Origin of the sequence: Leifsonia aquatica H1aii (assembly GCF_000633535.1) — a bacterium.
GTDB lineage: Bacteria > Actinomycetota > Actinomycetes > Actinomycetales > Microbacteriaceae > Leifsonia > Leifsonia aquatica_A.
The window spans coordinates 283,795-395,670 of record NZ_AYMR01000007.1 but is presented as its reverse complement, the minus strand read 5'-3'; the positions used below and the strand labels follow the sequence as shown (position 1 = coordinate 395,670).

Annotated in this window: 106 protein-coding genes, 1 tRNA gene, 1 pseudogene and 2 riboswitches; of the genes and pseudogenes, 45 read left to right on the top strand and 63 right to left on the bottom strand. The window is 71.3% G+C overall.

Annotation, left to right across the window (positions count from 1 at the left end; all coding sequences use genetic code 11):
• Window positions 1-55: 55 nt before the first annotated feature.
• A complete protein-coding gene (locus U870_RS0107500) occupies window positions 56-535 on the bottom strand; it encodes an NUDIX domain-containing protein (protein ID WP_025156788.1) in 480 nt (159 codons plus the stop codon).
• 50 nt (window positions 536-585) lie between these two features.
• Between U870_RS0107500 and U870_RS0107495 the strand changes: the two genes are divergently transcribed.
• Window positions 586-1,044, top strand: a complete 459-nt coding sequence (locus U870_RS0107495; RefSeq protein ID WP_025156787.1) for an NUDIX hydrolase — start codon at window positions 586-588, stop codon at window positions 1,042-1,044.
• 33 nt (window positions 1,045-1,077) lie between these two features.
• Here the strand turns inward: U870_RS0107495 and U870_RS0107490 are convergent, their stop codons facing one another.
• A complete protein-coding gene (locus tag U870_RS0107490) occupies window positions 1,078-1,413 on the bottom strand; it encodes a hypothetical protein (protein ID WP_025156786.1) in 336 nt (111 codons plus the stop codon).
• Window positions 1,414-1,522: 109 nt separating this feature from the next.
• Between U870_RS0107490 and U870_RS0107485 the strand changes: the two genes are divergently transcribed.
• Window positions 1,523-3,229, top strand: a complete 1,707-nt coding sequence (locus tag U870_RS0107485) for a bifunctional 3'-5' exonuclease/DNA polymerase (protein ID WP_025156785.1) — start codon at window positions 1,523-1,525, stop codon at window positions 3,227-3,229.
• 80 nt (window positions 3,230-3,309) lie between these two features.
• Window positions 3,310-4,152 (top strand): DUF1684 domain-containing protein, encoded by an 843-nt coding sequence (locus U870_RS0107480; protein ID WP_025156784.1) that lies wholly within the window; start codon window positions 3,310-3,312, stop codon window positions 4,150-4,152.
• Window positions 4,153-4,163: 11 nt separating this feature from the next.
• Here U870_RS0107480 and U870_RS0107475 read toward each other — a convergent pair whose 3' ends face one another.
• Window positions 4,164-4,730, bottom strand: coding sequence for a PadR family transcriptional regulator (locus U870_RS0107475; RefSeq protein ID WP_029947334.1), 567 nt, complete (start codon window positions 4,728-4,730; stop codon window positions 4,164-4,166).
• Between the two features lie 188 nt (window positions 4,731-4,918).
• Here U870_RS0107475 and U870_RS0107470 point away from each other — a divergent pair, with 188 nt between their 5' ends.
• Window positions 4,919-5,422 carry a DUF3145 domain-containing protein gene (locus U870_RS0107470; RefSeq protein ID WP_025156783.1) on the top strand — a complete coding sequence of 168 codons (504 nt, stop codon included), beginning with the start codon at window positions 4,919-4,921 and terminating at the stop codon, window positions 5,420-5,422.
• A 111-nt stretch (window positions 5,423-5,533) separates the two neighbouring features.
• On the opposite strand, the gene U870_RS0107465 is transcribed toward U870_RS0107470, so the two are convergent.
• The 6 genes from U870_RS0107465 to aceE all read right to left on the bottom strand — a co-directional run bounded on the left by U870_RS0107465 (window position 5,534) and on the right by aceE (window position 13,151).
• A complete protein-coding gene (locus U870_RS0107465; RefSeq protein ID WP_025156782.1) occupies window positions 5,534-6,769 on the bottom strand; it encodes a beta-ketoacyl-[acyl-carrier-protein] synthase family protein in 1,236 nt (411 codons plus the stop codon).
• Window positions 6,770-6,880: 111 nt separating this feature from the next.
• Entirely contained in the window at window positions 6,881-7,132 is a 252-nt protein-coding gene (locus tag U870_RS0107460; protein ID WP_021765217.1) for an acyl carrier protein, read from the bottom strand.
• A gap of 55 nt (window positions 7,133-7,187) precedes the next feature.
• Window positions 7,188-8,192, bottom strand: coding sequence for a beta-ketoacyl-ACP synthase III (locus tag U870_RS0107455; RefSeq protein WP_025156781.1), 1,005 nt, complete (start codon window positions 8,190-8,192; stop codon window positions 7,188-7,190).
• 10 nt (window positions 8,193-8,202) lie between these two features.
• A complete protein-coding gene (locus tag U870_RS0107450) occupies window positions 8,203-9,123 on the bottom strand; it encodes an ACP S-malonyltransferase (protein WP_025156780.1) in 921 nt (306 codons plus the stop codon).
• An 84-nt stretch (window positions 9,124-9,207) separates the two neighbouring features.
• Entirely contained in the window at window positions 9,208-10,416 is a 1,209-nt protein-coding gene (locus tag U870_RS0107445) for a PucR family transcriptional regulator (RefSeq protein WP_025156779.1), read from the bottom strand.
• A gap of 8 nt (window positions 10,417-10,424) precedes the next feature.
• Window positions 10,425-13,151: a pyruvate dehydrogenase (acetyl-transferring), homodimeric type gene (aceE, locus tag U870_RS0107440; RefSeq protein ID WP_025156778.1), complete on the bottom strand. Its 2,727-nt coding sequence runs from the start codon at window positions 13,149-13,151 to the stop codon at window positions 10,425-10,427.
• Between the two features lie 224 nt (window positions 13,152-13,375).
• Between aceE and U870_RS0107435 the strand changes: the two genes are divergently transcribed.
• Window positions 13,376-13,849: a peroxiredoxin gene (locus U870_RS0107435; RefSeq protein ID WP_025156777.1), complete on the top strand. Its 474-nt coding sequence runs from the start codon at window positions 13,376-13,378 to the stop codon at window positions 13,847-13,849.
• A 40-nt stretch (window positions 13,850-13,889) separates the two neighbouring features.
• Window positions 13,890-13,962 (top strand) — tRNA-Val (locus tag U870_RS0107430).
• A gap of 77 nt (window positions 13,963-14,039) precedes the next feature.
• Here U870_RS0107430 and U870_RS0107425 read toward each other — a convergent pair.
• A complete protein-coding gene (locus U870_RS0107425; RefSeq protein ID WP_025156776.1) occupies window positions 14,040-15,626 on the bottom strand; it encodes an ABC-F family ATP-binding cassette domain-containing protein in 1,587 nt (528 codons plus the stop codon).
• 290 nt (window positions 15,627-15,916) lie between these two features.
• Here U870_RS0107425 and U870_RS0107420 point away from each other — a divergent pair, with 290 nt between their 5' ends.
• From U870_RS0107420 to U870_RS0107405, 4 genes are all read left to right on the top strand, one after another.
• The gene (locus U870_RS0107420) at window positions 15,917-16,672 is read left to right on the top strand and encodes a DUF1295 domain-containing protein (RefSeq protein WP_025156775.1); all 756 of its coding nucleotides are present in this window, start codon (window positions 15,917-15,919) and stop codon (window positions 16,670-16,672) included.
• A 42-nt stretch (window positions 16,673-16,714) separates the two neighbouring features.
• Window positions 16,715-17,785 (top strand): zinc-ribbon domain-containing protein, encoded by a 1,071-nt coding sequence (locus U870_RS0107415; RefSeq protein ID WP_025156774.1) that lies wholly within the window; start codon window positions 16,715-16,717, stop codon window positions 17,783-17,785.
• Between the two features lie 69 nt (window positions 17,786-17,854).
• Window positions 17,855-18,277 carry a VOC family protein gene (locus U870_RS0107410; RefSeq protein ID WP_025156773.1) on the top strand — a complete coding sequence of 141 codons (423 nt, stop codon included), beginning with the start codon at window positions 17,855-17,857 and terminating at the stop codon, window positions 18,275-18,277.
• Window positions 18,278-18,353: 76 nt separating this feature from the next.
• Window positions 18,354-19,196, top strand: coding sequence for a class II glutamine amidotransferase (locus U870_RS0107405; protein ID WP_025156772.1), 843 nt, complete (start codon window positions 18,354-18,356; stop codon window positions 19,194-19,196).
• 63 nt (window positions 19,197-19,259) lie between these two features.
• On the opposite strand, the gene U870_RS0107400 is transcribed toward U870_RS0107405, so the two are convergent.
• On the bottom strand, window positions 19,260-19,748 hold the full coding sequence (locus U870_RS0107400; protein WP_025156771.1) for an FBP domain-containing protein: 489 nt from the start codon (window positions 19,746-19,748) through the stop codon (window positions 19,260-19,262).
• Between the two features lie 294 nt (window positions 19,749-20,042).
• Between U870_RS0107400 and U870_RS0107395 the strand changes: the two genes are divergently transcribed.
• The 3 genes from U870_RS0107395 (at window position 20,043) to helR (ending at window position 23,502) form a co-directional block, all read left to right on the top strand.
• A complete protein-coding gene (locus U870_RS0107395) occupies window positions 20,043-20,432 on the top strand; it encodes a RidA family protein (RefSeq protein WP_025156770.1) in 390 nt (129 codons plus the stop codon).
• Between the two features lie 68 nt (window positions 20,433-20,500).
• On the top strand, window positions 20,501-21,196 hold the full coding sequence (locus U870_RS0107390) for a hypothetical protein (RefSeq protein ID WP_025156769.1): 696 nt from the start codon (window positions 20,501-20,503) through the stop codon (window positions 21,194-21,196).
• 89 nt (window positions 21,197-21,285) lie between these two features.
• The gene (gene helR / locus U870_RS0107385) at window positions 21,286-23,502 is read left to right on the top strand and encodes an RNA polymerase recycling motor ATPase HelR (protein WP_025156768.1); all 2,217 of its coding nucleotides are present in this window, start codon (window positions 21,286-21,288) and stop codon (window positions 23,500-23,502) included.
• A gap of 69 nt (window positions 23,503-23,571) precedes the next feature.
• On the opposite strand, the pseudogene U870_RS24810 reads toward helR, so the two are convergent.
• Window positions 23,572-24,150 (bottom strand): annotated as a pseudogene (locus tag U870_RS24810) (EamA family transporter); the annotation flags it as partial.
• A gap of 336 nt (window positions 24,151-24,486) precedes the next feature.
• Between U870_RS24810 and U870_RS0107375 the strand changes: the two are divergent.
• Window positions 24,487-25,422, top strand: a complete 936-nt coding sequence (locus U870_RS0107375) for a LysR family transcriptional regulator (protein WP_025156766.1) — start codon at window positions 24,487-24,489, stop codon at window positions 25,420-25,422.
• On the opposite strand, the gene U870_RS0107370 is transcribed toward U870_RS0107375, so the two are convergent.
• Window positions 25,419-26,453: an NAD-dependent epimerase/dehydratase family protein gene (locus tag U870_RS0107370; protein WP_025156765.1), complete on the bottom strand. Its 1,035-nt coding sequence runs from the start codon at window positions 26,451-26,453 to the stop codon at window positions 25,419-25,421. The two genes, U870_RS0107375 and U870_RS0107370, sit on opposite strands and share 4 nt — an antisense overlap.
• A 130-nt stretch (window positions 26,454-26,583) precedes the next feature.
• Between U870_RS0107370 and U870_RS0107365 the strand changes: the two genes are divergently transcribed.
• Together U870_RS0107365 and U870_RS0107360 are read left to right on the top strand one after the other, a co-directional pair.
• The gene (locus tag U870_RS0107365) at window positions 26,584-27,453 is read left to right on the top strand and encodes a helix-turn-helix domain-containing protein (RefSeq protein ID WP_025156764.1); all 870 of its coding nucleotides are present in this window, start codon (window positions 26,584-26,586) and stop codon (window positions 27,451-27,453) included.
• Window positions 27,454-27,525: 72 nt separating this feature from the next.
• Complete coding sequence (locus U870_RS0107360) at window positions 27,526-27,990, top strand: hypothetical protein (RefSeq protein WP_025156763.1); 465 nt, start codon at window positions 27,526-27,528, stop codon at window positions 27,988-27,990.
• A 38-nt stretch (window positions 27,991-28,028) separates the two neighbouring features.
• Here the strand turns inward: U870_RS0107360 and U870_RS0107355 are convergent, their stop codons facing one another.
• The 5 genes from U870_RS0107355 to U870_RS23060 form a co-directional block, all read right to left on the bottom strand.
• Window positions 28,029-28,979, bottom strand: coding sequence for a methyltransferase family protein (locus tag U870_RS0107355; protein WP_025156762.1), 951 nt, complete (start codon window positions 28,977-28,979; stop codon window positions 28,029-28,031).
• A 13-nt stretch (window positions 28,980-28,992) separates the two neighbouring features.
• The gene (locus U870_RS0107350; protein ID WP_025156761.1) at window positions 28,993-30,078 is read right to left on the bottom strand and encodes a cation diffusion facilitator family transporter; all 1,086 of its coding nucleotides are present in this window, start codon (window positions 30,076-30,078) and stop codon (window positions 28,993-28,995) included.
• Window positions 30,075-30,467: an ArsR/SmtB family transcription factor gene (locus U870_RS0107345; protein WP_025156760.1), complete on the bottom strand. Its 393-nt coding sequence runs from the start codon at window positions 30,465-30,467 to the stop codon at window positions 30,075-30,077. The genes U870_RS0107350 and U870_RS0107345 overlap by 4 nt, the downstream gene beginning before the upstream one ends.
• Window positions 30,468-30,482: 15 nt before the next feature.
• Window positions 30,483-31,031, bottom strand: a complete 549-nt coding sequence (locus U870_RS0107340) for a histidine phosphatase family protein (RefSeq protein ID WP_052357591.1) — start codon at window positions 31,029-31,031, stop codon at window positions 30,483-30,485.
• Between the two features lie 78 nt (window positions 31,032-31,109).
• The gene (locus tag U870_RS23060; protein WP_025156758.1) at window positions 31,110-31,820 is read right to left on the bottom strand and encodes a GNAT family N-acetyltransferase; all 711 of its coding nucleotides are present in this window, start codon (window positions 31,818-31,820) and stop codon (window positions 31,110-31,112) included.
• Between the two features lie 128 nt (window positions 31,821-31,948).
• Between U870_RS23060 and U870_RS0107330 the strand changes: the two genes are divergently transcribed.
• The gene (locus U870_RS0107330; RefSeq protein WP_025156757.1) at window positions 31,949-32,350 is read left to right on the top strand and encodes a hypothetical protein; all 402 of its coding nucleotides are present in this window, start codon (window positions 31,949-31,951) and stop codon (window positions 32,348-32,350) included.
• 31 nt (window positions 32,351-32,381) lie between these two features.
• Here U870_RS0107330 and U870_RS0107325 read toward each other — a convergent pair whose 3' ends face one another.
• The 3 genes from U870_RS0107325 to U870_RS0107315 form a co-directional block, all read right to left on the bottom strand.
• Window positions 32,382-32,951, bottom strand: coding sequence for a YbhB/YbcL family Raf kinase inhibitor-like protein (locus tag U870_RS0107325; protein ID WP_029947328.1), 570 nt, complete (start codon window positions 32,949-32,951; stop codon window positions 32,382-32,384).
• 10 nt (window positions 32,952-32,961) lie between these two features.
• Window positions 32,962-33,387 (bottom strand): MarR family winged helix-turn-helix transcriptional regulator, encoded by a 426-nt coding sequence (locus U870_RS0107320; RefSeq protein ID WP_025156755.1) that lies wholly within the window; start codon window positions 33,385-33,387, stop codon window positions 32,962-32,964.
• Window positions 33,388-33,495: 108 nt separating this feature from the next.
• Entirely contained in the window at window positions 33,496-34,755 is a 1,260-nt protein-coding gene (locus tag U870_RS0107315; RefSeq protein WP_025156754.1) for an MFS transporter, read from the bottom strand.
• 150 nt (window positions 34,756-34,905) lie between these two features.
• Here U870_RS0107315 and U870_RS0107310 point away from each other — a divergent pair, with 150 nt between their 5' ends.
• The 4 genes from U870_RS0107310 to U870_RS0107295 all read left to right on the top strand — a co-directional run bounded on the left by U870_RS0107310 (window position 34,906) and on the right by U870_RS0107295 (window position 38,373).
• Complete coding sequence (locus U870_RS0107310) at window positions 34,906-35,550, top strand: NAD(P)-dependent oxidoreductase (protein WP_025156753.1); 645 nt, start codon at window positions 34,906-34,908, stop codon at window positions 35,548-35,550.
• Entirely contained in the window at window positions 35,547-36,335 is a 789-nt protein-coding gene (locus U870_RS0107305) for a phosphotransferase (protein WP_240183646.1), read from the top strand. Before U870_RS0107310 ends, U870_RS0107305 begins: the two co-directional genes overlap by 4 nt.
• A gap of 186 nt (window positions 36,336-36,521) precedes the next feature.
• On the top strand, window positions 36,522-37,451 hold the full coding sequence (locus tag U870_RS0107300; RefSeq protein ID WP_025156751.1) for a patatin-like phospholipase family protein: 930 nt from the start codon (window positions 36,522-36,524) through the stop codon (window positions 37,449-37,451).
• Between the two features lie 88 nt (window positions 37,452-37,539).
• Window positions 37,540-38,373, top strand: coding sequence for an MBL fold metallo-hydrolase (locus U870_RS0107295; RefSeq protein ID WP_025156750.1), 834 nt, complete (start codon window positions 37,540-37,542; stop codon window positions 38,371-38,373).
• Window positions 38,374-38,392: 19 nt separating this feature from the next.
• Here U870_RS0107295 and U870_RS0107290 read toward each other — a convergent pair whose 3' ends face one another.
• Both U870_RS0107290 and mgtA read right to left on the bottom strand, forming a co-directional pair.
• Window positions 38,393-39,106, bottom strand: coding sequence for an MgtC/SapB family protein (locus U870_RS0107290; protein WP_025156749.1), 714 nt, complete (start codon window positions 39,104-39,106; stop codon window positions 38,393-38,395).
• Window positions 39,107-39,119: 13 nt separating this feature from the next.
• Window positions 39,120-41,846 carry a magnesium-translocating P-type ATPase gene (gene mgtA, locus U870_RS0107285; protein WP_025156748.1) on the bottom strand — a complete coding sequence of 909 codons (2,727 nt, stop codon included), beginning with the start codon at window positions 41,844-41,846 and terminating at the stop codon, window positions 39,120-39,122.
• 246 nt (window positions 41,847-42,092) lie between these two features.
• Window positions 42,093-42,263, bottom strand: a riboswitch (M-box (ykoK) riboswitch).
• A gap of 92 nt (window positions 42,264-42,355) precedes the next feature.
• Between mgtA and U870_RS0107280 the strand changes: the two genes are divergently transcribed.
• Window positions 42,356-42,889: a GNAT family N-acetyltransferase gene (locus U870_RS0107280; protein ID WP_025156747.1), complete on the top strand. Its 534-nt coding sequence runs from the start codon at window positions 42,356-42,358 to the stop codon at window positions 42,887-42,889.
• A 21-nt stretch (window positions 42,890-42,910) separates the two neighbouring features.
• On the opposite strand, the gene U870_RS0107275 is transcribed toward U870_RS0107280, so the two are convergent.
• Window positions 42,911-43,864 (bottom strand): alpha/beta fold hydrolase, encoded by a 954-nt coding sequence (locus tag U870_RS0107275; RefSeq protein WP_025156746.1) that lies wholly within the window; start codon window positions 43,862-43,864, stop codon window positions 42,911-42,913.
• Between the two features lie 162 nt (window positions 43,865-44,026).
• On the opposite strand from U870_RS0107275, the gene U870_RS0107270 reads away from it, so the two are divergent.
• Both U870_RS0107270 and U870_RS0107265 read left to right on the top strand, forming a co-directional pair.
• A complete protein-coding gene (locus tag U870_RS0107270; RefSeq protein ID WP_025156745.1) occupies window positions 44,027-44,386 on the top strand; it encodes a VOC family protein in 360 nt (119 codons plus the stop codon).
• The gene (locus U870_RS0107265) at window positions 44,383-44,841 is read left to right on the top strand and encodes a MarR family winged helix-turn-helix transcriptional regulator (protein ID WP_025156744.1); all 459 of its coding nucleotides are present in this window, start codon (window positions 44,383-44,385) and stop codon (window positions 44,839-44,841) included. The genes U870_RS0107270 and U870_RS0107265 overlap by 4 nt, the downstream gene beginning before the upstream one ends.
• Before the next feature lie 16 nt (window positions 44,842-44,857).
• Here the strand turns inward: U870_RS0107265 and U870_RS0107260 are convergent, their stop codons facing one another.
• The 4 genes from U870_RS0107260 to U870_RS0107245 all read right to left on the bottom strand — a co-directional run bounded on the left by U870_RS0107260 (window position 44,858) and on the right by U870_RS0107245 (window position 49,451).
• Window positions 44,858-46,132 carry an LCP family protein gene (locus U870_RS0107260; protein WP_025156743.1) on the bottom strand — a complete coding sequence of 425 codons (1,275 nt, stop codon included), beginning with the start codon at window positions 46,130-46,132 and terminating at the stop codon, window positions 44,858-44,860.
• Between the two features lie 273 nt (window positions 46,133-46,405).
• Window positions 46,406-47,746 (bottom strand): alpha/beta hydrolase family protein, encoded by a 1,341-nt coding sequence (locus tag U870_RS0107255; RefSeq protein WP_025156742.1) that lies wholly within the window; start codon window positions 47,744-47,746, stop codon window positions 46,406-46,408.
• 297 nt (window positions 47,747-48,043) lie between these two features.
• Window positions 48,044-48,457 carry an arsenate reductase ArsC gene (locus U870_RS0107250; RefSeq protein ID WP_025156741.1) on the bottom strand — a complete coding sequence of 138 codons (414 nt, stop codon included), beginning with the start codon at window positions 48,455-48,457 and terminating at the stop codon, window positions 48,044-48,046.
• Window positions 48,458-48,527: 70 nt separating this feature from the next.
• Window positions 48,528-49,451, bottom strand: coding sequence for a metalloregulator ArsR/SmtB family transcription factor (locus U870_RS0107245; protein ID WP_081815205.1), 924 nt, complete (start codon window positions 49,449-49,451; stop codon window positions 48,528-48,530).
• A 30-nt stretch (window positions 49,452-49,481) separates the two neighbouring features.
• Between U870_RS0107245 and U870_RS0107240 the strand changes: the two genes are divergently transcribed.
• The 3 genes from U870_RS0107240 (at window position 49,482) to U870_RS24805 (ending at window position 52,082) form a co-directional block, all read left to right on the top strand.
• Complete coding sequence (locus U870_RS0107240; protein WP_025156739.1) at window positions 49,482-49,811, top strand: alkylmercury lyase; 330 nt, start codon at window positions 49,482-49,484, stop codon at window positions 49,809-49,811.
• A 537-nt stretch (window positions 49,812-50,348) separates the two neighbouring features.
• Window positions 50,349-51,158, top strand: a complete 810-nt coding sequence (locus U870_RS0107235; protein WP_162819100.1) for a hypothetical protein — start codon at window positions 50,349-50,351, stop codon at window positions 51,156-51,158.
• 564 nt (window positions 51,159-51,722) lie between these two features.
• Window positions 51,723-52,082 (top strand): L,D-transpeptidase, encoded by a 360-nt coding sequence (locus U870_RS24805; RefSeq protein ID WP_240183645.1) that lies wholly within the window; start codon window positions 51,723-51,725, stop codon window positions 52,080-52,082.
• A 70-nt stretch (window positions 52,083-52,152) separates the two neighbouring features.
• On the opposite strand, the gene lysA is transcribed toward U870_RS24805, so the two are convergent.
• The 4 genes from lysA to U870_RS0107210 all read right to left on the bottom strand — a co-directional run bounded on the left by lysA (window position 52,153) and on the right by U870_RS0107210 (window position 57,541).
• Window positions 52,153-53,412 (bottom strand): diaminopimelate decarboxylase, encoded by a 1,260-nt coding sequence (gene lysA, locus U870_RS0107225; protein ID WP_025156736.1) that lies wholly within the window; start codon window positions 53,410-53,412, stop codon window positions 52,153-52,155.
• 88 nt (window positions 53,413-53,500) lie between these two features.
• On the bottom strand, window positions 53,501-54,406 hold the full coding sequence (locus U870_RS0107220) for a universal stress protein (RefSeq protein ID WP_025156735.1): 906 nt from the start codon (window positions 54,404-54,406) through the stop codon (window positions 53,501-53,503).
• Entirely contained in the window at window positions 54,403-55,902 is a 1,500-nt protein-coding gene (locus tag U870_RS0107215; protein ID WP_025156734.1) for an amino acid permease, read from the bottom strand. Before U870_RS0107215 ends, U870_RS0107220 begins: the two co-directional genes overlap by 4 nt.
• A 58-nt stretch (window positions 55,903-55,960) precedes the next feature.
• A complete protein-coding gene (locus U870_RS0107210; protein ID WP_025156733.1) occupies window positions 55,961-57,541 on the bottom strand; it encodes an aminotransferase class I/II-fold pyridoxal phosphate-dependent enzyme in 1,581 nt (526 codons plus the stop codon).
• A gap of 122 nt (window positions 57,542-57,663) precedes the next feature.
• On the opposite strand from U870_RS0107210, the gene U870_RS0107205 reads away from it, so the two are divergent.
• Window positions 57,664-58,605, top strand: coding sequence for a LysR family transcriptional regulator (locus tag U870_RS0107205; protein ID WP_025156732.1), 942 nt, complete (start codon window positions 57,664-57,666; stop codon window positions 58,603-58,605).
• A gap of 237 nt (window positions 58,606-58,842) precedes the next feature.
• Here U870_RS0107205 and U870_RS24635 read toward each other — a convergent pair whose 3' ends face one another.
• Window positions 58,843-60,489: a hypothetical protein gene (locus tag U870_RS24635; protein WP_205288741.1), complete on the bottom strand. Its 1,647-nt coding sequence runs from the start codon at window positions 60,487-60,489 to the stop codon at window positions 58,843-58,845.
• 674 nt (window positions 60,490-61,163) lie between these two features.
• The gene (locus tag U870_RS0107195; RefSeq protein WP_025156730.1) at window positions 61,164-61,442 is read right to left on the bottom strand and encodes a hypothetical protein; all 279 of its coding nucleotides are present in this window, start codon (window positions 61,440-61,442) and stop codon (window positions 61,164-61,166) included.
• A 627-nt stretch (window positions 61,443-62,069) separates the two neighbouring features.
• Here U870_RS0107195 and U870_RS0107185 point away from each other — a divergent pair.
• A complete protein-coding gene (locus tag U870_RS0107185; protein ID WP_025156729.1) occupies window positions 62,070-64,178 on the top strand; it encodes an HtaA domain-containing protein in 2,109 nt (702 codons plus the stop codon).
• Window positions 64,179-64,241: 63 nt separating this feature from the next.
• On the opposite strand, the gene U870_RS0107180 is transcribed toward U870_RS0107185, so the two are convergent.
• Window positions 64,242-65,519, bottom strand: coding sequence for a chloride channel protein (locus U870_RS0107180; protein WP_240183644.1), 1,278 nt, complete (start codon window positions 65,517-65,519; stop codon window positions 64,242-64,244).
• 23 nt (window positions 65,520-65,542) lie between these two features.
• On the bottom strand, window positions 65,543-66,193 hold the full coding sequence (locus U870_RS0107175; RefSeq protein ID WP_025156727.1) for a DUF4232 domain-containing protein: 651 nt from the start codon (window positions 66,191-66,193) through the stop codon (window positions 65,543-65,545).
• A 217-nt stretch (window positions 66,194-66,410) separates the two neighbouring features.
• On the opposite strand from U870_RS0107175, the gene U870_RS0107170 reads away from it, so the two are divergent.
• Window positions 66,411-67,520 carry a calcium:proton antiporter gene (locus tag U870_RS0107170; RefSeq protein ID WP_025156726.1) on the top strand — a complete coding sequence of 370 codons (1,110 nt, stop codon included), beginning with the start codon at window positions 66,411-66,413 and terminating at the stop codon, window positions 67,518-67,520.
• A 3-nt stretch (window positions 67,521-67,523) separates the two neighbouring features.
• Entirely contained in the window at window positions 67,524-67,679 is a 156-nt protein-coding gene (locus tag U870_RS24295) for a hypothetical protein (protein WP_162819099.1), read from the top strand.
• Here U870_RS24295 and U870_RS0107160 read toward each other — a convergent pair.
• Entirely contained in the window at window positions 67,663-68,262 is a 600-nt protein-coding gene (locus U870_RS0107160; protein ID WP_025156725.1) for a TetR/AcrR family transcriptional regulator, read from the bottom strand. The two genes, U870_RS24295 and U870_RS0107160, sit on opposite strands and share 17 nt — an antisense overlap.
• A gap of 86 nt (window positions 68,263-68,348) precedes the next feature.
• Here U870_RS0107160 and U870_RS0107155 point away from each other — a divergent pair, with 86 nt between their 5' ends.
• Window positions 68,349-69,053: an SDR family oxidoreductase gene (locus U870_RS0107155; RefSeq protein ID WP_025156724.1), complete on the top strand. Its 705-nt coding sequence runs from the start codon at window positions 68,349-68,351 to the stop codon at window positions 69,051-69,053.
• On the opposite strand, the gene U870_RS0107150 is transcribed toward U870_RS0107155, so the two are convergent.
• Together U870_RS0107150 and U870_RS0107145 are read right to left on the bottom strand one after the other, a co-directional pair.
• Window positions 69,032-69,967, bottom strand: coding sequence for an aldose 1-epimerase family protein (locus tag U870_RS0107150; protein ID WP_025156723.1), 936 nt, complete (start codon window positions 69,965-69,967; stop codon window positions 69,032-69,034). The genes U870_RS0107155 and U870_RS0107150 overlap by 22 nt on opposite strands.
• Window positions 69,968-69,976: 9 nt before the next feature.
• On the bottom strand, window positions 69,977-70,768 hold the full coding sequence (locus tag U870_RS0107145) for a DeoR/GlpR family DNA-binding transcription regulator (RefSeq protein ID WP_043709633.1): 792 nt from the start codon (window positions 70,766-70,768) through the stop codon (window positions 69,977-69,979).
• A gap of 82 nt (window positions 70,769-70,850) precedes the next feature.
• Between U870_RS0107145 and galT the strand changes: the two genes are divergently transcribed.
• Window positions 70,851-72,047 carry a galactose-1-phosphate uridylyltransferase gene (gene galT, locus U870_RS0107140; RefSeq protein ID WP_025156721.1) on the top strand — a complete coding sequence of 399 codons (1,197 nt, stop codon included), beginning with the start codon at window positions 70,851-70,853 and terminating at the stop codon, window positions 72,045-72,047.
• Entirely contained in the window at window positions 72,044-73,204 is a 1,161-nt protein-coding gene (galK, locus tag U870_RS0107135; protein WP_025156720.1) for a galactokinase, read from the top strand. Before galT ends, galK begins: the two co-directional genes overlap by 4 nt.
• Window positions 73,205-73,279: 75 nt before the next feature.
• Here the strand turns inward: galK and U870_RS0107130 are convergent, their stop codons facing one another.
• The 8 genes from U870_RS0107130 to U870_RS0107095 all read right to left on the bottom strand — a co-directional run bounded on the left by U870_RS0107130 (window position 73,280) and on the right by U870_RS0107095 (window position 82,620).
• A complete protein-coding gene (locus U870_RS0107130; RefSeq protein WP_025156719.1) occupies window positions 73,280-75,118 on the bottom strand; it encodes a choice-of-anchor Q domain-containing protein in 1,839 nt (612 codons plus the stop codon).
• A gap of 64 nt (window positions 75,119-75,182) precedes the next feature.
• A complete protein-coding gene (locus U870_RS0107125; protein WP_025156718.1) occupies window positions 75,183-76,046 on the bottom strand; it encodes a PfkB family carbohydrate kinase in 864 nt (287 codons plus the stop codon).
• Window positions 76,043-76,873 carry a carbohydrate ABC transporter permease gene (locus tag U870_RS0107120; protein ID WP_025156717.1) on the bottom strand — a complete coding sequence of 277 codons (831 nt, stop codon included), beginning with the start codon at window positions 76,871-76,873 and terminating at the stop codon, window positions 76,043-76,045. Before U870_RS0107120 ends, U870_RS0107125 begins: the two co-directional genes overlap by 4 nt.
• 8 nt (window positions 76,874-76,881) lie before the next feature.
• Window positions 76,882-77,841 carry a carbohydrate ABC transporter permease gene (locus U870_RS0107115; protein ID WP_025156716.1) on the bottom strand — a complete coding sequence of 320 codons (960 nt, stop codon included), beginning with the start codon at window positions 77,839-77,841 and terminating at the stop codon, window positions 76,882-76,884.
• Window positions 77,842-77,908: 67 nt separating this feature from the next.
• Complete coding sequence (locus tag U870_RS0107110; protein WP_025156715.1) at window positions 77,909-79,255, bottom strand: ABC transporter substrate-binding protein; 1,347 nt, start codon at window positions 79,253-79,255, stop codon at window positions 77,909-77,911.
• A 25-nt stretch (window positions 79,256-79,280) separates the two neighbouring features.
• A complete protein-coding gene (locus U870_RS0107105) occupies window positions 79,281-80,285 on the bottom strand; it encodes a nucleoside hydrolase (RefSeq protein ID WP_025156714.1) in 1,005 nt (334 codons plus the stop codon).
• Entirely contained in the window at window positions 80,282-81,577 is a 1,296-nt protein-coding gene (locus U870_RS0107100; RefSeq protein ID WP_025156713.1) for an ADP-ribosylglycohydrolase family protein, read from the bottom strand. Before U870_RS0107100 ends, U870_RS0107105 begins: the two co-directional genes overlap by 4 nt.
• Window positions 81,578-81,603: 26 nt before the next feature.
• Window positions 81,604-82,620: a LacI family DNA-binding transcriptional regulator gene (locus tag U870_RS0107095; protein WP_025156712.1), complete on the bottom strand. Its 1,017-nt coding sequence runs from the start codon at window positions 82,618-82,620 to the stop codon at window positions 81,604-81,606.
• Window positions 82,621-82,776: 156 nt separating this feature from the next.
• Between U870_RS0107095 and U870_RS0107090 the strand changes: the two genes are divergently transcribed.
• Both U870_RS0107090 and U870_RS0107085 read left to right on the top strand, forming a co-directional pair.
• On the top strand, window positions 82,777-83,592 hold the full coding sequence (locus U870_RS0107090; RefSeq protein ID WP_025156711.1) for an MBL fold metallo-hydrolase: 816 nt from the start codon (window positions 82,777-82,779) through the stop codon (window positions 83,590-83,592).
• Window positions 83,593-83,615: 23 nt separating this feature from the next.
• Entirely contained in the window at window positions 83,616-84,134 is a 519-nt protein-coding gene (locus U870_RS0107085) for a gamma carbonic anhydrase family protein (RefSeq protein ID WP_025156710.1), read from the top strand.
• Between the two features lie 96 nt (window positions 84,135-84,230).
• Here U870_RS0107085 and U870_RS0107080 read toward each other — a convergent pair whose 3' ends face one another.
• The 3 genes from U870_RS0107080 to glyA form a co-directional block, all read right to left on the bottom strand.
• Window positions 84,231-84,728, bottom strand: a complete 498-nt coding sequence (locus U870_RS0107080; protein WP_025156709.1) for a YbaK/EbsC family protein — start codon at window positions 84,726-84,728, stop codon at window positions 84,231-84,233.
• On the bottom strand, window positions 84,725-85,606 hold the full coding sequence (locus U870_RS0107075; protein WP_025156708.1) for a bifunctional methylenetetrahydrofolate dehydrogenase/methenyltetrahydrofolate cyclohydrolase: 882 nt from the start codon (window positions 85,604-85,606) through the stop codon (window positions 84,725-84,727). The genes U870_RS0107080 and U870_RS0107075 overlap by 4 nt, the downstream gene beginning before the upstream one ends.
• A 100-nt stretch (window positions 85,607-85,706) precedes the next feature.
• Window positions 85,707-87,032 (bottom strand): serine hydroxymethyltransferase, encoded by a 1,326-nt coding sequence (gene glyA, locus U870_RS0107070; RefSeq protein ID WP_025156707.1) that lies wholly within the window; start codon window positions 87,030-87,032, stop codon window positions 85,707-85,709.
• A gap of 34 nt (window positions 87,033-87,066) precedes the next feature.
• Window positions 87,067-87,165, bottom strand: a riboswitch (ZMP/ZTP riboswitch).
• 154 nt (window positions 87,166-87,319) lie between these two features.
• Here glyA and U870_RS0107065 point away from each other — a divergent pair.
• A complete protein-coding gene (locus U870_RS0107065) occupies window positions 87,320-88,831 on the top strand; it encodes a family 20 glycosylhydrolase (RefSeq protein ID WP_025156706.1) in 1,512 nt (503 codons plus the stop codon).
• 26 nt (window positions 88,832-88,857) lie between these two features.
• Here U870_RS0107065 and U870_RS0107060 read toward each other — a convergent pair whose 3' ends face one another.
• A complete protein-coding gene (locus tag U870_RS0107060) occupies window positions 88,858-90,099 on the bottom strand; it encodes a hypothetical protein (RefSeq protein ID WP_025156705.1) in 1,242 nt (413 codons plus the stop codon).
• 130 nt (window positions 90,100-90,229) lie between these two features.
• Between U870_RS0107060 and U870_RS0107055 the strand changes: the two genes are divergently transcribed.
• From U870_RS0107055 to U870_RS23055, 3 genes are all read left to right on the top strand, one after another.
• On the top strand, window positions 90,230-91,150 hold the full coding sequence (locus U870_RS0107055; protein WP_029947307.1) for an ROK family protein: 921 nt from the start codon (window positions 90,230-90,232) through the stop codon (window positions 91,148-91,150).
• Between the two features lie 44 nt (window positions 91,151-91,194).
• Window positions 91,195-92,364, top strand: coding sequence for an N-acetylglucosamine-6-phosphate deacetylase (gene nagA / locus U870_RS0107050; protein WP_025156703.1), 1,170 nt, complete (start codon window positions 91,195-91,197; stop codon window positions 92,362-92,364).
• A 278-nt stretch (window positions 92,365-92,642) separates the two neighbouring features.
• Complete coding sequence (locus tag U870_RS23055) at window positions 92,643-94,859, top strand: sigma-70 family RNA polymerase sigma factor (protein WP_025156702.1); 2,217 nt, start codon at window positions 92,643-92,645, stop codon at window positions 94,857-94,859.
• A gap of 68 nt (window positions 94,860-94,927) precedes the next feature.
• On the opposite strand, the gene U870_RS0107040 is transcribed toward U870_RS23055, so the two are convergent.
• Window positions 94,928-96,097, bottom strand: coding sequence for an MFS transporter (locus U870_RS0107040; protein ID WP_240183643.1), 1,170 nt, complete (start codon window positions 96,095-96,097; stop codon window positions 94,928-94,930).
• A gap of 266 nt (window positions 96,098-96,363) precedes the next feature.
• Between U870_RS0107040 and purU the strand changes: the two genes are divergently transcribed.
• The 3 genes from purU to nagA (U870_RS0107025) are packed head-to-tail and all read left to right on the top strand — an operon-like array spanning window position 96,364 to window position 98,787.
• Window positions 96,364-97,251 (top strand): formyltetrahydrofolate deformylase, encoded by an 888-nt coding sequence (purU, locus tag U870_RS0107035; protein ID WP_025156700.1) that lies wholly within the window; start codon window positions 96,364-96,366, stop codon window positions 97,249-97,251.
• A gap of 22 nt (window positions 97,252-97,273) precedes the next feature.
• Complete coding sequence (locus U870_RS0107030; protein ID WP_025156699.1) at window positions 97,274-97,636, top strand: YrdB family protein; 363 nt, start codon at window positions 97,274-97,276, stop codon at window positions 97,634-97,636.
• Window positions 97,633-98,787: an N-acetylglucosamine-6-phosphate deacetylase gene (gene nagA, locus U870_RS0107025; RefSeq protein WP_025156698.1), complete on the top strand. Its 1,155-nt coding sequence runs from the start codon at window positions 97,633-97,635 to the stop codon at window positions 98,785-98,787. The genes U870_RS0107030 and nagA (U870_RS0107025) overlap by 4 nt, the downstream gene beginning before the upstream one ends.
• A gap of 164 nt (window positions 98,788-98,951) precedes the next feature.
• On the opposite strand, the gene nagB is transcribed toward nagA (U870_RS0107025), so the two are convergent.
• The 7 genes from nagB to U870_RS0106990 form a co-directional block, all read right to left on the bottom strand.
• Window positions 98,952-99,737, bottom strand: coding sequence for a glucosamine-6-phosphate deaminase (gene nagB / locus U870_RS0107020; RefSeq protein WP_025156697.1), 786 nt, complete (start codon window positions 99,735-99,737; stop codon window positions 98,952-98,954).
• Window positions 99,730-100,632, bottom strand: a complete 903-nt coding sequence (locus U870_RS0107015; RefSeq protein ID WP_025156696.1) for an ROK family protein — start codon at window positions 100,630-100,632, stop codon at window positions 99,730-99,732. Before U870_RS0107015 ends, nagB begins: the two co-directional genes overlap by 8 nt.
• A complete protein-coding gene (locus tag U870_RS0107010; RefSeq protein ID WP_025156695.1) occupies window positions 100,629-102,167 on the bottom strand; it encodes a glycoside hydrolase family 3 protein in 1,539 nt (512 codons plus the stop codon). The genes U870_RS0107015 and U870_RS0107010 overlap by 4 nt, the downstream gene beginning before the upstream one ends.
• The gene (locus tag U870_RS0107005) at window positions 102,164-103,063 is read right to left on the bottom strand and encodes a carbohydrate ABC transporter permease (protein ID WP_025156694.1); all 900 of its coding nucleotides are present in this window, start codon (window positions 103,061-103,063) and stop codon (window positions 102,164-102,166) included. Before U870_RS0107005 ends, U870_RS0107010 begins: the two co-directional genes overlap by 4 nt.
• Window positions 103,060-104,028 carry a carbohydrate ABC transporter permease gene (locus tag U870_RS0107000; protein WP_025156693.1) on the bottom strand — a complete coding sequence of 323 codons (969 nt, stop codon included), beginning with the start codon at window positions 104,026-104,028 and terminating at the stop codon, window positions 103,060-103,062. Before U870_RS0107000 ends, U870_RS0107005 begins: the two co-directional genes overlap by 4 nt.
• A 95-nt stretch (window positions 104,029-104,123) precedes the next feature.
• A complete protein-coding gene (locus tag U870_RS0106995; RefSeq protein ID WP_025156692.1) occupies window positions 104,124-105,470 on the bottom strand; it encodes an extracellular solute-binding protein in 1,347 nt (448 codons plus the stop codon).
• Between the two features lie 95 nt (window positions 105,471-105,565).
• The gene (locus U870_RS0106990) at window positions 105,566-106,864 is read right to left on the bottom strand and encodes an ROK family transcriptional regulator (RefSeq protein ID WP_025156691.1); all 1,299 of its coding nucleotides are present in this window, start codon (window positions 106,862-106,864) and stop codon (window positions 105,566-105,568) included.
• A 119-nt stretch (window positions 106,865-106,983) separates the two neighbouring features.
• Here U870_RS0106990 and U870_RS0106985 point away from each other — a divergent pair, with 119 nt between their 5' ends.
• Complete coding sequence (locus tag U870_RS0106985) at window positions 106,984-107,331, top strand: helix-turn-helix transcriptional regulator (RefSeq protein WP_025156690.1); 348 nt, start codon at window positions 106,984-106,986, stop codon at window positions 107,329-107,331.
• Window positions 107,328-107,846, top strand: coding sequence for a MarR family winged helix-turn-helix transcriptional regulator (locus U870_RS0106980; protein WP_025156689.1), 519 nt, complete (start codon window positions 107,328-107,330; stop codon window positions 107,844-107,846). Before U870_RS0106985 ends, U870_RS0106980 begins: the two co-directional genes overlap by 4 nt.
• A gap of 26 nt (window positions 107,847-107,872) precedes the next feature.
• On the opposite strand, the gene nrdF is transcribed toward U870_RS0106980, so the two are convergent.
• The 4 genes from nrdF to nrdH form a co-directional block, all read right to left on the bottom strand.
• Window positions 107,873-108,847 carry a class 1b ribonucleoside-diphosphate reductase subunit beta gene (gene nrdF / locus U870_RS0106975; RefSeq protein WP_025156688.1) on the bottom strand — a complete coding sequence of 325 codons (975 nt, stop codon included), beginning with the start codon at window positions 108,845-108,847 and terminating at the stop codon, window positions 107,873-107,875.
• A gap of 55 nt (window positions 108,848-108,902) precedes the next feature.
• Window positions 108,903-110,984 (bottom strand): class 1b ribonucleoside-diphosphate reductase subunit alpha, encoded by a 2,082-nt coding sequence (gene nrdE / locus U870_RS0106970; protein ID WP_052357620.1) that lies wholly within the window; start codon window positions 110,982-110,984, stop codon window positions 108,903-108,905.
• An 86-nt stretch (window positions 110,985-111,070) separates the two neighbouring features.
• A complete protein-coding gene (gene nrdI, locus U870_RS0106965; RefSeq protein ID WP_025156686.1) occupies window positions 111,071-111,469 on the bottom strand; it encodes a class Ib ribonucleoside-diphosphate reductase assembly flavoprotein NrdI in 399 nt (132 codons plus the stop codon).
• 8 nt (window positions 111,470-111,477) lie between these two features.
• Entirely contained in the window at window positions 111,478-111,714 is a 237-nt protein-coding gene (gene nrdH / locus U870_RS0106960) for a glutaredoxin-like protein NrdH (protein ID WP_025156685.1), read from the bottom strand.
• Window positions 111,715-111,876 lie beyond the last annotated feature (162 nt).

The following is a 111,876-nucleotide window of genomic DNA, read 5'->3' as shown; positions in this document are numbered from 1 at the left end:
TGGTCGTCAGCTCGTCGCGCTCACCATACGTCCATCGGGGACCCATGTGCGCTCCCTATTCCGAAAGTCCGGTGGTCAGGGCGTCGAGAATCGGCCGTTGGCCCTTCGCGAGCAGTAGACGCGCCGTGTCGATGGGGGCCCAGCGTGCGGCGTCGACCTCGGGGAAGCTCTGCATCCGGCCGGAGCGCGGGGGCCATTCCAGCTCGAACGTGTTGCTGACCACCGACGCCGGCTCGAACCCGGGGGCGTCGGCCGCGAACACGACGAACGTCTTCCCCGCGGCGCGGAAGTCGCCGAGCGGCCGGTAGTCCGCCTCCGGCGCGGGGACGCCGATCTCCTCGGCAAACTCCCGACGCGCGGCGGCGAGCTCGTCGGGATCGCCGTCCTCCACCAGCCCCTTGGGCAGGGTCCAGGCCCCCTGGTCTTTGCGGGCCCAGTACGGGCCGCCCATGTGCGCGATCCACACCTCCAGCGTGGTTCCGCCGTCGGACGGGACGGTGCGGTGGAGCAGGAGGGCGGCGCTGCGGACGGTCATAGGAGCACCCTACGACCGCGTACCGCGGGCAGGACGGCTAACGTGGAAGCGTGAACTCGGGTGACGCGTGGGTCGAAGGTCCGAACGGCGAGCGGTTCTGGGGGCGCTACGGCGCGGCCGGGCTGCTCGTGCATGATCTGCGCCGCGGCATCCTGCTGCAGCACCGTGCCGACTGGAGCCACTTCGGCGGCACGTGGGGCCTGCCTGGCGGTGCTCGGCACGAGGGCGAGACGGCGGTCGAAGGCGCACTGCGCGAGGCGGCTGAGGAGGCGTCGGTGCCGCCCGATGCGGTGCAGGTGCTGTTCGAGAGCGTGCTCGATCTGGGCTTCTGGTCGTACACCACGGTGGTCGCCCAGGCGCTGCGGCCGTTCGACGCCCACATGGCCGACGTCGAGAGCATCGAACTGCGCTGGGTGCCGGTCGACGCCGTCGCCGAACTCCCGCTCCACCCCGGGTTCGGCGACTCCTGGCCCGAACTCCGCTCCCGCCTATCGGCGCTGTCGGACTGAGCCCGGTCTCGGCGCGGCGACCGGGCGCGACGGTCAGGAGGCGATGCGCGGCCAGAGCAGGGCGCCCGGGACGTCCTCGCAGCCTCCGGGGAGGCTCACGAAGGATCCGGCTCCGGGATACGCGGCCTGGCCCGGATAGGACGGCGCGCCCGGGTACCCGGGGTCGCCGCGGTACCGGTGGTCGCTCTCGGTGAAGAGCCGGTCGCCGCGCACGGTTCCCAGATAGGAGCCCGCGGGGGTCACGACCACATCGTCGTCCCACGGGAACCAGCCGATCCAGTCGCCGTCCGGGTTGAACAGGTAGCGTCCGTGCGGGTCGCTCCGGAACGCTATCCAGACTCCCTGACTGTCGTGCAGATATACGGTCATCGTCGATCGCCTTTCGGGTCGGCATCGTCGTCCGTTGAATTATCCTCAGCATCGACTCCGGCTGCAAGCGACGCGCGGGGATGTCGCCGGCAGCGCGGACAATGGAGGGGTGCACATCCTCCTCGAGCGCCGCGACGCCGCCACGGTCGTGGCGACCGTGGTCGAAGCGACGGGCGCAGCGGGCGGGCGGGCGCCGGGGGAGGCCGCGCCGGGGGAGCAGGTGCTCGCCGCCGCCGAGCTCCCGGCCTTCGTCCGGCGTCTCGAGGGCGGAGAGGACCGGCCGCGCTGGGTGTGGAGCGACACCCGCAGCTGGTACCCCGGTCTCCTGGCCGCGGGCGTGCGCATCGAACGCTGTGTCGACCTGCAGCTCTCACACGCGATCCTGCGCAATTCCGTGCTCTCGGCCGGATCCGCGCTGGCGACCGCGCCGCTCGGCCCGTGGGATGCCGCGATCGTGCTCGACGAGCTACCCGAGGCCGCGCACACGGCCCTCTTCGATCTCGACGGCAACGACGAGCAGGACGCCCCGTCCGCCGCGGCCGAGTTCGCCGCACAGCAGGAGGCGGTCGCCGGGAGCGCCGATCCCGGCCGCCTGCGCCTGCTGCTCGCCGCCGAGTCGGCGGGCGCGCTCATCGCGGCGGAGATGCGCTTCGCCGGACTGCCGTACAGCGCCGAGCGGCACGACCGACTGCTCACCGGGCTCCTCGGTCCCCGTCCCGCCTACGGCCGGCCGGCCGTGCTGGAGGAGCTGGCCGGGCGCGTGCGTGTCGAGCTCGACGCGCCCGATCTCAACCCCGACAGCCCGCCGGCGCTCCTGAAGGCGCTGCAGCGGGCGGGGCTGCTGGTCACCTCGACCAGCTCCTGGGAGCTGCGCGAGCTCGACCACCCCGTGATCGAACCACTCCTGCGCTACAAGAAGCTCTCGCGCCTCCTCACCGCGAACGGCTGGACGTGGCTGGAGAGCTGGGTGCACGAGGGGCGGTTCCGGCCCGACTACGTCCCCGGCGGCGTCGTCACCGGTCGGTGGGCGACACGCGGCGGCGGCGCGCTGCAACTGCCCAAGCAGGTGCGCGGCGCGGTCGTCGCCGACCCTGGTTGGAAGCTCGTGGTGGCGGATGCGGCCCAGCTGGAGCCCCGCATCCTGACCGGGCTCGCCGGCGACCGCGCGATGGCCGAGGCGGGCCGCGGCAAGGACCTCTACGCGGGCATCGTCGCCTCCGGTGCCGTCGACGAGCGCGCCCATGCGAAGGTCGCGATGCTCGGCGCGATGTACGGGGCGACGATGGGGGAGAGCGGGCGGCTGATGCCGCGTCTCACGCGGGCGTTCCCGCGCGCGGTGCGCCTGGTCGAAGAGGCCGCGCGCGCCGGGGAGCGCGGTGCGGTCGTGACCTCCCGGCTCGGTCGCAGCTCGCCGCTGCCCGGGAGCGCCTGGCACAGCGCGCAGTCCGCCGCGTCCGCCGACGACTCGACGGCCGCCGACGAGCGCCGCGCGCGCTCCCAGGCCCGTGATTGGGGCCGCTTCACCCGCAACTTCGTCGTGCAGGCGAGTGCCGCGGAGTGGGCGCTGTGCTGGATGGCGGAGCTGCGCAACCGGCTGACCGCGCTGACGCCCGATCGGCCGCTGGCCGACTCCGCACACCTGGTGTACTTCCTCCACGACGAGGTGATCGTCCACGCCCCGGCCGAGCTCGCCGAGCGCGCCGCCGAGGCGGTGGGCGCGGCCGCCCGCCAGGCGGGCACCCTGCTCTTCGGAGCCTTCCCGGTCGAGTTCCCGGTCACGTGCGCGATCGTGGACAGCTACGCCGAGGCGAAATGAGACCGGTCCTGCTCCTCCCGGACGGAATTCACGGGTGTCGGTGCTGGTTGACTCCAACGACCTGACCGAGGATGGAGACCATGACTGACACCGCCGCACCCACGAACCCCGACGACGTCCTCGCGCGGTACCGCCAGCGCCGCGCGCAGGCCGTCACCGCCCCTCAGGGCAACCTGGCGCTCGTGAACACGCAGTGGATCACGGGCGACCCCGGCACACCGCAGAGCGTGTGGGGCGTGCCCGGTCTCTGGTCGCCGCTCCCGGCGGGCCGGTCCGGTCTGAAGGTCACCGCGACGGCCGCTGACGGCGTCACGGTCGACGGGGTCCTGGTCGACGGCGAGGCGATCGTGCGCGGCAAGGACGACCAGAACCCGAGCGCCGTGGTCTTCAGCGACACGGTCACCGGATTCGTCATCGCGAGCGAGGAGGGCGACTACGCCCTGCGGGTCTGGGACGCCGAGTCGGAGGCCATCCGCGACTTCGGCTCCATCGACGCCTTCCCGTTCTCGCGCGAGTGGATCATCCAGGCGGCCTTCACTCCGATCGAGGGCGGCAAGTCCGTCGGCTTCGAGCACCTCAAGGACGACGGCAAGACCCGCGAGATGGTCATCCCCGGAGAGATCACCTTCTCGAAGGACGGTGTCGACTACAACCTCGCCGCGTTCAAGGCGGGCCGCGCCCTGCAGCTCGTCTTCGCCGACAGCACCAACGGCGACAGCACCTACTCGGTCGGCCGCTTCCTGTTCGTCGTGCCGAACGAGGACGGCACGGTGACCCTGGACTTCAACCTCGCCGTGCTGCCACCCTGCGCGTTCAGCTACAACTTCAACTGCCCGCTCCCGCCGGCGCAGAACCGCTTCGCCGTGCCGATCGAGGCCGGAGAGAAGAACGTGCTGAACACCGAGGGCGCGCTGCTGCACTGAGCGGCGTGCGCTCAGGCCGGCTCGGTCGCCGGGCGGCGGCCGCGTCGCGGGCGCTCGGGGGAGCGTGGCCGCACGAGCACGTCCGGGTGTGCCGCAAGGGCGGCGGCGACCTCGTCGAGCCACTCGATCGCGGCGTCCGCCCCGAGCTCGGCCGCCCGGTTGGCCGCCAGGACGGCACGCGAGTCGGCGTCGTGGGTCAGCGCCCGGATCCGTTCCGTGTACGCAGCGCGATAGTCGGCGACGAGGGCGAGCGGATCGGCGCCGGAGATGGAGGCCGCGACCAGCACCTGGTCCTGCATCTCGTCCCAGTCGGGCTCCGCATCCGTCGGTCCCACGCTCAGCCAACGACGCGCCTGTGCCACGCCCTCGGCGGTGAGGGCGTAGAGCGGGAGGCCGTCCTCCGTGGTTCCGGCGGGGGCGATCAGCCCCTGGTCGGTCATCCGGTCGAGGGTGGAATACACCTGTCCGGCGTTCAGCTGCCGGCGGTGCGCCGCGCGGGTCAGGAACTCGTTCTGGAGCTGCGAGCCGTACGCCGCACCCTGGGTCAGCACGGCGAGGAAACCATTCTGAACGGACATACTCGGTATGCTATTCCGCAGGGCGCCGCGCGGCACGAGCGAATCGCCGAATCACAATCTTGTAACTCCGGCGCGTTGTCCGGCATAATCGGGAGCGGTGACCCGTCGGGTCCGAGAACTTCATACGCAGTCATGGCACACCGTTCGTTGGTCGTTGGGGAAGACGCACCAAGCGATCGGAGGAAACCATGTCGGCTCACGCATCTCGAGGAGTGCTCTACGTGCACTCCTCGCCTGGCGCGCTCTGTCCCCACATCGAGTGGGCGGCGGGTCGCGCTCTCGGTCGCGCCGTCAACTTCACCTGGGAGACGCAGCCCGTACTGAGGGGCGCGCAGCGCGCCGAGTTCTTCTGGGACGGCCCGCAGGGCACCGGGGCGCGGCTCGCCACCGCCCTGCGCGGGTGGGAGCACCTGCGCTACGAGGTCACCGAGGACGCCGGACTCGGCACCGACGGCGGCCGCTGGATGCACACTCCGGACCTCGGCGTCTTCTTCGCGCAGACCGACACCGCCGGCAACATGGTGGTGCCCGAGGACCGCATCCGGTACGCGATGGAGGTCGCCGGCGGCAACGCGCTCGAACTGCACCGCGAGCTGCGGCTGGCGCTCGGCCAGGCGTGGGACGACGAGCTGGAGCCGTTCCGCCACGCCCACGACGACACGTCGGTCATCTGGCTGCATAAGGTCGGTTGACCGAGCGCGACGAGGATCCCGCGGCGGGCCCGGCTCCGGCCGCCCGCACGCGGTGAGACGGGAAAGGCCCCGGTCCAGCGGACCGGGGCCTTTCCCGCTGCCGAGCGGGCGTCAGACGGAGCGGAACGCGACGACGGCGTTGTGGCCGCCGAAGCCGAACGAGTTGCTGATCGCGAGCTGCGGGCCGTCGCCGAGCGGCTGCGCCGTTCCGGAGACCTGCAGCGGGATCGCCGGGTCCTGCTCGGTCAGGTTGATCGTGGGCGGCGCGACGCGGTCGCGCATCGCGAAGATCGTGAACACGGCCTCCAGCGCGCCGGTGCCGCCCAGCAGGTGCCCGGTCGAGGCCTTCGTGGCCGACACGGGGATGCTGTGCACGCGGTCGCCGAACACCTCGCGGAGCGCGACGTACTCGGCGGGGTCGCCGACCGGGGTGCTGGTCGCGTGCGCGTTGATGTGGGTCACCTCGTCGGGCGAGGCGCCCGCCTGCTCCAGGGCGAGCCGCACGGCCCGGCTCGCGCCGCGGCCCTCGGGGTCGTTCGCGGTGATGTGATACGAGTCGGCGGTCACGCCGCCGCCCACGACCTCGGCGTAGATCCGCGCACCGCGGGCGAGCGCGTGCTCCTCGGTCTCCAGCACCAGCGCGCCGGCGCCCTCGCCCATCACGAAGCCGTCACGGTCGACGCTGTAGGGGCGGGAGGCGGTCGCCGGGTCGTCGTTGCGGCGCGAGAGGGCCTGCATGGACGAGAAGGAGGCGATCGTGATGGGGTGGATGGCGGACTCGCTGCCGCCGGCGATGACGATGTCGGCGAGGCCGGCCTGCAGGTGCTCGTAGGCGTTGACGAGCGACTCGGTGCTCGACGCGCAGGCGGAGGCCACCGTGCGCGCGAAGGCGCGGGCCTCGAAGTGCATCGAGATCGCGGCCGATGCGGCGTTCGGCATCAGCATCGGAACGGTCATGGGGAGGACGCGGCGCGGTCCGCGCTCGCGCAGGGTGTCCCACGCGTCCAGGAGCGTCCACACGCCGCCGATGCCGGTCGCGTAGTCGACGCCGAGGCGCTCGGGGACGACCTCGGGCGAGCCGGCGTCGGCCCATGCCTCCATCGCGGAGACGAGGGCGAGCTGGCTCGACGGGTCGAGGCGCTTGGCGACGGGGCGCTCCAGCACGGTGTCCGGTCGGACCTTGGCCTCGGCGGCGAAGGTGACGGGCAGCTCGTACTTCGCGACCCACTCGTGCTCGAGCGCGCGGGCGCCGGACTCGCCGGCGAGCAGGCCCTGCCAGCTCTCCGGGGCGGTGCCACCGAGCGGGGAGGATGCGCCCACGCCGGTGACGACGATCTTCTTGGTCATAACGACAACTCTCCGTAGTTCGGTACATGAGGCCCGCGTACAGGCGCGAGCACTCGCGCGGGCGGCGGCCGATCGGCGCGCCGCCCGCGCGGAGAACGATTCTTGCGGGGCCTAGGCGTCCTGCGCCTTGACGATGAACTCGACCGCGTCGCCGACCGTCTTGAGGTTCTTGACCTCCTCGTCGGGGATCTTGACGTCGAACTTGTCCTCGGCGTTGACCACGATGGTCATCATCGAGATGGAGTCGATGTCGAGGTCGTCCGTGAACGACTTGTCCAGCTCGACCGTGTCGGTCGCGATGCCGGTCTCGTCGTTGATGAGCTCGGCCAGGCCGGCAAGAACTTCTTCGGTGGACAATGCCATGGTGTTATCTCCTTGAGGGGTGTCGTTTTGACCGTTGATCAGTCTAGGGCAGCGCCTACGGCAGCACGACGACCTGCGCGCCGAAGACCAGACCGGCACCGAAGCCGATCTGCAGCGCGAGGCCGCCGGACAGCTCCGGGTGCTCCTGGAGGAGCCGGTGCGTCGCGAGGGGGATGGAGGCGGCGGAGGTGTTCCCCGTCGTCTCGATGTCGCGGGCGATCGCGACGGTGTCGGGCAGCTTCAGCTGCTTGGCGAACTCGTCCACGATCCGCATGTTCGCCTGGTGCGGGATGAAGGCGCCGAGCTGGTCGGGCGTGACGCCGGCGGCGTCGAGCGCCTCCTTGGCGACCTTCGCCATCTCCCACACCGCCCACCGGAAGACGGTCTGGCCCTCCTGGCGGAGGGTCGGCCAGGGCTGCTCGCCGTCGCGGAACTCGGTGAGCGTGTTCGACATCCCGACGGCGTCGGCCTTCGACCCGTCGGAGCCCCAGATGGTCTTCGAGATGCCGGGGAACTCGCTCGGCCCGACGACGACGGCGCCGGCGCCGTCGCCCAGCAGGAACGAGATGGTGCGGTCGGTCGGGTCGACGACGTCGGAGAGCTTCTCCGCGCCGACGACGAGGGCGTAGTGGGCCACGCCGGTGCGGATCAGCGCGTCGGCCTGGGCGATGCCGTACGCGTAGCCGGCGCAGGCGGCGTTCATGTCATAGGCGGCGGCCGGGTTGGCGCCGACGCGGTCGGCGAGGACCGCGGCCAGAGACGGGGTCTGCCGCGAGTTCGAGATGGTCGCGACGATGACGGCGTCGATCAGCTGCGGGTCGACGCCCGACTTCGCGATGGCCTCCTTCGAGGCCTCCGTGGCGAGGTCGACCGCGTCGATGTCGTGACTGGCGCGCGTGCGGGTCACGATGCCGGTGCGCTGGCGGATCCACTCGTCGGAGGAGTTGATCGGACCGACCAGGTCGTCGTTGGGGACGACCAGATCGCCGCGCGCAGCCCCGATCGAGAGGATGCGGGTGTACTGCGGGCCGTGGGACTGCTGCAGGGTGGGGTGGGTCATCCGGGTCCTCCTAGGCGGCCTGGTCGATGAGGTCGAACGCGGCGGGCAGGTCCTCCGGCGTCTTGATGGCGACGCTCGGCACGCCCTTGAGCCCGCGCTTGGCGAGCCCGACGAGGGCGCCGGCGGGGGCGACCTCGATGATGCCGGTGACGCCGGCCTCCTGGAACGACTGCATGGTGAGGTCCCACCGCACGGGCGAGGAGACCTGGCCGACGAGGAGGCGCAGGAACTGGGCACCGTCGGCGACCCGGGAGCCGTCCTTGTTGGTCCACAGCGGCAGCGTCGGGTCCGCGGTGGTCAGTGTGGCCGCGAACTGCTCCAGCACCGGCACGGCCGGCGCCATGTAGCGGGTGTGGAAGGCGCCGGCGACCTGCAGCGGGATGACCCGGGCGCGGGCGGGCGGGTTCTCGCCGAGCGCCGCCAGCGCGTCCAGGGCGCCGGCCACGACGATCTGGCCGCCGCCGTTGTAGTTGGCGGGGGAGAGGCCGAGCGTCTCGAGCTGCGCGAGCAGCTCCGCCTCGTCGGCGCCGATCACGGCGCTCATCCCGGTGGGGGTCTCGGCGGCCGCTCGGGCCATCGCCGTTCCGCGTTCACGCACGAACGCGACCGCATCCGTCTCGCTCAGGACGCCCGCACCGGCCGCAGCCGTGAGCTCGCCCACCGAGTGACCGGCGATGCCGCCGATCTTCTCGCGGCGGCCGTCGCCCAGCAGCGCCGAGAGCGTCAGCAGCCCGGCGGAGACGATGAGCGGCTGCGCGACCGCGGTGTCGCGGATGGTGTCCGCATCGCTCACCGTCCCGTGCGCGACGAGATCGATGCCGACCGCGTCGGAGATGCCGGTGAGCTGGTCGCGGAACGCCGACTCCGTCAACCAGGGGTCGAGGAAGCCGGGGGTCTGGGAGCCCTGTCCCGGGCACACGATCACAATCACTTGACTCAGTCTGCCAATCTTCCGCCGCGCGGATGTATCGAATGGATACAAAGTATCGAAAGAAGCTTTGTGGAAGTCTACAAATCAGCTGCGGCGCGACGCCTCAGGCTCGTTGATCGAGCCGACGATCAGCGCAGCCTGGAGGATGAGGGCCTCCCTCGCCCCGGTCGCGTCCCACCCGATCACCTCGGAGACCCGCTTGAGCCGGTAGCGCACCGTGTTCGGATGCACGAACAGCTCCCGCGCGGTCGCCTCGAGCGAGCGACCGTTGTCCAGATAGCACCACAGCGTGGTCAGAAGCTCGGCGGAGTAGGCCTGCAGCGGGCGATAGATCCGGCTGATGAGCGTGGCGCGGGCGAGCCCGTCCCCGGCGAGCGCGCGCTCGGGGAGCAGATCGTCGGCGTGCACCGGGCGCGGGCAGTTGCGCCAGGCCTTCGCGACGGCGAAGCCGGCCAGGGCCGCCTTCGCGCTCTTGGACGCGTCCACCAGGCTGGCGACCTCGTGGCCGAGCACCAGGTGCCCGGCGCCGAACTCCGGCTCGAGCTGCTGCGCGATCTCGAGGAAGCTCACGGCCGGAGTCGCACCGATCGCGTCCTCCGGCACACTGTCGCTCGGCCACGCGCGGCCGATCACCAGCACCAGACGGCTGCCCTGCACGCCGATCAGCACGTCCGCGGACATGTGCCGGGCGGTGCGCCGCAGCTGGTCGACGTCGAGCATCCGGGGTGCGGTCCCGACCAGCACGCTGACCTCGCCGTGCCCATGCCAGCCGAGCGCGGCGATCCGGCTCGGCAGCTCGTCGTCGTACTCACCGGTGAGGATGCTGTCGACCACGAGGGCCTCCAGGCGGGCGTCCCACAGGCCGCGCGCCTCCGCCGCGCGGGCGTACACGTCGGCCGCCGCGAAGGCGATCTCGCGCGAGTACAGCAGGATGGCCTCCCGCAACGCCTCCCCGCCGCCGACCTTCACACGCTCTTCGACCACCTCCACGGTGATCTTGATGAGCTGCAGGGTCTGCTGCAGGCTGACGCTCCGGAGCAGCTCACGAGGAGCCGCCCCGAAGACGTCGGCCGCGATCCAGGGGGTCGAGCGCGGGTCGTCGAACCAGGAGATGAACGACGAGATGCCGGCCTGCGCGACCAGCCCGACCGCACTACGGCGGCCGGGCGGCATGTCGCGATACCAGGGGAGCGTGTCCTCGAGCCGCTTGAGCGTGGTCGTGGCGAGCTCGCCCGAGATCTTGCGCAACCACGCAAGCGTCTCGGCCTTGGTCCTCTCGACTGAACTCGGCACGGGAGTCGTCAGGACTCGCCGCCCGCGGAGCCGGTGGTCCCGGCGTTCACGTCGTGCAGCAGGTACTTCTCGATCGCCCAGGCCGGCGCGTTCGGGTCCACCTGCCCTCGGGCCGCGAGCAGCTCGAGGGTGCGGACGACCAGCGACGGTCCGTCGATCTTGAAGAACCGGCGGGCGGCCGCGCGGGTGTCCGAGAAGCCGAAGCCGTCGGCGCCGAGCGTGGCGAACTCACCGGGCACGAACTGCCGGATCTGATCCGGCACGGCGTGCATGTAGTCGGTGACGGCGACGAACGGGCCCTCGGAGTCCTGCAGCTTCCGGGTGACGTACGGCACCTGCTTCTCCTGCTGCGGGTAGAGGAAGTTGTGCTCCTCCGCCTCCAGGCCGTCGCGGCGCAGCTCGCCCCACGAGGTGACGCTCCACACGTCGGCCGACACGCCCCAGTCCTGCGCGAGCAGGTGCTGAGCCTCCAGCGCCCACGGCACCGAGACGCCGGAGGCGAGCAGCTGGGCCTTGGGGCCGGCGACGTCGGACGTGCTGAGCTTGTGGATGCCGCGGACGATCCCGTCCACATCCACGCCCTCGGGCTCGGCCGGCTGCACGATCGGCTCGTTGTAGACCGTCAGGTAGTACATGACGTTCGGCGTCGGGTGCGAGCCGCCGTACATCCGCTCGAGGCCCGCGCGCACGATGTGCCCGATCTCGTAGCCGTACGCCGGGTCGTACGAGAGCACGGCCGGGTTGGTCGACGACAGCAGCAGCGAGTGGCCGTCGGCGTGCTGCAGACCCTCACCCGTGAGGGTGGTGCGGCCGGCGGTGGCGCCGATCATGAAGCCGCGGGCCATCTGATCGCCCGCCGCCCAGATCGCGTCGCCGGTGCGCTGGAACCCGAACATCGAGTAGAAGACGTAGACCGGGATGAGCGGCTCGCCCTGCGTCGCGTACGACGTGCCGACGTTGGTGAACGCCGCCAGGGCGCCCGCCTCGTTGATGCCGACGTGGATGATCTGGCCCTGCGGGCTCTCCTTGTAGGCCAGGAGCAGCTCGCGGTCGACCGACGTGTAGTGCTGGCCGTTCGGGTTGTAGATCTTCGCGTTCGGGAAGAACGCGTCCATGCCGAAGGTGCGCGCCTCGTCCGGGATGATCGGGACGATGCGGTGGCCGAAGTCCTTCGATCGCAGCAGGTCCTTCAGCAGGCGGACGAACGCCATGGTCGTGGCGATCTCCTGCGTGCCGGAGCCCTTCTTGGAGATCGCGTACGCGGAGTCGTCCGGCAGATTCAGCTGCGTGTACTTCGACCGGCGCTCCGGCAGGTAGCCGCCGAGCGCACGACGGCGGTCGTGCAGGTACTCGATCGCCTCGTCCTGCGGCCCCGGGTTGTAATACGGGGGAAGGTACGGGTTCTCCTCGAGCTGCGCGTCCGTCACCGGGATGCGCATCGCGTCGCGGAACGTCTTCAGGTTGTCGAGCGTCATCTTCTTCATCTGGTGGGTCGCGTTGCGGCCCTCGAAGCTCGGACCGAGGCCGTAGCCCTTGATGGTCTTGGCGATGATGACGGTGGGCTGGCCCTTGTGCTCGACGGCCGCCTTGAAGGCCGCATAGACCTTGCGGTAGTCGTGGCCGCCGCGCTTGAGGCCCCAGACCTGATCGTCGGTGTAGTCCTCGACGAGCTTGAGGGTGCGCGGGTCGCGTCCGAAGAAGTTCTCGCGCACGTAGGCGCCGTTCTCGGTCTTGTACGTCTGGTAGTCGCCGTCGGGCGTCTGGTTCATCAGGTTGACCAGCGCGCCGTCGGCGTCCCGGGCGAGCAGGTCGTCCCACTCGCGTCCCCAGATGACCTTGATGACGTTCCAGCCCGCGCCGCGGAAGTAGCTCTCCAGCTCCTGGATGATCTTGCCGTTGCCGCGCACCGGGCCGTCGAGGCGCTGGAGGTTCGCGTTGATGACGAAGGTCAGGTTGTCGAGCTTCTCGTTCGCCGCGACCTGCAGCTGGCCGCGCGACTCGACCTCGTCCATCTCGCCGTCGCCGAGGAACGCCCAGACGTGCTGGTCGGAGGCGTCCTTGATGCCGCGGTTGGTGATGTACTTGTTGAGCTGGGCCTGGTAGATGGCGTTGATCGGGCCGAGGCCCATCGAGACCGTCGGGAACTGCCAGAAGTCCGGCATGAGCCGCGGGTGCGGGTACGACGACAGGCCGCCTCCGGCGTGCGACTTCTCCTGACGGAAGCCGTCGAGCTGGTCGCCGCTGAGGCGCCCCTCGAGGAACGCACGGGCATAGGTGCCGGGGGAGGCGTGGCCCTGGATGAAGATCTGGTCTCCGCCGCCCGGGTGGTCCTGGCCGCGGAAGAAGTGGTTGAACCCGACCTCGTAGAGCGCCGCGCTCGACGCGTAGGTCGAGATGTGGCCGCCGACGGCGATGCCGGGCCGCTGCGCACGGTGGACGAGGACGGCCGCGTTCCAGCGGATCCAGCGCCGATAGCGACGCTCGATCTCCTCGTCGCCGGGGAACTCCGGCTCGTTCTCGGGGGAGATGGTGTTGATGTAGTCCGTGGTGGGGACCATCGGAACACCGAGGTGCAGTTCTTTGGAGCGCTTGAGCAGGCTCAGCATGATCTCACGAGCACGCTCGTGGCCGTGAGCCGCAACCAGTGCGTCGAGGGATTCCTGCCATTCGGCGGTCTCCTCCGGGTCCGAGTCGATGTTGTTCACCGAGTACGGGTCCTGGTCGTTTACAGTCACCCTCGACCTCTTTCTTGTGTCGGATGGATCGTGGACGGCTCGCATCCCTGTCGGTTCACGACAACGAGCGGGCACCATCGTTCAGCCTAGCCGCACTCCGACCCTCCCGGTGACCGCGCTCTTGGCACTCGGAGCCTGCCGGTCTATGCTGTCTCCTCGTGCGCCCGCGGGATCCTCCGCTCCGTGCGAGGGCGACGCGGCGAGGAAAGGACGACCCACACCCCATGGCTCTGGAGAACGACACCCAGGCACCCGACTTCGAGCTGCCGAACCAGCATGGCCAGTCCGTGCGCCTCTCCGACTTCCGCGGACGCAAGGCGGTGGCGCTCGTCTTCTTCCCGCTCGCCTTCTCGGGCACCTGCACCGGTGAGCTGTGCGCCCTGCGCGACAACCTCGCGCTCTTCGACGACCACCGTGTCGAGCTGCTGGCGATCTCCGTCGACTCCAAGTTCACGCTGCGCGCCTGGGCCGAACAGGAGGGCTACGACTTCAGCCTGCTGGCCGACTTCTGGCCGCACGGCGAGATCGCGAAGGAGTACGGCGTCTTCCTCGCCGAGAAGGGCTTCGCCAACCGCGCGACCTTCCTGATCGACGAGTCCGGGATCATCCGCGCCTCCTTCATCACCGCCCCCGGCGAGGCTCGCTCGCTCGACGCGTACCGCGCCGCGCTCGAGGAGCTGCCGGTCCACGTGGGCTGACAGCGGCCTGCCGCCGTCCCACTAAGCTGGTGCGGCACACGGGCCTTTAGCTCAGCTGGTAGAGCGCCACGTTTACACCGTGGATGTCGTCGGTTCGATCCCGGCAGGGCCCACCCGTTTCCCCGTCCGACATTCGTGCCGAATGTCGTGAATAGCCTTCGCAAACACCACATTCGGCACGAATCTCGCGTCAGGTGAGGTGGCCGGAGGCGTCGAGCGCGAGCGTCGTGTCGATGCCGATCCGGGCGAGGAAGCGCTCGTCGTGGCTCACCACCAGCAGCGCCCCGCGGTAGGCGTCAAGCGCTTCGGCGAGCTGCTCGACGCTCGCGACGTCCAGGTTGTTGGTGGGTTCGTCGAGCACGAGCAGCTGCGCCGGCGGGTCCGCGAGAAGGAGCCGTGCGAGGGCGACCCGGAAGCGCTCGCCACCGGAGAGCGTCCGCACCGGCCGATCGGGAGCACCCCCGCGCAGCAGCAGTCGCGCGAGCTGGTTCCGGATGTCACCGGGAGCCGCGCGCGGCGCCACATCGCGCACGTTGTCGAGCGCGCCGGCCTCCTCGTCGAGCCCGTCCAGGCGTTGCGGCAGGTAGCCGACCCGGTCGGTCAGCAGCACCGCCTCGACAGGGCCGGCCGGTGCCGCCGGATCGCCGAGGAGCCGGCCGACGAGCGTCGACTTGCCCGCACCATTGGGGCCGACGAGCGCCACCCGCTCCGGCCCCTGGATCACGATGCTGCGATCGCCGCTGCGGAACTCCGCCACGCGTCGACCCCGGGGCACGTCCGGGTCCGGCAGGACGAGGTGGATGTGCTCGTCCTCGCGCACCCGGGCGTCGGCGGCGTCGACCGCGGCCTGGGCGGCACGCACCTTGTCGTCGAGGGTCCCGCGCAGCGCCCCTGCCGAGTTCTGCGCTGCGTTCGCGCGCGCGCCGGCCAGGATCTTCGGGATGCCGCCGACGCGCTGCGTCTTGGCGCCGGTGCGTTCCCGGCGCGCGAGCTTCACGTCCGCCTCCGCCCGCTGACGCTTCTCGACCTTCAGCGTCTGCTGCGCGGAGCGTGCGGCCTGCACCGCGGCCGCCTGCGCGTTCTCCTGCTGCTCCTTCCACGCGCTGTAGGGTCCGCCGAACGACGTCAGCCGGCCCGCGTGGAGTTCGGTCGTGGTGTCCATCCGCTCCAGCAGGTCGAGGTCGTGGCTCACGACGACGAGCGTGCCCGGCCACTCGTCGACCAGCTCGGCGAGCAGTGCCCGCGTCGGCCGGTCCAGGTTGTTCGTGGGCTCGTCAAGCAGGGTGATGGGGGTGCGGGCGAGCCGCAGGCCGGTGAGGGCGATCAGCATCGCCTGACCGCCGGACACGGCGCTGACGCGACGGCCCAGATCGGCGGCCGAGAACCCGATGCGGTGCAGCGCCTCGTCGGCGCGCGCCTCGACGTCCCATTCGTCGCCGATGGTGTCGAAATGCCGCGGATCGGGATCGCCTCCCTCGATCGCGGCGATCGCGGCGAGGACGGCATCGATCCCCAGCAGAGCGGCGACGGTGCTGCCGCCGTCCAGGGTGAGCGTCTGGGGCAGGTACCCGACGTCGCCGACCGTGTCGATGCGGCCGGAGGTGGGGGAGAGCAGACCGGCGATGAGCCGCAGGAGCGTGGACTTCCCGGCGCCGTTGCGGCCGACCAGGCCGGTGCGGCCGGGGGAGAAGGTGCCGTCGATCCCCGCCAGTGCGGTCGCACCGTCGGGCCAGTCGAAGACGACATCGTGCAGGGTGATGGATGGTTTCGTGGACACGAGGAGATCTCTCTGCGCGGCCCGCGGGCGTGCGCGGACGGAGGGTCGAGGGACACGCGTCTCCGGGACGGCCGATGGCCGTGGACAGGGAGGCGCGCGGGTTCCGGATGACAGGTGGCGACCCGCACGACGGCGGGACGGACGCAGGCGCGGGAGCAGCCCGCCCGCGCGTGGGAGCCACCGCCATGCGGTGGCTACAGTCTGTCGACCTCGATCTCCATGACTGCGAGCCTAACAGCCCGCCCCGGCCGCGCCCGAACGATGCCGGACGGCCTGAGTAGACTCGCCGCATGCCCGAGGGAGCGTACCGCTGGTTCGTCTACGCCGAGCTCGCGCTCGCGCTGCTGACCTTCCTCGCCCTCTGCTTCGTCGTCGCTCCGTACGGCGGCCGCCACGGTCGCGCCGGGTGGGGGCCGACCGTGCCGGCGCGTGTCGGCTGGGTGGTGATGGAGAGCCCGGCGTCGATCCTCTTCCTGGTGTTCTACCTGCTCGGGGAGCATCGCGGGCAGCTGGTCCCGCTGCTCTTCCTGCTGCTCTGGCAGGCGCACTACGTGCAGCGCGCGTTCGTCTACCCGTTCCTGATGCGCTCGGGGTCGCGGATGCCGGTCGCCGTGATGCTCCTGGCCGTCCTGTTCAACCTGCTGAACGCCTGGGTCAACGCCCGGTGGATCTCGGAGTACGGCTCATATCCGGTGGCGTGGCTCGCCGACCCGCGATTCTGGATCGGTGCGGTGCTGTTCGCGACCGGCTACGCGCTCAACCTCTCGTCCGACCGGATCCTGCGCCGGCTGCGCGGCGACGGCTCGCGCGGCTACCGCGTCCCGCAGGGCGGGGGCTTCCGGTGGGTGTCGAGCCCCAACTACCTGGGGGAGATCGTGGAATGGACGGGGTGGGCGATCGCCACCTGGTCGCTGGCGGGGGCGTCGTTCGCGCTCTACACGATCGCCAATCTCGCGCCGCGGGCCATGGCGAACCACCGTTGGTACCGGACCACGTTCCCGGACTACCCCGCCGAGCGCCGCGCGCTGCTGCCGTTCGTACTCTGACCGGTCGACGCGGATGACGGTGGCCCCACATAGTGTGGCCGCGTGCCGGAGAACGTCGAGCAGTGGTGGGCGCGCCGCCAGTGGTCCAAAGGGACCGCGGTGCCCTACGCCATCGGGCGTTACCGCCCGGACTGGGAGCGCTATCCCACCCTCGTGCGGCAGTACCATCCCGATCTGAACCACGGCATCGTGCTGACGCAGGTGCCCCCGGCCGCCGACGTGTACCTGCTCTGGGAGTGCGACGCCGGGCACCGGTTCATCGCGACTCCCGCGGAGCAACGGGCCCGACCGAACGGCACCCGGCGGCGCTCGGCCTGGTGCCCGTTCTGCTCCGAGGCCGCGGCGCCTCGTCGGGTCCGGCCCGCGCCGGACCCGGAGGCGCGGCCGCATGTGTGCGGCCACGCGCGCGATCCGCGTCGGCTCGAGCACGACCCCGACGACGACCGCTGCTGGCTCTGCCGCCGGTTGGATCGCACGAGCATGACGCGCGAGCAGCTCGTCGCGCTCGCCGCCCCCGGCTCGCGGGTCGCCGTCTCCGCCGAGAACAGCTCGGCAGCGACGCACTCCTGGCAGTGCGATCGGGGGCATCCGGTGTTCCGGGCGAGCATCGAGCGCATCATCGACGGCCGTCGTTGCCCGGTCTGCCGGCACGCACGGGAGGGCGCCGCAGCGGTGGCGGTGGGCACCGCGTTCCACAGCAGGTTCGCGCCGACCCCGGCCTCCGCCGCCGAACCCGAGCTGAAACGGCGGCTGTCGGAGCGGCTCGACATCGACCTCGGCTGCAACGCGGTGCGGGTCGCGCGGCCCTTCCATGCCCACCTGGAGGTGTGGCCCGACATCCTGCTGCCCGAGCTGCGGGTCGCGATCGAGTACGACACCACGGGGCGCCACGGGCTGGAGCACGTGGGCCCGCGGGAGGCCTCGGACCGCCGCAAGGATCGCCTGCTCCGGGCCGCGGGGTGGGAGGTGCTGCGGATCCGCTGCGGGGGCCTGCAACCCCTGGGGCCGTTCGACCTCGTCGCCTCCGGCGTCTCGGCACGACTCGTCGACCAGATCGTCGACCGTCTGGCGGAGATCCGCGGCGAGCTGATCGTCGCCGCCTACCGGCGCTGAACTCTGCACTCGTGCATCCGCGGGCCGCTGGCTAGCCTGGAGGCGAATCGTTCGGACGAAGGAGACCCCATGTCATCCACGCTCAACCCGTATCTCAACTTCCGCGGCCAGGCCCGGGAGGCGATGGACTTCTACGCGTCCGTCTTCGGCGGCGAGGTGACCCGCAGCACGTTCGCCGAGTTCCAGGTCAGCCAGGAGCCGTCGGAGGCGGAGTGGATCATGCACTCCCAGCTCGCCACGCCTGCCGGCTTCACCCTCATGGCGGCGGATGTCCCCGCCCACATGGAGCTGAAGGACGGCTCGACCATCTCCGTCTCGCTCAGCGGGGACGACGAGGCGGAGCTCACCGGGTACTACGAGAAGCTCATCGTGGGCGGCACCGTCGTCGAGCCGCTGTCGAAGGCGCCGTGGGGCGACAGCTTCGGCATGGCGGTCGACCGGTTCGGCACGCAGTGGCTCGTCAACATCGCGGGTACTCCGGCTCAGGGCTGACCGCCACGCCCGCTGCCCGGGCATTCCCGCGGACGGCGGACGGGGCTAGGGTCGAGCCGACCGGGAGGTGGTCGACATGTGCCGTTGGCTCGCATACGCGGGGGAACCGCTGAAACCCTCCGTGCTCGTCCTGGACGCCCAGCACTCGCTGGTCGCCCAGTCGCTCGACTCGCCGCTCGGCGCGGAGACCGTGAACGGCGACGGATTCGGTTTCGGCTGGTACCCCGAGGGGTCGACCGCCGGCAGCGTCCCGGCTCTCTTCCACAGCATCGAGCCGGCCTGGCACGACGAGAACCTGCGGGAGCTGACCGAGTCGATCGCGAGCCCGCTGTTCTTCGGACACGTGCGCGCGGCCGCCGGGCCGCCCATCCAGCGGACGAACTGCCACCCGTTCCGGCACCGCAACTGGATGTTCATGCACAACGGCGGCATCGACGGGTTCGCCCGGATGAAGCGCGAGCTCGTGTTCGCCGTCGACCCGTCGCTGTACCCGGAGATCCTGGGCACCACCGACTCGGAGGTGCTGTTCCATCTGGCGCTGACCCTCGGCCTCATGGACGATCCCGTCGGGGCGATGGGCCGCGCGGTGCGGCAGATCGAGGAGGTCGGACGGTCGCAGGGCATCGCCTTCCCGATGCAGGGGACGATGGCGCTGTCCGACGGCGCGACGCTCTGGGCCTTCCGGTACTCGACGGCGCACCGCAGCCGGACGCTCTTCCACTCGACCGCGATCCCGGCACTCCGCGAGATGTATCCGGAGGCCGACCAGCTGCACCTGTTCGGCGATCGCGCGAAGGTGGTCGTGTCGGAGCCGCTGATCGATCTGCCGGGCGCGTTCGTCGAGGTGCCGGAGTCGACCGTCGCGATCCTGGACGACGCCGGCTACCACCACGAGCGGTTCCTCGACGACGGCGAGTGAGCGCGTCGGCTCCCTCGCCGTCGTCCCCGGGACGCGACGTCCGCGACCCGGAGGAGCCCGGGTCTACTCGTCGCCGAGGACCCGCCGCACGAAGGCGTCGACCCGCTCGCGGAGCGTGGCGATGCGCTGCTCGCGCGCCGCTTCGACGTCGAAGCCGATGTAGGCGGTCGCGGGGCGCTTGCGCGCGTTGACGGAGCACTCGAACTGCGCACAGACGAGGGTGCCGACGGTGTTCCCGTCGCGTCCTGCCTTACCCGCGCGCTTGGCGATGAAGAAGAGCACCTCGTTCGGGAGGTGCACGTCCTCGCACCACGAGCACTGCGGGCGGGCGCGGACGGAACCGTCGGCGCGGCGCAGCAGCACGCCGACCGGCTCGCCGTCGATCTCGACGACGACATAGCCGACGTTCGCGAGCTTGCGGTCGCGCCAGCCGAGGAAGTCGATGTCGCTCCAGGCGACCGCGGCGAGGTCGGGGAGGGCGAGCTCTTTGCGCTCGCGGACGGATGCGTTGACGAAGGACGCGCGGATGCGCTCGTCCGTGAGGGGATGCATGGATGTGCCTAACGTGTCGAGAAGTCTGTCCTGAAAGGGGGTGCGCCGAACGACGCACCGGTGTCACCGGTGGGGGGCAGGACTATCTCACGCCGGCGCGAAGAGCGCCGACGACCTCCAGACGCCCGGAGGGCAGAGAGGGGAGGAGGGAAGACACGCCCGTCAGTCTACGCCCCGTTCCCGGGATGCGTCGCCGCTGGGTGCGGGGACGGGGAGACCGGCCCGTGGTGCGAGGGGTGGCGCGTGTCGGCGGTAGGGGGCAGGATGGCGCCCAACCGTCGAGAGGAGCCCACCATGTCCGCTCTGCCCACCCCGGTCGACCCGCCCGTGCTCGTGCGCAGCCCGGCCTTCGCCCAGGGGATGATCGCCCCCGCCGGACGCACCCTCTACGTCGGCGGCCAGAACGGCATCGACGGCGAGGGAGTGCTGCGCGACGGGCTCGGCGCGCAGACCGAGCAGGCCTTGCGCAACGTGCTCGCGGTCCTCGATGCGGTCGGGGCCGGTCCGGAGCACGTCGTGAAGCTGACCATCCACCTCGACCCCTCCATCGATCCGACGGAGGCGTATGCGGCCACCCGGTCGGTCTGGGGAGACCACCGTACGGCCGTCACCGTGCTCGCCGTCGCACCCGCCAATCCCGGCGCGCTCGTCGAGATCGAGGCGGTGGCCGCGCTCGGCGGGTGAGCCAACGGCGTGCCGCGCCGTGACCGACCGTGACCGACCACGACCGGGAACGGGCGTAGTGTCGCGTCGTGACCGACGACGACAGCAGAGCGCGCGATGTCGCGCCGGAGCACCGCTGGCCGGCTGTGATCGCGACACTCGTGGCGCTCGCGTCGTACGCACTCCTGCCGAGTGTCGTTCCCGCTCTGGAGCGGTATCTGGTCGTCGCGGTGTGCCTGCTCATGCTGGCGGCGCTCGTCGTCTACAACCCGCACCGGCTCAGCCGCGAGTCGCGCTGGTCCCGCTGGGCCGAGTTCGCGCTCGCCCTGCTGATCCTCGTGGTGAACCAGATCGCGTTCATCGAGACCGTCATCCGGCTGCTGAACAAGCACGGCAACGGCTCGGAGATCCTGCTCGCGTCGCTCCAGGTCTGGCTCACGAATGTGATCGCGTTCGCACTCGTCTTCTGGACCATGGACCGCGGAGGTCCTGTCGCACGGGTCACCCGGCCCCGGCACGCACTCCCGCTCGCCGACTTCCGCTTCCCGCAGGACGAGGATCAGGACGCCGTCGAGGAGGTGGCGCGCGGGTCGAGTCGCAGTCTCGACTGGGTGCCGAACTACATCGACTACTTCTACACGTCACTGTCGAACTCGATGGCGTTCAGCGCGACCGACGCCATGCCGCTGTCGCATCGCGCGAAACTGCTGATGGCGCTGGAGTCGTTCTCGGGGTTCGTGCTGCTCGCGCTTGTGATCGCCCGGGCCGTGTCGCTCATCGGCTGATGCCGAAGCGGGATCCTCCCGCAGTTCCAGGGTAACGCCTGGCCGGGGGCTTGCCGCAAGGCCCCCCTCGCGTCGCAGAATCGACGACTGTGACTGCTCCGAGCGCCTTCGATCTGCCCCTCCGACTCGCCGCCAAAGCCGACCCCGCCCTGATCGCGGACGACGAGCGCCGATTCGACCGCATCGCGTCGAGTCTGCGTTCCACGCTCGCCGACCTCACCGCGAGTCTCACGGCAGCGCGACGCTCCCCGGGCGGTGTCGGCCAGCAGGCGCTCGACCGGGATCTCGAGATCCACCGGTTGACCGCACGCCGGCGGACGCTCGCCCGGTACGGCGTCGATCTCTGCCTGGGTCGCATGGTCGTCGCCGGCGATCCCGAGCCGGTGTACATCGGGCGGCTCGGGCTCACCGATGCGGACGGGGAACGCCTGCTGACCGATTGGCGGTCGCCCGCCGCGGAGCCGTTCTTCGGAGCGACGCTCGCCGACCCGATGGGACTGGTCAGCCGACGACGCTACCGCTGGAGCGGTGGGAGGGTGACGGACTACTGGGACGAGGCGCTCGCCACGGAGGGTTTCGCCGGCGCCGCCGCCCTCGACGATCAGTCCGAGTTCATTGCGAGTCTGGGGGCGAGCAGGTCGACGCGGATGCGGGACGTGCTGGCGACCCTCCAGGCGGATCAGGACGCGATCATCCGGGAGGGCTCCCGCGGCGCTCTGGTCGTCGACGGCGGCCCGGGAACCGGCAAGACCGTGGTGGCCCTGCATCGGGCCGCGTACCTGCTGTACTCCGACCCCCGGCTCGAGCACCGGCGCGGCGGCGTGCTGTTCGTGGGGCCCAGCCGGCCCTACCTGGCCTTCGTCTCGGACGTGCTGCCCGCGCTGGGGGAGGAGGGAGTGCAGCTCTGCACCCTCGCCGACCTGGTCGAGGAGGGTGCGGACGCCGTCGCAGAGGCGGACCCGACCGTTGCGGGCCTCAAGGCGGACGGCCGGTGGGGCGCGGTGATCGAGACGGCGGTGCGGGGCTACGAGCGTCCGCCCGCGCAACCGCTCCTGATCGAGACCGAGTGGGCCGACATCCCGCTGACACCGGAGGATTGGGCCGACGCGTTCGCGTCCGCACCGGGAGTCGCGCACGACGACGCCCGTGAGGAGGTCTGGGATGCGCTGCTGGAGATCCTCGTGGACCGGCACGACGGCGCCGCCCCGGCCGCGCTCGTGCACCGCGTCCTCGCGGCGCACGACGGGCTGCGCGCCGCGTTCGACCGGGCGTGGCCGATGCTCGACCCTGCCGGGGTCGTCGCCGATCTGTGGGCGACGCCCGGCTACCTGCGCCGGTGTGCGCCGTGGCTGTCGGACGAGCAGGTCGCGCTCCTGCAGCGGGTCGACGCCCGGGCCTGGACGAGCGCGGACCTGCCGCTCCTCGACGCCGCCCGGCGACGGATCGGCGACCCCGATGCCGCCGCGCGCCGCCGACGGCGTCGTGCGGCCGTCGCCGCCGAACGGGAGCGGATGGCCGCTGTGGTCGACGACCTGATCGCCGCCGACGACGACGGGGAGGGCCTGGTCACGATGCTGCGCGGCGAGGACGTGCAGACCACCCTCGTGGACGACGCCGTCCCGGAGGCGCTCGCCCCCGACGAGCTCGCCGGGCCGTTCGCGCATGTCGTCGTCGACGAGGCGCAGGAGCTGACGGATGCCGAGTGGGGCATGCTGCTGTCCCGGTGTCCGTCGCGCAGTTTCACGATCGTCGGCGACCGGGCTCAGGCACGCCAGGGCTTCAGCGAGAGCTGGCGCGAGCGCCTGGCACGGGTGGGCGTTGTCGACGCACGCGTCGCCGGACTGAGTGTGAACTACCGGACACCGAGCGAGGTGATGGCCGTCGCCGAGCCGGTCATCCGCGCGGTGCTGCCCGACGCAACGGTGCCGAGCGCGATCCGGTCCAGCGGTGTCCCGGTCGGTCGTGGGGAGGTCGCGGAGCTCGGGTCACTCGTTGAGGACTGGCTCGCCGAGAACGCCGAGGGCGTCGTCGGCGTCATCGCCGCGGAGCGGGCCGTGGCGACTGCCCGCGACGGCCTGCGGGCCGTGGCCGGGCGGACGCGCGTCCAGCTGCTGACTCCGGCGCTCGCCAAGGGACTCGAGTTCGACCTGGTCGTCCTCGTCGACCCGACGGGCTTCGGCGGGGGCGTGGCGGGTGGTGTCGACCGATATGTCGCCATGACCAGGGCCACCCGACGACTCGTCCTGCTGGGCCCCGACCTGGACCTCCTGGGATCCGTTGCGATCACGGGCGACGACCGGCACTGAGGCGGTCGACGGCGAGGCGGCCGGGGGCGTCGGCGCTGCCGCGGACGCCGTCGACGCGATCGACGCCGCCACCACGACGGCCATCGCCGCCACCGCGATCCAGGTCATGCCCTGGCCGAGGAGCGCCCAGCCGGCGAGGGCGGCGATCACCGGTTCGAGGCTCAGCAGCACACCGAAGACGCGCGGCGTCAGCCGGCGCAGGGCTGCAAACTCGAGCGAGTACGGAATGAGCGAGGACAGCAGGGCGACCGCCGCCAGCGGGAGGAGCAGTGCCGGCTGCGCCACCAGAGTGCCCACGGACCCCACCCCGAACGGCACCATGACGACGGCGCCGACCACGATGGCCAGCGCGAGCGGTCCCTGGCCGGCCACGGTCGCCCCCACCTTCTTGCCCGCGAGGATGTAGAGCGCCCAGAATCCGCCGGCGGCCAGGGCGAAGACCACCCCCAGCGGATCGAGCGGCCCCGATCCGGCCGCTTCGCCCTCGAGCCCCAGGACGGCGATCGCGCCGGCCGCGAGCAGCACCCAGGTCAGGTCGCGCCAGCGCCGGGAGAGCACCGCCGCGAGCGCCAGCGGTCCGATGAACTCGATGGTGACCGCCGTGCCGAGCGGGATGCGGTCGAGCGCCGCGTAGAAGCAGCCGTTCATCCCGGCCAGGACGACGCCGAAGAGGACGACGCCACGCAGGCCGCCGCGGGGCCAGCGCCAGAACCGCGGCCTCGACACGACGACCAGGACGGCACCGGCCAGCAGGAGGCGCAACGCCGTGGTCAGGCCCGGGCCCAGCGCACCGAGTAGCGGGGTGGCGATCGCGGCGCCGAGCTGGAGCGAGGTGCACGACCCGACGATCATCAGTACGGCGGGCGCCGAGGTGGGAGAGGTCGCGCGCGTCATGCTTCCATCGTGACGGCCCCCGGTTGGTCACTCCAGCGAAAGCTTCTGACGTATATTGGTCAGTGAATCTGATGAGTCGGGAGGTCATCCGTGCTCAATCTGCACCGTCTGGCGATCCTGGCCGAGCTCGAGAGCCGCGGCACCCTCGCAGCCGTCGCGGACGCGCTGTCCTATTCGCCGTCCGCGGTCTCGCAGCAGCTGACCCAGCTGGAGCGCGAATGCGGGGCCGTGCTGCTCGAGCCGATCGGCCGCGGGGTGCGCCTCACCGATGCCGCGCACATCCTGGTCCGCCACGCTCGGGAGGCGATCGCCCAGCTGGAGCTCGCGGAGTCCGAGCTCGCGGCGGTCCAGGACCGGGTGGGCGGAGTCCTGCGGGTGGCGACGTTCCAGACCGTCCTGCTGTCGGGGTCCACCCCGGTGCTGGCCGATCTGCGCGATCGACATCCCGGCCTGCGGGTCGACGTCGCCCAGCGCGAGGCGCACGACGCGACGGCGGGTCTGCTCTCCGGCGACTTCGACCTGGTCCTGGGGGAGGAGTACGACGACAACCCGCAGCGCACGCCCGAGCGCATCGACCGGGTCGACCTGTGCGACGACGAGCTGCGGCTCGCGGTGCCGGAGGTCGGCCCGTTGGCCGGGACGCGCTCCCTCGCCGAGCTCGCGTCGGCGCCCTGGGCGACGGACCCGGTGGAGACCGAGCCCGGGCGCTGGCTGCGCGCGCTCTGCCGCGGCGCCGGCTTCGATCCGGACGTACGGTTCGACGGCGTCGACCTGCTCACGCACGTGCACGTGGTGCGGGCAGGACTGGCGGTGACCGTGCTGCCCGACCTGCTGGGCGAGGCGAACACGCGCGGCGTGGCGCGCGTGCGGCTGCCGGGTCGCCCGAGGCGTCGCCTCTTCACCCTCACCCGCGCCACCCGGGCGGCGCATCCGGCGGTCCAGGCCTACCGCGACGCGTTGGCCCGGGCTCTCGGCGTGGCAACGGCCCGGCCCGGCGACGCCGCACCCGCCGGACCTGCCGCCTAGGCGCCAAGACCGCGCGCGAGCATGCTCTCGCCCGCCGCCGCCACCGCCTCCTGCCACGTGCGGGGCCGGAAACCGAGCACGCGCCGGGCCTTCTCGCCCGACACCTTCTTGCGGTAGCCGAGTTCCGCGGCCATCGGCTGCAGACCCGGGTTGTCCGCCGCGGCCGCGCGCACCGCGTCGGAGGGGAGCTGCGCCGTCGGGATCCGTGGGGCACGCTCGCCGAGGACGGCCCGCAGCTGCGCTCCGACGTCGGCGAGGGGGACCGCGTCCTCCTGGCTGGTGAGCAAAAAGCGCTCGCCCGCCGCGCCGTCGGCCGAGAGTGCCGCGATGTGCGCGGCGGCCACGTCGCGCACATCGACGAGAGGCACGGCGAAGTCGGGGTAGCCGGGCAGCTCGCCGACCAGCACCCGGTGGACGAGGTGATTCGCCCCGGAGATGCCGTCGCCGAGCAGGGGACCGACCACCGCGACCGGGAGCATCGTCACCAGTTCGATGCCCCCGCCCTCGGCCGCCGCGAACTCCCACGCGGCGCGCTCGGCGAGGACCTTGCTGCGGCCGTACGCGTCCATCCCCGGTCCGTCCAGCACCGACCAGTCGTCCTCGGTGAACGCGCGCTCCAGCGGGGGATGACCGAAGCCGACCGCGTGGAAGGCCGAGGTCACCACGACCCGGCCAACCCCGGCGTCCCGCGCCGCTCGAAGCGCGCGGAGGGTCCCTTCCCGGGCGGGGTCGATCACCTGAGCCTCATCGGTGACCGGACCGAGGTGGACCGGCGAGGCGACATGCAGCACCCCGTCGACGCCGCTCATGGCCTCCGCCCAGCCGGCGTCGTCGAGAAGATCCGCGCGCACGAACTCCAGGGCCTCTTCGCGGGTCATCCCCGCGGCGCGCAGCACGCGGCGCACCTCGGGCTCGCGATCGAGGGAGCGGAGCGTTGCGCGCACGGACGCCCCGTCCTCCAGCAGGCGCAGGATGATGTGGCCGGCGATGAAGCCGGAGCCGCCGGTGACGAGGATGCGCGATGTCGACATGGGATGTACCCCTTTCGTGGAGTGCTGACTCTCCGATCGTTCCCCTCCGGATCGCTGCCGACCAGTGCTCCCGCGACACTGGTATCCGCAGGGACAGGCAACACGGCGACCGGGTGGGTAGCGTGGGGCCATGGACGGCGAGCAGAACCTGCTGGGGGAGTTCCTCCGCGCCCGACGCGAGCTGGTCGCGCCGGGGACGGTGGGCATCCCGGTGCACGGCACGCGACGGGTGGCCGGGCTGCGGCGGGAGGAGGTCGCGATGCTCGCCGGGATCAGCGCCGAGTACTATCTGCGGCTCGAGCAGGGGCGCGACCGCAACCCGTCCGCGCAGGTGCTCCGATCGGTCGCGGGCGTGCTGCAGCTCGACGAGGAGGCCACTGCACACCTCCTGGGGCTCGTCCGGGCCGACGACCGTTCGCGTCGCACGCGCCGCCCCCGCGCGGAGGCGCTCCCGGCGAGTCTCGCCGCGCTCGTCCCGCAGTTGCCGTTCCCCGCCTTCGTCGAGGGTCGGTACCTCGACGTGCTCGCCGCGAACGCGCTCGCGACGGCGCTCTCACCCCGGCTCGTCGCCGGTCGCAACCGGATGCGGGACGTATTCCTCGACCCGGCCGAGCAAGCCCTGTTCCCCGATTGGGAGTCGGCGTCGGCGGTGCTGCTCGCGGGATTCCGCCGCTCGGTGGGGGCGGACGCCGACGACGCGCGCGTGGTCGAGCTGGTCGGCGAGCTCTCCATCGCGAGCCCGACCTTCCGCCGGCTGTGGAGCCGGCACGACGTGCGCGAGCGCCGGGGCGGCACCCTGACCTTCCAGCACCCCGTCGTCGGCGAGCTGATCGTGCACCGGGAGAAGCTGCAGGTCACGGGTACCGACGGGCTGGTGCTCGTCCTCTACCACCCGGCCACCGCGGAGGCGGCGGACGCCGTGACCCTGCTCGGATCGCTGGCCGCGCCGTTCGAGGCGCAGACGGGGCTCGTTTCCGACGGTCTGCCTGCGGACGACTAGGAGCAGGCGGCGGTCCCCGGCGTCGCGCGACGCCGTCCAGTATCGTGGTGCGAAAGACGGCTGGGAGGCTTCATGCGGGAGATCGTCGATTTCGTCACCGTGTCCACGCGCGGACTCGAGTCCAGCCCGGTGGTCGACGCGCTGGCCGGCCTGCGGGCGAACGAGGCGCGCTACTACAAGAACAAGTACGACCACGACTTCGCGGTCGGGCCCGCGAGCGAGGAGACGGAGGCCGTCGAGCGGCTGACCCGTGTGCTGGCGGACGAGCGCGACCTCCACATCGCCTCCACACCGTTGGAGGCGACGACCTTCGAGGTCGACGGGTTGCGGATGGACTACGTCTTCTACGAGTCCGGCCTCGCGATCAACGTGATGTACGCCCTCGATCCGGCCGGCAAGCGGGCGGTCGGCTTCAAGCTCTCGCAGGGCATGGAGGTGCCCGCCGAGCTGGCGGAGCGGTTCAAGTTCGCCCGGCAGAAGTCGAAGCTCGCCGGCGAGATCCGCGGATCGTTCTTCGTGATCAAGGGCGAGTACTGATCATCGCGTGCATGCGCTGAGCGCACGGTCGCGGCGCGTCACGGCGCGGGAACCGGTCGCGATGACGGCGCCCATGGCGTCACGCGCGGGAGCCAGCACCGCACATTCTCGCGATAGTCGATGAACTGCTCGCCGAAGCGCTGCGCCAGATCGTCCTCCTCGAACGGGCGCACCAGCAGGTTCCAGACCAGCGATCCGGCGATCGCGTAGGCGACGACCAGCCACGACCCCAGGAGGAGGCCGACGGCCGCGCCTTGCGTGATCCCGGCCAGCGCCATCGGATTGCGGACGAAGCGGTACGGCCCGGCGATGACCAGCCGGTTCGGCATCGCCACCGGCAGCGGGGTGCCGCCACCGCGTGCGGACATCGCGATCGCCGCACCGATCCCCAGCGCGCTGGCCAGGGTCAGCACGACGACACCGACGATGCCCGCGCCCGGTGGAAACGCGACCCGCAGCCGCCAGCGCTCCTCGACGAAGGCGATCGCGGCTGGAGCCGCCGCGAGGAACACCCCCCAGAACACGACGAGCTGACCGAAGGTGGCCGCCACGTGGGCCGCGGTCGAATGCGCGCTCGCGGCCGGGCGGAACCGGAACGGGCCCTGCACGATCCACTCGGCGGGGATCCGCCCCCACCGGACCACGCACAGGGCGAGCACGGAGCAGACCGCCGCGCCCAGCATCAGCAGGACGCCCACTCCCGCCTCCCGCGTCGCGGTGGCGTAGACGGCCATCGCGACGGCGACCACCACCGTCCATCCGGTCGCGACGACGGCCGCCGTGCGAACTCCGGCCGCCGCCAGCGCGGACGCGAGGACGAACAGGGGGAGGTCGGCGGCGGCGACGGCCACCGGGTCCAGGCCGCCGAGCGTCGCCGTCCGCACCGACGGCAGAGCAGCGACACCGACCCACCAGAGCGCGCCCGCCCCGGCCTGCAGCGCGAAGTACGCCCGCCCGACGCGCGGCGGGACCGTGAATGAGACCCCCATCGCGCCCAGTCTGTCACGGCCGTCGCGGCGGCGACGCGCGGCGCGACTTCACCGACGGCTGCTCGGCGGGAAGGTGCATCGCCGGGACCGATTCGATCGTCAGGTCGTCGAGTCTCGGCACACGCGCGAGCGCCCGGTCCCGCGCCGTCGCGACGGTCGTGGCCGCCTCCTCGAAGGAGGCCGCCCTCACCTGGATCCGCGCGGCACCCTGCATCCGGTGGCCGATCCAGCGCAGTTGAACGCGCTCGACGTCGACCACACCGTCCGTGTCCGCCAGAGCGTGGTCGAGGTCGTCGACCAGTCCCGGCTCGATGCCGTCGAGCAGCCGCCGGCCGATGCTGCGCACGGTGCCCCCGAGGAGCACGATGATCGCGATGGAGATCAGAAGGCCGACGATCGGGTCGGCGAGCGGGAAGCCCAGCAGCACCCCGAGCGCGCCCAGCACCACGGCCAGCGAGGTGAAACCGTCGATGCGGGCGTGGACACCGTCGGCGACAAGCGCCGCCGAGCCGATGCGTCGGCCGACCCGGATCCGGTAGACCGCGACCGCTTCGTTGCCGGCGAACCCGACGACGCCCGCCACGGCCACCCAGCCCAGGTGCGTGAGCGGCTGTGGGTGGAGGAATCGCTCGACCGATTGCCATGCGGCGACCACGGCGGAGAGAGCGACCACGACGACGATGAAGAGTCCTGCGAGATCCTCCGCCCGCCCCAGCCCGAAGGTGTAGCGACGCGAGGCGACGCGGCGGCCGAGCACGAACGCGATCCACAGCGGCACCGCCGAGAGTGCGTCGGAGAAGTTGTGGACCGTGTCGGCCAGCAGCGCGACGGAGCCGCTCAATGCGACGACAACCGCCTGGGCAACGGTCGTGCCGAGGAGCACGAAGAGGCTGATCTTGAGCGCGCGGACACCCGCCGTGCTGGCTTCGAGCGCGTCGTCGATGGTGTCGGCGGCGTCGTGTGTGTGCGGAACGACGAGTTCGTAGAGGAAGCCCCTGATCCCGGCGGGATGCCGGTGTCCGTCGTGGCCGTGCTCGTTCTCGTGCCCGATGGCATGAGGACCGTGGTCGTGGCGACGGACGTGCGGGTGCGCACTCATCCGCGCCTCCGCGTCTCGGCCTGCTCGTGCTCCGCTGCGGCCGGGTGGTGGTGTCGCGGCGTCCCGCCGAGGGAGTGCTCCGCGTGGAAGATGGCATCGCTGACCAGCCGGCTGGCGTGCTCGTTCTCGAGCCGGTAGAAGACGCGCTGACCCTCTTGCCGGGTCGCGACGATCCGGGCCAGCCGCAGCTTCGCAAGGTGCTGGGACACCGCGGCGGGCTGCTTGTCCAGGATGTCGGCGAGATGGTTGACCGAGAGCTCGCCGGCATCTCGGAGTGCGAGCACGATGCGCACGCGTGTGGCGTCGGCGAGCATCCCGAACACCTCCACGGCGAGCTCCACGTACTGACTGTCGGGAAGTCGGCCGCATATCGGCTTATCTGCATCCATACGCAGATTAAAAGCTTAAGTCGCGTACGATCGCAAGTCCGGCACCCGCAGCACCGTCCCGTTGCCGACGTGGCCGGGGTCCGCGGCGCCGATGCCGCGCATCAGAGCGCGGATCACCGCCACGTGGCAGACGACGATCGTGCGTCGGCCGGGAACGGCGATGCGACCCCAAGCCGCCAGGGCGCGGGCGGCGACCGCGGCCTCCGGCTCGGCGCCCGGGAGGTCGCCCTGCGGCCAGCGCGCGTGCGCCTCCGCCATCGACATCCCTTCGGCGTCGCCGAACGACCGCTCGATCAAGCCGTCCTCGACCAGCACGTCCGCGAGCCCGACCCCGTCCGCTATCGATCGGGCGGTCTCGCGCGCTCGTAGCAACGGCGAGCTGACGACCGCCTCCCAGCGCCCCTCCTCCGCGAGCGTGCGCCCCGCCGCGATGGCTTGCTCGCGCCCGCGCTCGTTGAGGGGCAGATCGACGCGTCCTTGATAACGCCCGGCCGCGTTCCATGCGGTCTCACCATGCCGCACCAGGGCGATCGTTGGAGAGGCGGGCGGGGGAGTCGGTCGCATGCCCTCAGCCTATTGGTTAGTGCACGAACCAATTCGGGGGAGTCCATTTCGGGGGAGTCCATGGAGCTGAGAACACTTTCAGCGCGACGTTCCCGCCCCGAGCCGGATCCCGAGATTCCTGCCGTAGGCGGCGAGTCCGAGCCGGCGCGCCAACGCGGTCGAGGCGGCGTTGTCGTCCCGGCTGCGCCAGCGAGCGAATCCGGCACCACGTATCGCGGCCGCGAGCGCTGCACCGCCGACCTCACGCGCGAACCCCCGGCCACGATGGACCGGCATCGTGAGGATGCCGACATCCGTGTGCGCGCCGGCCCAGGGCGACAAGCTCGCGACCGCAGCGAGTTCGCCTTCGGAGTGAAGTCCGAACAGCACTGCGTCCGGCTCGCAGACACCCGACTCCTCGATCTCGTCAGCGGGGACGGTACGAGCCAGCTCCGCGACCGCCGACGGCGTGACCCGTTCCGCCGCTCCGTCGAAACGATCCGATCCGCCGGCCAGATAGTGCGTCGCAGGGCCGAGGACGAGCGGCTCGTGCGCGCGCAGGCCGACACTCCAGACATCCCGCTTAAGAGCCGACTCGGGCGTCAGGCCCTCGAGCACCGCCGCAATGTCGGTGCGAAGACGTGCCGGGGCGCGCACACGAACCGCTGCGCCGACGACCAGCACGTAGACGCCCCCTCCCGCTTCGGGGACGTATGTCGTGTGGATGCCCGGGGCCCAGAGCGCGCGGCCGCGCGGAACCGCGAAAACGGCGGCCCAGTACTCGTCCGCGACCGTTCGGGGATCGACCATGGCCTCAGGCTACGCGCGGCCGGCCCTCGGTAACCGGACGCGCAGCATTCTCCGCTCCGCGGACGCATAATCTAACGGACGGGACCCGCCACGCATCGACGGCGCGGCCGAGACGGGACGGAGCAGGGATGGGTGAGAACGAGCGCGAGCCGGTCTTCCTGTCCGGCGGCATGCGGCCCGGTCCGGCGTCGACGCCGGTGGGGCTCCCGAGCGCGGACGACGTGGTGCCGGGGTCGGTGGTGCTGGACGCCTCCGGCAACCGGTGGCGGGCGACCGGCACCGAGTGGGTCCGCGTCGACATCGTCACCGGACGCGAGCATCGCGCGCTCGTGCTCCGCACCCGGATCGTCGGAGCGGTCTCCCTCGCCGGCTTCCTCGTGCTGGTCGGCACCGGAATCCTCCTGATCGTGGATCGCGGCGCCGTGCCGGTGCTCGGCATCGCCCCGGTGCTCCTGATCGCGTGCGGCTTCGGCTACGCGTGGACGCGGATGCGACGCCGGCTGGCCGGCCAGGAGGTCGTGCCCGAGTAGGTGGGAGGCGACCGGCGCACGCACCGGCGGATCAGGTCGTGCGGGTCCCGGTCAGGGTTCCGGCCGCCAGGACGTGACCGTCCAGCGCCGCCGGCAGCTCGACGCCGTTGGAGAGGGCGGAGAGGTCGACCTCCGTGTCGAGGGCGTAGAGATGGAAGCGGTAGTGGTGCGGGCCGTGGCCGGGCAACGGTCGCGGACCGGCATACTGCGCGCGCCCCCAGCGGGTGGGCACGAACCGGAGCTCCGGATCGTCGCGGCGCAGCGCGCCCTCCGCCAGGCCACCGGCACGAGGCGCGAAGCCGACGACCGTGTGCAGACCGGGCACACCCGACGGCACGTCCAGGTCTTCGAGCACCAGCACCAGTTCGACCGTCCCGTCGGGCAGGGCGCCCCACGTCAGCGCGGGCGAGATGTCGTCGCCGATGAAGAGGCTGCAGTGCTTCGCCGGGATCATCTCGCCGTCGCCGAACGCGGGGGAGGTGAGCTCGATCCGGTTCGGCGTCGTCAGCGCCGGCGTCGCAGCGATGCTGAGCGACGCATCCGGGCGGCGCTTCCGCAGCGCCATCCCGAGGGGGACGAAAAGGGCTTCGACAGGATGCATGGTGTTCCGTTCAGGAGTCGGCGAGGCGGAGGAGGAGTCGCGAGGCGCGGAGGATGTCCGCGCGCTCGGCGGGGGAGAGTGCGGCGAGCCGGCCGTCGAGCCAGTCGTGCCGGTGCCGACGAGAGGCGGTCGCTGCGGCCTCACCACGCTCGGTGAGCCGGAGGATCACCGTCCGGCGGTCCTCGACACCACGCGACTTGGTCACGAAATCCAGCTGCTCGAGGCGGCGGACGGTCTGGCTCATCGACCCGAGGGTGACGTGCGCGAGAGCGGCGAGCTGGCTGAGGCTCTGCGGCCCCTGCTTGAGAAGCACCATGAGCACGAGCAGCGGCGCGTCCGCCACCTCGCCCTCCACCCGCTCCGAGCGGAATCGGCTGTACAGCCGCGCGACGGCGCGTCGCAGCTCGCCGCCCACATCGTCGGCCTCGTCCGTCATGGTTCGTCCCTCCACAAAATACTGAGGAGACCATAGCATTTACTGAGTACTACTACGCATTTCAATCGTTCGCCCGCTTATTCGCCGGACCGGCCCTCCACCGCGTCGTCAGCCGGGGGGAGCGTCGAGGTCGTGCCGCGCCGAGCGGGCCGGGGAGAAGGCGAGGATGGCGGTGGCCGCGAGAACCCCCGCCACCCCGAGCCACAGAGCGGGACGGTACCCGGCGACGGTCGCGATCAGCCCGCCCAGGGGAGCGCCGATCACGATCATGGCCCGGTTGGCCGACCGCATCGTGGTGTTCGTGCGCGCCTGCAGCTCGTCCGGAGTGACGGCCTGGCGGTAGCCCATCTCGTTGGCGTTGCTGAGACCCATTCCGAACCCGACGAATCCCTGGCCCAGCGCGAGCACGACCAGGATCGCCCCCGCGCCGATCGTCGCAGGCACGAGGGCGACCATCGCCCACCCCAGTGCCATCGCCAGGTTGCTGACGATCACAGCCACACCGGCGCCCCACCTCCGCCCCGCCCGCAGGGACAGCGAGCTCCCGACCAGGGCGGCCGCGCCCGCCCCCGCGAGTGCGACGCCGAGCTGGAACGCCGAGAGCCCCAGCCCCACCAGCACGAACGGCACGAACGCGGTGTTCAGGATGCTGGAGAAGAAGAACCAGACGTGCGAACCGATTGCCAGCGGCCCGAGCACCCGGTGCCGGTAGACCCAGCGCAGACCGTCGGCGATCTCGCGACGCAGGCTGCGCGAGTGCTCCGGCGGCACGACCGCCTCCTGCACCCGGACCCGGAAGATGGCCAGCGCGGAGAACACGGACGCGACGGCGTCCACGACGAGCGCTGCGGCCGCCCCCACAGCGGAGACCAGGGCCCCGGCGAGCAGCGGACCCGTCGCCTGGGCGATCGCGTCGCTCTGATCGGTGCGCGCGTGCGCCGCCACGAGCGCGCTCCGCGGCACGATGCGGGGGACGAGCGCCTGCGCCGACGCGTCCCCGACGAGCGACAGGAGACCCACGACGGCGACGACGACGAGGAGCACCGGGACGCGCAGCCAGCCGACGGCGAACACGGCCGGGATGAGCAACAGGAGCACGGCGCGGCCGAGAGCGCTCCCGATCAGGAGCGGCCGACGACGACGACGGTCGACGAGCGCCCCGACGAGGAGGCCGACCAGCAGGTAGGGCAGCCAGCGGGCCGCGCTCACCAGTCCGACGTCCACGGCGGTCCCGCCCAGCTGGACGAGCACCAGTACCTGGAGGGCCAGGGTCGTGACGTAGGCGCCGAACCCCGACACCGTGTACGACGCCCAGTAGGCCGCGAACCCGCGGATGCGGAAGACGTCCCCTCGCGCCGATCCCGACATCCCGCTCCCTCGCCCGTCGTGCCTCCAGGCTACCGAAGGACCGCGGTCGGCCCCGTGAGGGGATCGGAAGGAGCAGGGACTGGCGCGCCGCGGTCCGGTGCCTAGGCTGGGGGAGTGCGGGCGTCCCGCACGCGATCGAAGGGCGGCACCATGCGCATCACCATCCTGGGAGGCACCGGCTTCACCGGCTCGAACCTGGTCCGGGAGGCGGCATCCCGCGGTCACGACGTCACCTCCTACAGCCGCTCGCATCCGGCCGAGCCGCTCGACGCCGTCCGCTACGAGACCGGGTCGCTGCTTGACGATGCGGTGCAGCGACGCGCGGTCACCGGCGCCGACGCCGTCGTCTCCGCGCTGTCGCCGCGCGGCGAGATGGAGGGGCGCCTGCGCGGGATCGACGCGCGCCTTGCCGAGCTCGCCGCCGACGAGGGGGTCCGGCTCGGGGTGATCGGCGGATTCAGCGGCCTGCGCCCGGCTCCCGGCGCCGCGCGGTTCGCCGACGGGCCCGACGTTCCGCCCCAGTTCGCCGCCGAGGCCCGAGAGATGACGGAGATCCTCGAGGATCTCCTGACGTCGGCCCCGGCGGAGCTGGACTGGTTCTTCGTCAGCCCCGGGGCCGCCTACGGCGCGTACGCTCCCGGCGTCGCCACCGGTCGGTACCGGATCGGCGACGACGTGGCACTCGTCGACGCGGACGGCGAGTCGGCGATCTCCGGAGCCGATTTCGCCACCGCGGTCATCGACGAGCTGGAGAAGGGCGAGCATCGGCGCGCCCACTTCTCGGTCGCCTATTGACCCGGCGCCTTCGCATCGTGGCGGCCGACGACGGGAGTGCGGTCGAAGTGCCGCTCGACGGCGGCAATGCGTCGGCGGGCGTCGTCCGGGTGGGCGACACCGTCCGGAAACCCTGGTCGCGTGCCGCGCCCGCCGTTGCGGCGTTCACGGACCGCCTCGCCGCCCGTGGCCTCGACCTCCCGCGCACGCTCGGTCGCGACGAGCTCGGTCGGCTGATCCTCGAGTACATCCCGGGTGACCTGGCGATGCACCGTGGACCGCTGAGCCTCCCGGAGTTGGAACGCGTCGGCCGAATGGTCCGCTCGATCCACGACGCCGCCGCCGGATACGCGCCACCGGTGGGAGCGGCATGGGACGTCCTGATCCCGGTGCCGGATGCGGACCTGATCTGCCACAACGACCTCGGGCCGTGGAACCTGATCGTGGGGGAGCGGTGGGTCTTCATCGACTGGGACGGTGCCGGGCCGAGCACCCGGTCGTGGGACCTCGCCTACGCCGCACAGGCGTTCACGCTCAACGACCCCGCCGTGCCTGCCGACACGGCCGCGGCCGGACTCGCCGCGTTCGTCGCCGGCTACGGTGCAGACGACGCCCTGCGGTCGTCGCTGCCGAAGCTGCTGGCCCAGCGGGCGGCAGCCATGTACGACCTGCTCGGGACGGCGCACGCGACGGGCCGCGAGCCGTGGGCGACGATGTACGCCGAGGGCCACGGCGCGCACTGGCGCTCCGCCACCGCGTACGCGGCACGGTACGAGCACGTCTGGCGTGCCGCCCTCGGCGGCTGAGAGCCGATCGACCCGATTGCATGCCGGGCGGCACCCTGCTAACGTTCTCGCGATCGTGTTCCGTCGACAGGAGGTGAGACCCATGTACGCAGTATCCGCAGTGGGCGCTCCCCGTCGTCCACGATCGCGCGACTGACCTCGTCGCGCTCGGGAGCGCCGAACCCTCGTTCGCGAAAGGCGACTCCCATGAACACTCTCTCTTCCCCCTCCCCGTCCGACCCCTCGGACACCCCGCCGGCGCCTTCCCGTGCCCTGGTCGTCGGCGGCGGCGGTGCAGCCGGCAACGCTTGGGCCCTCGGGCTGATCGCCGGCCTCGCCGACGGCGGCACGGACGTCACCGACGCCGACACCATCGTCGGGACCTCCTCCGGATCGACGGTCGCGGCGCAGATCACCGGCGACGCGACCCCGGCGGAGCTCTACGCCGCGATCCTCTCCGCCCCGACGCCTCCGGGCGGCGGGGTCCCTGCCGCGCACGGTCCGGGCCCCCGGACCTCCGGCGCCGACTATCTGCTGTGGTCCGACGACGTCATCCGGTCGGCCGCGGACGCCGCAGACATGCGACGTCGGATGGGGGAGGCCGCCCTCGCGCGCGACACCACGGACGGCGAAGCCGCGGACCGGTGGCGCGCGACGGTCGCCTCCCGGCTGCCCGGGCGCGAGTGGCCGATCCGGCGCGTGCTGATCCCGGCCGTCGACGCCCGCACGGGCGTGCCGGTCGTCTTCGACCGGGCGAGCGGCGTGGAGCTGGTGGACGCCGTCGCGGCGAGCACCTCGGCGATGACCCCCTACCGCATCGGCGATGCCCGCTATCTCAACGGCGGCTACCGGCGGAATGAGAACGCGGATCTCGCCGCCGGGTGCGACCGGGTGCTCGTCCTGTCGCCGTTCAGCGGGCGCTCCCGGCACCCGCACGCGTGGGGGATGGATCTCGCCACGCAGCTGCACGAGCTGCGGGCCGGCGGGAGCGCGGTCGAGAGCGTGTTCCCCGACGAGGGAGCCGGCGACGTGTTCGACGCGAACGCGCTGGATCCCGGCACGCGTCCGCGGGCGGCACGGGGCGGTTTCGAGCAGGGGCGCGCGCTCGCGGCGCAGCTCGCTGCGTTCTGGCGCTGACCATCATGGGGGCGGCTGAGTAGGCTGCCCCCATGATCGGTGCGCTGACCTCCTGGTCCGGACCCCGCCCCTCGACCGTGAGCGCCGCGTGCTGACCGCGGTCGCCGACGGGGTGCTGGTGAGCCAGAGTGCGTTCTGCCGCAGCAACGCCGTGGTCGTTCTCGACGGCGGCCACGGCGCACTGGTGGTCGACGCGGGCGTCCACGAGAGCGAGCTGAAGGCGCTCGCCCAGGAGCTCGCGGACCGCGGGCGGACGATCGTCCTGGGATTCTCGACCCATCCGCACTGGGACCACCTGCTGTGGCACCCGGCCCTCGGCCACGTCCGGCGCGTGGGGACCGCGCTCTGCGCCTCGACGGCGCGCGAGCGCCTGGCCGGCGGGATCGATGCCCGGCGGTTGGGCATCCCCGACGAGGTGAACGTCGAGCACCTCGGCGGCATCGGGGGACTGCCGGTCGATGCGGACCGCCTGCCCTGGGACGGCCCGGAGGTCCGGATCGTCGAGCATCGCGCCCACGCTCCCGGCCACGCCGCCCTCCTGATCGCGGAGGCCGGAGTCCTGGTCGCCGGGGACATGCTGTCCGACGTGCTCATCCCGATGCCCGATCTGAACGGCCCGCCCGACCCGATCGGCGACTATCTCGCGGCCCTGGCGCTGCTCGAGGGCGCGGCGCGCGTTGCCGGCACCGTGATCCCGGGTCATGGCTCCGTCGCCCGCGCGGAGGAGGCCACGGAGCGGATCGCCCGTGACCGCGCCTACCTGCAGGCCCTGCTCGACCATGACGACCCCGACGACCCGCGTCTCGGGCCGTCCGCTCCCGCCGGGTGGGAATGGGTCGACGACCTCCACGTGGCCCAGCGTGATCGCCTCGTCGGGCTCGGCACCCGCTACCGCGACGGCGACCACGGCGTGCCCGGCTAGCGCCGGGCACGCCGCGCGATCAGTCCACGACCACCGTCTCCGCGGCCGTCCACCGCACGGCCGTGACCGCCTCGGCCCGCACCACCGCGGCGAGCGCCTCCTCGATCGCCCGGTCGTCCCGCTCCTCGCTGTGCACGGCGGCGGTGATGAGCACCGCGTCGTCGGGCTCGTCGGTGGCCGTGATCGAGCGGACCGTGAATCCCGGCTGGTGGACGGCGTCGAAGACGAGCGCCCGTACGTCCGACTCCGCGTCCACCCGGCAGCGCACCTCGAAGTGGTAGTCGACCTCCGGGTTCTCCGCGCCGGCACTGCCGCGCCGCCGATCGAGCAACCGGCCGAGCGGCCGCAGCATCGTGTTGGCGAGCATGATGACGAGCGTCCCGCCGGCGGCGACCCCGTACAGGCCGCCGCCGGCGAGCGCGCCGACCGCGGCGGACGCCCAGAGCGTCGCCGCCGTGTTGAGGCCGGACACCGAGGCGCCCTGCTTCATGATCACCCCGGCGCCGAGGAAGCCGATGCCCGAGACGACCTGTGCCGCCACGCGGGTGGGGTCGGCGTCGGGACCGTGGAAGCTGTACGCACCCATCACCACGAACAGCGCCGCCCCGAGGCTGACGAGCGCGTTGGTGCGCACCCCCGCGGTGCGGGCCCGCCACTGGCGTTCCAGTCCGATCAGTGCTCCGCAGCCGCCGGCGAGCAGCACCCGGAGGGCGATGTCGATGGTGGTGTCCATGGTCTCCCTCCTCTCAGATCCAGGTGCCGAAGCGGCGGATGAACACGGTCTTGAGCACCTGGGTGAGTGCGCAGTAGGCGGCCAGCGTCGCGACCAGCCAGGGGAAGTAGGTCCACGGCAGCGAGACGAGGCCGAGCGTGTGCCCCCAGCCGGTGAACGGCAGCACCAGCCCGAAGACGCACACCGCGCCCGTTGCCAGCAGCACCGGCAGGCTGGCCCGCGACTGGGCGAACGGCAGCCGCTTCGTGCGCAGCAGGTGGACGATCAGCGTCTGGGAGATGATCGACTCGACGAACCAGCCGGACTGGAACAGCGCGGCGTGCTCCGGGCTGTTCGCCTGGAAGACGAACCACATCAGGGCGAAGGTGCTGATGTCGAAGATCGACGAGATCGGGCCGATGCGGATCATGAACGACGACAGGCTGGTCGACTCCCACGCCCGCGGCTTCTTCAGGTCCTCCTTGTCGACGTCGTCCCAGGGCAGGGTCAGCATCGAGAGGTCGTAGGTGAGGTTCTGCACGAGCACCACGATCGGGATCATCGGGATGAACGGCAGCAGCGCGCTCGCGACCAGGACGGAGAACATGTTCCCGAAGTTCGACGACGCGGTCATCTTGATGTACTTCATCGTGTTGACGAAGGTGCGCCGGCCCTCGATCACGCCGCCTTCGAGCACCGTGAGGTCCTTCTCGAGCAGGATGATGTCCGCCGACTCCTTGGCGATGTCCACCGCGGTGTCGACCGAGATGCCCACGTCCGCCGCGCGGAGCGCCGCCGTGTCGTTGATGCCGTCGCCCAGGTAGCCGACGGTGTGCCCGGCCGCCCGCATCGCCTCCACGATGCGCGCCTTCTGCGCCGGGGCGACCTTGGCGAAGACGGTGGTCTCCTCGGCGAGCGCGCCGAGCTCCGCGAGGGTGAGCTCGTCGGTCTCCGGTCCGAGCACGATCGTTCCGGGGTCGATCCCGACCTTCGCGCACACCGAGGCCGTGACCAGGGCGTTGTCGCCGGTGATGACCTTCACCCCGGTGCCGTGCCGGCGGAGGCTGGCGATCGCCGCTCCCGCGCTCGCCTTCGGCGGGTCCAGGAAGGCCAGGAAGCCCAGCAGGGTCAGGGCGTCCTCGTCCTCGCGGACGTACTCGGTGCGCGTGCCGCCCTCGAACTCGCGGACCGCGACGGCGAGTACACGCAGCCCCTGCTCGTTCTGCTCGGCGACGAGCTGGTCGATCTCGGCCAGTCGCCCCGGGGTCAGCGCGACGACGCCGTCTCGGGTGTGCTCCGACGTGCAGACGGCGAGCACCTCCTCGACGGCACCCTTCGTGATCAGCACGTGCGCGTCGCCCCGGTCGACGACGACGGACATCCGCCGACGCTCGAAGTCGAACGGCAGCTCGTCCACCAGCGTCCACTCCCGGCGGATCCGGTCGAGCTCGTCCGGCCCCGCCGCGGCGACGACCGCCTCGTCGAGAAGGTTGCGCAGCCCGGTCTGGAACAGCGCGTTCGCGGCGGCGTGACCGAGCGTGGTCTCGCTGGAGCGCCCCGTGGCGTCGAGGTGCCGCTCGAGCACGATGCGGTCCTCGGTGAGCGTGCCGGTCTTGTCCGTCGCCAGGATGTCGATCGCCCCCAGGTTCTGGATCGAGTTGAGCCGCTTGACGATCACCTTGCGCTTGGCCATGAACTGAGCGCCCTTGGCGAGGTTCGCGGTGACGATCAGCGGCAGCATCTCGGGGGTCAGTCCGACCGCGGTGGTGACCCCGAAGAGGAACGCACTGGTCCAGTCCTTCGTGATCCCGTTGATGACGAAGACCACCGGCACCATGATCACCATGAAGCGGATGAGGGTGACCGTCACCGTGCGGATCCCGGTGTCGAACGCCGTCTCGGGCCGCGCCCCGACGATGGCCGACGACAGGCTCCCGAACGAGGTGGAGCGTCCGGTGCCGATCACCACGCCCGTCCCCGAGCCGGAGACCACCGACGTGCCCATGAACCCCAGGTTCGCGGCGTCGAGCAGGGTCGCCTCGGTGACCGTGGGGTCCGCGTCCGCGGACTTCTCCGCCGGGATCGCCTCACCGGTGAGCATCGACTGGTTCACCTGCAGGTCCTTCGCCCGCACGATGCGCAGGTCGGCCGGGATCATGTCGCCGGCCGCCAGCTGGACGATGTCGCCGCGCACGACGTCCTCGACCGGGATCTCGCTGGTCACCGGGGTGCCGTGCGACGAGCGGGTCACCGCGGTCGTGGTGCGCACCATCGCCTTGAGCGCCTCCGCCGCCCGGGAGGAGCGGTACTCCTGCCAGAAGCGCAGGGTGACGCTGATCAGCACCATGATGCCGACCGTGATCACCCCGGTGTAGTCGGGGCCGTCCGCCGGGTCGGCGAAGACGATGTCGGTGAACACCATCACCACCACGAGGAACAGCAGGATCAGGATGAACGGGTTGCGGAACGCCGCCAGGAACTGCAGCACCGCCGGCGCGGGCTTGCCGTGCGTCACCGCGTTGTCGCCGAAGCGCGCACGGCGGCTGCGGACGGACTCGGCGGTCAGGCCGTCGAGCCCGGTGGAGAACGACTTGATGGTCGCCTCGGCCGGGAGGGTGGCGGATTCCACGAGGACGCGCTGCTGCCCGGCGGGCACGGCGCCGCGCCGGGCCTCCTCGCGACGGCTGTCGTCGCGCTCGGGGCGGTCGCCGCGGAGGGCGGGGTTGATCGTGTCGAGATCGGTACGGAAGAAGGGGCGCATGGGAGTGTCTCCTCGGATTCGGGCGCGACGAATCACCGGGGTCCGCGAGCGGCCCGGTTCGCGCGCACAAGCGCAGCTGGGGGAGGGATACCCGCGGAGACGACGAGGAGCGTGGTCAGAGGGACCGCATCGGAGCCGGCCCGCGGGTGCAGAGAGATCGACTGTCGCCGTCGCTCATCGGGTCACCTCCTTCACGGTCGGCAGCACTTCGCAGACGTGGGAGCAGGAAGCACGATGCTTCGTCCGAGACACTTCCACGTAAGAGTTTCGGCACTGCACGACGTGTCCCGCCGGAGCGGGAAGCCACTTGGGATCACCCCTTAATCCGGGGAGACCTGTCCTGATCTTGGGCGTCTCTCGACGTCGTCAGATCAGTGGCCTGTGTTCGCGCAGGAGCCTCGCCTAACGAAGGTCTGCGGTTCGACTGTAGCAGCTGTTCCACACGAGCGGGCCACTCTGAACGCTTTCGAGGACTCCGCCCGGTGCCGCTGCTGTGGCAGGGTGGGGACATGACGGTCCTCCTGCGCCCCTGGCGGCCCACGGACGCGCCGGCGCTGGTGGCCGCTCGCGCCTCCGCCGCCGATCTGGACACGCAGTTCCCCGACGTGGACCTGTCGACGACCGACCAGGCCGCCGCCCACATCGCCTCCGCCCTGCCCTTCGGCGGTCGCACCAAGCACTGGGCGATCGTCGACGACGGGGTGGCGGTCGGCGACATCGCTCTCTCGGCGATCGAATGGCGGCACGAGACCGCCTGGGTGTCCTACTGGCTCGCCGCGGGCGCCCGGGGTCGCGGGCTCGCGACGGACGCCCTGACCGCCGTCGTCGACTATGCCTTCGCCGACGGCCTCTTCCGGCTCGAACTCGGGCACCGGGTGAACAACCCGGCGTCGTGCCACGTGGCATCCCGGGCGGGATTCGTCGCGGAGGGTCTCGAGCGCGCCAAGCTGCGCTACGGCGACGAGCGGTTCGACGTGGAGACCCACGCGCGCCTGGCGACCGACCCGGTGCCGACGGGGCGGGGACTGCCGATCGAGGACTGAGGCCCGGGCGCAACCTCCGGATCAGTCCGCCGGCAGACTCCGCAGGAAGGCCGTCGTGTCCCGCGCGATGGCGGCCGATTGCGTGTGGTGGAGGTACTGGTCGCCGTCGAGGGCGATCACCTCGCCCCGCTCGACGGTCGCCGCCTGGCGTTCGTGCAGCTGCAGCCAGCCCGGCGCCTCGGGGTCGTCCGCGACGACGAACAGCAGGACCGGCAGCGATGCCGGGAAGGTCGTTCCGGCCACCGCCGCGAAGTTCTCGCGGGCGCGGCTCATCTCGTCGAGGATGGCCGGGCCGGTGCCGTTCTGTGCGGTCAGCAGCCGCAGCTGCCGACGCGTCTCCTCCGAATAGCCGAGGCCCTCGTACGGGTCCGGGGCGAGCGCCCCCAGCGCCCGGACGAGCCCGAGGCCGCCGAGCACCGCCAAGCCGTCCGCCGCCGACGGATCGTCCCAGCCCGGCTGTCCGGGCACGCTGCTGTCGATCCCCACGAACGCGACCAGCTCGTCCGCGTAGGCGGTGCTGTAGGCGAGCGCGTACACGCCGGCGATCGAATGGCCCATCAGCACGTAGCGGTGGATGCCCAGCTGCTGCAGCGCCGCGTGCACCTCCCGCGCGATCGTGGCGGCCGTGCGCGGGACCGTGGTCTGATCGCTCAGACCGGTACCGAACGGTTCGACGGCGACGACCCGATGCGTCGGTGCCAGCGCCGCGATCAGGGGCTGGAAGTCCAGGCCCGGTGCCGCCGTCCCCAGGCCGGGCAGCAGCACGATCGTGTCGCTGCCTGCGGCATCCGTGCCGGCGACGACGACGTTCATGCGCTTGCCGTCGACCGGGACGCGCCGGCCGTAGTCGGCGATCTGCGATCGCTCCGCGTTCGTCGCCATGGCGTTCACGACGGTCGTCGTCGTCAACAGCAGCACGGGGAGCGCCACGATGGCGCCCAGGCTCAGGAGGGTGATCTTCACGGGTCTGCGCATGCGGCTCTCGTTCTCGGTGCGTGCGGGTCGGGTGCGGCCCGCTGTGTGCTCCCAGCCAAGCGGCCCGGACCGCGGCGCAGAAGTGGCGAGGTGTCAGGAGCAGGGGTGACATCGGTCACGACATATTGACAGGCCCCTGTCGATACGCGCACACTGATCCTCGTGTCCACGACCTCCGCCGCCGCGTTGCACCGGCTCATCGTCTCCGTCTCCTCGCTTCCGGCCTCCCTCGCGTTCTACGCGGACCTGCTGCGCCTGCGGGTACAGAACAGGGAGGGTCCCGTCGCCTGGCTGCAGACCGGGGACGGCACCGTGCTCATGCTGCACGAGCGCCCCGCCGTGCCATCGGATGCCGCCGTCGCTCCCGCCTTCGCCCTGGCCGGGATGGACGCGGCCGTCGACCGCTGGGCCGCTCTCGGCGGCGCGGTGATCGACCCGCCTGCAGAGCAGCCCTGGGGCGAGCGGATGGCCGTCGTGCGCGACCCCGACGGCCATGTCGTCTGCCTGGTCGAGCAGCGGTGAGCGCGGAACGGCAGCTCACCGAGCTGGTCGACGAGGTGTTCCGCCTGGCCGACGCCTTCACCTCCGCCGGGGACGCGATGGCGGCGGAGGAGGGGCTCACCGCGGCGCGCTGGCTGACGCTCGGTGCGGTGGCGCACGGACCGCTGAGCGTCGCCGGGATCGCACGCCGCCGCGGGATGCGACGCCAATCGGCCGCGGAGGGCGTCGCGGCGCTGGAACGCGCGGGCCTGGTGACGCGCACACCGGACCCGCTCGACGCCCGTGCGCCCCTCGTCGCGCTCACCGAGCGGGGGAGGGCGGCGCTGGAGCGCATCCGTCCGGCCCGCACCGCCTGGGCGCGCAGGACGGCCGCGGCGGTCGGGGAGGAGGACCTCGCCACGGCGGTGCGGGTGGCTCGACGGCTCCGCGAGAACCTGCAGGCGGCGGAGGGGGATCACGCGACCGGATCCCGCTAGCCGACGTCGCGTGCGCTCAGTTCACACAGGGGATGGCGCCGGAGTGCAGCGGCGTGCTCGCGTCCGTGTAGGTGTTGGCGGGCGGGGCGGACGACTCGGTGCCCGGGTCCGCAGGGACGTCGCTCGTCGTCGCACCACCGGGCGCGTCCGTCGCCGGAGTGCTGGGGCTCTCCGCGGGCGGATTCAGCACGGCTGCCACGATCGCGTGGATCTTCTCGCTGTCGACGACGTTCACCGCTTTGCCGTCGATCGTCTCGTAGCGTTCCACGGGGAGCGTCTCGAAGACGATGTTGCCGCCGGCCAGCCGCTGTGCCTGGCCGGCGAAGCTGAGCAGGTCGAAGCCATCGTCGAGGGCGATGTACTTCTTGGCCGTGTCGATCAGGGTCTGCAGGGTGCCGAAGTCGGTGAACGTCTTCGCCTCCCGCAGCTTGACCGCGAGCGAGACGATGAACGCCTGCTGGCGGCGGGTGCGGTCCAGGTCGGTGAGCTCGAGGTCGGACGGGCCGGTGTCGCGGCGCTGGCGCACGAAACTCATCGCCTGGGAGGCGCTGATCTCCTGCACGCCGGCCGGGAAGTCGGCGCCGGAGAAGCGATCCTGGGTCGCCTGGTTCAGGCAGACGGTGATCGGCTGCACGGCCGTCGCGATCTCGTAGAAGGCCGCCATCGTGATCTCGACGAAGTGGTCGATCCGCACGCCGCCGAGGAAGTCGGAGACCGTCTGGATCTGGGTCTGCCGCGCGGCGGTCCGTGCCTGCTGGTAGGCGTCGTCCCCTTCGATGCCCTCTCGGCGCAGCTCGGTGAGCTTCTCGTCCAGCCGGAGGCCGTACGCCTCCTTGATCTTCGACTTCGTCACGCCGTCCGGGGCGCCGGCCAGCTCCGCATAGTCGTCACGCGGGATGGAGATCCCGGTCGCTTTGCCTCCGCCAGCAGGGATGTGGATCAGCATCAGCACGTTGGCGTTGTACCCGCCGTCGGAGGCGTCGCCGGCGCGGATCGCGTCGTACATCTCGGCGGGAAGCGGCTTGCCCTCCTGGTCGACGCGGCTGTCGAGGCCCATCACGAGGATGTTGGCCTCGCCGGTGTTCTGGGCGATGCCCGGCGTGGAGGTGCCGGTCGGCAGGGCGATCGGGGAGCGGTGTATGCCGTTCGTCAGGTCGATGTACTTCCACACGGCCACCCCGCCCGCGGCGACGAGCACGACGGCGACGGCCCCCGCCACGAGGCCGACGATGCGGCGCCTCCGGATCCGGCGGCCACGCTGATGGCGCGGCCCGACGTTCTGTTCGCTCACGGAGGGGTCCCTTCGTTCGTTCGCATCGACATACGAGTGTGATCAGAACGAACCTGGTAAAGCCCGCAGACCCACTGCGAGCGGCCGCATCGCCGGCCGGCCGCGACCGTGTCGCCTACCCGCCGACGGGGGCCGGACGGACGGTGGCGGGCCGCGGCGACGGGGGAGTGTGCAGCACCGCGGAGCATGTCTGAGAGAACGTACAGACTCTGCACGCCGCGTGCACGCTCGCCTCGGTACTCGCGCGCGCCTCGTGGTCGCGAGCGCCTCGGTTCACCCCTGGACCTTCCCGACCCGTCGCAGCGCCGCCAGGTCGAGGGGGCGGCCCGTCTCCACCGCCGTGACGAGCGTCAACGTCGCCTGGGCCGCGCGTCGTGGGCCGTCGGGACCATTCACGCCGGTGAGGCCCGGCACCGGGCCGAGGAGCCGGCTCGCGTCCATCATCCCCAGATGCGCGACGCCGTCGAGCGTGACCCGTGCGCCGGTGCCACCGCTCAGGAGGCTGTTCAGCGCCTGCCCGTACTCCGGGTTCGGGTCCATGTCCCCGGCGACGACCGCGACGAGGGGTTGGCTGAGGCGGGTGCCGGCGGGGGAGCGGGGCATCCCGTCGATGTCCACGACTCCGGTGATGCGGTCGTCGAGCCGTGCCGCCTCGATGGCGCTCGCACCGCCCGCGGAGTGGCCCGCGGCGACGATCGTCGTGAGGTCCGCTCCCACCAGCTCGGGCGCCGGTGACGGCGTCGCCTCCAGGTGGTCGATGATCGCCCGCACGTCGGCCGCGCGCACGCCGGCGGCGCGATCGGCCGCGGCCTGGTCCGCCGCATCGTCGCCGGTCGCCTCCTGCTCGTCGGTGGCCAGTGTGCCGTCGGCGAGCTCGGCCACCGCCGCGTCGTACGGATGGTCGACGGCGATCACGACGATGCCGTGGCTGACGAGCTCCTCGGCCCACGAGGTGAAGAACCAGCGCGTGCTCGCGAATCCGGGGGACGCGATCACGACGGGGAACGAGCCGTGGGCGGCCGGCGCCTCCCACGTCTCCTCGCTCGTCGCGCGCCGGAGGCCGTCGAACAGGAGCGGCGGGAGACCGTACTGCTGCGCGAGGGCCGCCGTCAGCGCCGTGCGGGTCGATTCCTGCGGGAGGTACGGCGAGGGGGAGCCGGCGCGCTCGGCCGGGTACCAGATGGTCACCGGCAGCGAGCGCTGCTGACCCGGAGTGCTGCCGCCGCGGGCGTCGCGCGTGGGGTCCGTCCAGACGTGGCTGGTGACGCCGACGGCGTGCGAGCCGGTCGGGGCCGGCACCGACATCGGCGGCAGCACCCACGCCACCGCGGCGATGCCGAGCACGCCGACCGCGACCACCGACGTCCCGGCGACCGCGAGTCGTGGCGCGGTGCGCGACCGCATCCAGAGCACCACGGCGGCTCCGACCGCCGCGGCGACGAATCCGCCGACCACCTGCATCCGCATCCCCTCCAGCAGTGCGGCGACCACGAGCAGCACCACGGCCGCCGTGCCGACGGCGATCACAGGGACGGCGCTCCGTCTCCGGGTGAATGCCCCGACGATGAGGGCGGCGACGATCAAGAGCGTCGCGGAGATGTCGATCCAGGGCACGGGCAGGCTCCTCCGAGTTGTGGGGTGGCAGCAGTGGCGGACCTGCCGCCGGGCCCGGCGTATCGTCGGGCCTGGTGCCCACGGTATTTCCGGTGGGCCAGCGGCCGCGTCGGTCGCACGGTGCAGCCCGGTCATTCCTCCGGATGATCCGACCGGCGGTCGCTCCGACGCTCCGGTGTCGTCCTCGGCCACGCCCGAGGGCCGCTCACGCCCCTCTGTGCACGTGGCGGCGGCTCGCGATGGAGCGAACCCGGGCCGGTTCGAAGATGATGCGCGGCATCCGGCGCCGCCGTCTGCTCAGGCCGTCGCGGGGTTCAGCTCGGCCAGCAGGTTCTCGACCCGGCGCCTGATCTCGTCGCGGATGGTGCGCACCTCGTCGACGGCGCGACCAGCCGGATCGGTGAGCTCCCAGTCCTCGTAGCGCTTCCCGGGGAAGATCGGACAGGTGTCCCCGCACCCCATGGTGATCACCACGTCAGACTCCCTCACGGCCTCGGTGGTGAGGATCTTCGGCTGCTCATTCACGATGTCGATGCCCACCTCGGCCATCGCCTGAACGACCGCCGTGTTGAGCCGGTCCGCGGGCTCGGAGCCGGCGGAGAGGACCTCGACCCGGCCGCCGGCGAGTTCGCGCAGGAACGCGGCGGCCATCTGCGAGCGACCGGCGTTGTGCACGCAGACGAACAGCACGGTCGGGGTGGTGAGGGGCATCGGGGACTCGCTTTCTCTCGTCCGAAAGCATAGACCGATATCTATGGCTTATGCGATGCGGCGAACGCGATCACGGTCGGTGCCGACCCTCGATGCCACTCAGCAGGTCGCGGACCCGCTGTTCGATGTCGTCGCGGATCTCCCGGACGGCGTCGATCGGCAGGGGGGCGGGGTCGGGGATGTCCCAGTCGAGGTAGACCCGGCCGGGGTAGACCGGGCAAGCGTCCCCGCAGCCCATCGTGACCACGTAGTCGGCCGCGCGCACCACCTCATCGGTCAGCGGCTTCGGGAACTCGGCGCCCAGGGGAGTACCGACCTCGTCGAGCACGGCCACGATCGTCGAACGGACGGCATCGGCGGGTTCGGAGCCGGCCGTGCGGACGACCACGCGATCCCCGGCGAGCTGGCGCAGGATCGCCGCGGCGAGCTGGGAGCGGCCCGCATTCTGCACGCACACGAAGAGCACCTCGGGCGTACGGGACGGCGCGTTGGATCGCTCGTCGGTCCATCGCAGCAGAGCATCCAACCGAGACACGGCGAACGCACTGGCCAGCGACGCCCGTCCCGCGCGCCCGTCGAGGCGGGCGTAGCTGTCCCGGACGTACAGCTCGATGCTCTCCGGCGCGAGCACGCCGCGATAACGCGTGGTGAGATCGGCGACGATGCGGGGGAGTGCGGCCGCCTCATCCGCGGACGCCTCCGATCTCGGGAGCGGGTCCTCTCCGACGAGTGCGGCGACCCGGTCGACCTCGGTTGGAGCGATCGAGTACCACGCGGTCCGCCCGTCCTGGACCCGCACCACCAGCTCGTCCTCGCGCAGCAGCTTCAGGTGGTGGGAGACGGTCGGCTGCCGCAGCCCGAGCCGCACGGCGAGTCGCGTGACGGACTCACGCCCTTCCGGTGCCTCCAGCAGGATCCGCAGGATGCGCGCACGACTCGGATCGCCGATGCGCCGCACGCTTCGCAGCGCATCCCGATCCGGCACCCGATCCATAGACGCAACTCTATGCGGCAGGATGAGGGGATGGAGTTGGTCGTGCTGCACATCGACGATTGCCCGAGCTGGGCCGAGGCGGGGCGCCGAGTGACAGCTGCGCTCCGGGTGCTGGGCCGCGCCGATGTCCCGGTCGACGTCCGGCTCATCGCGACGCCGGCCGACGCGGCCGCCACCGGATTCGCCGGGTCGCCGACGATCCTCGCGGACGGAGTCGATCTGTTCCCCGGCGAACCGACCACACACCTCGTCTGCCGGGTCTACCGCACCCCGACGGGCTTCGCGGGTTCACCGACCGTGGACATGATCGCCGAGACGCTGCGAGAACGACTCGCCGCCAGCACCGGCGTCGGGACGTAGGACTCGCGTCGCTCGAGGTGGGGCGTTGCTGGGGGCGCGTATTCAGCGCACGCCCGAACCTGGATCACGCTACTCGGACGGCGACAAGGCGAGGGAGCGGTCGCCTCGGGTATGGCCTGCTTGGAGATATCCACTTGCAGAGACACGCTCCAACTCAGCGAACCCGACTCTGCCGGGTCGGCACCTCCAGCGAGATCGTCGAGTGCGGGAGAGCCCGTTCCGCCGTTGATCGCGCTCGGTCGGTGTAAGCGTTGCCGAGCCGGCGGCGAGTGCGGCTCGGGCATCCTCCTCCCATCGGGTGGTTGCGAGGCTGTCGACCCTCATCGTGCCGCCAATGCTGTCGCAGAGCTGCGCGGGCGCCAAGCGATGCACGAGGAGGGCGCCCGTCACCGGTTCGCATCGCATGACGAAGGCACCTCGATGCGCCATCGACCACCCGAAGTGGGGGCAGGTCTCGGAGATACTTGCTTGACGTCAATTGTTCACTCCTCGTACTGTTGGTGAGCCCGCTTCGGGCCACGGAATTCAGGGGGACCCATGGTCAGATCTGCGCGCTCACGCTGGACACTCATCACAGCCATCACGGCTCTGGTCGTTGGCGCCACGTTGGCGTCCACTCCCGCTCAGGCGGCAACGGCCTCGATCGGTGTGACCGTTCCGGTCGTCTACACGGACTCGTGGGGAAGCGGAATCGATGTGATCGGCGGCGGCTTCACCCCGAGTTCGACAGTGACTCTCTCGATCGACTGGGTGAATGCCAGCAACGGACAGAAGGTGCATTACGGTGACACGACCACGGCCGCGAGCGCATCGGGCGTCATCTCCGTCATCGGATGGATTCCCGCGATGGGGCCGGACAGCTGGGCCGATCTCACTCTCATGCTCTCGGCTACCAGCGATGCAGGAGACACGTCGAACGCGGTTGCATTCGATGTTCGCAATCCCCCCGGTATCGAGACGAATGCGCCGTCCTTGACGACAGCCCAGTTCATGGACTCCACGATCGGCCTCGCCGTCCAGGCCAGTGGGTTCACTCCCGGGGAGGCTGTCGCCTTCTCAGCGGTCTACAACGGCGTGAACCTTCCGGCGCCGAGCTCTCTTGTGGCGGACAAGTCCGGCTCCGTCGTGTGGCAGTACGTGCGAACCGGTGTCACTGCTGCCGGTAGTGTCGTGCTCGACGCTACGGGCGCAACCGCGCACTGGAGAGCCACTGTCGCAATCACAGGACCGACCATCGGTGGATCCACCTCGCCTGCCGATCCGGCGACCACGTCCGATCCGGGAGTTCCTGCCCAGGTGAGCCCGGTACAGGCGACTCCGCGTGCCCTTCCCGTCGTCAGCGGTTGAGTGATGCGGCGTCCGGTGCGCCTCTCACTCGCCATCGGCGCGTCCGTCATCGTCGTCGCCGGAGCCGGCGTGTCAGCGATCGCCCTCTCCGACCCGGCCGTGCCCACGGCACGACTCTCGGGACCGACCACGGCACACACGGCTCCAACCGCCGCAGTGCCCGTCCGACCAGGGACGTCGCCCTCCCGGGCTCAGGCACCACCGAACCTCACCCCAGCACAGGTGGCTGCACTCGCACCGGCTGACTACCGCGCCGTGATCCCGGGGCTTGTGCCAGCTCCTCCCGCTGCCACCTGGATGTCCGTCTTCAACCTCCAGGCCGACACGCCGCTGTTCGGCGGCGATAGGTCAGCTCCGATCGCGCGGTTCGAATCACGCGACTTCCTGGGCGAGCCGTCTGTCGTGGTCAGAGTGGCGGTCGACGGGCCGTGGTCCCTCGTCCTCGTACCGAGTAGGCAGATCTTGCCCTCGCAAGCGGGGGAGGGGCGGTCGGCTCCCGCTCAGAGCGCCGGATGGCTGCCCACGAGCGCCTTGACCCCCGCAGCCACCGTGAGGAACCGTGTCGTGGTCTCCGTCTCGGCACAATCGTTGACGATCACTGACGCGACAGGACGAGCTGAACATACGTTCGCGGTCGGGGTCGGCGCTCCGGGAACGCCGACCCCTGTCGGCGTCACCGGATATCTCGAGGCGCAGTATCTGGACCCCGACCAAGGTCAGCGTCTCCACCGGATCCAGCTCACCTCCTTACACGCAACGGCGGCGGACGAGCCGTACGGCGGCTCCGATGGCGGGCTCATCGGCATCCACTACGAGTCCGAAGCCTCTGGCGCCGTCTCTCACGGCTGCATCCGCCTCGGCGCGGATGCCATCACGGCCGTTGACGCACTGGCCCTCGGAACACCGATCGTCATCATCGCGTAGGGGGAGCAGCTGGGGGACCTCCGACGGTCGTGCCCACCGACGTCTCAGTGACCGCTGCGAGCGGCGCCCCTCACACGTCGCGGTCGAAGAGGTCGTCCCAGGTCTCACGCCGGATGACGGCTCGCGCCGAGCCGTCGCGCACGAAGATCACGGGCGGGCGGCGGTAGCCGTTGTAGTTGTTCGCCATGGTGTGCGTGTAGGCGCCCGTCGCGGGAACGGCGAGGAGGTCGCCGACCCGCGCAGCCGGGAGCGTCAGCGGATCGATGAGCACGTCGCCGGACTCGCAATGCCGGCCGACGACGACGACCTCCTCCGCATCCGCGTCGTGCAGGCGTCCCGCGAGGACGGCCTCGAAGCGCTGCTGGAAGAGCGCGACCTCCAGGTTGTCGCCCATGCCCCCGTCGACCGCCACGAAGGTCCGGGCGTCGCGTTTGACGGTCGTCACCGTGTAGAGGGTGAACGCCGAGGCGTTCACCATGCTGCGGCCGGGTTCGATGATGACCTCTGCATCGGCGGGCAGGTGCTCGTCGGCCGCCGCGAGGAGCGCCGCGACGTACTCGTCGACGGACGCCGGCCGGTCGGCGTTCGTGTAGCGGGTGCCGAGGCCACCGCCCAGGTCGTAGACCGGGAACGCGCCGAGGGCGGCGAGCGGTGCGACGGCGGCGGCGAGCTCAGCCGGGTCCATGATCTGAGAACCGACGTGGGCGTGCACCCCGCGCATCTCCAACAGGGGGCTCGCCTCGATCCGAGCGATGAGCACCCGCGCTGCGGCGGCCGTCAACCCGAACTTGGATCCCACCTGGCCCGTCTGCACGGCGGGATGCGTCGAGGAGACGACGTCGGGCACGATCCGGACGAGGACGCCCTGCACGCTCCCGGGCGCGACGAGCTGCTCGAGGCGGTCGACGTCGTCCGCGTTGTCGACGACGACCAGCCCGATCCCGGCCTCGACGGCGATCCGGAGCTCCTCCGTGGTCTTGGCGTTGCCGTGCAGGACCATGAGCGCCGGGTCGACACCCGCGCGCAGCGCGCTGAGGATCTCGCCGCCGCCGGCGACGTCCAGACCGAGACCTTCCTCCACCATGACCCGCTGCACGGCGGTCGCCGGGAATGCCTTCGACGCGAATACGACCCGTGCGTTCGGCCGGCGGGAGGTGAGCGCCGTGCGGTATTCGCGTGCGCGGGCCCGCAGGGGGGCCTCGTCGACGACGATCGCGGGGGTCCCGAACTCCCGTGCGAGGTCGTCGACCCGGCAGCCGCCGACCACGAGGACGCCGTCGCGGTCGACGGTCGTGCCGTTCGGGAAGAGGTCGAGGAGGGGGTGCGACATGATGGGTCTTTCGGTCCGATGGTGAACAGGCGGTGCGGTGCGGTGCGGTGAAGAAGCCGGTCGGCGGAGTGGGTGGTGGAGTCGACGGTCAGTCGCGCTCCCGGCCCGCGAGCCCGTGCGGGACGACGATCACCGGCACGGGGGAGTGGCGGAGGATCTTGGCCGCGTGCGACCCGAGGAACACGCGGGCGACCGGCCCGAGCGTGCTCGATCCGACGACCAGCACCTCGCCCGGCTCCCAGCGGATGTCGGCCATGGCGTCGTCCCAGGTCTCGCCCCGGCCGACGGCGACGGTGGAGACCGCCGGAGCGTCGGCCTGCTCCGTCACCTGTCGGACGAGCGACGCCGCGTGCGTCGCGACGTCGGCCGCCCAGGTGTCTGCGATCGCCGTCTCGGCGTCGAGTCCGGCGCCGGAGGTCCCGGAGTCGCGGGGAACGACGGCGAACGAGGCGATCCGCAGTTCCGCGCCGGCGGAGGCGGCCACGCCCGCTGCCCCGAGCACGACGTCGGACGATGCGCCGGTGCCGCGATAGGCGGCGGTCACCCGGCTCACCCGTGCATTCTCCGCCGTCCGGTAGCCACGGGGCGCGATCGCCACCGGCACCGGGGACGCGTGCAGCAGGGTGTCGCTCGCCGATCCGAGCGCGATCCGTCCCGGCCGTCCCTCCCCGGCGGAACCGACGACGATCATCGACGCACTGCGCTGCTCCGCCAGCTCCATGAGGCCGCGGCGAGCCGACGGGGCGTCGTGCAGGAGGTACTCCGCCGCGGTCGCGCCGCCGAGCACCGCCGCGGCATGGTCGAGCGCGCTCTCCGCGTTCTCTCGCGTGTAGCCGCGCCACTCCGCGTCCGCCCCTCCCGCCGTCGTCGGCCAGGCGGGAGGCACGATCGCGGCCACGACGAGGCCGGTGCCGGTCGAGCGCGCGAGCATCGCGGCCAGGTGCAGCACGGAGGCGGACCGATGGGCGGGATCGACTCCGACCACGATGCTCATCTCTTGTCCGCCTTCTTGCGGCGCGCGGCGGCCTCCCGGATCTCGCTCCGGCTCGGTTGCGCGAAGTTGCTCGTGTAGGGCGCCTCGGAGGCGACGACCGGGCGTCCGAGCTGCAGCGCCGAGTGCTTCCTTCCGTAGAACCAGTAGAAGGTCAGGAAGACGGCGGTCCAGATCAGGAAGACGACGATCGTGATCACCCGCAGCTGGGTGATGATCGCGATGCATCCGGCGATCGACAGGAGGGGGATCGTCCAGCCGAAGGGGAGGCGGAAGCCCCGCTCCAGCTGCGGCTCGCGGACGCGCAGGATGATCACGCCGAGCGACACGACGAGGAAGGCGACGAGCGTCCCGATGCTGGTCATCTCGGCGAGGAAGTCGATCGGGATCACGGCGGCGAGGATGCTGGTCGCGACCATGACGATGAGGGTGTTCTGCACCGGGGTCATCGAGCGCGGGTTCACCTTGGCGAACACCTTCGGGATCATCCCGTCGCGCGACATCGCGAACAGGATGCGGGTCTGGCCGTACAGCACCACGAGGGTCACGGAGAAGATCGAGATGATGGCGCCGACGGCCACGACGGTCCCCGGCCAGCTCGAACCGATGATGTTCTGGAGGATCGCGGCCAGTCCCGCGTCCTGGTCGGCGAACTCGGCCGGAGCCTGCGCCCCGAGTGCGGAGATGCAGGTGAGCACGTAGAGCACGATGATGATCAGGAGCGCGAAGATGATGGCGAGCGGCAGGTTGCGCTTCGGGTTCTTGGCCTCCTCGCCGGCCGTGGACACCGCGTCGAGCCCGACGAACGAGAAGAAGATGATGCCGGCGCCGCCCACGATGCCCGCGAACCCGGCGGGGGCGAAGTTGTGGAAGTGGTCGGCGTTCCACCCGGTGAACGCGACCGCGCAGAAGAACACGACGACCGCGATCTTGATGACCACCATGATGCTGTTGACCGTCGTGGACTCGCGCGCCCCGCGCAGCAGCAGCAGCGAGCACAGCACGATGACGATCACCGCGGGGATGTTGACGATCCCGCCCTGCTCGGGCGCCTGGGAGAGCTGCACCGGGAGCTGCCAGCCGAAGAGGTTCTGCAGCAGCTGGTTGACGTACTGCGACCACCCGACCGCGACCGCGGCGGTGGAGACGCCGTACTCCAGCAGCAGGCAGGCTCCCACCGCCATGGCGGTGCCTTCGCCGAGTGTCGCGTACGCGTAGGAGTAGGTCGACCCCGACACCGGCACGGCTCCCGCCATCTCCGCGTAGCAGAGCGCGGTGAGCCCCGCCACGACGCCGCCGATGACGAACGACCAGATCACGGCGGGGCCGGCGATCGGGACGGCCTGGGACAGGATGAAGAAGATCCCCGTTCCGAGCGTCCCTCCGACGCCGATCATGGTCAGCGAGAACAGTCCGATGCTGCGTTTCAGGTGCACGTCGCCGCTGGCGACCGGGGTCGTCGGTTTGCGGCGCAGCAGTTGCTCGGCGATGGTGGGCATATACCAGTCTCCTTTGATTGGTGGGGTCCTGCGCAATTCGTCGCACGCGTCGCGCGCGTCAGCTCCTGACGGTCACCCGGAACCGCTCGACGCGCGAGTCGACCGCGCCTCGGACGTACCCGGACGGCGACGCCGCGACGGCCTGCAGGAACGCGACGACCGGCGCCGTGATCTCCTCGCCCGGGATGACGTTCGGGATGCCCGGGGGATAGGCGGCGAGGGTGTCGGCCGAGACGCGTCCGACCGCGTCCGCCGCCGTCACGAGTTCCGTGTCGGCGAAGAACGCGTCGCGCGGGAGGATGCGCAGTGGGCCGGACGCCGGCAGGGGAGGGAAGTCGTCGGCTGCGCCGCGTGCCCGCTCGGCTCGGGCCTCCGCCGACTCGGCGGCCGCGACGAGTGCCCGGTGCGCCCTGTCGAGGTCCGGCGTCTTGCCGGCACCGATGAGCGCGACGAGCGTCGTCGCCGTCGACATCTCGAAGAAGATCGCGTCGGCGTCGAGGAGACGCTGGCGCAGCCAGTGGCCGCTGACGCCGGTGGCCGACACGTCGATCGCCACGCGCAGCGGGTCGACGGCGACGATGTCGTCGAACGCGCCGAACCCATCGCTCAGCACGCCGAAGCGCGGATCCGCACGCAGTGCGTCGCGGAACGCATCGGCGACCGCGATCGACCGGCCGATCAACTCGGCGCCGGTGGCGAGCGAGTGCCGCGCGATGTCGAGGGAGGCCTGCAGCAGCGCAGACGTGGAGGTCGACGCCGTGATCGAGACGGCGCGCTCGACGAGCGGTTCCAGCACCTCGGCGAACGGACCGTCTCCCAGGTGGAGCATGGCCGACTGGGTGAGTGATCCCCCGAGCTTGTGAGTGCTCGACACCACCAGGTCGGCGCCGAGACGGGCAGGCGACTCCGGGAGGTCGGGGTGGAACCCGAAGTGCGGCCCCCAGGCGCCGTCGACGATGAGCGGAGCGCCGTGTGCGTGCGCGACCCGCGCCAGGCCGGCCACATCCGCCACCGAGCCGAAGTAGCTGGGGGAGACGAGGTAGACCGAGGCCGCCGGGCGTCCCTCCCGGGCCGCCGCCGCCAGCGCCTCGTCGAGCGCGGCCGGCGAGACGCCGTGCGCGACACCGTTCGCGGCGTCGAGGGACGGCAGCACGAATGAGGGCACCAGCCCCGCGGAGAGCACGCCGTCGCTGAAGCTGGAGTGCGCGCTCCGCTGGGAGAGGATGTTCTCGCCCAGCCCGCGCACGGCCAGCGCGGCGACGCGGTTGGCCTGCGAGGCACCGCCGGTGAGGAACCAGGTGCGGCGCGCGCCCCACGCGTCCGCCGCGAGGTCGAGCGAGCGACTCAGCGGCGCGTCCTCGCCCAGGTCGATGTCGTCCAGCAGCATCGGGACGTCGAGCTCCAGCGGCCGCGACCCGAGGAAGTCGGCGAGCCGTGCACTGAGGCCGAGTCCGTCCCCGCCGTGACCGGGGACCATGAGCGGGAGGGCGCCGCGGGCCGCGTGGCGCTCCAGCGCGTCCGCGTAGGGGGTCTCCCAGTGGCGGAGGTCGGCGGCGGGCCGGGGGAGCGGGCGGTCGAGCGGGCGGTCGATCTCGCCGTCGAGCGGGCCGTCTATCGCGGAGGAGCGTGCGGATGCCATTCCTCCATCGTGAGGCTGCGGTCCCGCCGTCAGAACCCCCCGAACATCGACCTACCCACATAGACTGTATGTGACTCGCTTCCCGACCGGGGAGCACCCTCGACATCCAGACAGGGGATCCGATGGCGGATCTGCGGCAGTTCGAAGCGCTCAGGGCGGTGCACGCCGAAGGCTCGGTCACCGCGGCCGCCCGCCGCCTGGGCTGGGGTCAGCCGACCGTCGACTACCACCTCAAGAACCTCGAACGGCTGGTCGGCTCGCCGGTGCTCGCGCGGTCGCCGCGGGGGAGCAGGCTGACCCCGGTCGGCGTCCTCCTCCTCGAACGCGCGCAGGAGATCCTCACGCTCAGCGAGCGGGCGATCGGCGACGCGCGTGAGTTCGGCCAGCTCGGGCGCGTGCGGCTGCGGTTCGGCATCTTCGCGACGGCGGCGGCGAGCATCCTGCCGTTCGTCGCGGCCCGCCTCGGCGACCTCGGCATCGGGATCGACACCACCTTCGAGGAGGTTCCCGCGCTCGTCGACCGGATCAATCGCGGCGCGTACGACGCCGCACTCGTCTACACCGTTCCCGGCTACGAGCTGCCGTTCCGCCCGAGCGTGACGACGATGGAGGTGTACCGCGATCCGCTGATGCTGGCACTGCCCGCCGGCCACCCGCTCGCGTCGCGTCCGTCGATCGATCTCGCCGCCCTCCTCTCGCTCCGCGACGAACGCTGGGTGTTCGCCACCTCCACGGACGACGCGATGGACCGCATCGTCATCGACGCGTTCGCCGCCGAGGGGCACGTCCTGGACGTCGCCTTCCGCACCGACGACTTCCAGGTCCTCCTCGGCATGACGGCCGCCCGCATGGCGGTCGGGGTGATCCCGAGCCTCGCGACCGCCGCCGCACATCCCGGCATCGTCCTGCGCCCGCTGCGCGACCCCGCTTTCGTGCGCTCGATCCTCGTGGCCACCGCCGCGGAGGATGCGAACCGTCGCCCCTCCGCCGCCGTGCGTCACCTCGTCGCCGCGATTCGGGACGGCTTCGCTGTCCGGGCGGAGGGTGGCGTCTCCGCGGGGTGAGAAGCCGCCTCCGCTCGTTGACGAATCGGGCGCGGATCGAGATGGTGGCGCGGATGCACTCGACGGTCGTGAGACCAGGGGAGTGGAGGGGCGCCTCGCTTTCCGGACCCCATGCCCTTCGGGGTGAGCTGTCGCGGGACAGGGACGGGGCGCCGTTCTGACGTAGTTCATCTCTCCAAATTCGGGAGCGTCACACCACCTCGGCGATGGTGGGACGCTCCCGAACAGCCGATTGACCTACGGAGTGATCGGCGGGGAGGGCAGCCACTGTCCTCCGGGAAGGACGTAGCTCTGCGAGAGTTTGCCGTCGCCCATCCAGAACACGTTCTCGGTTCCGGCGCCATTTGTCGTCGCGGCGATCGCGCTGTTCACCGCACTGGTGTAGGGAATCCCGAGCGCCGGCGACCACGTGTTTCCGTACCAGACGTGATTCAGTGAGGAGCTGGACGCGGCGAAAAAGACGTCCATACCGCTTTGGGTGGTGATGGCCGTGGGGTCGCCCGTGAGTCCAGACGCGAGGGAACCGTTCGCCTTCCATCCTCCTGTAGCCGGTCCCGCATAGATGTGGTTGAGGGTGCCGTTCGAGCCACGCCAGAATACGTTCTCGATGTTCCCGCCCATGGTCGCGGTGATCGCGCCGGCCACATCGCCGGTCGGGAGGCTCTGCACGCCGGACCAGGATGTGCCGTACCAGACGTGGAAAGCTGCATTTCCGGCCCCGCGGAAGAAGACATCGGTCGAGCTCGAGGCCAGGAGTGCGGTCGGGGAGCCGGTCAGGCCGCTCGCCAGCGACGAAGACGGGAACCATCCTCCCGATGCGAAGTAGCTCTGCTGGAGTTTGTCATCGGAGTCGCGCCAGAAGACGTTCTCTGCGCCGCCGCTCTTGGAAATCGCGGAGATCGTCCCCTTGATGCTCCCGCCGATGTGTGGAATCGCCACATCGTCGACCCAGGTCGCGCCAGTGTAGTAGCTGTGCCGCAAGTGTCCATCTGTACCGGCGAAGAAGACATCGATGCCGCCCCCTCCCGTGGAGATAGCGGTGGGCGCACCACCGATGGCGAAGCCGTGGTCGATGACGCCGCTCCACTGTCCGGTTGCGGTCTTCCAGACGCGCTTCAGGTGACCGTTCGACTTGTCGCGCCAGAACACATTCTGGTTGCCGTTGGGGTTGACCACCGCACTGAACACGGCATCGGTGGACGGAGTGGCGGGCGCGGTGGTGGTGATGTTGCGCAGTGGGCCGGTGCTGTTTCCGAGGTCGACGTGTTGGTGTGTGCAGTCGTCGGCGAAGCGGGAGATGTTGCCGAGGGACGGCATCGTGTAGTTGCCGCAGGGCACATGTCCTGCTCCCTCGCCGTTGGCGATCTGACCGGCGCGTGAGCCGGCGGGGAGGAAGGTGTCGAGGAACGTCAGCAGTCCGGACGACGCAGCGTCGTTACCGCGGGTGCGAGCCCTGCCGACGTAGGTGATGTCGACGGCGTTGACGTTGCCGTAGGGCACACAGTGGTACGACGAGGGGTTGGAAAGGCAGGTCGCCTTTCCGTCGTTGGCGCACCGACGGCTGAGATCGCTGATCTGCACCTGCCCGTACTGGCGGATGATGATCACCAGCATCTGCAGGGTGCGGGTATCGATACCGCATTCGGGGTTCTGGGATATCGACCCGTCGGCGATCCGCTGGATCTCTTTGGGAATGATGTCGGCTTCGTCGTGCTCGACGATGAATTTGTTGGCCGTGTTGTCGGCGATGAGCTGGGCCGCGGCGCCGGCGGCGGTTGCCGGCACGCCCATGCAGGGAGCACCGCAGTCGGCAGCCTGGGCGGCAGTCGGGACCGATATCGTCAGCCCGGCAACTGCTACAGCAACGGCGGTGACGATCGACACGAAGGTACGGTGCAGCCGTCCCCGAGGTTGTGGTGTTCTCATTTCGTGTCCTTCTGGTGAGGTGGAGAGCGCGATCAGCGAAGCGGGATCAGTCGTTGGCGACAGGGACGTGGGCCAGGGTGAAACAGTCGTCGGCGGCAGCGTGCGAGTCATCAATGGTCTGCTGCGGCCCCTGCCCAGTGTTTGGATCGATGGGGTGGTCTCGCACGAACGTCAAACGCGTGGCAAGCGGTGCCCATGTGGAATCGATCGCGGCTGCCTGCACTGCCAAGGGGGTGGCGACGGCGACCCGATCGGCGGAGAGGCCGGGGAGGATGGCCTCGCACGCCTTGACGGCGAGAGCGGTAGCCTCGTCGCTAGGCGTCGAGCTCTGAGCCGGCCCCGGCGAGTTCGGGTTCGTCGAGGTGGGCGTGCTGTGCGGCGGGGGTGCCGAATGACGCGGCGACGCAGTCGCTGATGAAGGCATCGGGCTGGAGGAGGAACCGCCGCGTTCGCCATGTGATTCGTGCTCCGGCGAGCAGCCGGTGACACCCAGAGTCAACACGATCGCCAGCACGGCCACACTCACGCTGCCGCGCCCGCTCACGGACACAGCAGTAGAACCCCGCCTCAACATCCCCGAAGATCCCCCAAATCGGCTGGTCGATCGTTCCTCGACCAACTACGCGAAAGCTCTACGACAGTAGCAGAGCGTGCAGCCTCAGCGCCTCGTTGAATTCGGGCCGGCAGTCGCGCTGCGCGGTGGCGTCCTGGAGCATGCGCAGCAGTTGTGTGAAGGCGGTAGCGACGTCGATCATGTCCGGCACCGTGGTGAGGTCGTCTGCATTGTGGTCAGCGGCGATCCTCGTGAGCTCCGGGAGTGTTGTTGCAACCGACCAGGCAACCATCGACAAAGGCCAAAAGGCGTTCAGTGCGCTGAGCGCCGAGTGCAGCAAGATCGGCGTGCTGGTCAACCCGTCGTAATCCAGTTGAAGCTCGATCGACCAATGCGGAAGTTGCTTCAGGTGACCCGAACCGGCCCTGAGCGGTTATGGGTCGTCGTCGATGCGCGAGATTCTTCGAGTCGGGAGATTGATTGCGTGGGTGCGGTCGTTCACGCAGGCCTGTCCGTCGGGGTGTGACTCACGGCCGCGTTCGATTCAGAGCGGCATGTTTTTCGATACACGACGCGCAGGTGCGCCGTCGCGTCGCCGGAATGCACGCATGGCAAACGTTGAGTTTCCCCGGGCGCCCGGCCACGATGGGATGACCTCGCGTCCGCACTGATCGCGGACGAGCAAGGAGCGTCATGGCCCTCTGGAACATCCTGGTGACCCTGGGGACGGTCGCCTTCATCGCCACGTTCGTCGGTGCGGTGCTCTGGGTGCGGCGAACAACGAACCGCACCCGATCCTGAACCGCGCTTCGGCCGCGCACCGCGCTCGAGTGCCCACCGCGTCCGGCGAGCATCGTGCTGGCCCAGCGGGCTGCGCAATGGACGATCGTGATTAGTTAAGGATAGGCTAACCTCACTTAGGCTTACCTAAGTAATAGTCTCGGCCGTCTCCGGCCTCCCTCCCGAAGCGAAAGCTCCCCATCCCATGTCACGATCCCTTCGTCCGTGGAGCGCCGCCCTCGCGGCGCTCGGACTCGCAGCGGCCGGCGTGCTCGCCGGCTCCCCCGCCGCGACGGCCGCCTCGGCGGACCCCGGCGCCTACCGTCTCGAGACCACTGTGCCGGTCGGCGCGACGACACGCAGTCTCGCCGTCGACGACCAGCGCTCACGCGTCTACGTCCCCGTCTCCGGCGACCCCGGCGCCGTCACCTGGCTGGACAGTGCCACCCGGACCGCGAGCGCGGACTCCTATCCGCTCGGCACGGCCGCCCCCGAGAACGTGGTGCTCAGCCCCGACGGTTCCACCCTCTACGTGCTGCACTATGGCAGGAGCACACTGTCCGTGGTCGACGCAGCCACCGGCGCCGTCGTCCGCACCATCACCGGGCTCCCCGCCTACGCGAGCGGCCTGGTGCAGGACACCGACAGCGGAATGCTCTACGTGCTCGACGACGGCCTGACGCCGGTCGACCCGGCGACGGGGGCCGTCGGAGCCGAGATCCCGATCTCGACCCAGGCGTACCCCCTCCTGAAGGACGCGGTCTACGACTCCACGAACCGCATGATCTGGATCGCCGAAGGCCGCGCGAAGGTGGTCACCGGTTTCAGCACGGTCTCGGGGCGGTGGATCGACAGCCTCGCCATCCCGATCAGCTCCTTCTCCTACGACAGCACGGCGCTCGGCGGCCGCCCCGCGCTGCTCGCCGTCGACGAGGAGCTCTCGAAGCTCTACGTGGTCGTCCAGTCCACCCTCACCGACAGCTGGGACGAGGACCGCGTGGTCGCGATCGACACGAAGACGACCAAGCGGCTCGGCGCGCCGATCGTCGTCGGCGAGACCGCGCGCTCGATCCGGGTGAACCCCGCCACCCACGAGGTCTACACCCTCAACGGGTTCTCGAACTCGCTCTCCGTGATCAGCCCCGACACCTGGACCGTCGCGCACACGCTCGACTTCACCGCCCTCGGCGTCACCGCGGGGACCGGCACCGCGAACGCGGACGTCTGGGCGCTCGGGGTGAGCGGCGACGGAACGACCCTCTACGCGACCCACCCCTACGGGAAGGCCAGGATGAGCGTCATCACGCGCACGGGCGCCGCCCCCGCCGTGACGGCCCAGCCTGTGACGCCCGGCCAGGACGGCGGCACCACGCCGGAGACGCCGGCCAACGACCCCTGGGCTGGACCGAGCCGGGGATCCGCGACGACCGCACCCGCCGGCGCGACGGCGATCGGCTCCGCCCGGCTGTCGTGGTCCTTCAACGAGTACGCGAAGGCCTGGACCCGCGAGGGCCTGGGCACGGTCGACCTCGCGGCAGACGACTTCGTGTTCACGGGCGGCACGGGCTGGACCGACCCGGCGACGGGAGCCGCCTCTCTCGCCTGGGCGGACGGCTTCCGCTTCCGGCACTACGCCGCCCTCGCTCCTGAGGTCGTCTCGACGCTCGGCAACCCGGTCCTCACCGTGGCGGCCGACGGCACCGGCACCCTGACGATGGACGTGGCCTGGTCGGTCTCCGCCGACACCGCCAGCGACGGCTACCGCCGGCTGACCGTGGCGACGTTCAGCGGCGTCTCCGTCGCCCGCACGGGCGACGATGTCACGCTGACCGTGGCTCCCCAGTACGCCGGACGCGCGTACGGTGCCAGCACCTCCTCCTTCCCGGCCGAGTTCATCGACTGGTTCGACCCGTCCATGCGCTCGTGGTGGCACTCCACCGGAGCGAGCATGGACGCCAAGAAGGCACCGAACCCGTTCACCGTCGCGTTCACCGCGGCGGCCGTGGGGCAGCCGGAGCCTGGTGGCACTCCTGGCGGCACTCCTGGCGGCACCCCCGGCGGAGGCGACGGGAGCGGCACCCCGGGATCGGGCGACCCGGTCGGCGGCGCCGGTGCGGGGAGCGGCACGAGCACGAGCACGAGCGGCACGACGACCGCCGGTTCGGCCGGCGCCCTGGCGAGCACCGGGTCGAACGCCGCCTTCCCGCTCGCCGGCGCGGGCATCCTGCTCCTCGGCGGGCTGACGGCCGGGGCCGTCGCGCTGCTCCGTCGCCGTGTCCGCGCGGCCGGCGAGCGGACACCACCTGTCGCCTAGCGGCACCCCGACGGCGGATGGCCCACACACCCTGCGGTGCGTGGGCCGTCCGTCCTGGCCCGCCTACGCGACACCGGTGACGCGCCCGCGCTCCATCAGGTAGCCGACCGCGACCGCGCCCGCGATGCAGAGCATGATCGGCGCGAGCAACTGGAGCCCTTGGTTCGTGAACTCCAGGACGAGCACGAGGGCCGTCAGGGGCGCTCGCATGGTGACGGCCAGGAAGGCTGCCGCGCCGATCAGCGCGAACCCGGCGAGCGGAGCACCGGGCCAGAGCAGATCCCACGCCGCGCCGATCGTGAGCCCGAGCCCGGCGCCGATGGCCAGCGACGGCGTCAGCGTCCCGCCTGCGGCTCCGGCGCCGATGGTGCCGACGGTCGACACCGTCTTCACGAGGGTGATGGCCAGGACCAGCAGCACCGGGATGGTCGCCGTGAATGCCAGCTGGCCGAGCGAACGGCCGTTGCCCAGGATCGCCGGAAGCCACAGCGAGACCACCCCGACGGCCGCGAACACCAGCGGCATGACGATGAGGATGCCCCAGGATCTCGGTCGGTGCCGCTGGGCGAACGCCGCGAGCTTCACGAAACCGACGGCCGCGAGCCCGAGGACCGGGCCGGCCAGCACCGACCAGATCACGATCGTCGGCGTGAGCGGCACCTGCTCGACCACGTACAGGGGATTGGCCGGGACGACGATGCGCGCCACCAACGCCGCGATGGCCGACGTCGCGAGGGCCGGGAGCACGGTGGCGAAGCTGACCTCGGCGAGCAGGATCTCGACGGCGAAGACGGCCCCGCCGAGCGGGACGTTGTAGACGGCGGCGAGGCCGGCGCCCGCGCCGCAGGCGACCAGGATGCGCCGTTCGCGCGCGGTCACTCCGGCGCGTTCCGAGAGCCAGCCCGCCCAGAGCGCAGCGACCTCCCGGGGCGCCACCTCACGACCGATCGACGCCCCGAGGCCGACGATCACGATCTGCAGCCCGGCGTTCACCAGCGTCACGACGACGGGCATGCGGCGACCGCCGACGGAGGCCTCGACCGAGACGACGGCGTGCTCCGGCCGTCGCCTCCCCCACCGGCGGAGCAGCCACCAGCCGACGCCGCCGATGACGCCGGCGACGATCAGCGCGACGACCCTGCTGACCGGCGGGGCCTCCAGCAGACCCTGGAGGAACGAGCCCTCCGAGTATCCGAACGCCAGATGCTGGATCGCGTGCAGGGCGAGATAGACGAGGGCGCCGCCGATCCCGCCGCCGATGCCGACGAGGGCGGTGACGACGACGAGGCGGAGCACCCAGGCGGGGGCGCCGGACGGGCGCGCGGCTCGGGCGGAAGGCACGCGTCCCAGCGTAATGGAGCGGGTCAGGCGCCCGGGACGAGCGCGCCAACGGTCAACAGGGAGATGGAGGCCGACTGGCAGGCGGTCGCATCGGCGTCCTTCACGAAGAGCGACGCGGTCGAGCCGGGCGGGTAGACACGGAAGCCGTCCGCCTGCTGTGGATTGCAGTCCGCCTTCGAGTAGTTGAGCGCCTGCACGATCTTCAGCGGCGCCTGGGCGGTTCCGCCCGGCTGCAGCGTCACGGTGGGGTGCGGAGCACTGCGGTCGAGATCGGCCGGTGCTCCCAGCTGGGTGCCGTTGCCGTCTCCGACGAAGGAGACCCCTGGCCAGCCCTGCAGAGCACAGGCGCTCGACCCGCCGTTGGTCAGCACGAGGGTGACCTCCGTGCTGCCCGCGGCGCCGCCTTCGCCCGGCTGGATGCTGCCGGTGAGGGAGCCCGTGTCGCACTGGCCGTCGATCGGAGCGGAGGTGCTCGTACCGGTGGGCCGTGGCGCGGCGCTCCCCGAGGGCGACGAGGTCGAGGCCGACGGCGATGCGCTCGGCGACGCCGACGGCGTGCATCCCGAGATGGCGAGGACCACGGCACCGGCGGCGAGCGCGGCGGCGGCGAAGCGGGAGGCGGCGGCGCCGACGCGACGCGGCCGGGCGGAGGAGAGGTTCCGTGAACGGGCCATGCCCCCATCCCATCAGCCTGCCGGGCGTCGTCGCGGCAGCGCGCCGAGGTTCCTGCCGATCGGCGAGCACGGTGCCGCGGACCGGAAAGCACGGTGCCGCCGACGACGGAGCACGGTGACGTCGACCGGGGAGCACGGTGTCGCCGATCCGGAACCACGGGGACTCCGATCCGAAAACACTGTGCGGTGCGGAGAACCCGGCTGGCAGGATGGACCCATGAAAGCGATCGCATCCTGGCTCACCCGCTCCTGGGCGGTCGTCGTCCCGATCATCGGCATCGTCCTGCTCGCCGCGTTCTGGACGGTCGAACTCCAGCCGTGGGCGGTCGTGCTGATCGCTCTCGTGCTCGGTGGAACCGTGCTCGCCGCCGTGCAGCACGCGGAGGTCGTTGCGCACCGGGTCGGTGAGCCGTTCGGCTCCTTGGTGCTCGCCGTCGCGGTCACGGTGATCGAGGTCGCCCTGATCGTCACGCTGATGACGTCGGGCAAGGATTCCGAGACGCTGGCACGGGACACGGTGTTCTCGGCCGTGATGATCACGATGAACGGCATCGTGGGCCTGTCGCTCCTCCTCAGCTCGGGCCGCGGGTCGATGACCTCGTTCAACGCCAAGGGCAGCAGCGCCGCCCTCGCGACCGTGACCGCGATGGCGACACTGACGATGGTGGTGCCGACGTTCACCGAGACACCGGGTCCGCAGTTCTCGCCGAGCCAGCTGGTGTTCGCGGCCCTCGCCTCCATCTCGCTGTACGCGATGTTCGTCTTCACCCAGACGTTCGCCCACCGCGACTTCTTCCTGCCCGTCGCGCTCAAGCCGTCGGAGGGCAACGGCAACGGCGACGATGAGGACACACACGCCGAGCGCCCGTCCACCCGCACGGCGCTGATCAGTCTCGGCCTGCTGCTCGTCGCGCTGGTGGCGGTCGTCGGGCTGGCCAAGCTCGAGTCGACGCCGATCGAGCGCGCAGTCACCGGGGCCGGACTGCCGCAGTCGTTCGTCGGTGTGATCATCGCGCTGCTGGTCCTGCTCCCCGAGGGTATCGCGGCCGCCAAGGCGGCGAAGCTCAACCGGATGCAGACCAGCCTCAACCTGGCCCTCGGCTCGGCCATCGCGAGCATCGGCCTCACCATCCCGGTGATCGCGGTCGCGTCGATCTGGCTGCCCGGCGCCCTCCACCTCGGACTGGGCGCGAGCCAGATCGTGCTGCTGGCCCTCACGGTCGCGGTCAGCATCCTCACGCTCATGCCGGGCCGGGCTGTGCGGATGCAGGGCGGCATCCACCTCATCCTGTTCGCGGCGTTCATCTTCCTGTCGGTCGCGCCGTAGCCGGTGCCCAGGGGAGCACGGGATCCGCGCGTCGACGCCCACCTCGAACGGACCGTCCAGCCGTGCTTCGTGCTCGATGGGAACGTCTGCGCCTTCCTCCGCCGGCTCATCGCCGACGACCGCGCCGGCAGCTGGCGGGCGATCAGCACCCGGAGCTGATACCGGGGCCGGCCGCTACGGCCGTGTCGAACAGCTGCTCGGCGGCGAGCCGCGCCGCGGCCGGCGTCCCCCCGCACATCGCGGCGCTGGCCGACGCCCCGTCGAAGAGCAGGGTCAGCTGCACCGCGAGCACGTGGGGATCCGCCGTCCCTGCGGCGACGGCCTGCCGCTCGAAGTATCCGGTCAGCTCGCTCTTGAAGTGCTGAGCGACCCGGCTGGCGGGATGCTCCCGGTCGCGGAGCTCGGTCGCGACGTTGACGAACGGGCAGCCGAAGAAGTCGCCCGCCTGCGCCGCCTCGTGCAGTGCGTCATAGACGTGCAGCACCCGCTCGCGCGGCGTGCGCTCGTCGTCCACGGTGAAGTACCCGGAGACCACGCGCGGCCCGTACTCGCGCAGCATCTCGGCCACGATCGCATCCTTGCCGTCGAAGTGCTGGTAGATGGATCGCTTGGACACCGCCGCCTCCTGGGCGATGCGGTCCACGCCGACGGCGTTCACCCCCTCGCCGATGAACAGCCGGGCGGCCGCGGCGAGCACCCGCTCGCGTGGCTTGGGCCGGGGTTCGGCGGGGGCGGTGGTCATGCGTCGATTCTAGGGGCGAGAGTGGACAAAGTAAACCGATCTGTGTACATTTCGAGTAAACCGATCTGTTTACTTCTGGAGGAACCATGACCGACCTCACCGGGCGCACCGCCCTCGTCACCGGAGCGAACCGCGGGCTGGGCGCCGCGTTCGTGGCCGGGCTGCTCGAACGCGGCGTCGCGAAGGTCTACGCCGCCGCGCGCCGCCCCGAGACCGTCACGGTCGACGACCCGCGTGTCGTACCGCTCGCCCTCGACGTGACGGACGCCGAGAGCATCCGGCGCGCCGCCGAGGCGGCGTCCGACGTCACCGTGCTCGTCAACAACGCCGGCATCGCCGTGAACCAGTCGCTCGTGTCGGGCGATCCGGCCGAGATCCACCGCGAGTTCGACACCAACTTCTGGGGCCCGGTGCTGATCACCCGCGCCTTCGCACCGGCCATCGCCCGCAACGGCGGCGGCGCGATCGTCAACATGCACTCGGCGCTCAGCTGGCTCGCCCTCGGCTCGTACAGCGCGACCAAGGCAGCCCTCTGGTCGGCGAGCAACTCGGCCCGGGTCGAGCTGGCGCCGCAGGGCATCCAGGTGGTCGGTGTGCACGTCGGCTACGTCGACACCGAGATGGCGGCCGGCGCCGAGGGCGTCAAAGTCCCGCCCGCGCAGGTCGTCGCCGAAGCACTGGACGCCGTCGCGGCCGGCGACGCCGAGGCGATCGTGGGCGACGTGGCACGCCACGTGAAGTCGAAGCTCCACGAGGACGTGCGCGTCCTCTACCCCCAGCTGGCCAGGTAGGACGACCCGGCGAAGCCCTCCGGCCGGATGCCCCAGCTCACGGTCCACTCCTCCCCCGGCTCGAGCCAGCGGAGGCCCTGACCGGAGTTGAGGGCGTTCGCCGGCGCGGTCATCGGCTCGACGGCGAGGGCGACCTCCCCCGGCTCCTTCGTGGCGAACGCGCGATGCGTGAAGACCTGCACGTAGGCGAAGGCGGGGTCGCTCCACAGCACGACCCGGCGCCCATCGTCCGCGGCGAGCACGTGCTCGGGCCGGTCCGTCAGACCGCCGAAGCCGTCGTTGACCTCCAGCCCGCCCACCCGCACGCCCTCCGAGAAGTCGAAGCGGGTGCCGGCCACCGGCACCTCCCCGGTCACATTGAGCCGGTCGTCCGTCTCGAAGCGGGTGCGCGCGGCCACGGTCAGGGTGAGCTCATCCGCCGGCACGTCGCCGATCCGCAGGTAGGGATGGGTGCCGATCGCGACGGGCGCGCGGAGCTCGCCCCGGTTGACGATCGTGTGCGTGACCGTGAGCCCTTCGGTGTCGAGCTCGTGCTCGACGGTGGTGTCGAGCAGGAACGGGTAGCCGGCCTGCGGATAGATGGTCGCGGCCTGCGTGACGGACGAATCGGTGCGCGCGACGAGCGTGTACGGCGCGAAGCGCAGAAGCCCGTGGCTGGCGTTGCCGAGAGGCGGCTCGGTGAGCGCCAGCTGCTGCACCGCGCCGTCGAGCTCCCAGCGCCCGTCCTTGACCCGGTTCGGCCACGGGACGAGCACGATGCCATCGGCGGACGGCGGGGTCGCGCTCTCGGGGAACGGCTCGGTGAGGTCGACCCCCGCGTACCGCAGGGTGCGGATGCCCGCCGCCACCTGCGTGATGGTGGCACTGAGATCCCCGAACTCGAGGTCGTACTGGTCGCCGGTGGGAGCTCGCATGGCCTCAGCCTAGGCCCCGGCGACCGTCACCGGCAGCCCGGTTTCGCGCAGCGCGATCAGGGCGTCGGCGGAGGCGGAGGCACCCGTGATGAGGGCGGAGACCTCCTCGACGCCGGCGATCCGGCCGAGGTGGGTGCGGCCGAGCTTGGAGCCGTCCGCGACGACCACGGCACGCTCCGCCGTCGTCACCATGGCGCGCTTCAGGTCGGCTTCGGGCAGGTTCACGTTGGTGACGCCGCCGACGGGGTGCACGCCCGTGCAGCCGATGAAGGCGAGATCGGCGTGCACGCGCTCGAGCAGGCTGGAGGCGAGAGGCTCCACCAGGGAATGCTGCAGCGGCCGCAGGGTCCCGCCGGTCACGACCACCTGGAACCGTGGGATGGCGCGCTCCAGCTCCAGCGCGATGGTGAGCCCATTGGTGATCACCGTCACCCCGGTCAGATCCTCCCGGTCGGCGAGTGCACGGGCGATCGCTGCGGTCGTGGTGCCGACGTCGAGCAGGACGCTGCTGCCGGGGGCGACCAGTGCGGCGGCAGCGAGGCCGATCGCGCGCTTCTCGTCCGCGGACGACTCCAGGGCCTCCTCGAAGCTCGCCTCGCGCATCCCAGCACCGCGCAGCACGGCGCCGCCGTGGACGCGGCGGATGCTCTGCTGCTCGTCGAGGGCGTCGAGGTCGCTGCGCACGGTCACGTCGGAGACCTGGAACTCCTCGCTCAGCTCGCTGACCCGTACGAAGCCGGCGCGGCCGATGCGTTCGAGCATCCGTTCGCGGCGGAGGGCGGCGGGCAGCGGTTCGCTCATACGCCCCATCGTGTTCTGGTTGCGTTTGCTTGTCAATACGAAAGCAGATGAGTAGATTTGCTTTCGCAAACGAAAGGCTGGCATGGCTTCCATCACCAAGCGTCCGCACGTCCTCGCCGACGGCCGCGACCTGATCTACTACGACGACGCGGACTCGACGCTCGACCCCGAGCGGGCGCCCGACCTGCGCGAGCCCGCGCCGCGCCCGGCCACGGCGACCATGCGCCAGGACCCGTTGACCGGGGAGTGGGTGTCGATCGCCGCCGCCCGTCAGAACCGTGTGATGCTTCCGCCCGCCGAGCTCGACCCGCTCGCTCCGGCGACGCCCAGCAATCCTTCCGAGATCCCCAGCGTGTACGACGTGGCCGTGTTCGAGAACAAGTCGCCGTCGTTCGGTCCGCTGCTCGACGACGCGAACGCACCGCTCGGCCTGGCCGACCTGGCCGAGGTCGGCCTCGGCCGCACCCGCACGTCCATCGGTCGCTGCGAGGTCGTGTGCTTCAGCCCGGCCACCTCGGGCTCCTTCGGCAGTCTGACGCCGTCGCGCGCCCGCACGGTCATCGAGGCGTGGGCCGATCGCACCACGGCGCTCTCGGCCCTTCCCGGCGTCCGCCAGGTGTTCCCGTTCGAGAACCGCGGCGAGGCCATCGGCGTCACCCTGCACCACCCGCACGGCCAGATCTACTCCTACCCGTACATCACCCCGCGCACCAGCGCCCTGATCCGCTCGCTCGACGCGTACGGGCCGACGCTTTTCGCCGACATCCTGGAACGCGAACGCGCCTCCGAACGGGTCGTGCTGGCCGGCGAGCACTGGACGGCGTTCGTGCCGTTCGCGGCCCGCTGGCCGATCGAGATCCACGTGCTCCCGCACCGGCACGTCGCGGACTTCGCCGAGGCGAACGACGCCGAACGCGACGAGCTGGCCACGCTCTACCTGCGCGTGCTGCGCGGCGTCGACGCCCTCTACGACTCCCCCACGCCGTACATCGCGGCCTGGCACCAGGCACCGGTCGACATACGCCGGGACGAGATCCGCCTCATGCTCCAGATCACATCCCCCCGTCGTGCCGCGGATAAGCTGAAGTTCCTGGCCGGCTCCGAAGCCGCGATGGGCGCCTGGATCGGCGACGTCCCGCCGGAGAAGGCCGCAGAGGCCCTCCGCGACGCCGTCGCCCGGGCGGACCGGGAGAACCCGGTCGGCGAGCTGCCCACCGGTGTCTCCGGCCTCGTCACCGTCACTCCCGACTCCACCACCGACCGAAAGGCCGACCGATGACCGATCTGCGCTCCGGCGTCCGCGACGACTTCGCCGAGGTGTTCGGCCGCCAGCCCGACGGCGTGTGGTCGTCCCCCGGCCGCGTGAACCTCATCGGCGAGCACACCGACTACAACGAGGGCTTCGTGCTCCCGTTCGCGATCAACCGCCGCACCGTCGCCGCGCTCGGCCTGCGCGACGACCGCACCGTGCGCGTGGGAAGCACCTTCGCCGACGAGCTGGTGGAGATCGACCTCGACGCCATCGGGCCGGACGCGCTCTCGGGGTGGTCGGCCTACCCGCTCGGCGTCGCCTGGGCGCTCGGCGAGTTCGGGGCCGACCTGGCCGCCGTCCCCGGCTTCGACGTGCTGATCGACTCGAACGTCCCGGTCGGCGCCGGGCTCTCCTCCTCGGCCGCCATCGAAGGCGCTGTCGCGCTCGCCCTGAACGACGTCTGGCGGCTCGGTCTCGACCGGCAGACGCTCGCCCGGGTGGGCCAGCGCGCCGAGAACGTGGCCGTCGGCGCCCCCACGGGGATCATGGATCAGTCCGCGTCGTTGCTCGGCGAGCCCGACGCCGCCGTCTTCCTGGACTGCCGCACCCTGCAGTCGGAGATCGTGCCGCTCGGCCTGGCCGAGGCCGAGCTCGAGATCGTGGTGATCGACACGGGTGTGGAGCACGCGCACGCCACCGGCGGCTACGCCGAACGGCGCGCCTCGTGCGAAGCCGGTGCCGCCGCCCTCGGGGTGGCCTCGCTGCGCGACGTCTCGGTCGCCGACCTGGACCGCGCCCGCGAGCTCCTCGACGACGTGACGTTCCGTCGCGTGCGTCACGTCGTCACCGAGGACCAGCGCGTCCTCGACACCGTGCGCACCCTGCGGGAGCAGGGCCCGACCGCGATCGGCGAGCTGCTCGACGCCTCCCACGCCTCCATGCGCGACGACTTCGAGATCTCGGTGCCCGAGCTCGACCTCGCCGTCGAGACGGCGCAGGCCAACGGCGCCCTCGGCGCCCGCATGACCGGCGGCGGCTTCGGCGGCTCGGCGATCGCCCTCGTGCCGTCGCACGCGGTCAGCCGCGTGCTCGTCGCTCTGGACGGCGCCTTCGCCGAGCACGGCTTCGGCCAGCCGACCCTGTTCACGGTGATCCCCTCCGAAGGCACACGCCGGGAGAGCTGATCGACGACGGAACGGCCGGGAGGACGATCGTCCTCCCGGCCGTTCCTGCTGTCGGGCGCGGTGCCGCCCGGCGCCTCAGAGCTGCTGCAGCCAGGCGTCGTCGACCTGCTCCCAGGTCCCCGTACCCGCACCCCAGAGCCCGACGTGGAGCACGGCCGTGGAGTTGGCGCCGCTGTTGAACGTCACGACATAGCGCGTGTACGCACCCGCCTGACCGTGCCGCACCTCCCCCAGCACGGCCCCGCCCGTGGTCTTGGCGCCGAGCCAGGCGTTGTTCACGACGGCGGATGTCCGCACCCACACCGAGAAGCGGTAGTTCGTGTTCGGGGTCACCGCGACGGTCTGCCGGAGTGCACCCCAGCCGGTGCCGGACGTCGCGATCCAGCCGTCGTCCTGCCCGCTGTGCGCCTTGCCCGCGTTGATGTCCACCCCGTAGGTCAGGGCTCCGTCACTCCACCACGGGGTGGAGGTCGCCGTGATCGCGGTCTGGGACTCGAATCCGCCGTCGCTCACCAGGGTCGACCCGGTCGAGGAGGGCGAGCTCTGGAGCTCGAAGGCGCCGATGTCCGTCCCGAGGCCGACGCCGAGCGGGTTGCCCGCGAGGTCGGTCCCCACGCCGGTCGCCGCTCCGTTGTCGACGGCCGGGCTGAGCTGGGTCGGCCGGTAGTCCCGGCCCGCGGCGTTCGCGTAGGCGGGCGTGGCGATCAGATCACCCGCGCCGAGCGCGTATGGCAGGGAGACCGAGGGCGCGAACAGGTTGTGGTCGTGCGGGAAGTCGTAGAAGCTGAACGGACCCGCGGTCTGGAAGATGTTGTTCCTGATCGTGATCCAGGCCGCACTCGGCGTCGGTCCGGTGACCCGGTAGTAGTACTGGTCGAACAGCTTCGAGGTGTCGGAGGAGCGGATGACCGTGTTGTTCTGGGCCAGGTATCCGCTCGGGGTCGTCGTGGTGTCCCAGGCGATGAACTGCTGGTAGTCGTCGCTGACGTTCTCGGTGATGCTGACCTTGGACGTCGTCGTCTCGGTGACCTCCAGGAAGCCCTGGGAGCCGCGCGAGTAGTTGTGGTGGATGGCGATGTCGTCCTTGGTGTGCAGGAAGCCCTCGATCTCGATCGCGCCGCCGTCCGCTCCATACGGACTGTCGGTCGACCGGCAGTCGATGAAGTCGTTGTACGCCACCTCGACCTGGCTGTTGTCGATCGAGACCCCGATCGCTCCGTAGGAGGTCTCGTGGCCTGAGTCCATGCCGCGGAAGGCGATCCGGAGGTGCTGGAAGGTGTTGTGCAGCACCTTCGAGCCGGCACCGTAGACCTTGACGCCCACGCCCACGTCGGTGAACGTGCTGTCCCGGACGAGCGCCCCTGTGCCGTTGCCCGTGATCGCGACGGCGCCGCTGTTCTCGTACTTCGGGCCGACGATGCCGAGCCCGTCGGCGTTGTCGAAGACGACCCCGGTGGTGAAGGCGAGATCCGCGACGACGACGGAGGGCGCGTCCACCTTCAGCATGGTGAGGCCGCCCGGATTGGTGAGGACCGGCTGGGCGCCCGTCCCGTACGCGGTGACCGTGACCGGGAGCGAGGCCGTTCCGCCTCCACTGATCGTCGCCGAGCCGGTGAAGGTCTCGCCGCGCTCGAACGCGACGACGTCGCCGGGCCCGAAGGTCTGCGCGGTGACGCGCGCGAGGGTCTTCCACGCCGCCGTCGGCGAGGTGCCGGCATTGGTGTCGGAGCCCGCCGCCGCGTCGACGTAGTAGACCGCCCCGCCCGTACCCGGGACGGGTGTTCCGGAGGTGGAGGGGCGCGCTCCCGTCGCCGGGGAGAGGGGGTCGGCGACGGCGGGCGATGCGAGCGTGAGCGCTCCCAGCGCGAGGGCGGTGACGGCGGCCAGGGCGAGGCCGCGACGGATCGACTTCATCGGTGCTCCTTCGGTGAGGGGTGGTGCACGGGTGTCGCTGGTTCGTCCCCGCGGGGACGTGCCGTCACCGCTCCGAGCGCGGCAGACGGACGAGTCGGGAGGCCTCCGCGACAGCGCGGCGGGCGGCCTCCGGAAGGGTGTCGCCGGCGGCGAGACGGGCGGCCAGGGTGCCGGCGAAGGCGTCTCCGGCGCCGGTGGTGTCGACGGCCGTCACGACGGGGGCCGCCACCGCATCGGTGACCCGGCCGTCCGCCGTGACCGCGCCACGGGGGCCGTCGGTGATCACGACCGATCGGCTGAGCCCGACGAGTGCCGACGCGAGCGCCTCGAGCGGCTGGTCGTGGCCGCCGCCGAGCCCGCAGAGCTGGGCGGCCTCGTGCCGGTTGACGATGAGCGGGTCGGCGGCGGCGATGATGCTCTCGTCCACCTGCGTGATCGGGCTCGGGTTCAGGATGAACCGTGCCCCCGATCGCTCGCACCATGCCGCCGCCGCCGCGACCGCGCCGGGAGGGACCTCCAGCTGGGCGAGGACCGTCGAGGGCCCCGTCTGCTCGAGGGACTCCACGACGTGGCCGGCCGTGAGGTCGGAGTTCGCCATCGGGACGACGACGATGCTGTTCTCGGCGTCCGCGCTGAGGACGATGTACGCGCGACCGGTGGGCAGCGGGGACGAACGCAGTGCCGCCGTGCCGACGGCCGCGTCCGCGAGCTGCGCCCGCGCCGCGCGTCCGGCGCCGTCGCCGCCGACCGCGGCGACCAGGATGGTGGGGACCACGCGCGCGGCCGCGACGGCCTGGTTCGCGCCCTTGCCGCCCAGCACCTCCTGGACACCGGAGCCCGTCACCGTCTCGCCGGCGCCGGGCCTCCGGTCCACCGAGATCACGATATCGAGGTTGACCGACCCGACGACGGCGACGGTGCCGCTCATTCCTTGCTCCCGGTGCTCGCGACGGAGGTGACGAAGAACCGCTGCAGCGCCAGCAGGATGATCGCGGGGATCACGGCGAGGATGGCGGTCTCGGCGAAGACCCGGCCGTAGTCGGTCGAGAACGCACCGAACGACTTGGCGATGGCGACCGGCGCCAGATCCATCGCGTCGGATGAGGTGATCAGGATCGGCCACAGGTAGGCCTGCCACTGGAACAGGAAGAGGATCAGTCCGGCGCCGATCAGCGCCGGCCGGGTCAGCGGCAGGTAGATCGACCAGTAGATCCGGAACCAGTTCGCCCCGTCGAGGTGCGCGGCCTCCGAGAGCGACGGCGGGATGCCGAGGAAGAACTGGCGCAGGGTGAACACGGCCAGACCGTTGCCCAGGCCGGGCAGGATCAGGGCGACCAGCGTGTTCGCCAGCCCCCAGTCGCTCAACGTGCGGGAGAGCGGGATCGCGATCGCCTCGAACGGGATCAGGAAACTCAGGACCACGATCGTGAAGACCGCGCCGCGGCCCCGGAAGGGGATCACGGCGAGCGCGAACGCCGCCGCCGAACTGACGACGAGGCCGACGACGACGGTGACCCCCGCCACGATGAGGCTGTTGCCCAGAGCGGTGAGGAACCCGCTGTCGACCGCTGAGACGAGGTTGTCGAGCGTCCAGTCCTGCGGCCAGAGGACCTGCCAGCTGAGGGGCGAGCTGGCGGCGAACGTCTCGGTCGCGCTCCGGAAGGTGCTCGCGACGAGCCAGAGCACCGGCACGAGGAAGGCGAGGGATATCCCGATGGCGACGACGGCGAGGACGACGCGCGGGAGCAGGCGCATGCGCGCGTTCATTCGTCGGCCTCCCCGGACCCGAGGAGTCGGAACTGCACTCCGACGATCGCGATCATCAGGATCAGCAGCACCACGAGTTGGGCCGACGCCTGGTAGGGGTCGCTGAGCTCGAAGCTGCGGTGGAAGATGTCGTACATCAGGAAGTCGCTGCGGCTCTCCGGCCCGCCCCTGGTGAGGATCTGCACGGGGGCGAACAGGACGAAGTTGGAGACTGTGTCGGCGACGAGCACGAACAGCAACGGCCGGCGCAGCATCGGGAGCGTCACCGAGAAGAAGGTCCGGAGGGCTCCCGCGCCGTCGATCCGCGCCGCCTCGTAGTACACCGGCGGGATGTCGTTGAGGCCGGCGATGAGGAACATCATCCAGTAGCCGATGCCGATCCAGCTGGCGAGCAGGACGATCGACAGGATCACCTGGTCGGGACTGGTGAACCAGGGCTGGGCGGGAATGCCGAGGAGCGCGAGGAACCCGTTCACGGGTCCGTCGGGCCGCAGCGCGATCCCCCACACGATGGTGGATCCGGCCAGGGGGACGGCCGCCGGGAGGAAGATGAGGGTCCGCCAGAGACCGCGGGCCGGGATCGCCCGAGTGAGCAGCACGGCCAGCAGCAGGGCGACGAAGATCTGCAGCGGGTTGACGATGACGTTGAAGACCAGCGTCTGGGTGACGCTGTTCCAGAACGCCGGGCTGGCGAACATCTTCGCGAAGACGTCGAAGCCCACGAACTCGGGTGCGGCGAGGCTCCCCGGCAGGCCCGACCTGGTCGAATCGATCACCGCGGTGATGGTGGGCCAGATCCGCAGCAGCGCGATGAGCACCAGCGTCGGGGCCAGGAAGGCCGCCGCGGCGATGAGATCGCGGCGCCTGCGGCGCCCGCGTTCCCGCGGGGGCCGGTGCTGGGGCGCACGCGGCGGCGAGGCCGGCTGCGCCCTGTCGAGGTGTGTTGCCGAAGTCATGTGTCTCTCTCCCGGGGCCCGGTGCCGGAGGATCCGGCACCGGGCGACTGCGCCGCGTGCGGCGGGACTACTTGCGGTACTTGGCCCAGGCGTCGTCGAGCTGACTCGAGGCCGACGTCAGCGCCTTCTCGGCGGGGGTGCCGTTGATGATGTCGTCGAAGGTCTTCGTCAAGGTGTCCTCGAACTCGACGTATCCCACGGTCTGGAGACGCAGCGTCGCCGTGTGGGCGAGCTCGGACTTCATGAGGTCGACGACGCCCGCGAAACGCGGGTCCTGGAACGTCGGGGAGCCGTAGAAGGCGGCGGAGCCCTTCAGGTTCGACGGGGGCACCGCGAGTGCCGACAGGTATTGGGCGTAGCCCCCGTCGTCGATGCCCATGAACTTCATGAAGAGCGCTCCGGCGTTCGCCTTCGCGGCGGTCGCCTTCGGGTTCAGGCCGAGCGACCATCCACCGGTCGGGGTGGAAGCCGTGCCGCCCTCGAACGCCGGGAAGGGGGCCACGCCGAAGTCGAGGCCCTTCTCGGCGACGAATTGGGTGCCCCACCACGGGCCGCCCACATAGTAGGCGACCTTGCCCGCGGCGAACAGGTTGGGCGTGTCCGCCACCGCGACGCCGCGCGGCGAGAGGCCGTCGGCGAAGAGGCTGCCATACCACGTGAAGGCCTTGGTCCATCCGGCGTTCGTGACGTCGGGGGTCAGGTTGCCTGCGCCCTTCCCTCCGGCTCCTCCGCCTGCGCTCTCGGCGAGCGGCTGCAGCTGGTAGTAGCGGTCGATCTGGTCGAACACGAGCCCGTACTGCGCGCCGGCCGTCTTCGCCGTGGTGGCGTCCGCGGTCACCTGCTCCCAGGTCTCCCGGTCCGCGGCCGCCGCGCTCGGCGGGGTGATGCCTGCAGCCGCCAGCAGCGTCTTGTTGTAGTACATGATGTTCGTCGAGGTCTGGTAGGGCATCGTCACGAGCTTGCCGTCCACGGTCGCCGCCTTCAGACTGCCCGGGTCGACCTCCTTCGACAGGGTCGGGAACGTCTTCGTCAGGTCGCTCAGCCAGCCGCGCGCCGCGTAGGCCGAGGTACGCGGCATGTCGACGTCGAAGACGTCGATCGAGTCAGCCGACGAGGTCAGGCGTGCGGCGAGCACGCTGTTGAAGTCGTCGAACGGCACGGCCTCGTACTTGACCGTGATCTTCGGGTGCTCCTTGTGGAACGCATCCAGCACGGGCTGGATCTGCTTGGCGTCGTAGGCGGCGCCCGCGTAGGTGATGGTGATCGGCTCCGTCGGCTCGGTCAGGCTGGCCGGCGCGACGCCGTCGATGCTCCCGGAGGCGGTGGAGCCGCTGCAGGCGGCGAGTCCGGCGACGGTGATCGCCGCGGTCGCCGCGACGGCGATCCAACGCGTCACATCCTTGTGATTCGGCATTCTCGGGTACTCCTTCGTTGCTGTGTCAGTTGCCCGGGGCGGGCGAGGGTTCCGCGCTGATGCGCGAGAGGAAGAGCCGCCGGAACGCGTCGACATCGGTATCGATGGCGACGGAGGCGTTGCTTCCTGCAGGTGGCTGGAGGGCGAGCCCGCGGTCGGCGACCACGAGTCCGCGGGCGAGCTCGCTCACGAGCTCGGTCCGCACGTCCGCATCCGCCCAGGTGAGCAGTTGCGGGTGGGTGACGGCGGCGATCACGAGCGGGTCGTGGAGGAAGCAGGCGTCCCGGTGCTCGGGCCGGAGCGGGAAGGCCCGGCCGAGGAAGTCGATCCACGCGTCGGTGCAGTCGGCGACCCAGTCGCCGAACCCGCTGCCGGTGGCACGCAGGTCTGCTGCGTCCGCGCGGGTGAGCATCACGCGGGAGGTCTGATCGAGCCCGACCATCCGGATGCGCGCTCCGCTGCGGAGGACGATGTCGAGCGCCTCCGGGTCGACGTAGGCGTTGAAGTCGCCGACCACGGTGACGTTCTGGGCGTACCCGGTCGCGCTGCCGGCCATGAGCACGAGCTCGCCGACGTTGGCGGCGAACGACGGGTCGCGCTGGATCGCCAGGGCCAGGTTCGTCATCGGTCCGATCGCGATGACCGTCACCTCGCCGGGCCGGGCGGCCGCCGTGCGGACGAGGAAGTCGGCCGCGTGCTCGGTCGTCGCCGCGTCCCGGCGGGTGGGGCTCTCGACCTGCTCAGCACCGAGGACGGCGTCGAACAGGGCACGCACCGGCCCCATCGGCCGCACCAGCGGCACGTCGGCGCCCGCGAGCACGGGCAGATCCGGCTGGCCGAGCCGCTCCACGAGATCGCGGGCCACCGTGACGCCGGTGGCGAGGTCGACGTTGCCGTTCACGACGGTGAGCCCGAGCACCTCCAGCTCCGGAGAGCGCAGGGCCAGCGCGATGGCGAGACCATCGTCGATGTCGCTTCCCGGCTCGCCCAGGCCGGGGTCGGTGTCGATGATGACGGGCAGCGCGCTCATCGCAGAGCCTCCTGCAGGGTGGTCGTGCGCTCCGCCAGCTCGGCGATCGCGACGCGGTCGAAGTCGCGGACCGCGCTGCGCACGCGGACGTGGGTCGTACCGACCAACCGCTGCGGGATCGCACCGGCCCCGTGGAGGGCGCCGTACACACTGCCCGCGGTCGCCGCGGAGGAGTCGGTGTCGCGGCCGCCCGCGATCGTCAGGGCGAGCGTCGTCGTGAAGTCGGTGCCCCAGAGGAGGCCCACCGAGAGGATCGCCGCGTTGTTGATCGTGTGCACCCAGTTGTAGTGCCCGAGCTCGTCGTCCACCCAGTCGAGGGCCTCGAAGGCGGAGGCGCCGGACGCCGACAGGTGGAGCACACCCGCCAGCGCCGCATGCAGGCGAGACCGGGCCGGAACCACGGCGAGCGCGGTCTCGAGCGCGTCGGCCGCCGTCTCCGTCGTGAACGACGCCGAGACCAGCGCGGCAGCCCACAGCTCTCCGAACACCCCGTTGCCCACGTGGCTCAGCCGCGCGTCGCGCAGAGCCAGCCGTGCCGCCTCCGCCGGGCGCCCCGGGAAGGCGTAGCCGAAGATGTCCGCACGGATGAGCGCGCCGATCCACTCCCGGTAGGGGTTGCCGACCAGGGCGGCGCGCTCGGCGGGGATGCCCCGGACGAGGTTGCGATACGCGGCGCGTTCGGCCGTGAAGGTCTGCGTGAACGGCAACCGGTCGAGCCAGGCCGCCGCGATGTCGTCGATCGTCAGCGCGCGGCCGTGCTGCTCCAGCAGCCAGAGCCCGAGGATCGTCCAGTCGATGTCGTCATCGCGCGGAACGTCCTCGAAGCGCCCGGCGGCAGCGAACGGCGCCGACTCGTGCAGGTGGCTCACACCCTCGGGGAGCTCGTCGAGGAGCGGGAGGTACCCGGTCTGCGGCCACTGGCCGACGGCCTCCAGATAGCGGCGGACCTCGGCACGGGTCAGGCCTTCGACCGGCTTGCCCAGCGTGTTGCCCACGCAGCGGCCGAGCCAGGCGCCGTGGGTGCGCTCAGCGAGGTCCGCCGAGACCGGTCGTGCGGGGAGTGCGTCGATCAGCGGAGTCAGGACGGCGTCGCCGTCGGCGTCGTCGTAGGCCCAGTGCGGGCCGCGGGGAGCCGCGACCAGCAGCTGCTCGATCTCTTCGAGTGCCCCGTAGTCCGCGTCGTCCGCCGCACTGCGCGCGCGGGCGACCAGGTCCTCGACCGCGTGACCGGTGTGGAGGAGCTGCTCGGCCTCGTCGGGGACGAGGTCTCTCTTGTCGAGGACGTCATGCATCGTCGTGGTGCCTTTCAGGGGTGCCGTTATGCCGACTGTCGCCGGACGAGGGAGTGCTGGACGAGGATGTGGCGTGCGGGCTCGGTGGACGGCTCCTCCATCCGCTGGAGCAGGAGGTCGCCGGCCGCACGCCCGATCTCTTCGGCGGGGACCCGCACCGTGGAGAGGGCGGGACGGACCAGTCCGGCGGCGTCGATGTCGTCGACGCCCATGATCGCGATGTCGTCCGGCACGGCGAGCCCGGCCTCGAGCGCGGCATCCAGAGCGCCGATCGCCATCAGATCGTTCGCGCAGACCACCGCCTCGGGGCGGGGATCCAGGCGCAGCAGCCGCTTCATCGCCGCGTATCCGCCCTCCCGGGTGAAGTCGGCCGCGATCCGCAGGTCCTCGGACTCGTCGAGGCCGTGCTCGCGCACCGCACGCCGGTAGCCCTCGTACCGGCCCCGGCCGGGCTCGTGGTCGATCGGGCCGCTGATGGTCGCGATCCGGCGATGCCCGACGGAACGGAGGTGGGCGACCGCGGTCGTGCCGATGGCGATGTCGTCGGCCGACACCCAGTCCAGGGGGGACTCGCTGAGCCCGGAGCCGACGCCCACGACCGGGATGCCCGCGTCGTGCAGGGCGAGCAGCTGCGGTTCGATCTCGTCGTTGACGGCGATGATCACTCCGTCGACGTGGCGCTGGATGGCGTCACGGACGAACGCGTCCAGGAAGCCCTCCCCCGCGCCGACGTCGAAGAGCATGACGACCTGATCCGCGGAGGCGACCACGCTCTGGACGCCGCGGGCGAGCGCCGGGTAGAACGGGTTGGTGATGTCCTGCACCAGGAGGGCCACCGAGTTGCTGCGCCGGGAGTTCAGGGCCTGCGCGAAGAAGTTGGGCTGGTAGCCGAGCTCCTCCATCACGCGCTCGACCCGGCGGCGCGTGGCCGGCGAGACGGGGCGCTTGCCGCTCAGGACGTGCGACACGGTGGTCTTGCTGACCCCGGCGGCCGCAGCGACCGTCTGGATGTTCAGCGACTCGGAACTGGATGCTTTGACCAAACCGGTTTGCTCCTCGTTGATGCAGTGATGCGTTGATTCATGATGGCATACGGGTGCGTGTTTTGCAAACTAGTTTGCGCACATTCTCCGTCCCTGGACGCACCATCGCCGCCACCGTTCACCTCCCGGCTACCGCACAGGAGGAAGATGGAACGGATGACGGAACCCGAGATCACCTGGCTCGACGCCGACACGGTGCAGCTTCGGCAGCCGAAGTCGTCGCACTGGGAGGCGCCGTTCCTGTTCCTGCTGTTCGGGCGGCGGCGCGCACTGCTGCTCGACACCGGCGCGACCGCCGACGAGGCGGTGTTCCCGCTCCGTGCGACGATCGACCGGCTGACGGACACCTGGCTCCGGCGGACCCCCGCCGTGTTCCTCCGGCCCTACCCGCTGGTCGTCGCGCACACCCACGCCCACCGGGACCACATCGCCGGCGATCCGCTGCTCGCCGGGCGCCCGGCGACCACCATCGTCGGGACGACTCCCGCGCAGGTCATCTCGTTCTTCGGGTTCCGGTCCTGGCCGGACGAGGTCGTCGAGTTCGACCTCGGACAGCGGCCGATCGACGTGGTCGGCGGCCCCGGTCACGAACCGTCCGCGGTCGTCTTCTTCGACCGGAGGACCGGGATCATGTTCACCGGGGACACCGTGCTGCCCGCCCACCTCTACATCCGCGACCGCGCGCAGTACGCCGCGACCATCGACCGGCTCATCCGGTTCCGCGACGCCGCGCCCACACGGGTGCGGGAGCTGCGCGGGGCGCACATCGAGATGTCGCAGGAGCCGGGCGTCGCCTACCCGCCCGGCACGCTCGATCAGCCCGACGAGCCGCCGCTGGAACTGCCGCCGCGCATCCTGAACCGGGTGCGCTCGGCGCTCGACGACCTGCCGGAGTCCGCGGACGGCCGCGTCGTCCGCAAGCGCTTCATCGTGGTCGACGAGAGCTCGGACCGGGCCGCCCCCATCGGATGAGGGCCGCTGGTTAAACTGACGGGATGACCCTCGTCACCCTCGCCGACGGCTCCGCTCCCACCCTCGCACCGGACGCGTTCGTCGCCGCCGGCGCGGTGCTCGCCGGGCGGGTGCGCCTCCTGGCCGGCTCCAGCGTCTGGTACAACGCGGTGCTCCGGGCGGAGGCGGAGGAGATCGTGCTCGGGGAGCGCAGCAACATCCAGGACAACGTCTCCTGCCACGTCGACGCCGGCTACCCACTCTCGGTCGGCGCGGACGTCTCCGTCGGTCACAACGCCGTGCTGCACGGCTGCACGATCGAGGACGGCGCCCTGATCGGGATGCACGCGACCGTCCTCAACGGGGCCGTGATCGGGGCCGGTTCCCTGATCGCGGCAGGGACCGTGGTGCTCGAGGGGACGATCGTCCCGCCCGGCTCCCTCGTCGCGGGCGTGCCCGGCAAGCTGCGCCGCGCGCTCACCGACGACGAACGCGCCGGCCTGCACCGCAACGCCGCCGCCTACCTCGACCTCGCGAACGCCCACCCGGCCGCCGACCACTGACCGAGGTTCACGTCGTCGCGGTCATTCCGCCGTTTTCGGCGCAACGACGTGAACGTCGACGGGGGTGGCGTCGACGGGGGTGGCGTCGGCGAGGTTTCAGGAGGCGGGACGCTCGACCGGGACCGGGTCGCCGTCCGTGAGGCGCACCAGCTCGGCGAAGGTGGTCGGGAAGACGGTGTGCGGGTGCCCCGCCGCCGCCCAGACCTCGGGGTAGCCGGCGAGCGCCACGTCCACGACCGTGCGCAGCGGGGCGGGGTGGCCCAGCGGCGCGACGCCGCCGATGGTCTGACCGGTCGCCGCTTTCACCGTCTCAGGGTCGGCGCGACGGATGCGCCCGCCGAGCCGCTCGCCGAGGAAGGCCGTGTCGACGCGGTGCGCGCCGGAGGTCATCACGAGCAGCGGGTCGCCGTCGATCGTGAAGACGAGGGAGTTCGCGATCGCACCGACCTCCACGCCCAACTCCTCCGCCGCCGAGGCGGCCGTCGGCGTGGCCGCCTCGAACCAGCGGACCCGCGGCTCCACACCGGCGGCGAGCAGCGCCGCCTCCACCCGCTCGACGGCGGGATGCGTGCGGTCGGCGCCCTGCCCGCTCATGCCAGCGCCCGCTCCGCGGACTCGACGACGTTCTGCAGCAGGAGGGCGCGCGTCATCGGCCCCACTCCGCCCGGGTTCGGCGAGACCCACGCGGCGACCTCGGCGACATCCGCCGCCACATCGCCGGCCACCACACTCTTGCCGGTCACCGGGTCCTCCACCCGGCTGACACCGACGTCGAGGACGATCGCCCCCGGCTTCACGTTCTCCGCCGAGACCAGGCCGGCGACGCCCGCTGCGGCGACGATCACGTCGGCACGCTTGAGGTGCTCGTCCAGGTCGACCGTGCCGGTGTGGGTCAGCGTGACCGTGGCGTTGTACTCGCGACGGGTCAGCAGCGAGCCGATCGGGCGGCCGACGGTGACGCCGCGGCCGACGACGACGACGTGCTTGCCGTTCAGCGCGATCCCGTGCCGCTCCATCAGCTCGATGACGCCGCGCGGCGTGCACGGCAGCGGCGTGGTGATCGGGCGGTTGACGTTGAGCACGAGGCGGCCCAGGTTCGTCGGGTGCAGCCCGTCCGCGTCCTTGGCCGGGTCGACCAGCTCCAGGATGGCGTCGGTATCGAGGTGCGCCGGCAGCGGCAGCTGGACGATGAACCCGGTGCAGTCGGGGTCGGCGTTCAGCTCCTCGATCACGGCCTCCAGCTCGGCCTGCGAGATGTCGGCCGGGAGGTCGCGGCGGATGGACGCGATGCCCACCTCCGCGCAGTCCCGGTGCTTGCCCGCGACGTACCACTGCGACCCCGGGTCGTCGCCGACCAGGATGGTGCCGAGCCCGGGCACGACGCCCTGCTCGCGCAGCCGCGCCACGCGCTCCGTCAGCTCGCTCTTGATCGCGGCCGCCGTGGCCTTGCCGTCCAGAATCTGTGCGCTCATCTGCGTTCCTTACGTGATGAAGCCATCACCTCCGGACTTGTGCGCGCCCGCCGACGGCGTGTCGCGCGCACAAGCCCGGACTCGATGGTGCGGGGAGGGGTCAGATGGAGGAGGGGAGCTCGACCGGGAAGGCGTCCTGACCGGACGGGGTGAGGCCCGGGTAGAGCGGGAAGGCGGCGGTCAGCGCGTCGACGCGGGTGCGCAGCGTGGCGGTGTCGGCGCCGGGGACGAGCGCGGCGGCGATGATGTCGGCCACCTCCACGAACTCGGTGTCGCCGAAGCCACGGGTCGCCAGCGCCGGCGTGCCGATGCGCAGACCGGAAGTGACCATCGGCGGGCGCGGGTCGAACGGCACAGCGTTGCGGTTGACCGTGATGCCGGCCGCGTGCAGCACGTCCTCGGCCTGCTGGCCGTCGAGCTCCGAGTTGCGCAGGTCGGCGAGCACCAGGTGCACGTCCGTGCCGCCGGTGAGGACGTCCACCCCCGCGGCGCGGGAGTCGTCGGCGGTCAGACGGGACGCCAGGATCTGGGCGCCGCGGATGGTGCGGGCCTGGCGGTCCTTGAACTCCTCGGTCGCGGCCAGCTTGAACGCGGTCGCCTTGGCGGCGATCACGTGCATGAGCGGGCCGCCCTGCTGACCGGGGAACACGTTCGAGTTGAGCTTCTTGGCAAGCTCGGTGTCGCGGCTGACGATGAAGCCGGAGCGGGGGCCGCCGATCGTCTTGTGCACCGTCGAGCTGACCACGTCGGCGAAGGGGACCGGCGACGGGTGGAGGCCCGCGGCCACCAGTCCCGCGAAGTGCGCCATGTCGACCCAGAGCTTCGCGCCGACCTCGTCGGCGATCTCGCGGAAGGCGGCGAAGTCGAGGTGGCGGGGGTAGGCCGACCAGCCGGCGATGATGACCTGCGGCTTGTGCTCGCGGGCCTTGTCGCGCACGACGTCCATGTCGACGAGGAAGGTCTCGGGGTCGACGCCGTAGGAGACGGCGTTGTAGAGCTTGCCCGAGAAGTTGAGCTTCATGCCGTGGGTCAGGTGGCCGCCGTGGGCGAGCTCCAGGCCCAGGATGGTGTCGCCGGGCGTCGCGATCGCCGAGAGCACCGCGGCGTTGGCCGAGGCTCCGGAGTGCGGCTGGACGTTGGCGTACTCGGCGCCGAACAGGCTCTTCGCCCGGTCGATCGCCAGCTGCTCGGCGATGTCGACGTACTCGCAGCCGCCGTAGTAGCGACGGCCGGGGTAGCCCTCGGCGTACTTGTTGGTGAGGACGGAGCCGACGGACTCCAGCACCGCGCGCGGCACGAAGTTCTCGGAGGCGATCATCTCGAGGTAGTCGCGCTGGCGGCCGAGCTCGAGCTGCAGCACCTCCGCGATCTCGGGGTCGACCTCCGCGAGCGGGGCGGTGAAGGTCGAGGGCAGGGTGTCGGTCACTACGGACTCCTTCGGACAGGGATGGACATTCGTACGTATCGACCCAGGCGCGCGGCCGAATCCACCCATGCTTTCGAGGTACCGTCGTCGCTCCCCGATGGTGACCATCTGAGCGCCAGTCGCGACAGGCCAAGCATAGCAAAGGCCGGTCGCGGGCGGGCCCGTGCTCATGAGTGGGGCCCTTGCTCATTAGTTAGGAGGCCTGCGATACTCGCTGGTGGTCGTCCGGCGGGGTGGACGGACGCGGCCGCTGCCCGAAGCAAGTCCGAACCACGTTAGGAGCCTCCGTGGTCGTACCGCGCCCTGTCGAGCTGGAGAGCACGACCGACGCCCCGTTCACCCTCAGCCCGAACGCCCGGATCAGCGTCGCCGGAGCCGGGGCGGAGGCCGTCGCCGCCCAGCTGCGCGACGCGCTGCGTGCCGACTGCCGCCGCGAGCTCGTCGTCGTCATCGAGCCGCCGGAGTACGGCGACATCGCCATCGTGGTCGCCGACCACGAGGGTCCGGAGGGGCACCGCGAGGAGGGCTACTCGCTCGACGTGGCGCCGGAGGGCGTGCGCATCGGCGCCGCCACCGCCGCCGGCGCCTTCCGGGGCGTGCAGACCTTGCGCCAGCTGGTCCCCGCCTCCTGCTCGGCCGACCCGCTCACGATCGACGCGGTGCGGGTGCGCGACTACCCGCGCTACGCCTACCGCGGGGCCATGCTCGACGTGGCCAGGCACTTCTTCCCGGTGCGCGATGTGGAACGGTTCATCGACGCGATCGCCCTGCTGAAGGTCAACCACCTGCACCTGCACCTCACCGACGACCAGGGCTGGCGACTGGAGATCAGGTCGTGGCCCGAGCTGACCCGCATCGGCGGTTCGACCGCCGCCGGAGGCGGCCCCGGCGGGTTCTACACGCAGGACGAGTATCGCGGCATCGTCGCGTACGCCGCCGATCGGCACATCACGATCGTGCCCGAGATCGACATGCCCGGCCACACGAACGCCGCGCTCGCCTCGTATCCCGAGCTGAACCCCGACGGCATCGCTCCGGCGCTCTACACCGGGACGACCGTGGGCTTCAGCACCCTGCGGACCGGGGACCCGACCACCGAGCGCTTCCTGGCGGACGTCATCGGAGAGGTGGCCGCCCTCACCCCCGGGCCGTTCCTGCACATCGGCGGCGACGAGTGCCTGAGCACGTCGCGGGAGGACTTCCTGGCCTTCATCGAGCACGCCGCCCGCCTGGTCGCCGCCACCGGCAAGACCCCGGTCGGCTGGCACGAGATGGGTGCGAGCGACGCCCTTCCCGAGGGCACCGTCGGGCAGTATTGGGACTACCGGTCCCCCCGGGGTTCCGCGGCCGACGACCTTCTCTCGTTCGTGCGCCAGGGCGGCGCGGCCATCCTCTCCCCCGCCGACGTCGCCTACCTCGACATCGTCTATGCCGACGGCGAGCCGATCGGACAGGACTGGGCCGACGGCCCGACGACGGTCGTCGACGCCCTGGACTGGGACCCGGCACGCATCGTCCCCGGTCTGGCCGACGCGCACATCCTCGGTGTCGAAGCGCCGTTGTGGACGGAGACCGTCACCACCATCGAGGAGGCGGAGGGCATGGTCTTCCCCCGACTGGCCGCGGTCGCGGAGATCGGCTGGGCGCCGGCACCGGCCGACACCGAGCCGGTGGCGGCCGCACGCGACTTCCCGGAGTTCGCCGAACGTCTGGCCCGTCTAGCCGAGCACTGGGATGCGTCCGGGACCGTCTACCGGCGCACCGACGGCGTCGCCTGGCCGGAGGCCTCCCTCACCTGAGCCGGCGCATCAGTGCCCTCGAGGGGTCACGGATAGCCCAGGAACCAGAGCAGGATCAGCGCGACCGGTTGCAGCGCGACGCCCACCACCAGCACGATCGACCGGGCGCGGGGGCTGTGGGTCAGCCCGCGCGCGCCGCCGAGCGGCGCCAGCGGGAGCAGCAGCCGGAACAGGCTCTGCTGCGGCAGAAACACCGCGACGAGGTACAGCGCGTAGCTCGCGGAGTAGGCGACGACCTCGGTGCCGAGCGCGCGGACGCCCGGGCGTCGCAGCAGCCACACGAAGCCGCCGATCGCCGCGATCACCAGCAGGACTCCGGCGACCCCCGCGTATTTCCAGGTGAACAGGAACCACGGCGTCAGCGGGACGAAGCTGACCCGGCCGATGAAGCCCGTCCACCAGGAGAGCTCCGTCGAGACGTACGCATCCGGCGTGCCGGTGGCGAGCGAGGCGATGAACGGCCACGCCAATCCCGCCGCCGCCGTCACGGCTCCGGCGACGAGCACGGCCACGCGCTCCCTGAGGGTGAACGGCTCGGTCCCGCGCCGATCCTGGACCCACCGGACGACGAAGACGACGGCGAGCGCCAGCGGGATCGCCAGCGCCCCGGGTTTCGCGAACGCGGCCGCGACCGTGAACGGGATGACCAGCCAGTATCGTCGCCGGATCATCGCCAGCAGCGCGGCGAACATCAGGAAGAAGAACATGCTCTCGGCGTAGGTGATCTGCAGCACGAACGACAGCGGGCCGAAGCAGAAGAACACCGTCGCCCACAGCGCGGAGACGGTTCCGCCGCGGGCGAGGACGATGCGGTACAGCACCAGGGCGGCCGCTGCGCCGAAGAGGGTCGCGACGACGACGCCCGCCGGCGCGAAGGGCAGTCCGGTCACCGTCATCAGCCCGCGGACGACCACGGGGTAGAGCGGCAGGAAGGCCCACGGGTTCTGCTCCACGTCGCCACCGCCATCGACCGGCAGCGTGGACGGGTACCCGCCGGTGGCGATGCGCTGATAGAACGATCCGTCCCACGAGGAGGAGAACGTGAAGAACGTGGGGTCGTGCCGCGAACTGGCGAAATGCCAGCCCCCGACGGTGCCTGCGACATAGAGCGACAGCAGGAAGACCGTCGTCAGGACCCGCGAGGCGGCGTAGACGATGAGGATCGCGCCCCACCAGGGGAGGTCGCGACCGGCCAGGCGCACCCGGCCCCCGCGTACGCGTGTCCCGGCTCCCGGCGTGGGCGCTGTGCTCGTGATTCCCGCTGACATGCTCAGCGGGATCTTACCCCCGCCGTGCACGGAAAGGGCCGCGAAGGATGGGATCCTGTATTCCGTGAACGCGCTTCCCCCTCCGCCTCCGGCCGCCCTCTCCCCGGCTCCCCTCGGCCCCGGCGAGCCGGTGCTCGCCATCGACGTCGGCGGGACCGACATGAAGGCCGCCCTGATCGACGCGGACGGCCGCATCGTCGAGGTCGTGCGCCGCCCGACTCCGCGGGACGCTGGTGCCCCGGGCGACGCGGTGATCGACGCCGTCGTGGCCGTCGCCGCGGAGTTCCGGCTCGCGCACCCGGAGATCGTGCCGGCAGCACTCGGACTCCTGGTCCCCGGCCATGTCGACGACGTGCGCGGCGTGGGCGTCTTCGCCGAGAACCTCGGCTGGCGCGACTACCCGTTCCGCGACCGTGCCGCCGCCGCGCTCGGGGTGCCGGTCTCGTTCAGTCACGACGTGCGCGGAGCCGGGGAGGCGGAGCGCCGCCTCGGCGCGGCGGCCCCGTACCGCGACGCGGTGTTCATGGCGATCGGCACCGGCATCGCGGGCGCGATCTTCCTCGACGGACGCCTCGTCACCGGCGGCGGTCTGGTCGGCGAGATGGGCCACTCCCGAGTCGCCGACGGCCCGGTCTGCGTCTGCGGCGGAATCGGCTGCCTGGAGGCGGTCGCCTCGGCCGCCTCCATCGCCCGCCGGTACAACGCGGCGACCGGCGCGGCGGTGGCCGGAGCGCGCGAGGTCCTGCAACGCGCCCAGGCCGCGGACCCCGACGCCGTCGAGGTCTGGGAGAGCGCACTGGACGCGCTCGCCCTGGACATCTCCCACACCGTCGCCCTGCTCTCGCCGGAGGCGGTCGTGATCGGCGGTGGGCTCTCGCAGGCGGGCGACGCGCTGTTCGTGCCGCTCGCCGAACGGCTGGACGCGATCCTCACCTTCCAGCGGCGACCGGTGCTCCTGCGGGCGCGCATCGGCGAGAACGCGGGAGTGATCGGCGCGGCCCTGCGGGCGCGCGACCTGCTCGAAACGACCGTTCCGGAGCTCGCGGGCTGACCGTGCGACGCGGGCGGCCCGGCCGCGACGGTATCGTCGATGCAATGAGCGCGCATGTGATCCACTCCGCCCGGCTCGTCAGCGACGGACACGTCGTGCACAACGCGTGGGTGCGGTTCGAGGGCGGCACGATCGCCGCCACCGGCACGGGCGACGACTGGCGCGCGGGATCCGCCGGGACCGCGGCACCCGACCCGGTGCCGGTCACCGACGCCGACGGCGCGTGGCTCACGCCCGGCTTCATCGACATCCACGGTCATGGCGGCGCCACGGCCAGCTTCGACGACGGACCGGAGAGCATCAGCCGGGCGCTCGACCTGCATCAGCGCCACGGCACGACGCGCGCCGTGGTCTCGCTGGTGACCGCGCCCGTCGCGGCTCTCGCGGAGAGCGTCCGGGCCATCGCCGGGCTCACGCGGGAGGATCCGCGCGTGCTCGGCTCCCACCTGGAGGGACCGTTCCTCGACGTCGGGCACAAGGGCGCGCACGAGCCGCGCCTGCTGCGCCCGGCGACCAGGGACGACATCGACCTGCTGCTCGACGCGGCCGACGGCACCCTGCGACAGATCACCGTCGCCCCGGAGCTCCCGGGCGGCCTCGACACCGTCCGCGCGTTCAGCGCGGCCGGCGTCGCGGTCGCCGTGGGCCACACGGCCGCCGACTACGCGCAGACGATGGAGGCGTTCGCCGCCGGAGCGAGCATCCTCACCCATGCGTTCAACGGCATGGACGGGGTGCATCACCGTGCCCCGGGCCCGGTCGCCGCGGCCACTCGGACCCCGGGCGTGACACTGGAGGTCATCAACGACGGCGTGCACGTGCACCCGGAGGTCGTCCGCATGCTGTTCGCCGCGGCTCCGGGCCGGGTCGCGCTCATCACCGACGCGATGGCGGCCGCCGGCGCCGACGACGGCGACTATCTGCTCGGCTCGCTCGCCGTCGAGGTCCGGGACGGCGTCGCCCGTCTCGCCGAGGGCGGATCGATCGCCGGCTCGACGCTGACCCTCGACGACGCTCTGCGGCGGGCCGTGCTCGAGGTCGGGATCCCGGTGGAGGACGCGGTGCGCGCGCTCACGCAGACACCGGCCGCGGCCATCGGCCGCGGTGACGATCTCGGCCGGCTCGCGCCGGGGTTCGCGGCGGACGCCGTCCTCCTGGACGACGACTTCGGCGTGCTGCAGGTCTTCCGCGACGGCGCTCCGGTCGCGCGCTGATCGGAACGGGTGCCCGGGGCCGGATCCGTCTTCTGGATCCGGCCCTCGAGGATCCCCTCGATGGTGATCGGCATACGGGTTGCCTGTCCTCATCGTGCTCACGCCGGTTCGGGTCCGGCGCGTGCGTGGTGCGCGTCCGCCCCCTGTGCGGCGGTGACCACGTCATGAGAGACCACGCCTCTCCGATTCCATGACGCCGGTTCGGTGAAATACTTCTTCGGATTCCCCGTGGTCCGGCACACAGCCCTCTCGCGGCTCGGATACGCGAGAATCGTGGGATGGCCGATGTGTCCGACCTCTCCGACATCGAGCTGGTCGACGCGACCCGCGCGGGCGACCGGGCGGCTTTCGGCGAGCTCTGGAGACGGCACGCGCGTGCCGGCCTGACGGTCGCCCGGGCGCACAGCGACCTCGACGCGGACGATCTGGTGGCCGAGGCGTACGCGAAGATCTATCAGGCGATCGCGAACGGCCACGGACCCACCTCGGGATTCCGGGCGTACCTGTTCACGACGGTGCGCAGCGTCGCGGCCTCCTGGGGCCGCCGCTCGCGCGAGACGCCGATCGACGATGCGGAGACGATCGAGGATCCGGCCTCCAGCGAGGCGGCGGGCCTCGAGGCGCTGGACCGGTCGCTGACCGCGAACGCCTTCCGCACCCTGCCGACGCGCTGGCAGGAGGTGCTCTGGTACTGCGAGGTCGAGGGGATGAAGCCGGCCGAAGTCGCGCCGCTGCTCGGCATGTCGGCGAACGCCGTCGCCGCGCTCGCCTACCGGGCGCGCGAGGGTCTGCGCCAGGCGTGGATCCAGGCGCATCTCGCGGCCGTCCCGGAAGGATCGGAGTGCCACTGGACGACGCAGCGCCTGGGCGCCTACGCGCGCCACGGCCTGGGCAAGCGGGAGACGGCGAAGGTGGAGGCGCACCTCGTCGACTGCGCGCGGTGCACCATCGTCGCCGCGGAGGCCAAGGATGTCGGCTCGCGCATGGCGCTGGTGCTGCTCCCCCTGGTCGCCGGGGTCGGCGGCGCGACCGCCTACACCGCGTGGATGCAGGGCGGGGCGCACACCGTCCCTTACGCGCTGGGCTCGGCCGGAGCCGCGCTGCCCGCCGCCGCGATCGGCGGAGGGACGACCACGATGGGCGCCGGGATGACCACGGCGGGCGCCGCGGCCGGGTCGACCGGCGCGGGAGGCGGTTCGACGGCCGCCGCGGGGAGCGCCTCCGGTTCCGCGGGCGGCTCGGGCGGAGGCGTCGGCGCGGTCGCCGTGACGTCGTTCGCGATCGGCGGGGTGCTCGTCGCCGCCGCGGTCGCCGCCGCCTTCGTGTTCGGCCCCGACCTGTTCCGGTCGACTCCGACGCCGACCAGTGCCGCCGTCGCGGAGCCGTCCTCGCCGTCCGGCGCGTCCGGCCCGACCACCGCCGACGCCGCTCCCGCCCTTCCGACGACGCCTCCCACCACTGCCCCGGCTCCGCCGCAGGTCCCGGCCGCTCCGACCCCGCAGGTCCCGGCCGCTCCGCCGGGCGGCTCCCCCGCCGTGCCGTCCGTCCCGTCCCCCGGGTCCACGACGCCGGCCACGCCCACGACGCCGACCACTCCGACGACGCCCACCACTCCGACCGCCCCGCGCCCGCAGCCGCCGGTCCTCGCCGACACCTTCCCGGCCGACGGCTACACGACGAACGCCCGCGCACTCGACGCGTCGGGTACCGCCGCCCCCGGTGCGACGGTCGCGGCGGCAGCGGCCCCGGCCACCGGGTCCGGGCTACGCACAGTGCGTGCGGCCTCCGCCGGCTCCGCCGGCTCGATCCCGCTGGGCACGGCGACCGCCGGTGCGATGGGCGCCTGGGGCATGGGCCTCGATCTCGCGGCGCTCGGGGACGGGTCCTGGACCCTCTCGTTCGCCCAGACCACCGCCGACGGCACGTCCGACCCGGTCACGCGCACCCTCGTCATCGATCGCACAGCCCTGCCCCCGCAGATCGCGACGGTCGACACCGGCACGGGCGCGATCGCGGGATACGCCGCGCCGATCGTGTCCGGCACCGCCGAGCCCGGCGCGACCGTCGAAGTCTCGGACGGCGACCGGTCCCTGGCGACCGTCACCGCGGACTCCAGCGGGGCGTGGACGACGGACCAGCTCGTGCTCGCCCCGAGCGCGTTCACGTTCACCGCTCGGCAGACCGATGTGCTGGGCAACGTCTCGGACCCGTCCACGACCGTGTCGGGGACGGTCCTCGCTCCCTCCGTGACCGCGTCGTCGACGGACCTCTCCATCGCGATGACCGCCTACGGCCGTCCCGGGACACGGCTGGTCCTGCACGTGGACGGTCAGGCGACCGATCAGGCGCTGGAGACCGCCGCCGACGGGACGGCGTCGGCGAGCTACCGCTGGGTCGGCGCCCCTGGCACGTATCGGCTCGGTTTCGCGTACGACTTCGGCGACCGGCAGGGCATCCTGGTCGACGCTCCGGTCACGCTGCCCGGCGCCCCCTGAGGTACGTCCGACCTGAGCGAGGTCCCGCCTGAGCGACGTCCTACCGGGCGGCGTCACCCCGAGCGACATCACCCCCGAGCGGCGTCCGCCCGGCGCGACATCCGCCCGACGACGAGCACGAGCACCAAGGCGATGGCCAGCAGCACGATGTACAGCACGGGGAGCAGCATCAGGCCGCCCGCACCGAACACGAGCGAGCCCACCAGTGCACCCCCGCCGATCCCGATGTTGAAGGAGGTCGTGTAGAGGGCGCTGGCCGTGTCGCGGAAGGCGGGCGAGGCCGTGTGGAGCAGCCGCGTCTGCAGCAGCGGCGGCAGGGCGCCGAAGGCGATCCCCCAGAGCACGAAGGCGACCAGGGCGAGCACCGGCTGTCCGGCGAACGCGGCGAGCGCCGCCACGGCCGCGCCGGTGGCGATCAGCGCGATCAGCAGACCCAGCTGCGGTCGCGGCCCGAAGACCGATCCCGCCAGCACGAGACCGACCGCCCCCGCGATGCCGTAGACGAAGAGCAGCGCACCGACGTCGCCGGGGGCGACCCCCATCGGGCCGGTGAGGAACGGCACGACGAACGTGTAGAAGGAGTAGTGGCCGACCATCGTGACCGCGGCGATCAGGCAGACCATGATCACGGCCGTCACGGTGCGGTCCTTGGCACGAGGCACGCTGCGGTCGCGTCGGCCGGCGGCGTCGGCCTCCCGCTCGACCGCGGGCAGGAACCGCCACACCAGCAGGGCGCCGACGAACATCAGGCCGGCGAGCATCCCGAACGCGAGGCGCCAGCCCAGCACATGACCGGCGAAGGTCCCGAGCGGGACGCCGAGGACGAAGGCGAGCGTGCCCCCGCCCACCGTGATCGAGACGGCGCGGCCGATCTGCTCCTTGGGCACGAGATGTCCGGCGTACGCGCCCACGATCGACCAGAACATGCCGTGCGCCACACCGCCGACGATGCGGGAGACGACGACCCAGACATAGTCGGGCGAGAAGGCGGTGAGGAGGTTCGAGAGGCCGAGCACCACGAGCACGCCGACGATCATCGCGTGCCGCGGCCACCGCCGGGTGAGGGCGGTGAGCGGTGTGCTGGTGACGACGACGGTGAAGGCGAAGACGGTGACCAGGAGGCCGACCTGGGCCTCGCTCACGCCGAGGGATGCGCTCATGTCGGGCAGGAGCCCGGTCGGCATCATCTCGCTGGTGACGGAGAGGAAGACGGCGCCCGCGAGCGCGAGCAGCCCCACCCAGGGGAATTTCGGAACGGTTGCCAGAGGCGACGTTGAAGAGGCAGTCATGAGTGCTGTCCGACGAACGGCGTTCCCCGCCCTCCCGGCCGGCGAAGCGGCGATCAGGGGATGAGCGGGTCGACTACGCGCTGATGTGCGCGCCCAGGGCCGCACGGGAACCGCCGACCATCGACGAGTCTAGCGGAGCCGCGACCGGACGTCTCCCCCGCGGCGCCGCCGTCACCCGGCACGGGACGGCCTCGGCAGGACGATATCCTGAGCCGATGACCGCGACCTCCGCCTCCCCCGACGACACCACCGGCCCGGCCAACCACTGGGTGCTGACCTTCAGCTGCGCCGACCGTCCCGGGATCGTGCACGCCGTCAGCGGGGCGATCGTCGCGGCTCGCGGCAACATCACCGAGAGCCAGCAGTTCGCCAGCCTCGACACCGGCCGCTTCTTCATGCGGCTCCAGGTGGAGTCGGGGGCGAGCCGGGAGGAGTTCGAGAGCGCCCTCGCGCCGGTGGTGGAGCGGTTCGGGATGTCGCACAACGTCGACTACGTCGGCCGCCCGCTGCGCACCCTGGTGCTCGCGTCGACGGCCGCGCACTGCCTCAACGACCTCCTGTTCCGCCAGCGCGCGGGCCAGCTGCCCGTGGAGATCCCGCTCGTGCTCTCCAACCACGGCGCTCTGCGCGACCTCGCCGGCTTCTACGGGGTGCCCTTCGAGTCGCAGCCGGTCACCGACGCGGCGTCGAAGGCGGCGTTCGAGGAGCGTGTCCTCGCCGCGGTCGAGGAGCACGACATCGAGCTGGTCGTGCTCGCGCGCTACATGCAGATCCTCTCCCCCGAGCTGTGCGAGCGGCTCGCGGGACGGGCCATCAACATCCACCACTCGTTCCTGCCGGGGTTCAAGGGCGCGAACCCGTACCGGCAGGCGCACGCCCGCGGCGTCAAGCTGATCGGCGCGACGGCGCACTTCGTGACGAGCGACCTCGACGAGGGCCCGATCATCGAGCAGAACGTCGTCCGCGTCGACCACGCGCAGACGGTGCAGCAGCTGGTCGCGATCGGCCAGGACGAGGAGAGCAGGACGCTCACCCAGGCGGTCAAGTGGTTCGCCGAGGACCGCGTGCTGCTCGATGGCGCCCGGACCATCATCTTCCGCTGAGCGCCGCCGGTAGACTGGCGGGGTGACTTCCGCGCAAGACCAGCAGGCCCGCCTCCGGATCGGACCGAACGACATCCTCCGGTTCGTGCTCGAGCTCTTCGCCGTGGTCTCGCTCGGCATCTGGGGGTTCACCGCGTGGCCTCTGCCGTGGAACATCGTGTTCGGCATCGCGACGCCGGTCGTCGCCATCCTGCTCTGGGCGCTGTTCCGCTCCCCCAAGGCCGTGCTGCGGGTCGACCCGTTCGTGAAGGCCCTGGTCGAGGTGCTCGTGATGGGCGCCGCCGCGTTCGCGTGGTGGGATCTCGGGCAGCCGATCGTCGCGCTGGTGTTCGCCGTGGTCGCGACCGTGAGCGGCGTCATCAACGGCCGGCGCGAGTTCGCATGACCGCCCTCGTCGTCCACGACGCCCGCAAGGTCGATGCGGACGGGCTGGTCGACGAGTTCTGGCTGGTCGCCGAGGGCGGCGCCATCACCGCGACCGGTTCGGGAACCGGCTGGCACGAGGCGGCACGCGCGCCCGGCACGACCGTGATCGACGCCGGCGGCCACTGGCTCACTCCCGGGTTCATCGACCTGCACTGCCACGGCGGCGGAGGCCACCCGTACGACGACGGACCGGAGGAGGTGCTCGCGGCCCTGGCGACGCACCGCGCCCACGGCACGACCCGCTCCCTGGTCTCCCACGTCGCCAACCCCCTCGCCTCCCTGCGGGAGAGCCTGGCGATCGTGGCGGACCTCGCCCACGCCGACCCCTTGGTGCTCGGCTCGCACCTGGAGGGTCCGTTCCTGGCCGCCGAGCGGCGCGGAGCCCACGACGCTGCGTTCCTGCGGGAGCCGGGTCCGGCCGCCGTCGAGGAGCTCATCGGTGCCGCCCGCGGCACCCTCCGCACGGCGACCATCGCCCCGGAGCTGCCCAACGCGCTCGAATCGATCGGCGTGCTGATCGAGGCCGGCGTCGTCGTCGGCGTCGGCCACACGGCCGCCGACTACGATCAGGCGGCGCGCGCGTTCGAGGTGGGCGCCCGGCTGCTCACCCACGCCTTCAACGCCATGAACGGCATCCACCATCGCGCGCCGGGACCGGTGATGGCGGCGATCGACGACCCCGAGGTGACGCTGGAGCTGATCCTCGACGGCCTCCACGTGCACCCGTCCGTCGCACGGCTGCTCTTCACCGCGGCCCCCGGGCGGGTCGCCCTCGTGACGGACGCCATGGCGGCGGCCGGGGCCAGCGACGGCGACTACCGTCTGGGCGGTCTGAACGTCACCGTGAAGGAGGGCCTCGCCGTGCTGTCGGGGACCTCGACGATCGCCGGCTCGACCCTGACCCAGGATGCCGCCCTCCGCGTCGCCGTCGGCCCGGTCGGCCTCGACCCGGTTCCCGCCGTCGCGGCGCTCACGCTCACGCCCGCACGCCTGCTGGGCGAGGACCACCGCCTCGGACGTCTGCGCCCCGGATACGCCGCCGACGCCGTGCTGCTCGACCACGAATGGCAGGTGCGTTCGGTCGTTGCCGACGGCCGCGTCGTCCGCTGAACCGCACGGTCACGCCGCCCGCCATCGCCTCCGGAGTCTCGGAGATCCGGAGTTCCGGAGAACCGGCCCGACACGCCGCCGGTTCCTCCGTCGGTCCGGAGGAACCGGGCGAACCCGGACGGATCTCCGGATCGCCTGGCGGACGCGTCGCGCGGTCGCCCGGCCTAGAGCTTCTGCCAGGAGGGCTTGTTCGCGTAGGCGTAGCGGTAGTAGTCGAGGTTGCTCAGGCGGGAGGCAGCGGCCTCGTCGACGAGCACGGTCACGTGCGGGTGGAGCTGGATGGCCGACCCGGGGTTGGAGGCCGAGACCGGACCCTCGACCGCGCCGGCCAGTGCCTCCGCCTTGCCCTCGCCGAACGCGAGGAGCAGCAGGTGCCGGGCCTTCAGGATGGTGGAGAGGCCCTGCGTGATGCAGTGCATGGGCACGTCGGCCTCGGAGTCGAAGAAGCGGGCGTTGTCCGCGCGGGTCTGCTCGGTCAGCGTCTTGACGCGGGTGATCGAGGCGAACGAGGAGCCGGGCTCGTTGAAGCCGATGTGGCCGTCGGTGCCGATCCCGAGGATCTGCACGTCGACGCCGCCCGATTCGGCGATGGCCTTCTCGTAGTCCGCGCCGGCGTGCTCGATGGTCTCGCGCGCCCCGTTGGGGACGTGGATGAGGGAGGGCGTCAGCCCGAGCGGCTCGACCACCTCGCGGTGGATGACCGAGCGGTAGGACTCGGGGTGGCCGGCCGGCAGGCCCACGTACTCGTCGAGCGCATAGCCGCGCACGTGCGAGACGTCGACGCCGCGCTCGGCGACCAACGCTGCCAACGCCCGGTACACCGGAAGCGGGGTGGACCCGGTCGCGAGCCCGAGAACCGTGTCGGGCTTCCCGGAGATCAGCTCGACGATGGTCTCGGCGGCCAGGGCGCCCGCGGCGTCCTGATCGGTGACGACGACGACTTCAGCCATTCGTTCCTCCTACGATCGCCGCCCCGAGGGCGGCGACTGGTGATCCTGGTGGGACGAGGCGCACGCGCCTCGGCAGCGCGAGCGAGGCCAGGAACGGCGATGTCCGCCCCCAGTCCTCGAGCACCTCGTGGACGTCGCCGAGCAGCCGTTCGCCCAGGTGGCTGAGGCCGCCACCGATCACCACGGTGTCGACGTCGACGGTCAGCACCAGGACGCGCACTGCGGCAGCGATGCCCTGGGCAAGCCTATCCTTGATCGCCTGCGCCTCGCGGTCCCCGTCGGCCGCCGCGGCGAACAGCGCGCGGGCCGGAAGCGGGTCGTCCGTGCGCCACTGACGGGCGATGCCGGACCCGCTGGCGACCGTCTCGAGGCAGCCGCGCTGGCCGCACGCGCAGGCGGCGCCGGCCGGGTCGACCGGCAGGTGCCCGATCTCGCCCGCGATGCCCGACGCCCCGCGCCAGAGGCGTCCGTCGACGACGATCCCGGCGGCCATCCCGGTGCCGAGGTTGAGGTACGCCATCGTCCCGCCGAGGCCGAGCACGGCGTAGGCGCCGAGGGCGGCGGCCTTCACGTCGTTCTCGACGCGGACGGCGACGCCGAGCCGGTCGGCGAGCTCGCCGCCGAGCGGGAGGCGGTCGACGCCGAGGTTGACGGCGTGGGCGACATCACCGGAGGCCGTGTCGACCAGCCCGGGGATCCCGATCCCGATGGAGGCGAACCCGTCGGCGTCGAGCCCCGTCAGTTCGCCGATGCGCGCGACCGCCGTGAGCGCGGTCTCGACGACGGCGGCGCGACCGAAACCGGTGGCGAGACGGACGCGCTGTGCGAGCACGCCGCCGTCGTCGACGGCGACCGCGTCCGTCTTGGTGCCGCCGATGTCGATCCCGAGTCTCATGATCCGGGGCCGAGCAGGTCGAGGAGCGCGCGGCCGAGGAGGCGGGACGCCCCGAAGGTCGCGATGTCGGCGTAGCGCCGGTCGTCCGCCGGCCAGCCCATGTCGACCACGAGGACGTCGGCGCGCTCGGCGCGCAGACGGTCGATGGTGTCGCGGGCGAAGGCATGGCGGTGGTTGTCCTTGCCGATCACGATCACCGGTCCGGCGGGCAGGACCGCGGGCGCGGCATCCGCCTCGGTGACCTCGACGACCGGCAGTGCGGCGAACGCGGCCGCCGCGGCGTCGCCGGCACCGGTCGAGGTCTCGGCGAAGGGCCCCCACGGGGCGGTCCCGACCGCGATGTTCGCGACGGTCTCGAGCCGGACGACGCCCGCGGCCCTGCGGCCGTCGTGCAGCCAGGTCCGTGCCGTGTCCGACAGCTCGAAGGCCGGGACCACCGCCCGCGCCTCCACCGGATCGATGACGGGAGCGCCCGACGACGCACCGACGTCCTCCTGCGCGGCCTCCGACGTCTCACGGAGTTCGCCGGCGAGGCCGATCACCCGGCCGGCCGCCTGCTCCACGCGCTCGGCGGTCAGGCGTCCGGAGGCGATCGCCTCCGCGACCGCCTCGACGATGGCCGTCAGCTGCTCGTCGGTGTTCTCGGTCCCCAGGCAGAGCAGGTCGCAGCCGGCGGCCAGGGCGAGGACGGCCGCCTCCGGGATGCCCCGCTCGCCGCTGGCGCCGTGCATGTCGAGGGCGTCCGTGACGACGACGCCGTCGAAGCCGAGCTCCCCGCGCAGCAGGCCCTCGATGATCGGGGCGCTGAACGTGGCGGGGAGCGCCGCATCCAGCTGCGGGAGCAGGATGTGCGACGTCATCATGGTGCGGGTGCCCGCTTCCACGGCCGCCCGGAACGGGACCAGCTCGCGCTCGCGCAGTTCGGCGGCCGACAGGTCGACGACCGGCAGCGCGAGGTGCGAGTCCTGGGCCGTGTCCCCGTGCCCGGGGAAGTGCTTGGCGCAGGCCGCGACGCCGGACGACTGGAGGCCGCGGACCCACGCCGCGCCCTGCTCCGCCACCACGCGCGGAGAGACGCCGAAGCTGCGGACGCCGATCACCGGGTTGTCCGGGTTCGAGTTGATGTCGACGTCGGGAGCGAAGTCGAGGTTCACGCCGACGGCGCGCAGTTCGGCCCCGACCCGCGCGGCCACCCGCTCGGTGCGGTCGGCGTCGCCGAGCCGGCCGAGCACGGCGTTGCCCGGATAGGGCGACCCGGTCGCGTAGTGCAATCGGGTGACGTCGCCGCCCTCCTCGTCGATCGCGATGATCGCGTCCGGGTTGGCCGCGTAGATCGCCGCCGTGAGCGTGCGCAACTGGTCGGCCGACGCGATGTTCGGGCCGAAGACGCACACGCCGCCCAGGCCCTCCCGCAGTCGTCGCTCCAGCCAGGCCGGCAGGGTCGTCCCGACGAAGCCGGGGAGGAGGGTCGCGGCGATGCGGCGGGCGAGGGACGGGTCGAGGAGGCGGGGTTCGGCGGCGGCCGTGCCGGTCACCCCTTCACCGCCCCGCTGACGAGCCCGCTGGTCATCCGCCCCTGCACGATCAGGAAGAAGATGATCACCGGCACCGCGACGAGGGTCGAGGCGGCCATGACCTGGCCCCAGTCGGTCGCGCGCGAGGCGGACTGCTGGATGAACCCGCGCAGCCAGAGCGGCAGCGTCTGGCTGCTGTTCTCCTGCAGGATGACCAGGGCGACCGTGAACTCGTTCCAGGCCTGCAGGAAGGCGTACACGCCGGAGGCGACGAGGCCGGGGGCGAGGAGCGGGAAGGTGATCCGCAGGAAGGCCTGGGTACGGCTCAGGCCGTCCACCATGGCGGCCTCCTCCAGGTCGGCCGGGATGCCGGCGACGAAGCCGCGCAGCATCCAGATCGTGAAGGGCACGACGGCCGCGATGTAGAGGATGCTGACGCCGATGACGGAGTTCAGCAGGCCCAGGCTGCCCATGAGCTTGTACTGGGCGATGAACAGCCCCTCGGCGGGGAGCATCTGGATGAGCAGAACCGCGAGCACGAACGAGGTGCGGCCGCGGAACCGGAACCGGCTGATCGCGAGCGCCGCCAGGAAGGCGAAGGCCAGGCAGACGACGACGGTGATCAGCGCGATGGTGAGGCTCATCCCGAGCGCCGGGAAGAACGTGCCGCCGTCGATGACCGCGGTGAAGTTGTCGAACGAGCCGCCGAACGGCAGCCACGTCGGGTTGCTGTTCTGCAGCACCACGTTCGGCAGGAGGGACGAGTTCACCATCCAGTAGACGGGGAACACCCAGATCAGGGCGAGGACGACGGCGACGACACCGAGGACGACGCGGCCGGGCCGCACCTTCTGGCGCAGCTTGCGGGCGGGGGCCGCCGGGGCGGCGGTGGCGGATGCGGTGGACGCAGTGGTCACGATTCGTCCTCCTTGATCAGCGAGCGAACGTAGAACCAGCTCAGGGCGACGGTCAGGATCAGGACGAACACCGAGACGGCGCTCGCCATCGCGAAGTCGCTCGACCCGACGCCGAGCTGGTAGATGTAGGTGCCGAGCAAGTTGGTCTCGCTGGCGATGGAGCCCTTGTCCTGCAGCAGCTTGATCTGGGTGAAGACGCGCAGGTCCCAGATGATCTGGAGCAGCAGCACGATGCCGAGGACGGGACGGATCATCGGCAGGATGATGTAGCGCAGCCGCTGGAATCCCTTCGCTCCGTCCATCTGAGCCGCCTCGAGCACTTCGCCCGAGACCTGGGTGAGGCCGGCGTAGACCGAGAAGGCGACGAACGGGACGCTCATCCAGACCACGATGATCATGGCGACGAAGAAGAACGAGAGCGGGTTCTGCAGCCAGTTGTGGCCCTGGAAGTCGAGACCCCAGGAGCTCAGGACGTTGTTGATGAGGCCGCGGCGCCAGTCGAAGAGCCAGTTCCAGACCGTCATGGCGGCGACGACAGGCATGGCCCAGGCCAGCAGCAGGGCGATCTGGAGGATGACGCGCACGACGGCGTGGACGCCGGTCATCAGGAGGGCGAGGCCGACGCCGATGACCACGGTCACCGCGGCGGTGACCAGGCAGAACGCGATCGACCGGCCGACGACGATCCACATGTAGGGGTCGGAGAACAGGGTGATGTAGTTCTGGAACCAGACGAACGGGGCGGGCTGGCCGAACTGCTGGGCGAGCCCGAAGTGCTGCATCGAGGTGATGATCTGCCACACGATCGGGTAGCCGAGGGCGAGCAGCAGGATGGCGATGGCCGGCAGCAGCAGCATGTAGGGCGCGAGCTGGCGCTTGCGGGGGCGGGGGGCTCCCTGCTTCGGGGCGCGCGCCGGACGGGCCGGGCGGCCGGTCGCCGCGGGGGTCTGCTGGGTGGTGGTCACGTCGGTCCTCCTTCCGAGAATCATGGGGGCAGAAGCGAGGGCGCGGAAGGGGTGCCTTCCGCGCCCTCACCTGCTCGGTGGTGCGAGTGGAACGACTAGTTCTTCTCGTTGAGGAGAGCGTCGATCTTCGTGTCGTACTCCTGGGCGAGTGCCTTCAGGTCCGACGCGTCGCGGATCTTGGAGAAGAACTCCTCCATGACGTTCGCTGCCTCGACCTTGGCCCAGCCCGGCGCGGCCGGGGTGAGCTTGGAGTTGGACGCGGACTCGATGAGCGCCTTCGCGAACTGGTCGTCGCCGAGGGAGGACATGTAGTCCGAGTTCGCCGGGCCCAGGCCGTTCTTGCCGAGCATCTCCTGGTACTCCTTCGAGAAGATGATCTTCAGGAGGGTCTTGGACAGGCCCGGGTTCTTGGACTTGGCCGAGATGCCGATGTTCGAGCCGCCGGCGAAGACCGGGGCGGGCTTTCCGTCGTTGCCCGGCAGCACGTACGTGCCGAACGTGTTGTCGTTCCAGGTGCGGACCGGCTTGCCGTCCTTCTCGGACAGGTCGCCGATCGACCAGTGCGCCCATCCCGGCGCCATGATCGTCGCGGCGGCGAGCGACGTGTCACCGGTCTTGTTGCCGGTGGCGTCGACCGTCTGGTCGCTGTCGTTCAGGTAGATGTACTGGTTCGAGTCCTTGGCGTCGTTCGGCGCCTTGGACGCGTTCTTGTAGAGGTCCTGCAGCTGCTGCAGGCCCTTCTGCGAGCCCTCCGAGTCCAGCGTGGCCACCCACTTGTCGCCCTGCTTCTTGGCGATGTCCCCGCCGTTGGCGAAGATCCAGGAGATGCCGTCACGCCAGTCCTGACCGCCGAGGAAGAAGCCGGAGAAGTTCGGGATCGCCTTCGGGTTCTTCGCGGTGATGTCGGCGACCGTGGTGTTGAACTGGTCGAGCGTGGTCGGCACGGTGGCACCGGCGGCCGCGTAGACGTCCTTGCGGTAGAACATGTAGCGCGAGCCGAAGTAGTACGGCAGCGTGTAGTTCTTGCCGTCGACCTTGCCGGCGTCCACGAAGGACTGCAGCAGCTTGTCGCCGCCGAGGTCCTTGTACTCGTCGGAGATGTCGAGGAAGGCGCCCACGTTGGTGAACGTCGGGGACTGGGTGTTGCCCATCTCGGTGACGTCCGGGGTGTTGTTGGCGTCCGGGAGAGCCGTGGTGAGCTTGGTGACGATGTCGCCCCAGTCCTGCTGCTCGATCTTCAGCGTGGCGCCGGTCTCCTTGTTGAACTCGGTCTTGAGGTAGTTGCGCAGCTCATCCGGGGTGTCGGAGCCGACCAGCCACAGGGTGACCGTCTTGCCCTTCCCGTCGGTGCTGGGCGCGGACGATCCGCCGGAGGCGCATCCCGCGAGCACGAGAGCGGAAGCTGTAGCCACAGCGGCGAGGCCGACGAGCTTTCTCTTCATTGCACTTTCCTTTCGTTGTGAACAGGTTTCTCAGGTGGTCGATGTGTGCGGTTGCCACACCGTGGTGCAGGGGTCGGTGGTTCCGAAGTGCTGCGTTACGAGACCCCGAGCCGTCCGGAGAGGACGAGTACGGCCGCGCCGCGCAGGACGATGTCCTGCCCGAGCGTGGTCATCCGGAGCGCGAGGTCGGCGTGGTTCTCGGCCATCGTCCGGCTCCGGAGCGTGTGGATGGTCGCCTCGGCGAGGGGGCCATCCAGAAGGTTCGTCGGACCGCTGAGCACGATCTCCGACAGGTTGAGGGCGCCCACCACGGGGGCGAGGGCGATGCCGAGGCGCTGGCCGGCCTCGCGGAGGGCGGGCGTGGTGTCGACTCCGGCCGCACCGGCCTCGGCGATGCCGCGTCGCAGCTGAGGGACACTGAGCCAGTGCTCGAGCACCTGATCCCGGCTGTAGGTCGCGTCGAGGCCGAGATCCGTGCCGACCATCACCTGGCCGATCTCGCCCGCGGCGAAGTGGCTGCCGTAGACGAGGGCGCCCGCGACGATCAGCCCGGCGCCGATACCGTGGCCGACCCGGATGAGCATGAGGTCGCCCGCTGCGCCGCCGTAGCTGTGCTCGGCGAGCACGGCGGCGTTGGCGTCGTTCGCCACGATCACCGGCAGCCCGGTCGCGTGCTGGAGCTCGTCCTGCAGCGGGAGCCCGTGCCAGCCGAGGTTGGGGGCGGTGAGGATGGTGCCGGCGAGATCGACGACGCCGGGCGAACCGACGCCGACGCCGAGCACCGGCGCGGTCGCGAGCCCGACCAGGTCGGCGATCAGGGTGCGCACCTTCGCCGTGGCGCCGTCTCCCGTCGCGCCCTCCAGCGGGATCTCCGCGGTCGCGAGGATCGCGCCGTCGAGGTCCATCACGGCCCCGCGGAAGCGGTCGTGGTCGCTGAGGTCGACGCCGACGATCTGGTGGGCGGTGCGGTTGATGTCGAGCAGGACGGCGGGCTTGCCCGGCCGGGCGGACTCGCGCTGGCCCAGCTCGACGATGAGGCCTTCGGCGATCAGCTCGGCGACCAGGTCGGAGACCGTGACGCGGGTCAGGCCGGTCTCGCGGGCGATGTCGGCGCGGCTGAGCTCGCCCGAGCGGTACAGGGTCTGGAGCACGAGGGACCGGTTGTGGCTGCGGGCGTGCTCCGGGAGCACCTTGACCCGCGGCCGCAGCACCCGGCCCGGGACGAGACCCGCCGCGGCGCCGGCACCGGTCGCGCCGGTCGCGGTGCCGACGCCGGTCGCGGTGCCGATGCCGGTCGTACCGGAGGCGGCTACGACCGTCGGGACCACGGCCGAGTCCGCGGCCACGGGGGCGGCCGTGGCGGCTCCCGTTCCCTGCGTCTTCGTCGTGGTCATGTTTGTTAGTAAAGCTTACGAACAAAAGAATTGCAAGTGGTTCGTCGACCGGAGTTCACGAGTCGTTCGCCCGCGGCGGGCGCTTGCCGCGAATCGCTTAACCTGGTTAACTGAATCGCGTGACCGCCCTCTCGCCCGCGACCCGCGCCGTCCTGGCCCTCCTCGAGGCCGACATCGCCGCGGACTGGACGCTCGCCGGGCTCGCGGCGCAGGTGCACCTCTCCCCCTCCCAGCTCAACCGCGTCTTCGTCGCCGAAACCGGACGCACGCCGCTCACCCTGCTGCACGAGCGCCGGGCCGAACGCATGGCGGAGCTGCTGCGCACCACCGCGCTCTCCGTCCGCGCCGCGGGCGCCCGCGTCGGCTGGAGCGATCCCGGCAACGCCACCAAGCGGTTCCGGCGGCACTGGGGGATGCTGCCGAGCGCGTACCGGCGCATCGTGGGTGGTATACAGTTCCAGCGATGACGGACGACACCACCGCGCCAGCGCCGCCGCCCGCGTCCGCCCCGACGGCGCGCGAACTGGCCGCACGCTGGGGCGAGGCCGGCCGCGACCCCGTCTCGATCGAGCTGGTCACCCTGCTGCGGCGCGCCGTCGTCGTGACGACCGCGGGACCGGACCGGGTGCTCGAGGGCCACGGGATCTCCCGCGGACAGTTCGACGTGCTCGCGGCCCTGCACAGCGCGCCGGCGGGCGGCTCCGGCATCACCCAGGCCGAGCTGGCGGCCGGGATGATGGTCAGCCCGCCCGGCATGAAGAAGCGCCTGGACGGCCTCTACGACCGCGGGGTCATCGCACGCACGGTCGATCCGGCCGACGCGCGCCGCCTGCTCATCCGCCTCACCCCGGCGGGCAGACGGCTCGTCGACGAGGTGCTGGACGCCTTCTTCTCCGCGGAGGAGCAGGGCGTGCGACCGCTGCCGGAGGCCGACCGCCCCCGGCTCATCGGCCTCCTGCGCACACTCGCCGGCGAGTCCTGACCCGGCCGTCCGCCGGCCGGCCGGCTTCAGAACGCCCAGTCGTCGTCCTCCGTCTCCACCGCCGTGCCGATCACGTACGACGACCCGGAGCCCGAGAAGAAGTCGTGGTTCTCATCGGCGTTCGGCGAGAGCGCCGAGAGGATGGCGGGGTTCACGGCCGTGGCGGCCGCCGGGAACAGCGCCTCGTAGCCCAGGTTCATCAGCGCCTTGTTGGCGTTGTAGGCGAGGAACCGCGTGACGTCCTCGGTCAGCCCGACCCCGTCGTAGAGGTCGGCCGTGTACTCCAGCTCGTTCTCGTAGAGGTCCTGGAGCAGGGCGTAGGTGTAGTCCTTGACCTCCTGCCGCCTGCCCTCCCCCGCCCGCTCCAGCCCGCGCTGGAACTTGTAGCCGATGTAGTAGCCGTGCACGGCCTCGTCGCGGATGATCAGCCGGATGAGGTCGGCGGTGTTCGTCAGCGTCGCGCGGCTCGACCAGTACATCGGCAGGTAGAACCCGGAGTAGAACAGGAACGACTCCAGCAGGGTCGAGGCGACCTTGCGCTTCAGCGGGTCGTCGCCGGTGTAGTAGTCGAGCACGATGCGCGCCTTCCTCTGCAGCGCGGGGTTGTCGGTCGACCAGGCGAACGCCGCGTCGATCTCCGGAGTGGAGGCCAGCGTCGAGAAGATCGACGAGTAGCTCTTGGCGTGCACCGACTCCATGAACGCGATGTTCGTGTAGACGGCCTCTTCGTGCGGCGTGAGCGCGTCCGGGATCAGCGAGACCGCGCCGACCGTGCCCTGGATCGTGTCGAGCAGCGTGAGCCCGGTGAAGACCCGCATCGTGAGCGTCTGCTGCTCCGGCGCGAGCTTCGCCCAGGACTGCACGTCGCCCGAGAGCGGCACCTTCTCGGGCAGCCAGAAGTTGGCGGTGAGGCGGTTCCACACCTCGACGTCCTTCTCGTCCTCGATCCGGTTCCAGTTGATGGCGTCGACGCGCCGGATCAGCGCGACCTTCTCTGTCATGGTTCTCCTCGGTGGTTCGGGCGGAACGGATGGTGCGTGGCAACGGGCGGCGGCGTCACAGCATGCAGCTGACGCAGCCTTCGACCTCGGTGCCCTCCAGCGCCAGCTGCCGGATGCGCACGTAGTAGATCGACTTCACCCCGGACCGCCAGGCGTGGATCTGCGCCCGGTTGATGTCGCGGGTCGTCGCGGAGTCCGGGAAGAACAGCGTGAGGGACAGGCCCTGGTCGACATGCTGGGTGGCGGCGGCGTACGTGTCGATGATCTTCTCCGGGCCGATCTCGTACGCGTCCCGGTAGTACTCCAGGTTGTCGTTCGTGAGGAACGGCGCCGGGTAGTAGACCCGGCCGATCCTCCCCTCCTTGCGGATCTCGATCTTCGACGCGATGGGGTGGATCGACGACGTCGCGTTGTTGATGTACGAGATGGACCCGGTCGGCGGCACCGCCTGGAGATTCTGGTTGTAGAGCCCGTGCTCCCGCACATCCGCCCGCAGGTCCTCCCAGTCGGCGACGGTCGGGATGGCGACTCCCGCGTCGGCGAACAGCGCGCGCACGCGCTCCGTGGCGGGCTCCCACACGCGCTCCGTGTACTTCTCGAAGAACGCCCCCGTCGCGTAGGCGGAGTCCGCGAACCCACGGAACGTCTCGCCACGTTCGGCCGCGAGACGGTTCGAGGCGCGCAGGGCGTGGAACAGCACCGTCAGGAAGTACATGTTCGTGAAGTCGATCCCCTCCTCGCTGCCGTAGTGGATGCGTTCGCGGGCCAGGTAGCCGTGCAGGTTCATCTGCCCGAGGCCGATCGCGTGGGCTCCGGCGTTGCCGCGCTCCACGGACGGGACGGCCGTCAGCGTGCTCTGGTCGGACACGGCGGAGAGCGCACGCACGGCCGTCTCGATCGTGAGCCCGAAGTCCGGCGAGTCCATCGCCATCGCGATGTTCAGCGAGCCGAGGTTGCAGGAGATGTCCGTGCCGACGTGCTGGTACGAGAGGTCGTCCGCGTAGGTGCTCGGGCTGTTCACCTGCAGGATCTCGGAGCACAGGTTCGACATGTTGATGCGTCCGGCGATCGGGTTGGCGCGGTTCACCGTGTCCTCGAACACGATGTACGGGTAGCCGGACTCGAACTGGATCTCGGCCAGGGTCTGGAAGAACGCCCGCGCATCGATCGTGGTCTTCCGGATGCGCGGGTCGGCGACCAGCTCGTCGTACTTCTCGCTGATCGCGATGTCGCCGAACGGCACTCCGTACACGCGCTCGACGTCGTACGGGCTGAAGAGGTGCATCGGGCGGTTGTCGCGGGCGAGCTCGAACGTGATGTCGGGCACGACGACGCCGAGAGACAGGGTCTTGATGCGGATCTTCTCGTCAGCGTTCTCGCGCTTGGTGTCCAGGAACCGCAGGATGTCCGGGTGGTGGGCGCTGAGGTACACCGCACCGGCTCCTTGGCGCGCGCCGAGCTGATTCGCGTAGCTGAACGAGTCCTCGAGCAGCTTCATCACCGGGATGATGCCGGACGACTGGTCCTTCACGTGCTTGATCGGCGCTCCGGCCTCCCGGAGGTTCGACAGCAGCAGCGCGACCCCGCCCCCGCGCTTGGAGAGCTGGAGGGCCGAGGTGATGCCGCGGCCGATGGACTCCATGTTGTCCTCCATGCGCAGCAGGAAGCACGACACGAGCTCGCCGCGCTGCGCCTTGCCCGCGTTGAGGAAAGTGGGCGTCGCGGGTTGGAAGCGGCCCGACATCAGTTCGTCGACGATGCGGCCCGCGAACGCCTCGTCGCCCGCTGCCAGCGTGAGTGCGACCATCACCACGCGATCCTCGAAGCGCTCCAGATAGGTCGCGCCGTCGAAGCTCGTGAGTGCGTAGGACGTGTGGAACTTGAACGCGCCGAGGAAGGTCGGGAACCGGAAGCCGTGGGCCTCCGCCCGCGCGGTCAGCCGCTCGACCGCTTCGACCGGGTAGCGGCCGAGCACCTCCCGGTCGTAGTAGTCGTTGTCGACGAGGTAGGCGAGGCGCTCCGCGACCGAGTCGAAGCGCAGGCTGTTCGGGACGACGTGCTGGCGGAAGTAGGCCCGCGCCGCGTCGTGATCCCGCTCGAACTGGATGCGCCCGTCCGCGTCGTAGATGTTCAGCATCGCATTGAGCGCGTGGTAGTCGAGGGCGGCCTCGGTGTCGAGGGTGGCCTCAGTGTCGAGGGCGGCCTCGGTGGCGGGGGCGGCGTTCAGTGTCGCCACAGGGTCTCCAATCCGTTCTGCACCGCGACGACGTCTTCGGCGGTGCCGAAGAGCTCGAAGCGGTAGTGGTGGGGCACGCCGCACTTCGCCGCGACGATGTCGCCGGCGATCCCGTATGCGGGGCCGAAGTTCGTGTTGCCGGCGCCGATCACGCCGCGCAGGAGGCGGCGGTTGCCTCCGTCGTTGAGGAAGCGGATGACCTGCTTCGGCACCGCGGCGCGGTCCTCCCCGCCGCCGTAGGTGGGCAGGACGAGCACATAGGGTTCCGTCGCACGCAGAGCCGGCTCGTGCGCTCGCAGCGGGATGCGCGCGGCCGCGACCCCGAGCTTCTGCACGAAACGGTGCGTGTTCTCCGACACCGACGAGAAGTAGACGAGTCGACTCACGGCCCCGGTCACTTCCCGAGCTTCGTCGCGACCCGTCCGATCAGGTCGGGCCGGAATCCGGACCAATGCTCGTCGCCGGCCACGACGACGGGGGCCTGCGCATAGCCCAGGTCGCGGACGGCGGCGAGGGCGGCGTCGTCCGCGGTGACGTCGACCACACGGTAGTCGAGCCCCTTCCGATCGAGGGCCGTGTACGTGGCGGTGCACTGCACGCACGCGGGCTTGCTGTAGACGGTGATGCTCATCTCCTGCGCCTTTCTGCTCAACGGGATGCCGGAGCGTTAACACTACATATAGGGGCCTGATGACACGCCGAACACTAGATGATGTGGTTATTTCCGGCGTCGACGTGCGCAGATCGGCAACGGAGGCCTGCCGCGCACGCCCCCCGAGACGCAGACAGGCCC

Coding starts and splice junctions, on each gene's coding strand:
- U870_RS0107500 (WP_025156788.1), bottom strand. CDS start 535: ATGACCGTCCGCAGCGCCGCCCTCCTGCTCCACCGCACCGTCCCGTCC.
- U870_RS0107490 (WP_025156786.1), bottom strand. CDS start 1,413: ATGACCGTATATCTGCACGACAGTCAGGGAGTCTGGATAGCGTTCCGG.
- U870_RS0107480 (WP_025156784.1), top strand. CDS start 3,310: ATGACTGACACCGCCGCACCCACGAACCCCGACGACGTCCTCGCGCGG.
- U870_RS0107475 (WP_029947334.1), bottom strand. CDS start 4,730: ATGTCCGTTCAGAATGGTTTCCTCGCCGTGCTGACCCAGGGTGCGGCG.
- U870_RS0107470 (WP_025156783.1), top strand. CDS start 4,919: ATGTCGGCTCACGCATCTCGAGGAGTGCTCTACGTGCACTCCTCGCCT.
- U870_RS0107465 (WP_025156782.1), bottom strand. CDS start 6,769: ATGACCAAGAAGATCGTCGTCACCGGCGTGGGCGCATCCTCCCCGCTC.
- U870_RS0107460 (WP_021765217.1), bottom strand. CDS start 7,132: ATGGCATTGTCCACCGAAGAAGTTCTTGCCGGCCTGGCCGAGCTCATC.
- U870_RS0107455 (WP_025156781.1), bottom strand. CDS start 8,192: ATGACCCACCCCACCCTGCAGCAGTCCCACGGCCCGCAGTACACCCGC.
- U870_RS0107435 (WP_025156777.1), top strand. CDS start 13,376: ATGGCTCTGGAGAACGACACCCAGGCACCCGACTTCGAGCTGCCGAAC.
- U870_RS0107420 (WP_025156775.1), top strand. CDS start 15,917: ATGCCCGAGGGAGCGTACCGCTGGTTCGTCTACGCCGAGCTCGCGCTC.
- U870_RS0107410 (WP_025156773.1), top strand. CDS start 17,855: ATGTCATCCACGCTCAACCCGTATCTCAACTTCCGCGGCCAGGCCCGG.
- U870_RS0107405 (WP_025156772.1), top strand. CDS start 18,354: ATGTGCCGTTGGCTCGCATACGCGGGGGAACCGCTGAAACCCTCCGTG.
- U870_RS0107400 (WP_025156771.1), bottom strand. CDS start 19,748: ATGCATCCCCTCACGGACGAGCGCATCCGCGCGTCCTTCGTCAACGCA.
- U870_RS0107395 (WP_025156770.1), top strand. CDS start 20,043: ATGTCCGCTCTGCCCACCCCGGTCGACCCGCCCGTGCTCGTGCGCAGC.
- U870_RS0107370 (WP_025156765.1), bottom strand. CDS start 26,453: ATGTCGACATCGCGCATCCTCGTCACCGGCGGCTCCGGCTTCATCGCC.
- U870_RS0107365 (WP_025156764.1), top strand. CDS start 26,584: ATGGACGGCGAGCAGAACCTGCTGGGGGAGTTCCTCCGCGCCCGACGC.
- U870_RS0107360 (WP_025156763.1), top strand. CDS start 27,526: ATGCGGGAGATCGTCGATTTCGTCACCGTGTCCACGCGCGGACTCGAG.
- U870_RS0107355 (WP_025156762.1), bottom strand. CDS start 28,979: ATGGGGGTCTCATTCACGGTCCCGCCGCGCGTCGGGCGGGCGTACTTC.
- U870_RS0107350 (WP_025156761.1), bottom strand. CDS start 30,078: ATGAGTGCGCACCCGCACGTCCGTCGCCACGACCACGGTCCTCATGCC.
- U870_RS0107345 (WP_025156760.1), bottom strand. CDS start 30,467: ATGGATGCAGATAAGCCGATATGCGGCCGACTTCCCGACAGTCAGTAC.
- U870_RS0107340 (WP_052357591.1), bottom strand. CDS start 31,031: ATGCGACCGACTCCCCCGCCCGCCTCTCCAACGATCGCCCTGGTGCGG.
- U870_RS23060 (WP_025156758.1), bottom strand. CDS start 31,820: ATGGTCGATCCCCGAACGGTCGCGGACGAGTACTGGGCCGCCGTTTTC.
- U870_RS0107330 (WP_025156757.1), top strand. CDS start 31,949: ATGGGTGAGAACGAGCGCGAGCCGGTCTTCCTGTCCGGCGGCATGCGG.
- U870_RS0107325 (WP_029947328.1), bottom strand. CDS start 32,951: ATGCATCCTGTCGAAGCCCTTTTCGTCCCCCTCGGGATGGCGCTGCGG.
- U870_RS0107320 (WP_025156755.1), bottom strand. CDS start 33,387: ATGACGGACGAGGCCGACGATGTGGGCGGCGAGCTGCGACGCGCCGTC.
- U870_RS0107315 (WP_025156754.1), bottom strand. CDS start 34,755: ATGTCGGGATCGGCGCGAGGGGACGTCTTCCGCATCCGCGGGTTCGCG.
- U870_RS0107310 (WP_025156753.1), top strand. CDS start 34,906: ATGCGCATCACCATCCTGGGAGGCACCGGCTTCACCGGCTCGAACCTG.
- U870_RS0107300 (WP_025156751.1), top strand. CDS start 36,522: ATGAACACTCTCTCTTCCCCCTCCCCGTCCGACCCCTCGGACACCCCG.
- U870_RS0107290 (WP_025156749.1), bottom strand. CDS start 39,106: ATGGACACCACCATCGACATCGCCCTCCGGGTGCTGCTCGCCGGCGGC.
- mgtA (WP_025156748.1), bottom strand. CDS start 41,846: ATGCGCCCCTTCTTCCGTACCGATCTCGACACGATCAACCCCGCCCTC.
- U870_RS0107280 (WP_025156747.1), top strand. CDS start 42,356: ATGACGGTCCTCCTGCGCCCCTGGCGGCCCACGGACGCGCCGGCGCTG.
- U870_RS0107275 (WP_025156746.1), bottom strand. CDS start 43,864: ATGCGCAGACCCGTGAAGATCACCCTCCTGAGCCTGGGCGCCATCGTG.
- U870_RS0107250 (WP_025156741.1), bottom strand. CDS start 48,457: ATGCCCCTCACCACCCCGACCGTGCTGTTCGTCTGCGTGCACAACGCC.
- U870_RS0107245 (WP_081815205.1), bottom strand. CDS start 49,451: ATGGATCGGGTGCCGGATCGGGATGCGCTGCGAAGCGTGCGGCGCATC.
- U870_RS0107240 (WP_025156739.1), top strand. CDS start 49,482: ATGGAGTTGGTCGTGCTGCACATCGACGATTGCCCGAGCTGGGCCGAG.
- U870_RS0107235 (WP_162819100.1), top strand. CDS start 50,349: ATGGTCAGATCTGCGCGCTCACGCTGGACACTCATCACAGCCATCACG.
- lysA (WP_025156736.1), bottom strand. CDS start 53,412: ATGTCGCACCCCCTCCTCGACCTCTTCCCGAACGGCACGACCGTCGAC.
- U870_RS0107220 (WP_025156735.1), bottom strand. CDS start 54,406: ATGAGCATCGTGGTCGGAGTCGATCCCGCCCATCGGTCCGCCTCCGTG.
- U870_RS0107215 (WP_025156734.1), bottom strand. CDS start 55,902: ATGCCCACCATCGCCGAGCAACTGCTGCGCCGCAAACCGACGACCCCG.
- U870_RS0107210 (WP_025156733.1), bottom strand. CDS start 57,541: ATGGCATCCGCACGCTCCTCCGCGATAGACGGCCCGCTCGACGGCGAG.
- U870_RS0107205 (WP_025156732.1), top strand. CDS start 57,664: ATGGCGGATCTGCGGCAGTTCGAAGCGCTCAGGGCGGTGCACGCCGAA.
- U870_RS0107185 (WP_025156729.1), top strand. CDS start 62,070: ATGTCACGATCCCTTCGTCCGTGGAGCGCCGCCCTCGCGGCGCTCGGA.
- U870_RS0107175 (WP_025156727.1), bottom strand. CDS start 66,193: ATGGCCCGTTCACGGAACCTCTCCTCCGCCCGGCCGCGTCGCGTCGGC.
- U870_RS0107170 (WP_025156726.1), top strand. CDS start 66,411: ATGAAAGCGATCGCATCCTGGCTCACCCGCTCCTGGGCGGTCGTCGTC.
- U870_RS0107160 (WP_025156725.1), bottom strand. CDS start 68,262: ATGACCACCGCCCCCGCCGAACCCCGGCCCAAGCCACGCGAGCGGGTG.
- U870_RS0107155 (WP_025156724.1), top strand. CDS start 68,349: ATGACCGACCTCACCGGGCGCACCGCCCTCGTCACCGGAGCGAACCGC.
- U870_RS0107150 (WP_025156723.1), bottom strand. CDS start 69,967: ATGCGAGCTCCCACCGGCGACCAGTACGACCTCGAGTTCGGGGATCTC.
- U870_RS0107145 (WP_043709633.1), bottom strand. CDS start 70,768: ATGAGCGAACCGCTGCCCGCCGCCCTCCGCCGCGAACGGATGCTCGAA.
- galT (WP_025156721.1), top strand. CDS start 70,851: ATGGCTTCCATCACCAAGCGTCCGCACGTCCTCGCCGACGGCCGCGAC.
- galK (WP_025156720.1), top strand. CDS start 72,044: ATGACCGATCTGCGCTCCGGCGTCCGCGACGACTTCGCCGAGGTGTTC.
- U870_RS0107130 (WP_025156719.1), bottom strand. CDS start 75,118: ATGAAGTCGATCCGTCGCGGCCTCGCCCTGGCCGCCGTCACCGCCCTC.
- U870_RS0107125 (WP_025156718.1), bottom strand. CDS start 76,046: ATGAGCGGCACCGTCGCCGTCGTCGGGTCGGTCAACCTCGATATCGTG.
- U870_RS0107120 (WP_025156717.1), bottom strand. CDS start 76,873: ATGCGCCTGCTCCCGCGCGTCGTCCTCGCCGTCGTCGCCATCGGGATA.
- U870_RS0107115 (WP_025156716.1), bottom strand. CDS start 77,841: ATGACTTCGGCAACACACCTCGACAGGGCGCAGCCGGCCTCGCCGCCG.
- U870_RS0107110 (WP_025156715.1), bottom strand. CDS start 79,255: ATGCCGAATCACAAGGATGTGACGCGTTGGATCGCCGTCGCGGCGACC.
- U870_RS0107105 (WP_025156714.1), bottom strand. CDS start 80,285: ATGAGCGCGCTGCCCGTCATCATCGACACCGACCCCGGCCTGGGCGAG.
- U870_RS0107100 (WP_025156713.1), bottom strand. CDS start 81,577: ATGCATGACGTCCTCGACAAGAGAGACCTCGTCCCCGACGAGGCCGAG.
- U870_RS0107090 (WP_025156711.1), top strand. CDS start 82,777: ATGACGGAACCCGAGATCACCTGGCTCGACGCCGACACGGTGCAGCTT.
- U870_RS0107085 (WP_025156710.1), top strand. CDS start 83,616: ATGACCCTCGTCACCCTCGCCGACGGCTCCGCTCCCACCCTCGCACCG.
- U870_RS0107080 (WP_025156709.1), bottom strand. CDS start 84,728: ATGAGCGGGCAGGGCGCCGACCGCACGCATCCCGCCGTCGAGCGGGTG.
- U870_RS0107075 (WP_025156708.1), bottom strand. CDS start 85,606: ATGAGCGCACAGATTCTGGACGGCAAGGCCACGGCGGCCGCGATCAAG.
- U870_RS0107060 (WP_025156705.1), bottom strand. CDS start 90,099: ATGTCAGCGGGAATCACGAGCACAGCGCCCACGCCGGGAGCCGGGACA.
- nagA (WP_025156703.1), top strand. CDS start 91,195: ATGAGCGCGCATGTGATCCACTCCGCCCGGCTCGTCAGCGACGGACAC.
- U870_RS23055 (WP_025156702.1), top strand. CDS start 92,643: ATGGCCGATGTGTCCGACCTCTCCGACATCGAGCTGGTCGACGCGACC.
- purU (WP_025156700.1), top strand. CDS start 96,364: ATGACCGCGACCTCCGCCTCCCCCGACGACACCACCGGCCCGGCCAAC.
- nagA (WP_025156698.1), top strand. CDS start 97,633: ATGACCGCCCTCGTCGTCCACGACGCCCGCAAGGTCGATGCGGACGGG.
- nagB (WP_025156697.1), bottom strand. CDS start 99,737: ATGGCTGAAGTCGTCGTCGTCACCGATCAGGACGCCGCGGGCGCCCTG.
- U870_RS0107015 (WP_025156696.1), bottom strand. CDS start 100,632: ATGAGACTCGGGATCGACATCGGCGGCACCAAGACGGACGCGGTCGCC.
- U870_RS0106995 (WP_025156692.1), bottom strand. CDS start 105,470: ATGAAGAGAAAGCTCGTCGGCCTCGCCGCTGTGGCTACAGCTTCCGCT.
- U870_RS0106990 (WP_025156691.1), bottom strand. CDS start 106,864: ATGACCACGACGAAGACGCAGGGAACGGGAGCCGCCACGGCCGCCCCC.
- U870_RS0106980 (WP_025156689.1), top strand. CDS start 107,328: ATGACGGACGACACCACCGCGCCAGCGCCGCCGCCCGCGTCCGCCCCG.
- nrdF (WP_025156688.1), bottom strand. CDS start 108,847: ATGACAGAGAAGGTCGCGCTGATCCGGCGCGTCGACGCCATCAACTGG.
- nrdE (WP_052357620.1), bottom strand. CDS start 110,984: ATGCTGAACATCTACGACGCGGACGGGCGCATCCAGTTCGAGCGGGAT.
- nrdH (WP_025156685.1), bottom strand. CDS start 111,714: ATGAGCATCACCGTCTACAGCAAGCCCGCGTGCGTGCAGTGCACCGCC.